Source organism: Hymenobacter sp. 5516J-16, from assembly GCF_022919335.1.
In the GTDB taxonomy this organism is placed as follows: Bacteria; Bacteroidota; Bacteroidia; order Cytophagales; family Hymenobacteraceae; genus Hymenobacter; species Hymenobacter sublimis.
This window is the reverse complement of sequence record NZ_CP095058.1, coordinates 3,431,303-3,544,880: the sequence shown is the minus strand read 5'-3', so window position 1 is coordinate 3,544,880 and position 113,578 is coordinate 3,431,303. Positions and strand designations below refer to the sequence as shown.

Sequence of the window (113,578 nt, the reverse complement as noted above, 5' to 3'; positions counted from 1 at the left end):
ATGCTCCTGATGAGGTAGTACGCCGCAAATGCCACGATTCCCAATGCCACATATCCCCAGTTCTGCAGACCTCTACTTTTTGCTTGCATAGTGTTTGATAGTGTTTGTTTATGCGTTAGAAATGGCCGGGCTGAAGACAGGGAAGCTCAGCATGATGGGGCAGTGACATTTTCGGCCAGCTTACTTCGCAGCTTTGTGCTCGGCTACGGCCTTCAGGAAGTCATCGAACAGATATTCCGTATCCTCGGGCCGCCGGCAGCTTCGGGGTGGAACTGCGTGGAGAAGAAGGGTTTGGTTTTGTGCTTGATGCCTTCGCAGGTGCCGTCGTTGAGGTTCTCGAACAGCATGGTCCATTCGGCGGGTAGCGTGTCGGTATCTACCGCGAAGCCGTGGTTCTGGCTGGTGATGTAGCTGCGCTGGGTGCCCGTAAGCTTTACCGGTTGGTTATGGCTGCGGTGGCCGTACTTCAGCTTGAAGGTGTCGCCGCCCGCGGCCAGGCCCATAAGCTGGGAGCCTAGGCAGATACCGAAAATGGGCTTGTCCTGGCCCAGCGCGGTTTGCAGGTGCTGGATGGTGGGCGTGCACATCTTCGGGTCGCCGGGGCCATTGCTCAGGAACAGGCCGTCGTAGTCAATTTTAGTGAAGTCGTAGTCCCAGGGCACCCGGATCAGCTCCACGTCGCGCTGGAGGAAGCAGCGGATGATATTGGTCTTGGTGCCGCAGTCGACGAGCACGATTTTATGCTGGCCGTTACCGTAGTGCTTCACCTCGGTGGGGCTCACCTGGGCCACCAGGTTGTCCTGGTTGGGGTCGTGCAGCTCCACGTCTTCCTCGGCCACAATCTTGCCCAGCATGGCGCCCTTTTCGCGCAGGATTTTGGTGAGCATGCGCGTATCTACCCCGAAGATGCCGGGGATGTTGTACTCTTTGAGCCAGTCGCCGAGGCTTTTGGCGGCGTTCCAGTGGCTGTGCTCCTCGGAGTAGTAGTTCACCACCAGCCCGGCAATGTGAATCTTGTCCGACTCGAAAATCTTGGAAATCGACTCATATAATTCCTCGCCGGGTACGCCGTAGTTGCCTACCATTGGGTAGGTTAAAACTAGAATCTGGCCGGCGAAGGAGGGGTCAGTGAGGTTTTCGGGGTAGCCGGTCATGGCCGTGCTGAACACTACCTCGCCCGCGGCGGAGGTGAAGGCGCCGAAAGACTGGCCCTGAATTTCAGTGCCGTCCTCGAGAATGAGTTTTACCGATTTAGCGTTTTCCACTCTGTTATGCGAAAAAAGGTTTACTCTGTTGTTGATAGGTTGCAGTAGTCAGACAGGCAGCTCCCTGGCTCGTTGCGAGGGCGGCGTTTGGTGCCCTCCTCGATCCGCTCAACGCGGATTGGCGCTTTGCTAGCGAAGGAAAAGGCAACGGCCTGGCGTTTCCTATCCCGGGCGTTTTGCGCGTGTGCGGCGTGGCTTCGGCCAGCTTTTCGAACCACCCGGATACAATTTCGGCTGGAACAGAACCAAAAATTAGAGGTCTATTCCAGCCGAACGGTGACTTAAGCCAAACGGGAGCGAAAGAGGATACATCTATCGGCCCCGCGCACTGCCGCTTCCAAATGTCAGGCATCGGGAAATCGGGCGGGCACAACTGCTGGAAGGAAAAGTGGGAGGCCGTTCTTTCAGGGAAAGAACCGGCCGGCTGCTGGGCAATAGTCACCAATGGCAGCGGGCAGCTAATCAGAAGGGGAGCCGGGCTCGGGAACTTCATCGTGCTACTCATTGGGGCTGCAAGTTAGGTTACAGGTTGCTTACTTTTTTACCCCAGCCGGAATAAGTGTGTATAGCGCCTGCAAGAACCGGTCAACTTCGGCCTTGGTGATGTTCAGCGGGGTAGCAGGCGCAGCACGGTGGGGTCGGAGGCATTGCCCACAAAGATGTGGAAGTTCGAGAGCAGCTGGTCGCGCATATCCTTGATGGGGAAGTCGTACTTGATACCCATCATCAGGCCCCGGCCCCGGATTTCCTCGGCCCCGGCATTGGCTTTCAGCTCCGAGCGGAGGTAGTGGCCCAGCTCGGCGGCGTGGTCCAGCAGGTCTTCTCGCTCAATAACCTCCAGCACGGCCAAAGCAGCGGCGCAGGCTAGGTGGTTGCCCCCGAACGTAGTGCCCAGCAACCCATAGGACGCCTTCAGCTCCGGCGCAATCAGGATGCCGCCGATGGGAAAACCGTTGCCCATGCCCTTGGCCACCGAAATAACATCGGGGCGGATGCCAGCGTGCTGGTGGGCAAAAAACTTGCCGCTGCGGCCGTAGCCACTCTGTACCTCGTCGGCAATCAGCAGAGCCCCGTACTGCTGGCATAGCGCGGCTAGGCCTTGCAGAAACTCGTCGGAAGGCATGATGATGCCGCCTACCCCTTGAATGGGCTCGATGATGGCCGCGCACACGTCGCCGCCTTGCAGTACCTGCTCCACTGCCGCCAAGTCGTATTCCAGGAAGGAAATGGCGTGGTCGGCGTTGAAAGGCGCTACAATTTTGGGGTTGTCGGTAGCCGCTACCGCCCCAGACGTACGGCCGTGGAAAGCCCCTTTGAAGGCCACCACACGTTTTTTGCCGGTGTGAAACGACGCCAGCTTCAGGGCATTCTCGTTGGCCTCGGCGCCGGAGTTACACAGGAATAGCGAGTAGTCCTCATAGCCCGACACCTGCCCGAGCTTGCGGGCCAGCTCCTGCTGAATCGGAATCTGCACCGAGTTGGAGTAGAAGCCGATGTTCTGCAGTTGCTCGGTGAGGCGCTGCACGTAGTGCGGGTGGCTGTGGCCGATGGAAATAACGGCGTGGCCGCCGTAGAAATCCAGGTATTCCTGGCCCTTATCGTCCCAAAGTTTCGCTCCCAGCGCCTTTACCGGCGTGATGTTAACGAGCGGATATACGTTGAAAAGCTCCATGGTATGGAAATGAGAGCTGAGAGGTTAGAACTAAGAAGCAGGGTCAGAAATCAGAAAAAGAACGTCATTCCGAGCTTGCCAAGGAATCTCGCGTGCTGGTGTTGAGATGCTATTCAGAAGGCAGCACGCGAGATTCCTCGACTTCGCTACGCTACGCTCGAAATGACGTTTTGTGGGGTTAAAATAGCCCCGCTTTCAATCCTAGGCCAGTCGTTTCCGGCAAGCCAAATAGCAGGTTCATGTTCTGCACTGCTTGGCCCGAAGCGCCTTTCACTAGGTTATCGATGACCGAGGTAATGAGTAGCTGCTTGCCGAACTTCTGCACATGTAGCAGGCACTTGTTGGTATTTACTACCTGCTTCAAGTGAATTTCCTGGTCCGATACCGTGGTGAACGGCGCCTCGGCGTAGAACTTCTGGTACAGCTCCCGCGCTTCGTCCTGGGTTAAGTCCGAGGGCGTGTAGACGCTAGCGAAGATGCCCCGCGAGAAGTTGCCGCGGTACGGAATGAAGTGCATGGCGCTGTTCAGTTGCGGCTGTAGCTGCGCTAGACTCTCCCCGATTTCGCCGAGGTGCTGATGCGTGAAGGGCTTATAGATGGACACATTATTCGTGCGCCACGAGAAGTGCACCGTCTCCGACAAGCTCTGTCCCGCGCCCGTGCTGCCCGTAATGGCCGATACGTGCACATCTTCCGTGAGCTTGCCCACCTGCGCCAGGGGTAGTAAGGCCAGCTGAATAGCCGTGGCGAAGCAGCCGGGGTTGGCAATACTCTGGGCTTGCCGGATGCGGCTTCGGTTCAGCTCCGGCAGCCCGTACACAAACTCCCTACCCCAAAGTCCGCGTCGGCTTCCAGGCGAAAGTCGTTGCTCAAGTCGATTACGGCGGTAGTTTCCGGTAGCTCGTACTTCTCGAGCCACGCCTTGGAATTGCCGTGGCCCAGGCACAGAAATACCACGTCCTCATCACCGGCCAGCTCCGAGGCAAATACCAGGTCTGTTTCGCCAACTAGGTCATCATGAACTTGATACACCGGATTTCCGGCGTTAGAAGAACTGACCACGGCCACCAGTTCCGCATACTCGTGGTGCAGCAGAATGCGGAGTAGCTCCCCGGCCGTGTAGCCGGCGCCACCGACGATACCAACCTTAATTTTCATCGTTGAACGAGGAATGAATGCGCAACTGGTTGCTGAAGATTTTAATGAAGCCTTTCGCGTCGCGCGAGTCCCAGGCGTTGTTTTCCTCCCCATAGGTCGCCACTTTCGACTGCATCATGTCGAAGTCCGACTCAATACCCAGCAGTTCGAATTGGTACGGCTTCAGCGCCACGTACACCGTACCTGACACCCGCGCCTGCGACGACTCCAGGAACGCCTCCATGTCGCGCATCACCGGGTCGAGGTACTGGGCCTCGTGCAACAGCGTGCCGTACCAGTTGGCGATGTAGTCCTTGTGCAGCAACTGCCACCGCGACGACACATGTTTCTCCAGCAAATGGTGGCCCTTGATGAGAATCAGCGGCGCGGGAGCCTCAAAACCCACCCGGCCCTTAATACCCAGAATAGTGTCGCCCACGTGCACGTCGCGGCCGATGGCGTACTGCCCGGCCAACTCATTCAAGGCCACAATCAGGTCCACTGGGCTCATGGTTTCGCCGTTCAGGGCTACCGGTTCGCCTTCCTCAAAGGTGATGCTGATTTCCTGGGGCTCGGTTTTGCTCAACTGGGTAGGCCAAGCTGATTCCGGCAGACCCTGGCGAGAGGTTAGCGTTTCCACCCCGCCCACGCTGGTGCCCCAAATACCTTTATTAATAGAGTACTTAGCCTTTTCCCAGCTCATTTCTACCCCATTTGCTTGCAGGTACTCAATTTCCTGCTGGCGCGAAAGACCCAGGTCGCGGATGGGCGTGATGATTTCCGTGTCGGGCGAAATCACCGAAAAAGCCACGTCGAAGCGCACTTGGTCGTTGCCAGCCCCGGTGCTGCCGTGGGCAATGTAGTCGGCCTTATTTTCCCGGGCGTACTCAGCCAGCGCCAAGCTCTGAAACATACGCTCCGCACTCACGCTCAATGGGTACGTATCGTTTTTTAGGATATTTCCCGCCAGCAAGTAGCGCAGACAGTCCTGGTAAAACCGCTCGGTTACGTCGATGACCTCGTGGCGCTTGGAGCCCATTTCGTACGCGCGCTTTTCGATGCCGGCCAATTCCTCTTTCGAAAAACCGCCTGAATTAACGATGACCGTGTGGACTTCCAGGCCCAGTTCTTTCGTCAGATAGACGACGCAATACGATGTATCCAATCCGCCGCTGTAGGCGAGAACTACCTTTTTCATTCGTTGGTAAAGAGGTTTTAGAACGTCATGCATGCCTCCTGAAACAGTCATGCTGAGCGGAGCATCGTGCGTGCCAATGCTGCAGTGCTAGCTGGTGGCGCGAGAGAGCTACTTCGCTCCGCTCGGCATGACCTACTCTATTTCGAGCCGAAGGGGCTATTGCTGCTGGCTTAAAATTTCGATGGTTTGCTGGCTGAATTTGTCATTCAGGTTGTCGTATACCATACCAGTGCACAAGCACATCTTGCGCTGATTTTCCATCAGGATGCCGTAGTTCTTGCAGCTGGAGCAGCCTTTCCAGAAGTCGTCGGATTGGGTGAGTTCAGGAAAGGTTACTGGCCTGTAGCCCAACTCGTTGTTAATCTTCATCACGGCTGCGCTGGTTGTAATACCGAAGATTTTGGCCTCCGGATACTTCGTGCGCGACAGTTCAAACACGCGGTGCTTGATGGCGCGGCCTAGGCCCTCCTTACGGAGTTCGGTATTTACAATCAGGCCCGAATTGACCACGAACTTATTATCCTCGAAGGTTTCAATGTAGCAGAAGCCAGCCAACTGCTCATCAAGGAAGGCAATGATAGAATCGCCCCGTTCCATCTTCTTTTTCAGATAGTTAGGGTCGCGCTTGGCAATGCCAACGCCGCGCGATTTGGCAGATTCCTCATACCACTGACATAGGGTATCCACGTACTGCGCATCGGCAGCATGGGCGACTCGTAAAAGCATGGTCGAAGCTCGGTTGGTTGCCTTGATGTACGGCAACAGACTCGGGAAGACGATAAACGAAGGGCTGAAAATGCCGCTTTTAGGTGGGGCTAGGCCGGTACCAGCACAGAACTAGTCGCGGAAAAAGCAGCCCAGAAGCAGCCCAGAAAAAGCAAGAAAGCCGGTATAGCAAGCCGCCGGAGCGGAGCAGTTAGGCGAAATTCGGCTGGGGGAGGCGCACCAAGGCTTACACTCGTGTCAATTCGTTATTCGTAGAACCTTTCTTCAGTAGGGCGTCGCTTTCGGAGCCCTATCGTCGGTTTTTATCGTACTAAAAATGCCGACGAGATATTGCATGCCAGCGCTTAAGCTGGCATTGTTCGCACGACCAAGTTGGGTCGTCGCAGAAGCGCAATAGAAGAGAGACGAATCATGAAGACTGCCGTGAGGCGAGGGAATTGTTTCTGCGGTTTAAAATGAATAGGACCGCTAAATCGTTGCAAAACTAGATGTTTTTTTTTGGAAACTTTGCTGGCCCAGCCGCAAAAAAAGCCCTGTTCTGTACTGAGCCTACCCAGGCTGTGCACGGGCTTGGCGGTTTGTTTTGGCCACCGGTGGTCCCCTACGGCCTGTTTTTCTCCTCCTCTTTTCTATGCGCGAAGGCCTGAAAATTTTTAAGATTGGTGGCGGTATCATCGATGACACGGCTCAACTAGGCCAGTTCCTAACTCAGTTTGCCCAAGTGCCGAGCCGCAAGATGTTGGTGCACGGTGGTGGCAAAGGCGCCAGCCAAATGCTGGCCGATTTAGGCATTGAGCCGAACATGGTGCAGGGCCGCCGCATCACTGATGCCCCTACCCTTGACATTGTAACCATGTTTTACGCCGGCAAAACCAACAAGCAAGTGGTGGCTCTGCTGCAAGCCGCCGGCGTAAATGCCCTGGGCCTCTCCGGCGCCGATGGCAACGCAATTCGGGCCGTGAAGCGGCCGGTTCGGGATATTGATTACGGCTTTGTGGGAGACTTGCCCGAAGGCAGCATCAACACTGCGCTGCTGGATCAATTGCTCCAAGCCAGCATCACGCCCGTGTTCTGCGCCATCACCCACGATGGCCAGGGGCAGCTGCTCAACACCAACGCCGATACGATTGCCAGCACTCTGGGCCGGGCTTTGGCCGCTCGGTACGAGGTAGAGCTGCACTTCTGCTTCGAGAAAGACGGCGTGCTACGGGACCTTAATGATGAAGCCTCCGTGATTCCGCAGATCGTGCCGGCCCAGTACGAGCAGCTGAAGGCCGGGGGAATTATTGCCGCTGGCATGGTGCCAAAGCTGGACAATGCCTTTGCCGCTTTGGAAGCGGGCGTGGAGCGAGTAGTGATTGAAAACGCGCTTAAAATCAATGAACCCGTGAAAACTGTCCTATGCCGAAGCTAATTGAGCGGCTGACTGAGGATGCCATTACGCTGCTGCGGGAGCTAATTCGGACACCTTCGCTTTCACGGGAGGAAGACCAGACCGCAGAGCTGATTTTTCGGTTTCTGGCTTTCTACGGTGCTCGGCCCCACCGAGACAATAACAACGTCTGGGCCGTGTCGAAGCACCTGGATGCCACCAAACCGACCATCCTGCTCAACTCCCACCACGACACCGTTCGGGCCGGCAACACGTGGACTTACGACCCATTTGGGGCCACGGTGGAGGGCGACAAGCTGATTGGTTTGGGCAGTAATGATGCGGGCGCTTCGGCCGTAAGCTTGCTGGCTACGTTTCTATACTTTCATGAGCGCACTGATTTGGCTTATAACCTGATCTGCGCCATTACGGCCGAGGAAGAGGTATCGGGCGCCAACGGCATTCGGAGTGTGCTACCCCAGTTAGGCCATATTGACTTGGGCATTGTGGGCGAGCCTACTCAAATGGACCTAGCCATTGCCGAAAAAGGCTTGGTAGTGCTCGATTGCGTGGCCCACGGCCGCACCGGCCATGCCGCCCGTGAAGAAGGCGAAAATGCCCTTTACAAAGCCCTGACTGACATTCGTTGGTTTGAACAGTTCCGCTTTCCGCAGGTTTCGCCGCTGCTGGGCCCGGTCAAGATGACCGTCACACAGATTCAGGCGGGCTCCCAACACAACGTGGTGCCCGACCGGTGCACTTTTGTGGTGGATGTGCGCACGAACGAGTGCTACTCCAACCAGGAGGTAGTAGAGCTGGTGCGGCAGCACATTACCTCCGACGTAACGCCGCGCTCCACCCACCTGAACTCCTCTCGCATCGACTTGAGCCACCCGTTGGTGCAGCGCGGCCTAGCCCTAGGCCATCGCACGTTCGGCTCCGTGACCCTCTCCGACCAGTCGATGATGCCTTTTACCACGGTTAAGATCGGCCCCGGCGACTCAGCCCGCTCCCACACGCCCGATGAGTTTATTCTGCTGAGTGAAATCCGGATGGGTGTGCAGGGCTATGTAGCTTTGCTGGAGGGGCTGCAGTTGTAACATGCCAGCAGCGGTTTCTCTTGTCTAATTGGGGCAAAAACCGGGGGTTGGCCAAATATTCAAAACACATGAAAATCTGGGATAAGGGCATTGCCGTCGATAAAAAGATTGAACAGTTTACCGTGGGCCGCGACCGGGAACTGGATTTATACCTCGCGCAATTTGACGTGCAGGCCTCCAAGGCGCAGGCTAACATGCTGGCTACGGCTGGGCTACTTTCCGCTGAGGAAAATCAGCAGCTCCAGCAAGGCCTAACGGAATTGGCCGCGCACATAGAGGATGGCCGCTTCGCCATTGAGGAAGACTTTGAGGATGTGCACTCCAAAATTGAGTACTACCTGACGGAGAAATTCGGCGACGCAGGCAAGAAAATCCACACGGCTCGCTCCCGCAACGACCAGGTGCTTACGGCTATTCAGCTGTTTTTGAAGAACTACACGGAGCGCGCCACCACCAAAACGCTGGAGCTGGTGCAGGTGTTGCTACAGAAAGCAGAGGCCCACCAAACCGACCTGATGCCGGGGTACACCCACTTTCAGGCCGCCATGCCTAGTTCCTTTGGGCTGTGGTTTTCGGCGTATGCTGAGCATTTGTTGCTGGACCTGGCCCTGTTCGAGGCGGCCCACACCGTGGCCGATCAAAACCCACTGGGCTCGGGCGCGGGCTTCGGCAGCTCCTTCCCCATCGACCGGCTCCAGACTACGCGGGAAATGGGGTTTAGCAACTTGGCCGTGAGCAGCGTAGGCGCGCAGATGCTACGGGGCAAAACGGAAAAAACCGTGGCGTTTGCGTTGGCTGGCATGGCCGCTACCCTCGCCAAAATGGCCTACGACCTAGTGCTTTACAACGGGCAGGATATGGCATTTGTGGAACTACCGGCGGCCTTCACTACCGGTTCCAGCATTATGCCGCACAAGAAAAACCCCGATGTGTTTGAGCTAATTCGGGCGCGCTGCAATGCTTTGCAGGCTCTACCCAACACGCTGATTCTGGCCACCAGCAACCTACCCAGCGGCTACCATCGTGACTTCCAGATTCTGAAGGAGTTGCTTTTCGAGCCCATGACGCAGTTTCTAGACATTCTCGACATTGTGTTGTTTGCCCTGCCTCAGCTGAAAATCAAGCCCAACCTGCTACACCAAGAAAAGTACGACGCCGTATTTACGGTGGAAAATATCAACCAGCTTATCCAGGCCGGCACGCCGTTTCGCACCGCTTACAAGCAGGTAGGCGTGGCCGTAGAGGACGGCAGCTATGTACCTCACAAGGACTTTCACACCACCCATCTGGGTAGCGTACACAACCTTGGGCTGGCAGAAATTCAGGCAAAAGTCGAGCGGTTTAAGGAACGAACCCGCATGGGTTAACTAGTGGCAAAGAGTCCTTCGTTAGCCTTTGTACTACCTCAGACATTCCACTGAAATGAAGTGTACATAAGGCTAGACTTACTATGTGTTTGCGTTCTTCACTGATAGTGCCAGGCTAATAGCAAGTGCTGATGTTCTCATCATTCAGCTGAGTAATATGCATGACAAAATTTTGAACAACTAGCATATAAATCATAAATTCAATCACTTACGCTATATAATTAGCGCGGTGAGTGATTACTCACAATAAAAAAGTGAGCTACTACTTACTAGTTTCGAATTTCTTGCTTAATATTGCTCCCGCTATCAGATAACGATTCCCACTAGTTGTTCGATAGACAATTCCCACGCCCCGTTTACCCGGATGTACTCCCACCCTCATCCGGAATTTTCAAGAACCGCGCGGCCCTGCCCCCGGCCTCGCCGCCTGCAGGTTGTTGAATCCCACGTAGCCGGCCGATTTGGTGCTCCCAAATCGGCCGGCTTCTGTTTTTAGCCAATTTGGTCCTTCGAGTGAAGTCAACCTAGCAAGTGCACTTTCCAAAAAAAATAGCGCGTTTTAGCTCGCATAGACCGAACTTGCGGCGTTTCTTCTAGTAAGTGAGGGAAAGACTACGCGGCATAGTGCCATCAAATTGAACTCCTCTGTTTATGACTAACCGCAAACAGCACATTGCAGAAATAGCATTGCAGCTATTTGGGGAAAAAGGCTTTGAAAACACCTCCACGCAGCTGATTGCCAAAGCGGCTGGCGTGTCGGAGGCGCTTATTTTCAAGCACTTCGGCTCGAAAGACCAACTCCTGGAATTCGTTATCCGCAATGGCTACAAGCGCATTATTGAGGATAACCGCGGCGGTTTAGCTGAGCCTGATCCGCTGGCTTTTATTTACAGCGTAATTGAGTTGCCCTTTAAGTTGGTGCAGGCCGAGCCTCACTTCTGGAAGCTCCAGTACCGGCTAGCCGACTCAGAAATGGCGCGGCAGCAGCATGAGCGGTTCATGAAACCCGTACCCGCCTTGCTCCGGGAGGCCTTCAAGAAGCTAGGCTACGCTGACCCAGATAAAGAAACTGAACTGCTGCTGCTGCTGGTAGAGGCGTTGTGGAAGCAGGAAGCCACCAAAACCGAAGAGCACGGCCGCGGTATGCTAGATTTTATCAAAGGAAAATACCGGGCTCAATAGTAAACCTACTAGGGTTTAGCATAACCTGAAAACACGACTACCCCGGCCTGCAGGCCGGGGTAGTCGTGTTTTCAGGTTATGCTCCCAGTTACAAGTTATGGCTTCTGATCCAACCGGGAAAAGAATTTGAGCCCAATAAGAACAAAGGCGACAACCATCAGCAGCAGGCCCAAAAGCCGGAGGATATCATAGCTGCTGCTTCCTGACGGTCCCTGCATCATCCCAAATGTGCTGACTATCTGGAGGGCAAAGCCCAGAATAAAGAGCAAAAACAGTTTAACAAAAGAAGGTAGCCATTTCATGGTAGTAGAATAATTTAGGTAGGTGTAATCTACAACATCCAAGCAAAAGCCCTGTTCACGCGCGTGAACAGGGCTTTTGCTTGCGTTAAGGCCACCGCTGTTTATAGGTGGATTACCTCACCGTAGGCGGCCGCGGCAGCTTCCATCACGGCTTCCGACATGGTGGGGTGCGGGTGCACAGCCTTGATGATTTCGTGGCCAGTGGTTTCGAGCTTGCGGGCAACGACTACCTCGGCAATCATTTCCGTCACGTTGGAGCCAATCATGTGGGCGCCCAGCCACTCGCCGTACTTCTTGTCGAAGATTACCTTCACGAAGCCGTCCTTAACGCCGCCAGCGGAGGCTTTGCCGGAGGCCGAGAATGGGAATTTACCTACCAGAATGTCGTAGCCCTGCTTTTTGGCTTCTTCTTCAGTGAGGCCTACCGAGGCAATTTCCGGCGAGGCGTAGGTGCAGCCGGGAATGTTCTGGTAGTTGAGGGGCTCGGGGTGGTGACCGGCAATTTTCTCAACGCAGATGATGCCTTCCGCCGAAGCGACGTGCGCCAGGGCCGGGCCGGGCACAATGTCGCCGATGGCGAAAATGCCGGGCACGTTGGTCTGGTAGAAGTCATCTACTAGCACACGGCCTTTCTCCACCTTAATGCCCAGTTCTTCCAGGCCCAGGTTTTCGAGGTTGGTAACTACCCCAGCGGCGCTCAGCACTACGTCGCAGGCAATTTGCTGTTCGCCTTTAGCCGTTTTAATGGTTACGTTGCAGCCTTCGCCGGCGGTATCTACCTTGGTCACTTCGGCGCTGGTCAGCACGTTCACGCCAATTTTCTTGAAGGATTTCTCCATCTGGCGCGACACTTCCTCGTCTTCCACGGGCACGATGCGCGGCAGGTATTCCACTACCGTTACCTCGGAACCCATGGTGCGGTAGAAGTAAGCAAACTCGACGCCGATGGCGCCGGAACCTACTACCACGAGGCGCTTGGGCAGGGCCGGCAGCACCATGGCCTGGCGGTACCCAATGATCTTCTTGCCGTCGATGGGCAGGGCGGGCAGCTCGCGGGAGCGGGCACCGGTAGCCAGGATGATGGACTTAGCTTCCACGGTTTCTTTGCCGCCGTCAGCCTTGGTCACCTCCACTTTGCCGGGGGCCAGCAGCTTGCCAGTACCCGACACGACGTCGATTTTATTTTTTTTGAACAAGAAGTTGATGCCCTTGCTCATGCCGTCGGCCACGCCCCGGCTGCGCTGAATTACGGCGCCGAAATCGTAGCCCACGCCTTCCGCCTTCAGACCGTAGTCGCCGGCGTGGTTGAGGTACTCAAATACCTGGGCGCTCTTGAGCAGGGCTTTGGTAGGAATGCAGCCCCAGTTGAGGCAGATGCCGCCGAGCGACTCCCGCTCTACCACGCCTACTTTCAAGCCTAGCTGCGAAGCCCGGATAGCGGCTACGTAGCCGCCGGGCCGCTGCCGATAACGACCAGGTCGTATTGCAATGCCATGTTGTGTTCGGTTGAAGGTTAAGAAAGAAGGGCCACTGCCGCATCGGGCGGGCAGGTAGCCCGGCAAAGATAGGCAGGCCGCGCTACTCCGCCGCGTTGCCCGCCAACACAGGAGCTTGCCGGTACGCGGCAAAATTTTGGGGTTAGTCATGGCCATTGCTGAGGGCTGCGCGTACAAGGGCCCACACGCCGTTTAGTGGCACTTTTGCCGCCGGTTTTCCCTTAAAACTTCCCTCATGAAGGCACCCATACTTTCGCTGGCAACCTGTCTTACGTTGCTTTTTCTGACGGATTGCGCCCGCACTACTACGGAAGTAGAACGTCCTACTTCCGCCGCCCGCAACGCGGCCCGCGAGACCTCCGTGGCCCAAGCCGCCGATTCGGCCGCGCGGCCCGCTGCTGGAGTAAATGCTACGGTCTCAACGGCTCCTACCCCACCCTTGCCGGTAGAACCTGCCGCGCGTAAAAGCAACGCCGACTACCGAGCTGACATCCGGACGGCCGACCTGGCCCTCAAAGCCAAGCCCCGCGACTTTGACGCCCTACTAGCCCGCGCCAAGGCCAAAAGCCACCTCAAAGACTACCGCGAAGCCGTAATCGACTACAATGCGGCCCTGCGGCTGAAGCCTACCAATGCCGAAGCGTACTACAACCGGGGCCTCAACCGTCTCAAGCTCAAGGAGTACAGTGCGGCCATCGTAGACTTCGGCAAAGCCGTGAAGTACAACCCCAGGACAAGGAAGCTTATTTCGGCCGCGGAGCTGCTAAAATGCAGATGTTCAACTTCAAGAGCGCCATTCCGGATTTCGCCAAAGCCATCAGCATCGACCCCAATTACGCTGATGCCTACGAGTACCGGGGCATCAGTTACGCTTCCATCAACAAGCCCGCCGAAGCCAAAGCAGATTTGGAAAAAGCCACCCAACTCAACCCGGAAGCTGAAAAGAGCCTACGCCGCTACGCAGGGAAGTAGTGAGGTAGTGATTTAGCGACTGAGTAAATTAACCCGTCTGTCATCCTGAGCCCAGCGAAGGACCTTTTTACGCCAGCACGAGCCGTAATAACGACTTGTTCTAACGTGATAAGGTCCTTCGCTGGGCTCAGGATGACAGACGGGTTTGAGTGAATGCTCTGGCTTTGCTTTTACTTTACCCTTACCTCACACCATCCTACCCTTTTACCTCATACCCTAATTTTCTCTCATCGTCCCAACAGCAGCTTCGCGTAGAAACTAGGCTTGCGCAGCCGTTCGCGCAGGTCCAGGTCGAGGAACATGTTGCTGATGGTTTCAGCCAAAGTGGGGTTGTTGGCGGCGCGGTTGGCGACGAAGTTGAACAGCCAGGGATAATTAAGCAGGCGTTGCATGCCGCGGCTGAGGCGCAGTTCCTGCCACAAGCGGTTGTACACGGCCGCATCGTAGCCTTTCAGGAAATCGGCGGTGAAATTTTGTGCGGCTAGGGCCCGCCCGGCCCAGTCGGCGGCGTGGCGCCCCGATACCATGGCGTGGCTGATGCCTTCCCCGGAAAATGGGTCGATGAGGGAGCCAGCGTCGCCGAGCAGTAGGTAGGCGGCCCCGAGAGCGGGCGGCGGCGGGAGCCCAGGGGTAGCCCAAACCCGCGCACTGGCCCGAGCCGCTCAGCGTTGGCAAACCGGTCTTTCAGGGCGGGATGAGTGAGCAGCATTTCCTCCAGCCGCTCGCGCAGCTTCACCTTTTTCTTTGAAACGGCTTCGGTGAGCATGCCTACCCCCACGTTGGCCTCGCCATTGGGCAAGGGAAAAACCCAGAGGTAGCCCGGCAGAAAATCCTTGATGAAGTGAAGCTCAATGAAGTTATCGGGGTGCAGGCCCGTGACGCCCCGATAGTAGGCCCGCAGGCCGGCGCAGTGGTGGGCGGGCTCCAACTCGTGGCCCCCAATCTGGCGGGCAAAGCTGGATTGGGCCCCATTGGCGACCAGCAGCAGCCGAGCCACGACAATCTCCTGACCACCAGCATCCAGCAGGCGCCACCGGCCATCCGGCAGTTGCTCGTGGCGGGCTACGTCCACGTTCTCACGGAAGTCAATTTCCGGCCGCTGGCGTACTTCTTCAATCAAAAAGTTATCGAAGTGCAAGCGCTTGCTGATGTGGCCGGCGGCTTGGTCGGTGGCCGGATTGTATTTCGGTTTGAAGGGAACGGCCAGGCGGCGGCCGTTGGGGGCGTAGAAATCAATACCCCAGCTGGGCAGCTGAATTGGCTCGGCATTCAGACGGGCTGGCAACTCTTCTCCGATACGGCGCAACTCATTGATTACCTTGCCGCTCAGGGCGTCGCCGCACACTTTGTCGCGGGGAATGAGGCGCGGTCGAGGAGCAGGCAGCGGTAGCCGGCGTTAGCCAGGTGCAAGGCGGCCGTGGCCCCGCCCGGCCCAGCTCCTAGAATACAGATATCGGTTGTCATTGTGAGCTGTTAGCTGCTAGCTATTGGCTATAGCTTTTGGGCAAGGGTATTTCGCTGCAAGCTACGGCAAAAGCCAATGGCTCGTCCAACGAAACGCCAACAGCTACCAGCTAGCAGTTACCAGCTCAAAAAAGGCTCCTATCTTCGCCGGCATGACACAACTGCTTGACGGGAAAGTGGCCCTCATTACGGGTGCTTCCAAAGGAATTGGCCGCGCCATTGCGGTGTATTTTGCCCAGCAGGGCGCCCAGGTAGCCTTTACCTACCTTTCCAGCGTGGAAAAAGGCCAGCAGCTGGAGCAGGAGCTTTCCGCCCACGGCACCAAAGTAAAAGGCTTCCGCTCCGACGCTTCCATTTACGCCGAGGCTGAAAAGCTGGTGGATGAGGTAGTAGCTGAGTTTGGCAAGCTGGATATTCTGGTCAACAACGCCGGTATCACGCAGGATGGCCTGCTCATGCGCATGAGCGAGCAGCAGTGGGACCAAGTGCTGGCCGTGAACCTGAAGTCGGTGTTCAACCTGACTAAAGCCGCCACCAAGCCCATGATGCGCGCCAAAACGGGCAGCATCGTGAACATGACCTCGGTGGTGGGCATTAAAGGCAACGCCGGACAGGCCAACTACGCCGCGTCCAAGGCTGGTATTATTGGCTTCACTAAGTCAGTGGCCCTGGAGTTGGGCTCGCGCAACATCCGCTGCAACGCCATTGCGCCCGGCTTCATTGAAACCGAAATGACCGATGCCCTCGACCAAAAGCAAGTAGACGAGTGGCGCAAGGCCATTCCGCTCAAGCGTGGCGGCTCCCCGAGGACGTAGCCAAAGCCACCGCCTTCCTGGCCTCCGACAACTCCGCCTACATCACCGGCCAAGTATTGCAGGTTGATGGCGGCATGCTGACGTAGTAGCAACAGTAATAATCCGATTAGACCGTCATTCCGAGCGGAGTGAGGAATCTCGCATGCTGACCTTGTAGAGGCAACTCAACGTCAGCACGCGAGATTCCTCACTCCGCTCGGATTGACTTTTTTATCTAGCTTCATTTTCTACTTTACTTCTACCCTCATATGCCCCGGCGTAGTCTATTTCTGCTGCTACCACTCTTGCTGCTGACCGTGCTGGCCTACCCCCGCCTGCGCCACCGTTATGCCCGCTACCAACAGGCTCAAGCCGCTTCAAAAGCGGTGCAACAGATATCTTCCCGCCTCCGCAACGGCGACCTGATCTTTCAAACGTCCCGGTCGGCGCAAAGCCGCGCCATTCAGCTGGCTACTCATTCCGCGTACAGCCACTGCGGCATCTTGTTTAAGAAGGACGGCGAGTGGCGCGTATTCGAGGCCGTGCAACCCGTCGGCGAAACTTCCCTGGCGGCCTGGACTGCACGGGGCCAAAAGGGCACATTTATAGTAAAGCGCCTGCACGATGCCGAAACAGTACTTACCCCCGCGGTACTCCAGCGCCTACAAGCTGCCGGTGAGCGGTACCGCGGCAAAAATTACGACCTGTACTTCGGCTGGTCTGATGAGCGAATTTACTGCTCGGAACTGCTCTGGAAGATGTACCGCCAAGCCACTGGCCGCGAAATCGGGAAGCTTCAGACCCTGCGCGAATTCGACCTTAGCCACCCGGCCGTGCAAGCCAAGTTGCAGGAGCGCTACGGCAAGCGCATTCCACTGCATGAGCAGGTCATTTCACCGGTCAGGATGCTAGAAAGCAAGGAATTAGTGACAGTGCTGTGAGGTAGGAGACAATTCGTTGTTAGACCCGAATAATTGCTGCTTCAGTACACGGGATCCTTCCCACTAAAACCGAGTATTAGGTACTCTTATATTGGTCTCCGCAGTCTGCATAAAAAGCGAGTAGTTGGGTAGTATTACCATAAGTCAAATTTTTCATTGGCAACCTCGCCCTGAGTACTGGTTTTTCATATGTGCTAGGACTCCTTCTGGGGAAGAATACAAAACAGGCGCACCCAACTACGAACAGAAAAGGCGCTATTTTCTGCATACTGTATCTCCTATCATTTCCGTGCTTCAAGATAGACAACCTCTACCCTACGTACTTATCCGCAACTTCCTACCTTCACGCTGCCTCCTACCCCGCCCGGCGCAACCAAGCCACGCAAAACGGGGTTCTTTAGTGCGGTTGCTATATCGTTCTGCCTTTGCTACTATCTGCTTCTCCCTGGTTTATCCTGCTGTGCCTGCTGGTGGGAGCGGGCTACGCGGCCCTGCTGTACTCGGCCAAGGCGCCCTGGAGCCGGGCCGTTAACTACGCCCTAGCTTTTGTGCGCTTTGCCGTCGTGAGCTTTCTGTGCTTTCTGCTGCTTTCCCCCTTCCTTAAATCGACAACGACTACTACCGAGGCCCCTACCCTTGTGCTGGCCCTGGATAATTCTCAATCGGTGGGGCTGTTCACGCCGCCCGCAGTGCTGAGCCAGGCTACTCAGGGGTTAATCCAGCTGGCCGCCACTTTGCGCGGCCAGGGCTTTCGGGTGGAAACCCAAACGCTTATGAGCTCTGGCCGGCCTACCCGCCCCGATTCGGTGCGCTTCCGGGCCCCAGCCACGGATTTAGATGGGCTGCTCACCCGCATTGGCGAAGGCTACCAAAACCGAAACTTGGCGGGCGTGGTGCTGGTCTCCGATGGACTGGTAAACCAGGGCCGGGCGCCCCAATACACCGACTACCGATTTCCAATTTATGCCGTAGGGGTGGGTGATACGCTGCCAAAAAAGGACGTGAGCATACCGGCCCTTACGTATAACCGTGTGGCGTTCAGCGGCAACCAGTTTCCCATTGAGGCTGAAATTGCCTACGATGGATATGCGGCCGGCACTTCAGCAACGGTGTTGCTGCGCGAAAATGGCCGCGTGTTGCAAACCAGGCGCGTGCCCTTGCTGGCCGGACGACGGCGCACTAAAACAACGTTTCTTGTGACGGCCCCGGCGCCCGGCAAGCGCCGCTACGAGGTGGTGGTAGAAAAACTACCTGGCGAGTTCACTCTGCTCAACAACCAGAAGTTTGCCTACCTCGACATTGTGAAGGGTAAGCTGCGGGTGCTGCTGGCCGGTGCCGCCCCCCACCCCGACCTGAAGGCCCTGCGCGCGGCCATCTTGCAAAACGATAACTTCGACCTGACTACCTATCTGCCCGGTATCAGCCCCTTGCGGCGCCAGGACTTTGACGTGGCCATTCTGCATCAGTTGCCCGCCCAGAATGGGGTAGGCGCTGAGGTGCTGGCCCAAGTGAAAGCCCGCCGGGTACCTGCCTTGTATGTGCTGGGGGCCCAGTCGGATTACAGTGCCTACAACGCCCTGGGCGCCGGCCTGACGGTGACCCCACGCGGTGGCCAAACCGATGCCGTGACCCCCTTGCCTAACGCCACTTTCACCCGCTTTGCCTTCGAGGAAGATGCGCTGCGTCGTTTTGCCGCTTACCCGCCCGCGCCGGTACCCTTCGGGGATATTCGGCTGGGCGCCGGGGCCGAGGCCGCGCTGTGGCAGCAAGTAGGCCGGGTGAAAACTCAGAAGCCCTTGCTGGTTTTTGGGGGCACGCCAGCCCAGCGCCAAGCCACCCTGCTCACCGATGGTAGCTGGCAGTGGCGCCTGCAGGAAGCCGTAGAGCACGATGACCGACCCGAGGCCTACGACCGGCTGGTGCTCCGGACCTTGCAGTTGCTTACTCAGAACGCCAATAAAAAGCGCCTCGACGTGTACCCCACTCAAGATGCTTTCAACTCCCAGGACGACGTAACCTTCGGGGCCGAGACTTACAACGCCATTTTTGAGCGCATTTACGGCCAGCAAATCACGCTTAGCCTCACTAACGAGCAGCAGCAAACCCGCACCTTCACGTACACCACCACCGAAGACGGTGCCCCGCTCCACTTGGGGTCCTTGCCGGCCGGCCTATACCGCTACACGGCCCGCGCTACCCTCGGAGGCCAGCCCCAGCAAGACCGGGGCGAGGTGCTGGTGCAGGAGCAGCAGCTGGAGGCCCTGCAGTCGCGGGCCGACCACAACCTGCTCTACCAAGTGGCCCGGCGCAGCGGCCAGCGCCTGTACTTCCCCACCCAGTTTGCCCAACTTGCCCAGGACATCCAGAAAGCTAACTACAAGCCCGTCATTTATGAGCAGGAAGAGCTCAAGGACCTGATCAACCTAAAATGGCTATTTTTTGTGTTGCTAGCCCTGCTGACCGTGGAGTGGGCTACCCGCAAATATTCTGGTGGCCTGTAAATTTGCTGCTTATCTGGCCGGGAACTGGAGCCGCCGGGGCCGTGTCATGCAGTGCTCCTCTCCCGCCGACCAATCGAATTTTCTCATGAAACCTTTATCCCTTGCTCTGCTCTGCGCGGGCTTACTGCTCACGGGCTGTACCAAAACCACCGAACAGCAAACAGAGCTGGCTGTGCAGGACTTCGTGCGCAACCGCGTTTCTGATCCTAAAAACTACTTTCCCGGCAAGTTCAAATTCAGCCCTTACACCAAGCGCGACTCTTTGCTGTACCTGGCGCAAATGGCCCAAATTAATGGCCAGCCGGCCCCGCCCGCCCCTACCCCCGCCGACTCCGTTAGAATCGGCACCCTGGTTTACCACGACTACCGCGACGAAATGCGCAACGGCGTATCGGTGCGCGACAGTGGCGAATATGTGGTGCGTCCTAACGGCGACGTGCGTATTCTCATGGCTGAAAGCATCCGGCGCCGACGCCTGCAGAAGTAAGGCGTACCTTTGTTGCCACGAGGGGCCGGGCACTGGCCGAGGTACGTAGGTGTACTTCCGCTTCCTGCCCCGGCGGAATCATCTTATTTTGTTGCTTTTACGTGGGCTGGAAGGCTCATGATCTTCCATGCGTTACATTCTGCTCAACAAGCCCTACGAAGTCCTCACCCAATTTACGGACGAAACCGGCCGCAAAACCCTCAAGGATTTTGTTTCAATTCCCAACATTTACCCGGTTGGGCGACTGGATTATGACTCCGAGGGCCTAGTACTGCTCACCGACGATAAACAGCTTCAACACCGCCTTTCCGAACCGCGCTTCAAGGTTCCAAAAACGTACTGGGTGCAGGTAGAAGGCATTCCGACCCCGGAAGCCCTGGAAAACCTGCGCCGCGGCGTAGACCTGAAAACGGGTTTCACTACCCCCGCCGAGGTAGCCCTGCTACCCGAAGCCCCCGAGCTGTGGGAGCGTAGCAAGCCGGTTCGCTTCCGGGCCAACATTCCAACCAGTTGGGTCCAGATTCGCATTTCGCAGGGCATGAACCGGCAGGTGCGCAAAATGACGGCCGCCGTGGGTTACCCTACCCTACGCCTCGTGCGCGCCAGCATTGCCGATTTACAGGTTGACCAGCTTCAGCCCGGCGAGTGGCGTGAGCTGACCAAGATTGAAGTGCAGGCGCTGACCGAGGATATGGCGGCCCAAACTGCGGCGGCCGGCACCTTTAAAACGCCAAGCAAAGGCTCCGAGTACTGGCCCGGCGGGGTGCGCCCCGCCGATGCTAAACCGGCCCAGAATAGCGCTGGTGGCTACAAATGGGGCGGTTTTGGTGCGCAGAACGAGGCGAAGACGCCCGGGGCCAACGCCCGCTCCACCGGCTCCCGAGGCGGTGCCCGGTCGGGTGGCAATGGCACGTTTAGTCCAAAACCTACGGGTAGCAAAACCGGAAGTAACCGGGCAACTCCCGGCAAAACCGGTAGCAAGCCCGGCCCGAAATCAGCAGGCCGTGGCACTACCAGCCGGAAGCCGGGCCCGGCTGGTGGGCGTTCGGGCCGCAGCTAATGGCCCAGCGAAACAAACTGAAGCGCGGGCGTCAGCTAGCGTGGGCGCTCGTGGTAGCGTTAGTGGCTATGAACATCGTAGCCGCTTTTCATGCTTGGCGCTTCACGCATTTTACTACCCCGGTTGGCACCCACACGGATAATCCGGAGCAGCTCTCAGCCCCTCAGAAACTGTGGGTGCTGCTTACGGGCATCCGAAACCCTAAGCCGACAAATCGGATTCAGCCAGATTTTCCCTTCGAAACCGTTCATCTTACTAGCGCCAACGGCCGGTTGGAAGCGTGGCAAGGCCAAGTAGCCAACCCGCGCGGTACGGTAGCCCTGTTTCACGGCTACACCAGTTCCAAAAGCAAGCTCCTAACTGAGGCGAGCTTTTTCAGAAACTTGGGCTACAACGTGCTGCTCACCGATTTTGCCGGCAACGGCGGCTCCGAGGGCAACGTCTGCACGGTAGGTCACCATGAGGCGGCTGACGTAGCAGCGGTAGTTCAGTGGCTGCAACGGCGGCCCGGGCCAGTATACATTTATGCCAATTCCATGGGCGCGGTGGCTACGTTGCGGGCCGAGGCCGAACTAGGCGTACGGCCTACGGCCAACCTGCTCGAATGCCCCTACGGCTCCATGCTCGAAACCGCCCAAAGCCGCTTCCGCTCCATGCATGTTCCGCCCTTCCCCATGGCCAACCTGCTGGTATTCTGGGGCGGAGTTGAAAACAACTTCTGGGCCTTCGACCTGGATGCCACCGACTACGCCACGCACGTCACGACTCCTACCCTGCTCATGTGGGGCGAAGCCGACCCACGCGTAACCCGCCAGGAAACCGACGGTATTTATGCCGCCCTCCGCGGCCCCAAGCAGCGCCAGAATTTTCCCGGCTCCGGCCACGAGCCCTACTGGTGGAAGCACCAGCAACTATGGGAGCAAACCATTCAGGGGTTCCTGGCTAATTAACCCATTCTTCTGAGCTGAGTAGAGGACCATTCCACGATAAAACGAATCGTCATCCCGATTATCGGTCAGGCGTGATAAAGCCCTTTGCAAGCGCAGAATGATGAGGAATCCATGGCTAGCACGTTACCTCCTGCCCGGCTGTCAGCATATCCTACCCTTGGTTTTCCCGTAGAAGTCAGACCGTCGCGAAACCGTGCCGCGAGCTGCCCTAAAATGACAATCTGTCACGAGTAAAGGGCATTTCTGCGGCTGGTACGCGTCTTGTAACTCCCCCGGTGCGAGTGATTCGCACCTGATATCTGACACCTCAACTCCTACATAACAACCATTCACATGGGCAAAATAATCGGTATTGACCTCGGCACCACCAACTCGTGCGTGGCCGTAATGGAAGGCAACGAGCCGGTAGTGATTCCGAATAGCGAAGGTCGCCGCACGACTCCCTCCATTGTGGCGTTCCTCGATAACGGTAAAGGCGAACGGAAAGTCGGTGACCCCGCCAAACGTCAGGCCATTACCAACCCTAAGAACACGCTCCAGTCAATTAAGCGCTTCATGGGTCGCAGCTTCGGCGAAGTGACTGAAGAAGCCAAGCACGTTTCTTACGAGCTGGTGCGCGGTTCTAATAACACGGTAGCCGTACAAATCGGCGACCGGCAGTACACGCCCCAGGAAATTTCGGCCATGGTGCTGCAGAAGATGAAGCAGACCGCTGAGGACTACCTCGGTACGTCGGTAACGGAAGCTGTAATTACGGTACCCGCCTACTTCAACGACGCCCAGCGCCAGGCTACCAAGGAAGCCGGTGCCATTGCCGGCCTCGACGTGAAGCGCATCATCAACGAGCCTACTGCTGCTGCCCTGGCCTACGGCCTCGACAAGAAGCACAAAGACCAGAAGATTGCCGTGTACGACCTCGGTGGTGGTACCTTCGACATCTCGATTCTGGAGCTGGGTGATGGCGTATTTGAAGTACTGAGCACCAACGGTGACACCCACCTCGGTGGCGACGACTTCGACCAAGTTATCATCAACTTCCTGGCTGAAACGTTCGCCAGCGAAAACGAAGGCCTCGACCTGCGCAAAGACGCTATGGCCCTGCAGCGCCTGAAAGAAGCCGCTGAGAAAGCCAAAGTAGAGCTGTCCAGCTCGACGGAAACGGAAATCAACCTGCCCTACGTAACGGCTACTGCTTCGGGCCCGAAGCACCTGGTAGTAAAGCTGAGCCGCGCAAAGTTCGAGCAGCTGGCCGACAACCTGGTGCGTCGCTCGATGGAGCCCTGCAAAAAGGCCCTGCAAGATGCTGGCCTGAGCACTTCTGACATCGACGAGGTAATCCTGGTAGGTGGCTCGACCCGCATTCCGCGCATTCAGGAAGAGGTAGAGAAGTTCTTCGGCAAGAAGCCTTCGAAAGGTGTGAACCCCGACGAAGTAGTAGCCGTGGGCGCTGCCATCCAGGGTGGCGTACTGACCGGTGAAGTGAAGGACGTACTCCTGCTCGACGTAACCCCGCTTTCGCTGGGCATCGAAACGATGGGCGGCGTGATGACTAAGCTCATCGAGTCGAACACTACGATTCCGACTAAGAAGTCCGAGACCTTCTCGACGGCTTCCGACAACCAGCCTTCGGTAGAGATTCACGTGTTGCAGGGCGAGCGTCCGTTGGCTTCGCAGAACCGTACCATCGGCCGCTTCCACCTCGACTCGATTCCGCCAGCACCTCGCGGTGTTCCGCAGATCGAAGTAACCTTCGACATTGACGCCAACGGTATCCTGCACGTTTCGGCTAAGGACAAAGGCACCGGCAAGGAGCAGAAGATTCGCATCGAAGCTTCTTCGGGCCTCACCGACGCCGACATTGAGCGCATGCGCAACGAAGCCGCCGCTAACGCCGAAGCCGATAAGGCGGAGACCGAGCGCATCGGCAAAATCAACGCCGCTGACTCGATGATTTTCCAGACGGAAAAGCAGCTGAAAGAGTACGGCGACAAGCTAAGCGCCGGCAACAAAACGGCCGTTGAGAATGCTCTGGCTGACCTGAAGAAGGCGCACGAGAGCAAAGACCTCGGTGCTATTGACACCTCTATGGAGGCCATCAATGCCGCTTGGCAGGCCGCTTCGCAGGAAATGTACGCCGCTACCCAGGGTGGTGCCGATGGCCAGCCCGGCGCTGACGGTGGCAACCCCTTCGGTGGTGGTGGTCAGCCCGGCGGCAACGGCCAGCAAGGCCAGCCCCACGACAACGTGACGGACGTAGACTACGAGGAAGTAGGCAAGTAATTGCCACTTAGAAAACAAAAAGGCCCGCTGCTGCTGCTGCGGGCCTTTTTGTTTTCCGGGTAATCTGCAACTGTAGGTTGTACGCTGCCTAATCTTGAAATTCAGCTACAGACCTAGTCGTGAGCAAATAGAAGTTGCTTTCTTACGGGACTTGCAGCAGCCACGCTACGGCCGCGTTTTCGTCCTCAAATAGCCGGTATACCAAACCAGATTCCCGGGCTTCGTTCATCACCAGGTTCATAGCCAATCGGGCGAAAACATCGTGCGCGAGCAGCACGGCTCCGTAGTAAGGATGGGCCGTGGTGGAGCGAGTTAGCCAGTTTTCGGTAATCCAGACGCGCTCCGCTTCCGTGAAGGCCGCCATTACCCGTTGGTCGCCGAGCAACTTGTGCCAGTTCCGCTGCTGGAGCAAGGTGCTAGCCTGGGTCAGAAAGGTTTTCAGTTCTTCCAGCTTGCGCTTGCCGGCATTGTACTGTACCACCAAGTAGCCATCGGGGTGTTCTAATAAGCGGCCAACCGGGTTTTCGAAGTACAGCCGCAACTGAGGATGCACGGGTGAGTGAGACATGGAAAAGGAGAGCAGAACAGGGCGGAGGGAGGATGCAGGCGCGGGCTTGCCATGCAAGGGACTAGTTAGTCAATAAAATGATATAAAATTTGCCTAGCAGAACCGTAGGGACGTTTTTTTTCAAGTAAATCCTACCTTGTCACATCGTTTTGAATAGCGCAAACCCACAGATAGCATGGCGGATTTTGCAATTATTGGGGCCGGGATTGGTGGGCTGAGCGCGGCACGTGCCCTTGTGCTGCAAGGCCATATGGTGCGGGTGTACGAAGCGGCCGCTGAGCTACGCGAGGTAGGCGCAGGCGTAGTGCTTGGAGCCAATGCCATGCGGGCGCTGCAGCAACTAGGCTTGCACGAGGCTGTGCAGGCTCACGGCTCCCCAGTTACTCATTTGAACCTGCTTGACCAGCATGGCCGCTTGCTCCAGGCCGCCGACACTACGGCTTTCACTGCTGCTTTAGGCTTTGACAACCTAGGTATTCACCGAGCTGCATTGCAGCGGACTTTGCTAGCGCAACTTCCCCCGGGCACCGTGCAGCTTGGGCGCCAGTTTGCGCGTTTCAATGCTACTGATACCGGAGTTTTGGTGCACTTTGCCGATGGGCATTCGGTGCAAGCGGATGCGCTTATTGGAGCCGACGGTATCCGCTCGAAAGTGCGCGGCCAGCTCCTGCCAGCCGTTGCGCCGCGCTACGCCGGCTATACCTGCTGGCGCGCTGTGGTAGATGCTCACCACTTAGAACTTTCAAGAAGTGAATCGGGCGAAACCTGGGGCGAGCGGGGCCGTCGGTTCGGGTACGTGCCCGTTGGCGGCGGCCAGGTGTACTGGTTTGCCTGCCTGAACAGTGCGCAGCCTCAGAATCTGCGGTTTCGGGCGTACCGGGTAGCGGACTTGCAAAGCGAGTTTGCCGATTTTCACGCCCCTGTGCCCGAGCTGCTGGCCTGCACGCGCGACGAACAGCTAATCTGGAACGATATCCTAGACCTTCGCCCCTCTCCCACTTTGCCTACGGCCGGGTGCTACTGCTCGGCGACGCAGCCCACGCCACTACCCCAACCTGGGCCAGGGTGCCGGCATGGCCGTGGAGGACGCGGCCGTACTAGCGCAATGCCTGCAGGCTAGCTCCAACCTAACTACCGCTTTTCAGAGCTTCGAACAACGCCGCCGGGCACGCACTACGCGCATCATCCAAACTTCCTGGCTGCTGGGGCGGGTAGGCCAGCTGCAAAGCCCCCTGCTAGGAAAGCTACGCAACACCCTGATGCGGCTGCTGCCCGCTGCCGTCAGCCGCCACCAAATGGCTTGGCTGTACGACGAGCTGTAGCAGAATTGAACGGGGTGACTATGTAGCCAGAACTTGGTGTGGAACCCGTCAGGCTTCGTTCAAGTCCTGCAAGACGGTTCTAGATTTGTTCAGACGTGTTGGCTCCGGTAGGTAACCACCATACCGGCCGAAGCAGCACTGCTTCGGCCGGTATGGTGGCTTTTACGTGGTAAGTTCTTTTTTGCGGTTCGGGTCGGTGGCTTCTTCCTGCTCCTCCTCATCCTCTTCTTCAAACCCCTCTTGAATCTTCTCTACTGCTTCCTGATGGTCCTCCACATCGGCCTGCTCGCCGTTTTGCTCCTGCTTTTCTTTGTCGTGGGGTTCGTAGCTGAGCTTGATGTAAATAGGAAAGTGGTCAGAGCCTACGTAGGGTAGGCGCTCCATATCATCAACCTTAAAATGGGGCGAGACGAATACGTGGTCCAGGGGCCAGCGCATTAGCGAGTACTCGGCGTGGAAGGTGGGTAGCAGCCCGCGGCCCACCCGCGGATCAAGCAGACCGCTGATGCGGCGAAACAGTTCGGAAGTGTGCGACCACGCCACGTCGTTCATATCCCCAAACACAATGGTTGGCTCGTCTTTCTGGTCGATGGTTTTGCCTACGAGCAGCAATTCGGCGTCGCGCTTGGTGCTGGTTTTGGCTTCGGCTGGCGCGGGAGGCTTCGGATGAAGGCCGTAGATACGCACCTTCGTATGACCATCAGCCAAGCCAACCACGGCGTGTACCGAGGGCACGTCGTCATCCAGTAGATACTTGATTTCACACTCGTGCAAGGGTAAGCGCGAGAAGAACAGCAGCCCGTACGTATTATCGAGGGGTTCGTGGCAGGTGTAGGGGTGAGTCTCTTCTAGGGGCTTTAATTGCTCCAGCCACCACAGGTCCGTTTCCACGGCCATAATCAGGTCCGAGTCGGCTTCCTGTAGTACTTGCAGAGCCTTCTGACCCTGCTTGTTGTACTGCAGCACGTTCATCATGGTCAGGCTCAGGTGGCGCCGCCCGTCTTTCAGCGTACTATCCTCCACCTGCTTTTTTACCAATCGGGTGTAAGGCACAATTCGAAACGACTGGTATCCAATGGCCAGCAGCAGCACCAGCAGCGTAGCCGGGCCCCAGTACGTGCCATCGGTTGGGCGGTGCCACTCCAGCACCAGCCCTGCGGCCAGCACCAGTCCTAGCACGCCCACAATTTGTAAGCGGGGAAAGTCGAATATCCGGATCCACCACGCTGTTTGGCGCAAGAGCGGCAGCACAGTGGCAATGAGGGCAGCTACTACGAGAAAGAAGGTGAATCCGTGGGCTAGCTGGAGCCAAAAAGGTACGTCAAGATCAGGCACGGATGGGGAGAGGTAGGCGTGGAGGAATCAGGCGGGAGAGGGCAGATGAACGGAGCGGAAGTAATACTTAGTCATCGTTGAAGCCGCCTTTGCGCAGCTCTTCAATGGTGCGCATTACCTTATCTTTCAAGGAAGTACGGTATTTTTCTAATACATCAGCCAGCCGTGCGTTGCCCAGGGCCAAAATCTGGGTAGCCAGCACCGCGGCATTAGAGGCCCCGTCGAGCGCCACTGTAGCCACGGGTACGCCCGCCGGCATTTGCAGCATCGACAGAATAGAATCGAGGCCGTGGAAGGAGGTGGTGGAGTTGATGGGCACCCCAATGACGGGCAAGGTAGTAAAGGAAGCGACCATGCCAGGTAGGTGAGCCGCCCCGCCGCCGCCGGCAATAATTACGCGCAGGCCGCGCTTACGGGCCGTTTCGGCGTATTCTACCAGCCGGTGGGGCGTGCGGTGGGCCGAAACCAGAGTTATTTCATAGGTAATCCCAAACTGCTGAAGTAGCTCAGCGGCCACCGACATAATTTTCAGATCGGACTGAGAGCCCATGATAATTCCTACCAGAGGAGTATCATGAGGAGCGGGAACATCGGCCGCCGCAGCGGCGGGAAGCGTGGTAGGCATAGGAAAAAACAAAGAAACAGGATCAACCTAACTAGGATTGGCTTCTACGGCCCTCCGAAACGGTGGTTGAGTCTATAAACATAGCATTTTCCCTGTTTGCTGATTCTCAAAGGCTCGTACCTTTACCCGCTGTCCTTGTGTTTTTCTGCCTATGGAAATTCTGCTTGCCACGTTTACTACGCTGTTTTCCGTGGTGAACCCCTTCAGCGCCATGCCCGTCTTCCTGACTCTGACGGAAGAGGACACGCCCGCCCACCGGGCCAGCATTGGACTGCGGGCCTGCCTGTACATGATTGGGGTGCTCTCCGTTTCGTTTTTCGCGGGCCAGTACGTGCTGAATTTCTTTGGCATCAACATTCACCATTTGCGCATTGCCGGCGGCATTCTGCTCATGCGCTCGGCCTTCGATTTGCTCACGCCCGGCGGCAACCGCAGCAAAGTATCCGACGCTACCCTGGATGAAAGCCGCCACAAAGACGACATCAGCTTCACGCCCCTGGCCATGCCCATGCTCTCGGGCCCCGGCTCCATGGCCGTGTGCATCGGCCTGTTCACGGAAAAGCTGAGCTACCTAGATATGGCCCTAATTTTCCTGGGCTTCGTGCTGGTAGCCTTGGCCGCCTACATCATCCTCATGTCCTCGCTCCGGCTCACGCGCTTTCTGGGCCGCCCCGGCATGGCGGCGCTGGCTCGCATCATGGGCTTTATTACCCTGGCCATTGGCGTGAACTTCCTGGCTACGGCCATTGCGGCGCTGTTTCCGGGGTTGAGCAGGTAGCTAGACAGATGACTTGGGCACTTGTAATTATTGTACCTCTTCTGTTCATCATGGCGCTGCTCGGTATTTGCTGGGCGGTATATAGATGGCTTCGGAAGCGCACTGGTCAACGAGTGGGCTCGCTTTTCCTAGTTGGAATAGGTCTGTTGGTCATTTACACGTTCTATACAGCACTTTATCCTGACGATGAATTCTACCGGGAAAAATATGAGCAAATAACGCTGCTTCCTTTTCCGGCGTCAGGCCGCATTATTAAGAAAGCTGCTTCTTATCCCGATGTTCCTCAAGGCCACTACCGAGCCTGTGCTTTGGTGGAAGTGGCGCCGCATGATTATCAGCGACTGCAGCAGTATTTAACTAATAACCCGCGATTTTCGCCCCATTCGTGCATTTTGGGTGACGAGTACTACAATGATTTGCCGTTCGAAAGGGTAGCTGGCACTATTTCCTGTACCCGATACGCACACGGTTATGCCCAGAAGGGCCCATTTGAGTTGTTATATGTCGGTTTACTGAATGATGGGAAGTCACTTGTCATCTATAGATTTAGTATTTGAATTATTGAGCGACTGACAACACCTTAGGCTGCCCTATCTTTGCGGCAGTTATGCTGAAGAACGACCTCCTCCTCCGTGCCGCCCGTGGCGAAGAAACTGAGCGTACCCCCGTGTGGCTGATGCGCCAGGCCGGCCGCATCCTGCCTGAATACCGCGCCCTGCGCGCCCGCCTCAGCGGCTTCAAAGAACTGGTAGAAACCCCGAGCTGGCCGCTGAAGTCACCATTCAGCCCGTCGATGCCCTAGACGTGGACGCGGCCATTATCTTCTCCGATATTCTGGTAGTGCCCGAGGCCATGGGCCTGACCTACGAGATGGTAGAAGCCCGCGGCCCCCTATTCCCGAAACCATCAAAACGGCCCACGACGTAGCCCGTATGCGCGTGGCTGACCCCGAGGAGCACCTAGGCTACGTGCTGGAAGCCATCCGGGTGACCAAGCGCGCCCTCAACGGTCGGGTGCCACTCATTGGATTTGCCGGTGCGCCCTGGACTATCTTGGCCTACATGGTGGAAGGCCACGGCTCGAAAACCTTTAGCAAAGCCCGTCGCATGCTCTACGCCGAGCCGGAACTGGCTCACGAGCTGCTGCGCAAAATCACGGCGACTACCATTGCTTACCTCCGGGCGCAGGTGCAGGCTGGGGCCAACATTATTCAGGTGTTTGACTCCTGGGCCGGCATTCTGCCGCCCGCGCACTACCAAGAGTTCAGTACCCGCTACATTGCCGAAATCTGCCAGGCCATTCCGGAAGTGCCCGTGACGGTGTTTGCCAAGGGTGCCTTCTGGGCCGTGGAGGAATTTGCCCAGCTGCCCTGCCGCACCATTGGCCTCGACTGGAATCAGGACCCGCGCGCCGTGCGCCCGCTCGTCGGCGACAAAACCCTGCAGGGCAACCTCGACCCCTGCGCCCTCTACGGCACCCCGGAGCAGGTGCGCGCCGCTACCCTCCAGATGCTGGAACAGTTTGGCAAGCACCGCCACATCGCCAACCTCGGCCACGGCGTCTACCCCGACACCAACCCCGATAACGTGAAAGTCTTCATTGAAACGGTGAAGGAGCACAGCCGCCGGTAGGCAGAATATAGTCCAACAAAGCGTGTCATTCCGAGTGGAGCGAGGAATCTGGGTTAACCATCAGGACAACCCAGATTCCTCGCTCCACTCGGAATGACACGCTTTGTAGCAAACTGACTTCTATAGCCTTATAGCGCCAACCCTACCTCTTCGGCCTCGGCCAGAAGCTGCTGCTTTTCAATAGGCACTACCCCTACCTGCTCGCAGACCAAGCCACCGCCCAGGTTCGCCAGCGCGGCCGTAACGGGGCAGGCAGCCCCAGGGCCACGCACAGCGCAGCAATGCTAATAACCGTGTCGCCGGCGCCAGAAACGTCGGAAATGGTGCGCAAGTGGGCCGGAATGTAGGTACGGGTCAGGCTGCCGTTTTCCACGAACACGCCGCGCTCAGAGAGGGTTACCAGCACGATTTCGGGAGTGAGCAGTTCGCGCAGTCGGGCCACGGCGCTTTCAAAGGCAGGACGGTCGGCTTCGGCATCGCCGAACTCTAGCTTTAAGCCTTCGCGCAGCTCCTTGAGGTTAGGCTTGAACAGCGTGCAGTGGCGGTAGGCCAGGAAGTTTTTCTTCTTGGGGTCCACAACGGTCGGAATGTTGCGCTGCCGGGCCAGGCGGATGAAGTGCTCAATACTGGCCTCGTTGAGTACGCCCTTGTCGTAGTCCTCAAAGATGACCACATCAGCCTGCCCGAGTAGTTGCTCGTAGCGGGCGGTTAAGTCGGCGTTTTCGGAGGAGTTCAGGTCGGTTTCTACCTCCGAGTCGATGCGCAGGAGTTGCTGACCGTGGGCCAGGATGCGCTGCTTGACGGTGGTAGGGCGTTGCGAGGAACGCACGATGCCGGCAGCTGAAAGGCCAGTAGCGTGCAGTAAGTCCAGGAGTTGGTCGCCGCCCTGGTCCTTGCCAATTACGGCGCAGAGTAGCGGGGTAGCGCCCAGGGCCTGCACGTTCAGGGCCACGTTGGCGGCCCCACCCAAGCGCTGCTCGGTGCGGCTCACATTTACTACCGGTACCGGCGCCTCGGGCGAGAGACGGGCGGCTTTGCCCCACACGTAGGCGTCCATCATCACATCCCCCACGATGAGCACCGTGAGATTATTGAACGCGGCAAATAATTCAGGCAGGGAAGCGGGCAATACGGCAGCAGGCATTACGGCAGGTTCAGGAGATGAAGGCCGCAAAGGTAAGTTTTGGCTGTCATTCCGAGCGGGAGCAAGGAGCCGGAACTAGTCGATTTGCTGATACCCCCGATTCTTCATTCCTGCCCGGAATGACAGTTCAACAGCACTTTAGCCACGAAAAACGCCGTGCTCCTTGTCAGAGCACGGCGTCTTGTTTCTTATTGAAAGACCTTGGGTTCTGCTTACTTCAGCTTCGCCAGACTGTTTTTGAGGCGGACAAACGCCTCCCGCAGCTTTTCGTCGGCAGCGGCAGTGCTGAAGCGGATGCAGTTAGGGGCGCCGAATGCGGAACCATCCACGGCGGCTACGTGGGCATCATGGAGCATGAACAACGACAAATCCATGGCGGAATTAATGACCTCGCCGCTGGGGTAGTCTTGCCAAAGTAGCCCGTCACATCGGGGAAGATGTAGAAGGCGCCGCTGGGGGTAGGCGTGCGGAAACCAGGGATTTCCTTGACCAGTTCCAGCACCAAGTCGCGGCGGCGGCGGTAGGCTTCCACCATTTCATCGGCGGAGGAGCGGCCACCTTGCAGGGCCGCCAGGGCGGCGCGCTGGGTCATGGCGCAGGTGCCGGAAGTAATCTGGCTTTGCATTTTCTCACAGGCGCAGGCAATGTCCTTGCTGGCGGCCAGGTAGCCCACGCGCCAGCCCGTCATGGCGTAGCCCTTCGAGAAGCCATTCACCGTAATGACGCGGTCCTTGATATCGGCGAATTGGGCAATGCTCACATGCTCGCCCACAAAGTTGATGTACTCGTAAATTTCATCGGCCAGCACGTACACCTGGGGGTTACGCGCGACTACCTCGGCAATGGCGCTCAACTCCTGGCGGGAAAACACGGCTCCCGTGGGGTTACAGGGCGAGGAATACATGATGAGCTTGGTGCGGGGCGTAATGGCGGCTTCCAGCTCCGCCGCCGTCACTTTGTAGTCGTTTTCCAGGGAGCCCATCAGCTGCACCGTGGTGCCATCTGCCAGCCGTACCATTTCCTCGTAGCTGACCCAGTAGGGCGAAAACACGATAACCTCGTCGCCGGGATTCACCAGGCTCAGCACGGCGTTGGCCAGGGCCTGCTTGGCGCCGGTGCTCACCACAATGTTCTCAGGCTTGTAGTCGAGCTGGTTGTCGCGCTTGAACTTGTCGCAGATGGCCTGGCGCAAATCGGGGTAGCCGGGCACCGGGGTATAAAAGGTGAAGCCGTCATCCAGGGCCTTTTTGGCGGCGTCCTTGATGTACTGCGGGGTTTGAAAGTCCGGCTCGCCGAAGCTGAGGCTGATTACATCCACGCCCTGGGCGGCCAGCTCGCGGGCTTTTTTAGCCATGGCAATCGTCTGCGACTCTTGCATGGCGTTGATACGGTCGGAAAGTACGAGGGGGCGAGGGTGGTAGCTCCAGACATGGAAAACGGGTGGTTGGGGAAGGCCACAAAGGTACGGGGAATGTACGGAGTGTGGCGCGAAACTCCGGGCGCCCTCCCCTCCTACCGGGTGCCCATCCGCCAGACGGCGCTAGGCTTCGCGGCCCAGCCAACGGAAGCAGCGCAGCAGCAGCGTTACATCGGTGCTGGCCTCGTACTCCTTGGCGTAGAGCAGCTCCAGGCGGCGGCGGGTAGCATCCGTCAGGAGGGCGGCGGTGCCCGGGGCAGCATCGGCGGCGGAAAGCACGGCCCGAGCTAGGCGGCGCGGGGCCGTGGCGTAGCGCAGCCCTACCCAGGTGCGGGAGCCAGCCAGCACACGCAGGCAGTTGCGCAGAAAACCCAGTTTGTGCTGTTGCGCCCACACCACCACCGGAGAGACCAGCAGCAGCAGCAAGCTTACCAAGATATCGAGCAGGCGCTTGTTGCGGATTTGGGCCGGCCGGAACAGGTTCAGGGTAATATCCAGGGTGTAGTAGTCGCCCGAGGAGTCCTTGCCCGAGCTGCCAATGATGTACTCACTACCCTGGGGCAGAATTTTGTACTCCACCGGCGGCTGGCGGTGCAGCTCCACCATCAGCCCAATGATCTGACTGGCGGCCAAGTCGCGGCCGCAGAAAATCAGCTCGTTGAGGTTATAGATGCGAATAATATCGTCGAGCTGGCGCACTTCCCCGAGCAAGTCATCGGCCGGGGAGGCGGCTTTATTGGTGGTATTGCCCGGCTCAATGTAGCCGATAACCCGGGCCGGCACACCGGCGTGTTCCAGCAGCTGGCGCACCCGCTGAGCTTCCTCTAGGGAGCCGATAATAGCCACGTTTTTCTGGTGCTCGTCGGTGAGGCTGAAGCGGCGGTGCCGGATGAAGTTCGTAGCTACCCGGCGCAGAACCAGGGCGGCCACGGCCCACACGCCGCCTAGTACAATCAGAGCTTTGGAGAAGCGCCAAGCATCCAGAAAATTACTGAACGCCGAAATGAGCACGGTGCCCACAAAGATGCCCCGCACAATGCGGCTGGCGCGGGTAGGCTTATCGTAGGCCCCACTGAAAAAGGCCGACAGCAGCCACACGGCCACATACACCGGCACGGCTACTGCCATGTAGTTATCGGGGTAGGGCCCGCGCACGTAGCGGTGGTTTTGCTCCCAGTAGGTTTTCAGGAAGTACATGCCCCGTAGATCAGACCAGCATCCAGCAGCACGGGGGCAGCCTGCACTACCAGCCGCTGGGCCACCGCTGCCCCCGCCCGCAGCCAGATGGCCAGGTTTATCAGGAAGCTAAAAGTCCCTGCCCGATTCGGGGCGAAGTGCTTGCGGGCAAAAATCACCATGGCCCGGTAAAACACGAACACGTAGTTCACGCTCGTGCGCTTGGTGCTCTCGCCCTTGTAGTGAATGATGCGGGTACCGGCGAAGTAGTAATTTTTCCAGCCGCCTTGCGTGAGCCGGTACGACAGGTCAATGTCCTCGCCGTACATGAAGTAGTCCTCATCCAGCAGCCCCACCTGGTCCAGGGCGGCCTTGCGCATCAGCATAAAGGCGCCGCTGAGCACCTCAATTTCGTGGCTTTGCTCAGGGCTCAGAAACCCTAGGTGGTAGCGGCCAAACCGCCTTGACTTTGGAAACAGCTTGGCCAGCCCGAAAATCTTATAAAAAGCCACCCAAGGGGTAGGCAGCCCGCGCTTGCTTTCCGGCAGAAACATGCCCTGCCCATCGAGCATCTTTACGCCCAATCCGCCCGCCTTGGGGTGCTGGTCCATAAACTCGCAGCACAGCCGGAAGGTATCTTCCTCTACCACTGTGTCGGGGTTGAGCAGCAGCACGTACTGGCCCTGGACCCGGCGCAGGGCCTGATTGTTAGCCTTGGAAAAACCGGGGTTGTCGTGGTTTTCGATAAGGATTACCTCTGGAAACCGAGTTTTCACCATGGCCACCGAGCCGTCTACGGAGTTATTGTCCACCACGAAGACTTCCACCGGCCGGCCCAGCTTTTCCACGGCCCGCCGCACCGACAGCAGCGCTTGCTCCAGAAAGTAGCAGACGTTGTAGTTGACAATTACGACGGACAGGGCAACAGCAGACGGCACGGGCGCAGAGCAGGAAAGGCCGCGAAAGGTAAGCAGACTCTCCCTGTTCTAAGAACTCGGCAGCAAGTAGGTGTAGTTTTCAAACGCCCGGAGGTGCTACCTAATTGAGCTACCGGCCACTGTGTAAACGAAAAGCCCTACCTCTCCAGGCAGGGCTTTTTGTAGCCTATAACCTTCAAACCCATTACCGCGCCTGACGCTGACGCTCCACAATGCTGCGGCCCAGAGTAATTTCATCGGCGTACTCCAACTCGCCGCCCATGGGAATGCCGCGGGCAATGGTGCTCACGTTCAGCTCGGGCAGGTCGCGGAGCTTGCGTGAGAGGTAGAAAGCCGTGGTGTCGCCCTCCATGGTGGGGCTAATGGCCAGAATTACCTCCCGGATTTCAGAGCCCTCCTTGGTCACACGCTCCACCAGGGAATCAATGGTCAGGTCAGAAGGCCCAATGCCTTCAATGGGCGAAATGACGCCGCCCAGCACGTGGTACATGCCCTGGTACTGGGCCGTGTTTTCAATGGCAATAACGTCGCGGATGTCGGACACCACGCACACGGTGCTCTGGTCGCGCAGCTGGTTGGCGCAGATGCTGCACTCCGGCGTATCGGAAATGTTGTGGCAGGTATCGCAGTAGCGAATTTCGAAGCGCATTTTAGCCAGGGCCTCCGCCAGGGTAGCGGTGGTATCGGCTTCGGCCTTGAGCAAGTGCAAGGCCAGCCGCAGAGCGGTTTTCTTGCCTACTCCGGGCAGCTTCGATAATTCGCCAACGGCGCTTTCTATCAGTTTGGAAGGAAATTCCATTCAGGTCAGGAAGAGGGTAAAAGAACTGTCATCCGGGGCTCGCGCTACCTGAGCAGGCGGCCTGTTCTTAAACAACAATTGCCGCCCAATGGGTCCGTCGCAAGCGCAGGATGACAGATTTTTTCAGCCGATAAAACGGCTACACCACGTCAGCCGAGATGCCTCGGTCGTGGATGGCGGTGCACATGCCTGCCAGTTCATCGTAGGCCCCGTGCTTTACCGTGCACTGCCCTTTGTAGTGAATGAGCAAGGTACACTGCTCGGCCTGCTCTGGCTGGTGGCCGCACACGTCCATGAGCGTTTTGATGACGTGGTCGAAGGTGTTGATGTCGTCATTATACACGACTAAGTCGCGGACATCAATGGTTTCTTCCAGGAGCAGAACGTCCTCGTCGTACTCAATTTGCGGTTTGCTGTTCATGGCACAAAAATACGGAGAAGCAAGCAAAAAGCCGGATTCAATGGGCCCGGCTGGCCTGATATAACTTGTTGAGAAGCTGAATCGTTTCCGCTGCCCACAAAGTTTACCCGACGCAATAGTTAATCGCCTCGGCATAAACCAAGCTGGCCCGCCGGCTGGTGCGGCGGCAGTTGGGGGAGCTTCGCTAGTTATTGTTCGTGTTGCGTTTAGCAGGGTGGCAACTCACAGCCAGAAAAGCATTGCCCAAGGTTGAGCAAAGCAAAACAGTAAGCGGACTGCCAACGTCTACCGTACTGCGGCTATTTATCTGCGCCGTTTCCGGGCTACTTTTGACCTTTCTCTGCTGCCTACCCCTGCCTCATGCCCGTTCCGTCCGCCGAATTCAAGCGTGCCCTCAAGCGTTTATCCGACAAGGAAAAGGAAGCCCTGCTGCTGCGGGCGGCCCGCCGCGACGCCGAGCTTTACGATACGCTGTGCTTTGAGCTGCTGCCAGAAGTAACCAGCGAAACTGTGTTTGAGCAGGCCTCCGACCAAATTCACGAGCTGTTTGCCGTGGGCGCTACCGGCCGCCTGCTCAACCGCAGCCTCACAAAAGCCCTGCAAAAAGCTACCAAAGAAGTAGCCCGCGCCCGCCGCATTACTAAGGACAAGCGCCTGGAAGTTGACCTGAACCTGTTTACCCTGCGCCACATCTTCGAGAATTACACGGGGCAGTTTGAGAGCGTATACGCAGGCTTCTATACCAGCACGGCCCGGTTAGCGGCCCGCACCGCCCAGCTGATTCTGCAAAACCTGCACGAGGACTTGTGGCTGGAGTACAAGGCAGAAATGGATGATTTTCTGCAGCAACTGCATGCCCGCACCAAAAGCCGCAGCCTCAAATTTGAGCTGCCGCGCGAGCTAGAGTTGCCGGCGTAAACCTGTGTTACGCCAACAGATACGCAGGAAAAGAAGAGGTAATACAATCCCTACTTAACTGCCTTCTCCATCATACACTTTTTATAATACAATCTACGGCGCACATAACATCTTGTTAGCCAGCGGGTCCGGTAAAGTTCTGGATTTAGAGAAGATAATTCATAATTCTTTCATTTCCAGCATACAGCACGTGCCCGGGACGAATAGCTTTGTTGAGCAAGCCAAGAGTTGGCTTGGTGCGAAGTCGTTTCTGTTCATTTATTCTATGCAAAAACTCTTTACCCGATTTGCGGCCGTGGCCTCGGCTACGGTGCTGCTATCCAGCTGTGCTGGCAGTTACTCCGCTATCCGTCCCGAGCGTATCAGCTCCTACCAGGCCAGCAGCGTTACCGGGGCGCCCGTTGATTTTAGCTACCGCTACAGCGCCCTGCTCAACGGCGGCTCAAATAAGAAATACGTTAAGAAAGAGCGCAAGCAGGGCTACCAGGTAGTGGCCGTACAGATCAAGAATAATACCGGCGGCGACCTCAATTTCTCCCGCGACCTAGAGCTGACCTTCAGCGACCGGCCTGTTATGCCCGTGCCGTCGTTGCAGGCGGCCAATGACCTAAAGCAGGGCGTGGCTATTTACCTGCTCTATGTACTGGGTATTGGGCAAATTGGCGGCACCTATGATCCCAATACCGGCGCGACGACCGGCGGCACGTTGTTTCCCTGGGGCCCATTTGCGGCAGCGGGCAACATGATTGGGGCTAGCTCAGCCAACAAAAATATGCGTAACGAATTCACCAAATACGACCTCACCAACAAGGTGATTCATCCTGGTGAAACCGTGTACGGCATTGTGGCCCTGCGTGAAACCGGCGTGGCTCCTCTCAAGCTTACCCTGCGCAACAGCGCCGCCGTAGCGCCGGCGCCCGCCCAGGCTCCTACCCCGGCGCCGGCGGCCAGCCCGGCCCCCAGCACCACTAGCGGTGGCCGTTAGCCTACGGGCGCTGCTTATTCGTAGTATATAATACAAGAAAAACCCCTACCGGCACTGCCGGCAGGGGTTTTTCAGCTTTGTAGAAGCTTAAGAATTACTTCTTGGCAATGACGTTGAAGCTCATGGTGAATTCGTCCATGATGGCTTTGTCGCCGATGCTCTCGAAGAACGACTTCGAGCCGTACTTGATGTCGTACTTGGTGCGGTCAATGGTAGCGGTGCCGCTGGCCGAGGCCACGCCGTTTTTCACACCTACTTTGGCTGGGAAGGAAATCGGCTTGGTAATGCCTTTAATGGTCAGTTCACCGTTTACGGTGGCGTTGTTACCATTAGCGTCGCCTTTCAGCGGAGCCAGGCTGGTGATTTTGAAGGTAGAAGTGGGGTTTTTGTCGATGCTGAAGAAGTCCTCGGAACGCAGGTGGCCCACCAGCTTGCCGTTGTACTCCTGCTCCTTAATGTCCTCCACTTTCAGGGAGTTCATGTCCACCACGAAGGTACCGCCCACAATTTGGTTGCCGCGCACCAGCACGTTGCCATCCTTAAACTGGATGTTGCCGTTGTGCTGACCCGTTACTTTTTTGCCTACCCAGCCCAAAGTGCTCAACTGGGGCTGCACGGCATACGCTACACTGGCGGCTTTCTCAGTGCCGGCATTGGTTTTCTTCACGGCGGGCTGCTGAGCAAAAACCGGAGCAGCGAACAAGGAGGCAGCCAGCAGGGCCGGCAGAATCATTTTTTTCATGACGTAAAAACAAAAAGGGAATAGGGAAATCAGAAGAAACTGAAACCGTCAGTTGCGGACTTTATCGAGCAGGGCGCTGAGTTGAGCGGCCTCCTGAATTGTGAGGTTATGCAAGCCAATATTCTGGGACTCCAGCACGGCATCTAGGCGCTGCAGTAGCTCCAGCCCAGCTTCCGTAATGCGGATGTCAACGGCCCGCCGGTTGCTGGGGCAGACTTTGCGGGTTACCAGTTGCTTGGCTTCCAGCTTATCAACAATGCGGGAGGCATTGCTGGTTTTATCCAACATGCGCTCAATCAGCAGGTTGACCGTGGCCGGCTTGGGGTGCTGGCCGCGCAGAATGCGTAAAATGTTGAATTGGGGCAATGTCAGGCCATATTCCTTGAACGTGGCGCTCTGACGCTGCTGCAGCCACCCCGCCGTGAATATCAGGTTGATATAGGCTTTCTGGTAATCGTCTTTGAAAATTGGCTGCTTAATTTCGTCCTCTATCTTCATGAGTTGCAGGGCAAGGCTGAATGACGGTGCAAATATATGTACCTACATTTAATGTCACAACACCGTTCGTCTTATTTCTTCAAAAATAACTATTTTACTCTACCCTTGGTTCAGGCGGGCAAGGAAGCTGATCAGGTAAACGCCAGCGGGCAAACCGCGTACATAGCGCAAACCCCTCCTCTACCCTACGTCCCATGAAAAACCTCTTGTTGCTTCCCGCGTTGGCCATGAGCCTGCTAACTGCTTCTCTGGCCACTGCCCAAACTAGCTCCGGATCCACGGTGGCCGGCCCGGTCGCCACAGCCCCCTCCGACCGTTTTGTGATGCAGAACGGTGAAGTAGTGCTGGTGCAAGGCAAGCGCCCCAACCCGCTCAACAAAAACGTGCTACTCTCCAATGGCACCAAAATCAACTACAAAAGCGGCATTGTGGAGTTGCCAGGCGGCAAAAAGACCACGCTGAAAGAAGGCGACTACGTGCGCCCCAACGGCGACATTGTATTTGCTACCCCCGCCAGCGCGGCCCAAGCCCGCGGCGACAACTCTGTACCTGCCGGGGCACAATTCGAAACGTACCTAGACCCGCGCCCGGCTCCTTCGACACCCGCTGCCATGGAATCCCGCCTGTCGGAGATGAACACCAAAATCAGCCTGATGGCAGAGAAGATTCAGCTGCTCAATCAGAAAATCAGTCTCCTAACGAACAGCAGCCAGCGCCCAGCTGATACAGCCGCCCTGGACAAGCAAATTCAGGCCATTGATGCCAAGCTGAAATAAGCGGGGGTATGTGGTGGCTAGGAATTATACCGGTTAGCTCACCCAAGGCAATTACTGTTCACATAGCTCACGCTAACAACTAAAAAAGCCTGCTGAACAGTGTTCAGCAGGCTTTTTTAGTTGTTAGCCTTGGTGGCCTTGCCTAGCAACCAAATGGCCTTGCGTTTCCTGCACTAGCCCAAACGGCTCGTCCCGCACAACCAAGAAGCCATCCAAGTCGCAGACGTCGGCTAGGGAGCTTACCTGCAGGGCCGACCAGATGCCCAAGGAGGTTTCCACCATGCAGCCGAGCATGGTTTGCAGCCCGTGACGACGTGTTTCGCGCAGAATTCGCAGGCCGTTGAGGTAGCCACCGGCTTTCATCAGCTTCATGTTTACCCCATCAAACTGGCGGGCAATGTCGGCGAAGTCGGCCTCATCCGTTACCGATTCGTCGGCGAATACGGGCGTGCCCAGGCGGCCTTTTAGGTGGCGGTAATCATCGGCGCGGGCGGCGGGCAGGGGCTGTTCGAGCAGGCGCACCTGCAGTCCCGGCAGGGCCCGAATGGTTCCCCAGCTCTGGAGCAAGCTGTCGGCATCGGGCCAAGCCTCGTTGCCATCAATAAGCAGGCTGCGGCCGGGCAACAGGCGGGTTACTTCCCGCAGCAGGTCTGCGGCTCCTTCGCGGTTTACCTTAATCTTGAGCAGAGGAAAGCGGTCTAGATGCTGTTCCCTCACAAAATCAGCCACCTCGCCCGGCTCCATAATGGGTAGGGTCATGGCCGTGGGTACCGGCCGGGCTGGGGCTCCAGCCCAAGCCACTGCGCCACCGACTGCTGCTGCCGGCTCGCCTCCCAGTGCACCCACGCCGATTCCAGGGCAAAGCGCAGGGCGTGGGCCGGCGGGTGAGTTGCCAGAAAGTCGGTGAGTTCAGGCAAGGTAGCGCACTGGCTTAGCCCAGCTGCCTGTAACTGCTCAAACTCGGCCTGCAAGCTCTCTGGGGTTTCGCCGTACCGGATATTAGGCGCGGCCTCACCCGTTCCGCTGCCCTGAGCATCCGCTACGCGCACAATTAGGTTGGTTTTGGCGTCAGAGGCATTGCGGGAGATTTTCCAGGTGTAGCGCAGGGGCAGCAGCAGGGAGGTTAGCGTCCAGGTAGGCATAAGCAGCGAAAAGGCAAATTTTGGCGGAAGATAACGCGCAAACCGAGTTGGGCACGCCGTGGGCGCCTAGACAGCTGCTCTGTACGTTGCCCCCGTTCCAGGCAGCTGAAAAGGCGCTAATTCTTGTGGCAGCGCCTTTTTTCCGCTACCAGCCGGAAGCTCCGGGGTGGGCCGCACTACTCCGCCTGCAGAAACCTATCTTTGTGGCATTCCCGCTATTTCCTTTTCCCTGAACTGCCGCGCATGAAGTTTTCGCGACTCGCCCCCCTTGTTCTGATTCTGTTTCTGGTGGCTGCCTTCTTGACGGTGGCCGCCGCTCAGGGCTGGCTGGCCCTCGACCCCGTTATTCCCATGACTGCCCGCTGGCTGGCCATCCTGGCCACGGTGGCCCTGGCCGTGCAGCGCCGCTCCATCACCTTCTGGATTGTGGTCAGCATGTTGGTCGGCGCCGAAATTGGCCACGACTTCCCTACCCAGGCCGTGCAGCTTAAAGTGCTCAGCGACGTGTTCTTGCGGCTGGTGAAAACCATCATTGCGCCCCTAGTATTCGCTACCCTGGTGGTAGGTATTGCCGGCCACGCCGACCTGAAGCAGGTGGGTAAAATGGGCCTAAAAGCACTGATTTACTTCGAAGTTGTTACCACTTTCGCCCTGTTTATTGGGTTGGGCGCCATTAACCTGACCCGCGCCGGCGAAGGCGTGGACCGTAGCGGCATTGCCGCCGACACGGAGCAACTGCAAACCGTGAAGCAAAGCACTTCGGATATAATCCTGCACATCTTCCCCGAAAACATTGCTAAATCGGTGGCTGAAGGGCAAGTGCTTCAGGTGGTAGTCTTTGCCATCATCTTCGCCATTGGCCTAGCCATGGTGCACCAAAAGCACCGCCAGCCCCTGCTGCAAGTAACGGAAAGCCTGTCGGAGGTGATGTTCAAGTTCACCAACGTGGTCATGTTCTTTGCCCCGCTGGGGTAGGCGGCGCGCTGGCGTACACGGTAGGTAAAATGGGCTTTGCGCCCCTGCTCAACGCCTTTAAGCTGCTGCTGACTTTGTACGGTGCGCTGGCCGCTTTTGTGCTGGTGGTGTTGGTGCCCATTGCCCTGATTGCCCGCATTCCACTCAAGCGCTTCGTGCAGGCCATTGCCGAGCCGGTGAGCATAGCATTTGCTACTACCTCCTCGGAGGCGGCCCTGCCCCGGGCCATGGAGGCCATGGAAAGCATTGGGGTACCGCGCCGCATTGTGGCCTTCGTAATGCCCACAGGCTACTCTTTTAACCTCGATGGCACCACGCTTTACCTTTCCCTGGCCGCAGTATTTGTAGCTCAGGCCGCGGGGGTAGAGTTGTCGTTCGGTCAGCAATTAGTAATGGTATTTACCCTGATGCTGACCTCGAAGGGCGTGGCGGGCGTGCCGCGCGCTTCCTTGGTAATTCTGTTGGCTACGGTGGCTTCGTTTAACCTGCCAGCCTGGCCCGTATTCATCATTCTGGGTATTGATGCGCTGATGGATATGGCCCGCACCGCCGTAAACGTAATGGGTAACTGCCTGGCCACGGCCGTGGTAGCCCGTTGGGAAGGCGAATTCGTGGACAACTACGTGGCCCCCGACCCAGTGCTGGACCTGGCCGAAGCTGATAGCGCCCTGGCGCATCAGCCTCACTAATACATAAGCGTTGAGCCCAAGCACGTTTACTTACCCCTGCAGTGGGTAAACACCAAAGCGAAGGGAGGATAACATTCTACTCTTTGGGCCGATTTTCCTCACCTGATCAGTTTCCATATTCTTTGCTAGCAAAACGCCTTGTAGCTATCCACGCCACGAGGCGTTTTGCATTTAGCCATCATTGGTTTACATTCCTGCAATAACTCCACTTTCAATACAGGAAAATTTATATATTTTAGTTTTATATCATAAATCAAATCCTATTCTTCTGGCGTTCTTCTGCTGTAATTTTGTATTCCGCTGGAGCGGTAGGAATTTGATAATGATACACATGACTCGTTTTTACCCCCATGCTGTTGTACTGATGCTAGGCTTAGGGCTCGGCAGCTGCAAATCCGCCGAAAAGGCGGTGTTTCACACGGTACGCTCCAACAACTCTGTAGCCCTGGGCCGCCTACCCCAATTAGATGCGGTAGTGGAGCCCGGCCCGCTCAACACCACGGAAGGCGCCCTCCCCGACGACGCCAGCAAGGTATTTCGACAGGAGCTGTCCTTCCATTTCGCTGAGCCGCAACCCGACACGGTTAAGTTTGGCTTTGCCAAGCTGGTTGTCACCCAGGCGGAGGTGCAGCGCACCGGCCGGGTCCTGCAGGCTTTCCAGATGCTTACTCTCATGACTCCCAGCTTGCTGGGCATGCCCCTGGAGTGGTACCGCACGAATGTGAAAGCGGAAGTACAGATCATCAACTCCAAGGGGGAAGTAATCGGCACGTATGCCGGCACCGGCCGCAGTAAAGTGCGGGTGGCCATGTACCACGGCTACAGCCAGACCAAAGCGGCCCGCCTCTCCGACGTGCAGGCCCTGCGCCTAGCCCTCGACCAGATTCGGCCCCAACTGGATGCCGACGCCGATACTTTACGTAAGCAACTGGTAAGCTCCGGGCCCCTGGAAGAAATTATCGGTCAGTCAGCGCAATCAACTGACACAACCGGAGTAAACTAACCCAGCGGCTTTCTTCTTGGCATTAGTTGCCTTCCCCGCGCACCCGGCCTACCTATCCGAGTGCGCGGGGAATTTTTATGTGCACCTGACCCCACGCACTAAAAAAGACACATCCGAAAGCTTCCGCTTCCGGCTGTTATTCTGAGCAGAAACGAAGAACTTGGGTTATTCTCCAGAAGGTAAACTCGGATTCTTCGTTTCTGCTTGAGGCGCAGAATGCTCGGAATGACAGGTGCGAAATATAGGGAAACCGCTTTGGAGCAATCTGAAGCGGTTTTTTCTTGCCCTGATTAAACCCTGCCGCAGTGGAGGCATCTATGCTAGTGAATCCGGATACTACCTCATTTTCCCACACTAGCATTTCACTATGTATGAAAGCCATTACGCTCGCCTTGGCCTTGTTCCTGCTCCTAGGAAACTCGGTCGTGCAAGCCCAGAACACGCAGGCCCACCAGGGCGCTCCTGCCCGCAAGGAACTCCGCGAGTACTACCAGCAGAATGTGCTGCCTACGGTGCGCCAGCAGCGGCAGAAGCTGGAGGCTCAGCTGACCACCTCCGACAAAGCTCAACTCACGCTTTACCGGGCCCAGCTCAAGGAAACTCGTCAGAAAGGCAAAGCGCTTCGCCAGAGCCTCCGCCCCGCTGGCACGCCCGCCGGCACCCGCCCCGAGCTTACCGAAACGCAGAAGCAACAGCTCCAGCAGCTGCGCGCCGAAACCAAGGCCATACTGCAGAATGTAAGCCAGCTGGCTCAGAAGTACGAAGGCGACATTGCCAAGCTGGCGCAGGAAGTACAGCCCCAGCGCGAAAAATGGGCGGCCGACACCAAGGCTATTCTGGCCCGCACTGCTACGCCTGAGCAGCAACAAAAACGCGCCGCCTGGTTGGGCAAGCGCCAGCGCCACGCGGGTACCCGCCGGTATTTCCAGCCCGTTACCTTTCTGCTGCTCAACCCTAATGCTTCCGCGAAAGCCGCCGCTGGAGTTGAGCGTACCAACAATTTAGGCGTGTATCCAAACCCGGCCGTGAGCACCAGCCAACTGGAATACGGTGTAAAAAAAGCGGGCCCGGTAACCGTAGAGCTGCTTGATGGCCGCGGTAACACCCTGCGTACGGTGGCCCAGGAAACGAAAGTGGAAAAAGGCGAGCATACCTTGGCAGTGAATGTAGCAGACCTGCCAGCGGGCACGTACTACTTTAAAATTACTACTTCTACCGGCTCAGAAACTCGCCGCTTTGTCAAGCAGTAATCGGGTGCACAAGCAGCCAATATCTGGGCTGCGAATCCGTTAGATAAGCCGGTTGGCCTGCGCCAGCCGGCTTATGCTGCTTTTAAAGGCTGGCCTCGGGGCCACCTTTCCACTTGCTGCCGTGGGTGGCCAAGGGCAGCCCATTATCTTTGCGCCCTATGCTGCGTTCCGTTTTTACCTGGTTATTGGTTTTGGCTACTACCGTGCTAATGGCGGCCTGCTGTGGCTCCGTATCCTGTGAGTGCGAAGATGCCTACGCGGATGCCATTGGGTTAACTTTCAGCCCCACCGATTCTGCCTCAACTAATCTAGCCCAAGGTTTCCGCTCAGCCCAGCTCACTACCGTGTTTTTGGTACGGGTACCCCGCGATACGGCCCAACGCCCCAGCGCCGATACGATAGCCATTACTCGGCCCCGCGCTACGGTGTACACTCAGCCTATCGTTATCAACAACGCCGCTCCTTTCACCCAGACTGGTAACCGTCGGCTTGATCAGTACACTTACAAACTTTACCTGGCGCCCAGCCGACGGGCAGCAGCCACCTACACCTACCTCATTACCGACATCAGCCTTACTACCGACTACCAGGCCGATGGCTGCTGCACCTGCTACCAGAACACCCGCAAGCAGGTAGTGACAACGAATAACAAAGGGGTTAGGCAGCAGTTTGATTTAACTGATCCGGCTGCCAGCAACCAACTCGTCCCGATTGTTCTAACCCGCCAATAGTAGCTCCCAAGCGCCACAGTAACTACGGCTAGCCGCCAAGCCGGTTCCCGGATGACTTATGTATCGTTCCCCTTACCGGGGTACGACCGCCAAGCAGGAACAACCGTATAGAGGGTAGCGCTATTTCTCTGCCGTACCTGTTCAGTAGCCTGGGGTAGTGTCGCTGTTTATTATGCTGAAAGAACCTACCGCGGCCGTTACGCCTACTTTTCCGTTTAAAACCACGCTCAGCCTGGAGCCGCTGATTGACTACTGGCGCGCCGGCGAAGAATCCCAGAACGTAGGGGTAGCCATGCTGGCCCGGGCCGTGAGCGAGCAGGTAGCCAACGCCGATTGGTCGCGCGGGACCATCACGGACCTGAAGCTGCTGGAATGTAACTGCGACTTAGTAGAGGCGCTGATGCTGGCCGTGTTTCCGCCGGCTTCCTTCGATACAGACATTGCCGGGGCCATTGCACCGTTTCAGCGCCACAGCTTTTACCATACCCCGCGCTTTGCGGAGGTGCTGCTGAACCCGTCTAAATCCATCAAGCAGCCTTTAAATATTGATATGCGCACGCTCGAGGTGTACACCACCCGCATGGCGTATCAGTTAATTCTAGAGAAGATTTACGGGGTGCACCTACCCCTGCAGGGCACCATCATCTTTACCGTGCCCGATTATAGCATTGGTCTTTACCGCCACTATGGGGTAGAGTTCAATTCTACCTTCGTGCAGATTCGGGTGCACGGCGACAAGCCGGAGCTGACTCCGCAGCAGCTCGACCAACTGGCCCGCAACCCCCACCGCGCCGATTTGTGGCAGCAGATGCTACCCCCGAGCACTTTGAGCTGGTGGGTTTTAACATTCTGCACCTAGTAGATGTAACGGAGCAGGAAATATTATCGGAGCTGAAATACGACCTGCTGGAGCGGGACGTGCTGCAGGCCTCCGACCGGTTGGAGCAGATTCAGGAAAAGCTACGGGTGCTGTTTGGACGGCCGTTTCTGCAGCTGGGCATTGCGGCCTACGATGAAAAGAAGCGAGCTTTCGTGGATTTCGGGCGCAAAATCAACCACAGCTTCCTAACCAAGCAGCTCCACAGCCCCGACGCCGGCTCCGGCTTCCGGCAGATTTACAGCCGCCTCTGGGCCGACCGTCAGCCCCTGGTACTGGAAGATGTGGAGCAAGCCGACATCCCGGAGGACCTGCGCCAGCAGATTCTAAGCCTGGGCATCCGCTCCGCCATTCTGGCACTGCTACCCTACGGCGACGATATTGTGGGGCTGCTGGAGCTGGGCTCGCCCAACGTGAGCGACCTGAACGAGTTCAGCCTCGAAAACGTGAACCAGTTTGTACCCTTGTTTGCGGTGGCGGTAAAGCGTAACGCCGAGGATATTCAGACGCGGGTACAGGCCATTATCAAGGAGAAGTTCACGGCCATTCACCCCACCATGGAATGGCGCTTCACCGACGCGGCCCAAAACCTGCTCCAGAAGCTGGAAGACGGCAACAAAGGTGCAGAAATGGAGGACATCGTGTTTCATGATGTGTACCCCTTGCATGGCTCCAGTGACATCCGCGGCAGCAGCACGGCCCGCAACGAAGCCATTCAAGGCGACCTGATTGAGCACCTCACTCTGGCGGGAAAGGTGCTGAAGAAAGCCTCCGAGTTTCAGCAGCTACCTATTTTGGATGAGCTGAAGTTCTACGTTAATAAAAACCTGCGTCGCCTGCGCCAGGGCATTCTGACCGGAGATGAGGTAAGCATTTTCGAGTCGCTGAGGACGGAAGTAGAGCCCTTGTTTGAATACCTGGGTCAAAACAACGCGGAACTGCGGCCCATTATCAGCCAGTACTGGTCCAACATCGACCCTGAGTTGGGCATCCTCTACAAGCGGCGCAAAGCCTTTGAGGAAACCACTACCCTGCTCAACGACGCCGTCAGTAGCTACCTAGATGAGGAGGATGCCAAGGCTCAGGCCATGTTCCCGCACTACTTCCAGCGGTTTAAAACCGATGGCGTGGAGCATAACATTTACGTGGGCGCTTCCTTGGTAGAGAACAAGCCGTTTGACTTGGTTTTCTTGAAAAACCTGCGTTTGTGGCAGCTTCTAGTGATGGTAGAAATCACCCGCCGCACCGCCGCGCTCAAGCCTACCCTACCCGTGCCGCTGGAAACCACTCAGCTCATTCTTATCCATAGCCAGCCCCTGAGCATTCGCTTCCGTCAGGATGAGCGCCAGTTTGATGTGGACGGGGCCTACAACATCCGCTACGAAATCATCAAGAAGCGCATCGACAAAGCAACCGTGCAGGGCACCGGCGAACGGCTTACCCAACCCGGCAAAATTGCCCTGGTGTACTCTCAGCAGCGCGAAGCCGACGAGTACATTGAGTACATCGACTACCTCCAAGACCGGGGCCTGCTGGAACCCGAAGTAGAACACCTGGAGCTAGAGGAACTGCAAGGCGTTAAAGGCCTACTGTCCTTACGGGTACAGGTGAAACTGTAATTTGTATTGGCCGAGATACCGACGTCATCCTTCTTGGCCACCGTGCTACCCTTCTAGCGTGACCAGCCCTTACCTCCAACACGGACGTAAGGACTGGTCACTTTATCAAGCTAGTCACAACTGAGAAGAAGGCTTGCTTCGTCACTGGCTTGATGTGCCACCTGCTCGCCAGGACGCTTCGCTTACCATCTTACAATTTCACTTCTTCCCGCCACCAAAGCCGCAGGGCGCTGCGCAACAGAATCAGCCAGAACAAACCCGCCGCAAAGCCTGCAGCCACGTCGGTAGCGTAGTGAACGTGCAAGTACACTCGGGTTAAGCCGATGAGCACGGCAAACAGTAGCAGCAGAATAGCCCAGGCCGGGTGGCGGCGGTGACGCCACAGCAGCCAGGCCAGGCAGCCGTACAGAGCCAGACCAATCATAGCGTGGCCGCTGGGAAAGCTTAACCCCTGCTGAAACACCAGGGCCGAGCTAGGCCTAGCACGCTGGAAGTGGGTTTTCAGAAGTTGATTTAGCAGTGCCGCGCCGGCCACAGCCAAAAATACCTCCAGCCCTTCCCGGCGGTGCCCCCGCAGGCGCAGCGTAATCGGAATGCCGGCGCCGGCCACCACCAGAAACGGCAGGGAGGCAAAAAAGGTAAGGCCTGCTACCAGCGGGGTGAGATTGGGACTAGCAGCACGCAGGGCATCCATCTGCTGAAAAGCCCACTCATCAAACTGGACCGAGTGCGCAATGAACACCACTCGGGTTAGGTAGAAAAACAAAAGCGCCGCCCCAGAAATACGCCACCAACTACCGCTACTTCAACGGTCAGGAAGCTAAAAAGCGCAACAAACCGAGCAGGGAGAAACTTCATATAGCGCAGGGGTAGCAAGCTGCCCGAAAGTACGCCAACCACGCTCAGACTGGCTAACCACCAAGCCAAGAAAAGGCCCAAACAAAAAAGCCGACCCATTTCTGGATCGGCTTTCGTGCGCTCGGAGAGACTCGAACTCTCACACCTTTCGGAACTGCCGCCTGAAGACAGCGCGTCTACCAATTTCGCCACAAGCGCAGCAATTTTATCATCCGACTACCACAGTGGGGGTCATTTGATGCTGCAAAGATAGGTGGCTTTTTTGACGTGTGTCAAGCTTTGCTGCAAAAAAACCCGAAAAATATCTGCCCAAATATTTCGATTCTGCTCTATGTAGGCTGTTTTTCAGCTGATTGCAGCTGGTTTTTGAATTGTTTTTTTACTAGCATCTCCACCTTTTTCAGTAGCGGAATAGCTACTATCAACCAAGCAGCTCCGGCCGTAAAGCCCGCCAGTACATCCGTGGCGTAATGCACCCGCAGGTACACGCGCGTTAAGCCAATGAGTAAGATAAGAACCAGCAGTGCGGCTACCAGGGCATAGCGTGGCCCGGGCCGGCGCACGTGCGTCCACACCAAATAGATGAGCAGGCCATAGAATGAGGCCGATATCATGGCATGCCCGCTGGGAAAGCTCAGGCCCGAAGCCGACGTAAGGGGCAGCAGTGGGCGGGGCCGCTGGTAGAGCTGTTTCAGCACCAAGTTCAGCGTGATGCTACCCAAGGCAACGACCGGGATGAGCAGGGAATACCAGCGGTGGCGCCGCACCAGCAGAAACCAATTGATGAGTAAGCCAGCCGCCCCAGAAATGAAGTTGCGGGAGGCCAGAAACGTTACTCCTTCCACCCACTGCTGCCGCTCGGCCCCCAGCATTTGCCTTGACCAGCGGAAAGCCTGCGCATCAAACGTGGCGGCGTCCTGGTCGAACACCTCCCGGCCCAAAGCCAGAAAGATGACGACGCCCAGCGTACCCAAGGCCAGCGTGATGGCAAACTCCGTCAGAAACAAGGTGATGCCGGCCAGCAACCGGCGCAGATGACTAGTCATAGCCTCTGCATACGAAACCAGCGCCGGTTTGGCGGCCAGCGCGGCTTTACTACCCCGAATATGCGGTTAGCTTTGTGCATGCCTCGCCCTACTGATTCGGGTTTTGATGTTGTGGCTTCCTTCTATGACCCGCTGGCCCGGCTGGTGTACGGACGCGCCTTGCAACGGGCCCAGGAGGCTGCCCTGGATGCAGGTTTGACCAGCGGTAGGCCCCGTGTCCTCATCATCGGCGGAGGTACAGGCTGGGTGCTGGGCCAGGTGTTGAAGCGCCAGCCGAAGGCGCGGGTGGTGTACGTGGAAGCATCGGGGCGTATGCTGGCCCGCAGTGAAGCTTGGGCCCGACGGCACCTACCCCAGCACCTCGGCCAGATTGAGTTCCGGTTAGGCACCGAGGCCTGTCTGCCGCCGACGGCCTGCTTTGAGGCCGTCGTTACGTTCTTTTTTCTGGACTTGTTTACGCCCGTCCGCCTTCGGAGCATCACAGCGCGGGTAGGCGCCGTGCTCGTTCCCGGCGGCCGGTGGCTGCTGGCTGACTTTGCCCGGCCCCGCAGCTGGTGGCAGCACACGTTGCTTAAGCTGATGTACTGGTTTTTCGGGTTCACGACGGGTATCAGCGCCCGGCACCGGCCCCCAATTGAAGACGAGCTAGCCCAGTTGGGACTGTCACCCCAGCTCGCGGGTCAGTTCTTCGGCGGTATGGTAGAAGCCAGTGTGTGGCAGTAATAACTAGTTGGAAAAGCGACGAGAAATGCGCCTACAGCTTATTTCGAGGCTGAGCTTGGGCAATTCTGACAAATAACTGCTTTAGCTCTGGTCAAGACCTGTTAGGTTAGCGTTTCCTTTCTTCTTCTCTATTTCTTTGCGTATGATCATGCGGAAATTCGCCGCGCTGTGGCTGCTGGCCCTGCCCCTGGCGTTCAGCCAACCAGTTCAGGCCCAGGCTCCGGTTCAATACAAACTTGCCTTCCCAAATGCGGTGCACCACGAAGCCCGCATTATAGCCACGTTTCAGGAGCTGCCCGCCGGGCCTCTGCAAGTGCGCATGGCCCGCTCCTCCCCTGGCCGCTACGCCCTCCACGAATTCGCCAAGAACGTGTACGACGTGCAAGCTACTGACGCTAAAGGCAAGACTTTGACTGTGAGCCGCCCCGACCCCTACGGCTGGACTGTGGCCGGGCACGACGGCACGGTGATTTTCACTTATACCTTGTTTGGTGACCGAACCGACGGTACCTACGCCGGTATTGATGCCCGCCACGCCCACCTGAACATACCGGCTACCCTGGCCTACGCCCAGGGCCTAGAGCAGCGCCCGGCCCAGGTTACGTTTGTCCTTCCCAGGGCTGGGCGGTGGCCTCCCAGCTACGGCCCGACGCAACCAATGAGGTCTGGATGGCTCCCAACCTGCAGTACCTCATGGACTCGCCTACCTCCCTAGGCCCCAGCAGGTGCGCTCTTGGCAGGAGCAAGGCAAAACCATTGAAATGCACGTGCTACACGAGGGCACGCCGGCCGAGCTCGACGCTTACGTGGCGCAAACCAGGAAGGTAGTCAAAGAAGCCGCCGCCATTTTCGGGGGCTTGCCCGACTACGACTTTGGACGTTACACCTTCGTAGCCAACTATCTGCCCCAAACCAGCTCCGACGGCATGGAGCACCGCAACTCCACCAGCCTCACCAGCAACCGCCCCCTGCGCGGCTCCGGTGCCCTGGACAACCTCGGTACCGTGTCGCACGAATTTTTTCATAGCTGGAACGTGGAGCGCCTTCGTCCTCAAGATTTGGAACCCTTTGACTTTCAGCGGGCCAACATGAGCAGCAACCTGTGGTTTGCTGAAGGCTTTACGCAGTACTACGGGGAGCTGCTATTGCGCCGAGCCGGCGTGTATACCGACGAGCAGTACTGCCAGGAAGCTCTCAGTGGCATTGTGGACGCCATGCTGACCATGCCGGGCCCCAAGCGCTATTCGCCGGTGCAGATGAGCCAGCAGGCGCCTTTCGTGGATGCCGCCGCCGCCATTGACCCCAACAACCGCTCGAACACTTACCTGAGCTACTACTACATTGGGGCAGGCAATGCACTGGCCTTGGACCTAGAGCTGCGCCAGCGTTTCAAAACCGACCTGGACACCTACATGCGCACGTTGTGGCAGCAGCACGGTGCCCAGCAGAACTACGCCCCGGCCAAGCCCTACACCCTGCGCGACCTGCAGCGGGTGCTGGGCGAAGTAACCAAGGACACAACCTTCGCCGGCCAGTTTTTCCGCCAGCACATTACCGGGCATGAGTTGCCCAACTACGAGGCCTTGTTGGCTCCGGCCGGCCTGCTGGTGCGCCGGGCCCAAGCCGGTCAGGCTAGCTTGGAGGCCCGCTTGCAGTTCAACCCTGACAGCAGCGCCACCTTGGGTAGCACGCTGCTAGGCAGCCCGTTCTACCTCGCGGGCCTCGACCGAGAGGACGTGGTACTGAAGCTGGACGGCCAGAAGCCCACCAATGCCAAGACCGTGCAAACCTTTCTCTCTACCCATAAGCCCGGCGACGTGATACAGGTGCAGGTGCGGGCCCGGGACGGAGTGCGGACCGTGCCCATCACCCTCCAGGAAAACTCCGACCTGGCGGTAGTACCTTATGAGCAGGCTGGCCGGCCACTGTCCAAAACCCAAAAGAAGTTCCGGGCGGCTTGGCTTAGCGGTAAAGCCAAATAGAACGAGCACCATTTAGTCGGTCCCCGAAAACGGCTATTCGTCGCCTGACTTTTCCCGCTATATCCGGTACAGATAAGCCCCTACCCTCGCGCAGAGAGTAGGGCTTGTTCTGTATTTATGCTAGAAAGATAAAAGGTGAGCGGATAGCTAGTGTCAACTCACCTTCCATCACCTCACAGCTACCGCCGCCGACCGAAGATGCGGAGCAGCAGCAGGAACAGGTTGATGAAATCGAGGTAGAGGATGAGGGCACCTAGTACGGCCGCTTTACGGTCGGTGGCTTCATCTTCGAGGCCCATGAAAGCCAGCATTTTCAGCTTCTGAGTGTCGTAAGCAATAAGGGCCACAAAGACGATGACGCCAACGAAGGTAGCAACCCAGTACAGCACCTCACTGTGCAGAAACAGGTTCACTACGGACGCCAGAATCAGCCCAATTAGCCCCATCATCAAGATGTTACCCCAGCGGGAAAGGTCCGTGCGCGTGAAGTAGCCGTAGAGGCTCATGACGCCAAACGTACCAGCCGTGATAAAGAACGTGGAGGCAATGGAGCCCATAGTGTAGGCCAGGAAAATAACGCTCAGCGTTACCCCACTCACTACCGCGTAGGCCATGAACACGCCCGAGGTAACGCCCACTGACCATTCCAGGGCCTTGCGTGAGAGGAAGCTTACCAGCAGCACTTCCACCAGGAACAAGCCCAGAAACACGCCGATATGGTTAAAAATAAATTCCAGGGCCACCTCAGAAGATGCCACCAACATGGCTACACCGCCAGTTAAGGCCAGGGCTCCGGCCATCCAGCCGTACACTTGCTGCATAAAGGCGCCCTGAATCCGGGCCGCGTCTTCGGCGCTGATGCGGAGGGTAGGCTGCGTGTTTTGTTGCTCGTCGGGTACAAATTCTTCCATGGAAGCGGTTAAAAGAAGGGTTAGAATAATGCTGTTGTTCGGGCCAAAATACAAGTTTATGCTGTCATTTGACCAGGGCGCTGAGCTTTTGCCTCCGTTAATCGTCTAACAGGAACCGAGACGCCAAAGCCAGGAGGAAACATACGCTGCCCAGCACCAGAATACGGAAGCCGTGGGCCCGGTCGCGGGGCTGGAAGGCCAGCACCTGCTGGCCATTGGGCAGTTGCTTTTTGTGCGAATACAGGTGCCAGCCAATAAATACGGCCACAATGCCGCCGAGCAAGGCCATGGCGTAGCCAAACAGAATCCAGGCCTTTTGTGACGGTTCGGGCCGGGCCAGATCCTGGAGGCGCTGCTGGCGCAGGCGCTCCATTAGGGCCGGACTCACGTCGTGGCCGCGCTGGCGCAAGATGCGGCGGGCCAGGGCCACATCGAAGCTGTTCCACTCATCGGGCTTGAGCAGCACATCGAGGAGTTCCTCGTCGGAGAAGTTAAACAGGTAGTGGTCGGGAGCAGCGCTGGCCGTTAGCGCATCGTTGGCGTCCAGTTCTAGGGTTTGCGCAACCTCAAAATCCTCGGGCCGCAGCTGCACCACGAAGTAGGAGCTGGTAGGGTTGAAGGCAAACGACGGATCGATGCGAGGCTGGTCGAGCTTGGTTTCGTAGGGAATGTTGTGCTGATGCAGCAGTTGGAGCAAGGGCTGCGCTACTTCCACGTTCGCAAAGCGCTGGTAAGATTGAAATTCCGCCATAAACTTGACTATAACTTTAAAGCGAAGTTGGCTGTTTTTTCGGACCCGGGCACGCTGACGGGCCGCCCGGCGTTTCGTACCTTAGTTGCCGGTTCACCCAACGGCTCCGGCCGCCTCGCTATGCTTCGTTTTCTTTTCCTTCTGCCTTTTGGTGTGCTCCTAATGGGAGCCGCGCAGGCCCAGGTGCAGCCCGAGGTGCCCGCACCGCGCCTGGGGCTCCGGCCTTCGTATAGTCTGAACGCCGGCGCCATGTTTGCGGGCCGCTACGGCTCGGCTACCTACCTCAGTCCCACCGTATCGGTGCCGGTTACGCCGCGCTTGTCCGTGTTCGGGGCGTTACTTACCTGCGCACGGTGCCGGGCAGGGCCTATGCTCCTTTCGGAGAAGGTAACCGCCTGGCCACTACGACCCAGAACCGCTACCTGCTGCAGGGCGGCGGTCAGTATGCACTGTCGCCGCGGCTGCTGCTCACAGGCTCCGCCTGGAAAGACCTTACCCCTACCGCTGGCGCACCAGTAAACCCCTACGCGGGCTTTGGCGGCAACCTGGGCTCTGGCGTGAACCTGCGCGCCGACTACCATATCACGGAGAATTTCTCTGTCTCGGGCGGGGTGCGTGTCAGCAACGGAGCCAGCACCTACCCTGGAGCTTACTCGCCGCTGTACAATTCGGGTGCCCCTTTTGGGTTTTAATATTCCGACCGAGAAGCATTTGTCATCCTGAGCGCAGCGAAGGACCTGCTTACGCCAGCCCGAGCCGTTCGTACGATTACCGGGCTGGCGTAAGCAGGTCCTTCGCTGGGCTCAGGATGACGGCTTTTTAGCGTTTCTTTGACCGATTTCTACCGCTTCTTTTCTGCCGCGCTTCATGGCCTCCACTCCCCGCTTTGTCAGTAATCCTCAACTGCCCATTATCAAAAAAGGCTACCTCGGTAATAAGATGATAGGGGCTGAGTACTGCAACGGAGAGGAGCTGTACGAGCCCAGCTTCGGCACAGTCATTAAGTGGCAGCTAAGTGAGAATCCGCAGAAGGAGGAAAAGAAGACCGATACCTGGGTGCCTGAGGTAGTAGACTGCACAGCTTTTCTGCAAAGCCAAGATGAGGGCTTAGTATGGCTAGGACACGCCTCGTTTCTGCTGCGGGTAGCGGGCAAAACCCTGCTCTTCGACCCGGTGCTGTATTCGTCCCTGGGGCTGCGCCACCGCCACCCCCTACCCTGCCGACCCGAAGACCTCACCGGCCTCGACTACCTGCTGCTCAGCCACGGCCACCGCGACCATCTGGATGAGAAGTCGGTGAAGCTGCTGGCCCGCCAGAATCCGCAATTGCGGGCGTTTGGGCCCCTGGGTATGGCGCGGCTGGTGCGAGGCATGGCCCGTAACCTGCCCGTGCAGGAGGCTGGCTGGTGGCAGCAGTTCGATTTGGGCCCCGAGGCGCCGTTTGAACTGTTTTACCTGCCTGCTTCGCATTGGCACCGCCGCGGCTTGTTCGATATGAACCGGGTGCTCTGGGGCTCCTTTCTGCTGCGCCTACCCGATGGCCGCACCATTTACTTCATGGGCGACACGGCCATGGGCGGCCACTTCGAGGAAATAGAAAAGCAGTTTGGGCCCTTAGATATTGTACTGCTGCCCATTGGGGCCTACAAGCCACCCTACATGATGCAGCTCAGCCATGTAAACCCCCATGAGGCAGCCAAAGCGGCCAACTTGCTGCGCGCCGGCCACCTCGTGCCCATGCACTACGGCACCTTCGACCTCTCCGATGAGCCCGCCTCCGAGCCCATCCGGGAGCTGCAGTTAGTGGCTAATGGCCAGATGCTGCGCGGCGAGTTGCACGTGCCGGCCGTGGGCCAGGTGCTCCGCTGGGCGGAGTGGGAGTAGGAAGCGGACTATTAGCTTTTGGCTATTAGCTGTTAGCTTTGATGTCTGTTTGCTGACGTTGCTACGCGTACTGGTGTTTGCATCCTTACCCGAAAAAGCCAACAGCTAACAGCCATCAGCTAATAGCTAACAAATGTCCCCTACCCTTGTGCTGAGCCTGATTGCGGGCTACTTCGTGGTCCTCATCATTATTGCCTACCTCACTTCCCGGAAGGCTACCAGCGAATCGTTCTTTATTGCCAACCGCAACGCGCCCTGGTACATGGTGGCCTTTGCCATGATTGGCACCTCGCTGTCGGGGGTTACGTTTATTTCGATTCCGGGCATGGTGGCCTCCCAGAGCTGGAGCTACATGGCGGTGGTGTTGGGCTACACGGTGGGCTACGTGGTAATTGGCACGGTGCTCATGCCGCTCTACTACCGCATGCGGCTGGTGAGTATTTACACCTACCTGGAGCAACGGTTTGGCTTCTGGAGCTACAAAACCGGGGCTTTGTTTTTTTTGATTTCGCGGGCGGTGGGGGCAGCGTTTCGGCTGTTCCTGGTGGCGGGCGTGCTGCAGTTTGCCGTATTCGACCAGCTGGGGGTGCCGTTTGCCGTTACCGTGTCGGTCAGCATCTTTCTGATTTACCTGTATACCTTCCGCGGGGGCCTCAAAACCATCCTCTGGACCGATACTTTCCAGACCATGGCCATGCTTGTGTGCGTGGCCGTGAGCATTTACCTGATGGCCGATGAGCTAAACCTGGGCTTTGCCGGATTGGTGAAAACGGTGAAGGAAAGCGCCATGTCGCAGGTGTATTTCTCTGACCCCAAGGACGATAAGTTCTTCTGGAAGCAGTTTGCCTCCGGGGCCTTCATTACCATTGTGATGACTGGCCTCGACCAGGACCTGATGCAGAAAAACCTGAGCTGCCGCAACCTCCAAGACGCCCAGAAAAACATGTTCTGGTTTACCATTGCCATTGTGCTGGTAAACGTGTTTTTCCTTTCCCTGGGCGTGTTGCTGTATCAGTTTGCGGCCGCCAAAGGCATTGCCCTACCTACCAACCCCACTACCGGCAAAGTCATTGGCGACAATGTATTTCCGCTGCTGGCTACCAACCACTTCTCGCTGTTTGCGGGCATCGTGTTTATCCTGGGCATTATTGCCGTTACCTATGCCTCCGCCGATTCGGCCCTGACGGCGCTTACTACCTCCTTCTGCGTGGACATGCTCGTTATCAGCAAGTACCCGGAGGATCAGCAGAAGCGCATTCGGCAGTATACCCACTTCGGCTTCTCGCTGGTGCTCATCGTCATCATCCTGATTTTCCGGGCCATCAACGACCAGAGCGTAATTACCTCCGTGTTTAAAGCCGCCGGCTACACCTACGGGCCGTTGCTGGGGCTGTATTCCTTCGGCATTTTCACTAGCCGCGGCCTGCACGACAAGCTGGTGTTACCCGTGTGCATTGTGGCACCCCTGCTGACGTGGTTTATTAACGCCAACTCAAAAACCTGGTGGGGCTACGAATTCGGGTTTGAGATTCTGATTCTGAACGGATTGCTTACCTTCCTGGGCCTGCTGGCAATTTCGCGCGCCCGCAATCTGGAATTGAACCCTGTTGCATAGGGGTTGTTTAGAGAGCGTACCTTTGCCTTGTGTAAGAGTCCGTTGAGCGTCATGCAAAGGCGCAGCCGCCGCAATTCGCCCGGCTGACGTTGGCAAGCACGATGTTTCGGCTGCACTGCTGCACAATGCGCCGGGGTTCGACTTTTCTACCACGCCACGACCTACCTCACCAACCCTATGAAACATCTGTTCTTCCTCTTTCTGCTCGTAGCTTCGGCCGCCGGTGCAACGCAGGCCCAGCAAACCACGTCTGGCTCAACCATTACCAAGCAGCCCATTGAGCTGAAAGCCAACCGGATGCAGCCCCAGGCCAAGCCAGCCCCCAACCGCCCCGACGCGCCCCCGCAGTTTCCGGGCGGGGCCCAGGGGCTGAACACGTTTTTTCAGCAGAACTTAAAGTATCCGGAAGCGGCCAGCGTCAAGCAAATCAGCGGCAACGTGGTCATGACCTTTACCGTGGAAGCCGATGGGCACCTGACCAACCCTTCCGTGGTGCAGCCCCTCTCCCCGGAGTGCGACACGGAGGCCCTGCGGGTGCTGGGTCAGATGCCCTCCTGGAAGCCCGCTACCCGCAAGGGCCAGGCCGTTCCTACCCAGGTGCGCCTGCCCATCCCGTTCGGTAACTCCGAGGGACTGAAGGTAGAACAGGGCAAACCGAAATTTGAATAACTAGGAAGCGAGAAAGCAAGAGCTTAACTATTCTATCGTCTACCGCTTAGCTCTCAACTTCTCGCTTTCACCTTTTACTACACAATGGCCCGAAGTGGACTCAACAGTAGTGGTACCGATGTGAATTCGGAACTGCCCAAAAAGAAACTAACCAAGCAAAGCTTTCAGCAGGGGCTGCGAATTTTTCGCTTCACCCTACCCTACCGCGCTAAGTTCAGCATCGGCACGGTACTCCTGACGCTGTCCAGCGCCACCACCATGGCCTTCCCCTGGATTATTGGCAAACTTGCCGATACGGCCAGCGGCAAGCCCTTGATACTGCCTAACGGCTCGGCCGTGACCATCAACCAGATTGCCCTCGGCTTTGCGGTTCTTATTCTGTTGCAGGGCCTGTTCTCCTTTGGGCGCATCTGGTTTTTTACCCAGGTAAGCGAGTTCACGGTGCGCGACATTCGGCAGGCGCTGTACCAGAAGTTCGTTTCCCTACCTATTCCTTACTTCGAGAAGAACCGGGTAGGCGCCATTACCTCGCGCATTACCTCCGACGTGGGCATCATTCAGGACTCATTTTCCCTGACTCTGGCCGAGCTGTTTCGGCAGGTAATGACGCTGATTGCGGGCATCGTGTTTATCATGGTTGTGTCGGTGAAGCTGTCCATGTTCATGCTCCTGACGTTTCCGCCTATTGTGGTGCTGGCCATGGTGTTCGGCAAGAAAATCAGGGTGCTGGCCAAGACTACCCAGGACGAGCTAGCCAAAACCAACGTCATCGTGGAGGAAACCCTGCAGGGCATTAACACCGTGAAGGCATTTACCAACGAGCAGTTCGAAACTGGCCGCTACACCGCTTCGCTTACCAATACGGTGCGGGCCGCCCTGAAAAGCAACCTCTACCGCGGCGGGTTCGTGTCCTTCGTGATTATTGGCTTGTTTGGCGGCATCGTGCTAGTGCTGTGGCGAGCCGCTACCCTGGTGCAAGCCGGCCAAATGACCATCGGCGACCTAACCCAGTTTGCCTTGTACACCATGTTTATCGGGGCTTCAGTGGCGGGCCTGGGCGAGCTGTACGGCAAAGTGCAAAGCACCCTGGGTGCCTCGGAGCGCATCCTGGAAATTCTGGATGAGCCTACCGAGCTTACCCACCAGCCCGGCGCTCTACCCCTGCAGGTGCGCGGCGACATTGCCTACCGGCACGTGGCGTTCAGCTACCCCACCCGCCCCGATTTGCCCGTACTCCAGGATATTAGCTTTGACATTCAGGCCGGGGAGAAGATTGCGCTAGTGGGCCCGTCGGGAGCCGGCAAATCCACGATTGTGCAGCTGCTAATGCAATTCTACGAGTTAAGCGGGGGTAGCATAGTGGTGGATGGGCGCGACATCGGGCAGTACGACCTCACGGAGCTGCGCCGCCACATTGGCATTGTACCCCAGGAAACCATGCTGTTTGGCGGCTCCATCCGGGAGAACATTGCCTACGGCAAGATTACCGCTACCGACGAAGAAATTGTGCTGGCGGCCCGCAAAGCCAACGCCTGGCAGTTCATCAGCTCCTTCCCCGAAGGCCTGGATACGCTAGTGGGCGAACGGGGCATTAAACTGTCCGGGGGCCAGCGCCAGCGCATTGCCATTGCCCGCGCCATCCTGAAAAACCCCGCCATCCTCATCCTCGACGAAGCCACGTCCTCCCTCGACAGCGAATCGGAAAAGTTGGTGCAGCAGGCTATGGATGAGCTCATGCAGGACCGCACCAGCATCATTATTGCCCACCGCCTCAGCACCATCCGCAAAGTTGACAAGATTCTCGTTATCGATGGCGGCCGCATCGTGGAGCAAGGCACTCACGATGAGCTGGCCCACAGCGAGAATGGCCTCTACGCCAACTTGCTGAAACTGCAATTTGAGCTGACGTAAACTGCGCTGAGTACAGTATTTCGAAAGGGCGAAGTCGCGGCTTCGCCCTTTTTCATGCCCTCCCGCGTCGGGAAGTTGCGGCGGGGTGCGCTACTTTCGCGGGCTATGCCAGCTTACGCCCCCAACATACCGCCTACCTTGCTCCTGCCCCACGTTCAGATGACGGCCGAGGACTACGTGGCCATAAACTTTCGATTGTGGAAGGCGCGTCCGGCGACACGGCGAGCCCAGTGGCTTTTGGGCGCGGCCATGGCGCTCCTGGCCTTAAGCGTGGGGCTGGAAGTGCGGGAACAGGGCAGTATTCAGAACTGGTCGACGGTGGTGTTGCTGGCGGTAGCGGTGCTGTACGCCGCGTTCCGGATGGCACTGGTGCGCTACCAATTGCGCCAGGGCTACGCCCGCAACCCGGCCGCCCCGGCGCCGATTGACTTCACGCTGAACGCCAAGGAAATTCGCGGTAGCAGCTCGCAAGGCTCTTTTTCTACTTCCTGGGCCCACGTAAAGCGGGCCGTATGGGTGCAGCCCCAGTGGCTGCTGCTCTACCCCAATGACGCAGCCTGCTACTACCTCAACCTGCACTGCTTGCAGGCCCCGGCTACCCCCGCCGACGTAGAACAACTCCTGCACCAACACCAGATTGTTCTTCACCGCCTATAAACCAACCCGATTGCAATTAGTAGTTGGCTAAATTTCTGAGCTATGTGCCGGTTTTAGCTATTTTTACTTCGCAATTCATTCTCTCTCACTTGCCGTTTTTGCCATGTCAACCTCGACTTCCCTGACGCTTACTTCCCGCTCCCTGGGTGCTACCCTGCTAGTAAGCGGCCTACTGCTGGCCAGCGCCGCCCAGGCCCAGATCAGCACGCCCGCCGCCAGCCCCAAAAGCACCATTCAGCAGCGCGTGGGCCTCACCGATATAACGCTGGTGTACTCCCGCCCCAACCTGCGCGGCCGCGCAGCCTTTGGTAATCTGGTGCCCTTCAGCAAGCGGTGGCGCACAGGTGCCAACGCCACCACTAGCATTAAGTTTTCGGACGACGTGACGGTAGAAGGCAAAAAGGTACCGGCCGGCGAATACGGCATCTATACCATCCCCGGCAAAACGGAGTGGATTGTGGTGCTGAACAAGAGCACCAAGATGGGCGCCAACGTGGATGGCTTCAAGGACGATGAGGACGTAGCCCGCTTCACCATCAAGCCCTACAAGCTGGCCTCCAAGGTGGAAACCTTCACCATGAACTTCACGGACCTTACTCCCGCTACCGCCAACCTGGACATGCAATGGGAGCTGACCGGCGCTAAGTTCAAAATTGCCACCGACGTAGAAACCAAGGTGATGGCGCAGATTGACGAGAAAGTCATCAAAAACGCCAGCCCGAGCACCGGCGACATGGCCGCGGCCGCCGTGTACTACCTCGACAACGACAAGGACCTGAAGCAGGCCCTGGCCTGGATGCAGAAGGCCAATGCCACCGATCCTAAATTCTGGAACGTCCTCACCGAAGCCAAAATCCGCATGAAGATGAAGGATTACAAAGGCACCGTAACGGCAGCCGAGCAGTCCAAGAAGCTGGCCCTCGAAGCCAAAAATGCTGATTACGTTAAGATGAACGAAGACCTGATTATGGAAGCTAAGAAGGCTGGTAAACTGTAGTCGTTTGTCGCTGACTACCCACAAAAAGGCCCTGGACTTCACGTGAAGTTCAGGGCCTTTTTGTGGGTAGTAAACGGTGTACTTGCGCTGTTATGCCAGCTGGGCACGGCAAGGAAGCAGAACCTATCCCGGATGCGAAATTTTTGCAATGGAGCCTGTTTGGCGCGGCCACAGCAGGCTGCCCAGCACCACTACCCCGCACCCGAGAATGTTGTACCAGAGGTAGCCGATTTCCGTGGTGAAAAACAGCACCAGCACCACCAACTGCGCTACTACCGCCGACCAAAACACGGCCTTGCTGCCCACCGATTTTAGGAAAAAGGCCACCATGAAAATGCCCAGGATGGTACCGTAAAACAGGGAGCCAAGGATGTTCACGGCCTGAATTAGGTTTTCGAGGCGGGCAGCGAAGGTAGCAAAGCCGATGCCCAGCACGCCCCAGGACACGGCCGCCAGCCGGGAAGCGCCCACGTAGTGCGTTTCAGACAGGTCGGGGCGGCGGGGCTTGTATAGGTCGACTACTGTAGTGGAAGCCAGAGCGTTGAGGCCAGCGGCGGCGGAGCCCAGGGCGGCACTCAGCACCACGGCAATCAACAAGCCCACCAAGCCCCGGGGCAGGTAGTTCAGCACGAAGGTTAGGAATACGTAGTCGGTGTCCTTGGCTTCGGTGGAGGGCACGGCCTTTTTCAGCAGGGCCTGGGCCTCTGTGCGCAAGCCCTGGGTGGCAGCCTGGGTAGCCTGCACGTGAGTTTGAGCGGCGGCCGCGGCTTCGGAGTTATCGGTTTGCAGGGCCGTTACCAGCGCGCTGGTTGCGTGGCGCCGGGCCTGAAACAGGGTAGCGTGCTGGCGCTCCAACTCCCGCAGAGCCGGGCCGTACTGCTCGGAGTGGGCCACCTGAATGTAGACGGGCCGGTTGAAGGTAAGCGGGGCCAGGTTGAACTGGTAGAACACGAACAGCAGCACGCCCAGCAACAGAATCCCGAACTGCATCGGAATTTTGAGCAGGCCATTCATGAGCAAGCCCAGGCGGCTCTCCGTGATGTCGCGGCCGGTCAGGTAGCGCTGCACCTGGCTTTGGTCGGTGCCGAAGTACGAGAGGGCCAGAAACAAGCCGCCCGTCATGCCCGACCAGAAATTGTAGCGGTCCTTGGGGTCGAAGTGAAAATCGACGAGGTTGAGTTTGCCCTGATGACCAGCCAGGCGTAACGCATCCGTAAAGCCCACTTCGGCCGGTAGGTAGTGCACTAGCAAGTAGCCAGCCACCAGCAGCCCCACGAAAATAACCAGCACCTGCCCTTGCTGCGTCACCATGACGGCCCGCGTGCCGCCCGACACGGTGTAGGCAATCATGATAATGCCCAGCAGCCAAACGGTAAGGTGAATATTCCAGCCCAGAATGGCCGAGAGCACCAGGGCCGGCGCGTACAGGGAAAGGCCGTTGCTGAGCCCGCGCTGCACCAGAAACAGCAGGGCCGTGAAGGTGCGCGTACGCCGGTCGAAGCGGCCTTCCAGGTATTCATAGGCCGTAAACACCCGCAGGCGGTGGTAAATAGGCACCGCGAAAATGGCAATCAGCACCATGGCCACGGGCAAGCCAAAGTAGAACTGAATAAAGCGCATGCCGTCGTCGTAGGCCTGCCCAGGTGTACTTAGAAAGGTAATGGCCGAGGCCTGGGTGGCCATGATGCTCAGCCCGATGCCCCACCACGAAGCCTGCCGCCCACCCAGCAGGTAACCATCCAGGGTGTCGCCGGCCCGGCGCGTGCGCCAGGTGCCGTAGCCCACAATGAATAATAGCGTGCCGCCCAGCACCAGCCAATCTAGCCCGCTCATGCAAACAGCCGCGTCAGGTAGGTGAAGAAGGCAACTTCCGCCACCAAGGCGGCCAGCACCAGCCAATACCAGGCGCGCCAGGAGGGTAGGCCGGGCGGCTTGGGATGCTGCGGTTCAGAAACGGAGGAAGGCAAGGACACGGGCGGTAAAAGCGGGAAAATGAAAAACGAAAGATACGTAGTCAACGGGCATTCGGCGCAGGAGCCCCGGCGGGTTTTGGCCGCAACCACCATGTCCCAATTTCGATGCTGCAGGCAAGCAGCAGCGCCAGATATCCGGCTCCTACCACGTCGCTGAGCCAATGAGCTTCCAGCGCCACCCGGCCCGCCGCTACCAGCCCCACCAGGCCCAACAAAGTCGGCCGCAGCTTCGGAAACCGTAGCGCCAGGGGTAGCAGCAAACCCGCCACCCACGCCGTGTGGCCCGAAGGAAACGCATCAAACCGACCAACTGGCTGCCAGAAACTGGCATTGGGCGCATGATGGGCGAATACATCCAGCGGGCGGGGGCGGTTGCTGAATAGTTTCAGGAGGTTGCCCAGGCCTTCGCTCCCTACCATCGTGAGCAGCACAACCAGCCAGATGGTAGCATGGGGCAGGCGCCGCACCCAACTCAGCAGAAAAAGCAGGAGCAGCAACAGCCACGCCCCAGGCACTCCTACTAGGCTAGGTACATGGAAAAGCCACGACAAGTAATCGGTTGCCAGCATTACACCGGCAAAAAACGGCCGGAGCGATTCGCCAGGCTGGTGTAGCCACACGGCCAGGGGCACGTCTACCCATTTCATCAGCAGGAGAATGATGGGGGAAGTACACAGCGCGATTAGCAATAGGCGCAGACAATAGCGGATAGTCATATCAAGAATAGGTGCAGAGGCGCGACACCTCGCGGCTTCTCGTTGAACGGTCTAGCCCAAACAACGTCAGCAACGAGGAAACGCAACGGGGCGCGCCTCTGCAAGCGAGCGGGCCAGCTATTTGCCCAATGACACCATGTTGGTGAGCAGGCGGTAGGCACCGGGCACCCCGGCGGGCAGTTCCCGGAACAACGAAAGACCGGTGTAGATGTAGTGCCCCTTGCCATAGTTGGCCACCAAAATGGCGCTTTCCTTGGCTTTCTCGCCGGGGTCGGCGGAGCTGATGACGGGTTGGTACTTGGGGTCCCAGGCACTGGGTAGTACAGGCCCTGCTCCTGCACCCAGCCCTCGAAGTCCTGGGCAGTGATTTTATTGGGCGAGTTCAGTAAGGGTTGCTGAGGATTCAGGAAGGTAACAGCCGCATTTTCTACCGTTACTCTATCGGAGGATAGGGTAAGGGGGTAGGGCCCGATTTGAGGAATGACGGTGCCGCGGTTGGTTACGTATTGCACCACCAGGTTGCCGCCGTTTTCTACGTAGCGGAGCAGCGTAGGCTGCAGGGTTTTGAGCCGGTCGACGGTATTGTAGGCCCGCACGCCCAGCACCACGGCATCGAAGCGGCGCAGGTTCTGGTCGGTGAGGTCCTCGGGCTTGAGCAGTGTGACGGTGTAGCCGATCTGGCGCAGGGCATCGGGCACCTCGTCGCCGGCCCCCATGAGGTAGCCGATTTCCTGGCCCTTGCGCTTAAGGTCCAGCTTCACCAGTGGGGCCACGGCCTCGGGGAAGAGCACCTGCGTCGGAATGTGGTTGTACTCGATGGCCTGGTAACCGCGCGAATAGGTTTGCCCATCCACGGTAGCTACGGCCCGTAGCTCGGTTTTACCCTCCTGTGCCCCTACCCCCGGCTGCACCCGAAACTGCACAGTTTGCTCGGCATCTTTACTGGCGAGGTCAAAGGTAAAGCTGGCTGGCTCCGACTTCCAGCCTTGCGGCAACGTCAAGGCCACCGAGCCTTTCACGCCCGCCTTGCCAGCGCGCAAGGTCACGGGAATGGTTTTGGGTTGGTTGTCGGCGAAGACGTAGGCGCGCCCGCCGATGTTCACGGCCACGGGCGGCACCACTACCAGCGGCCGGTACTTCTCCCCTTCTACCGGGTCAGTGCTTTTGTATTGGACTGGTACGGTGAGTTGTATTTTTTTCTTCTGGATTTCTACGGTAGCATCTACTGTTAAAGTAGGCGCATTTTCCGGTGTACCAATTAGCGACGGCTTATCAACTTGATACATGCCCACGCTAGATGGCCCCAACAACCAATAGGGTTGCGACACTGTAGCTTTCTGCTTGGTTAAGGGCAGGGTCAGGGGAGAGATAAAACTGCATTAGCAGCTATGCTCTTGTTCACCGTCGTATCTGCTTCACCAAGATTCAACGGTTCTTTTTGTTTCTCCGGCCAGCTCAGAAAAAGCAGCTTAACTTCTTGCCCCGAGCGGTTTACTACGTCAAGCTTAACAGGTACTGTATTACTCCCTGCGGCCACCGAGGGCGCTTGAGTTGTAGCTTCTATATAAATACCTGCACACGCTTGAATCAGCTTCTCAACCTGTTCTGTCTTTTCTATTGCCCAAAAATTCTTCTGGGAAAGATTGGGTAGATTCTCGTTTTTAGGTGCGTTTAGCAGAATCATAGGCTGTAGCAACTCCCGCACCTTCAGCAGCCCTGCTACGCTGGCGCTGGGGTTGTTGGGGTCGTACTTCCGAATTACCTCGTCTATCAGCTTTCCCACAGCCGCGCCGCCGGGCACCCGGTTCCAGCTCAGGTCAATGTCTTCGAAGGGGTCGGACTTGGGCTTGTCGCCCTTCACGTATTGCAGGTACTCCAGGGCCTCGCCGCGCTGAGCGGCCGAGCCGAAGCCCTGGCTTTTGTGCTGGGAGCGGCTGCGGGCAGCAATTTCACCGTAGCTCTGGCCTAGCAGGGGGTTGTAGGCACCGGCATCCACTTTCAGGTAGCCGCTCATGTCCTCACCCTGCTTCACGAAGAAGGAGCCGGTGTTCCAGAACAGGCGCTTGGGTTGCCAGGGCTGCACGTATTTTAGCTGCTCAGGGAAACGCTTGGGGTCCCCGGCGGCATCGAAGGCTTCGGCGGCCAGGATGGCGGAGGCGGTGTGATGACCGTGGCCGGCGCGGCTGTCGGGCGGGAAGCGGGTGATGAGCACATCGGGCCGGCGCTGCCGAATCACCCACACCATGTCGGACAGCACCTGCTCCTTGTCCCAGATGGTGAAGGTTTCAGCGGGGGTTTTGCTGAAGCCGAAGTCGTTGGCGCGGGTGAAGAACTGCCTACCCCCATCAATGCGCCGGGCAGCTAGCAATTCTTGGGTGCGTATCACGCCGAGCTGCTCGCGCAGTTCCGGACCGATGAGGTTCTGGCCCCGTCGCCGCGGGTGCAGCTGAGGTAGCCGGTTTCCAGTAGGCGGCCGTTGGCCATGTAAGCAATGAGGCGGGTATTTTCGTCGTCGGGGTGGGCGGCAATGTAGAGCACCGAGCCCAACACGTTCAGTTTCTTGAGGCCCAGCAGAATCTCGGAGGAAGAATACGTTTTGGGTGCCTGGGCCTGGGCGGTGAAGGAGTAAATGAGTGCATGAGTGAGCAAGGCCAGCAAAGCGGCACGGAGGGGGCGCAAGGAGCGAATACGCATACGGAGGGGCAACTTGAGAGCGTGAAGATAACCGCACGCCCGGCACACTGTTCGGATAAGCGGCAAGGAGGGTAGAAAAAGCCCCGATCAGAACCCTTTATTTCATCAACACCCAGCGAATCAAGACTGCTGACATCACAACCCTAGATCCTCTACCCGAAGATTATTTGCACAGACTAAGCAGCAGATGATGCACCACGAGTAAACGCTACCAAAACGTAAGGCCATTACGCAATAAGATCGTCCTGCAAAGGCAGCGCCGAAGCTTCCCACGTGCTGACATAGGGGAATAACTCAACGTGTTCGAGCGAGCTGCTTTCCTTCCCTCGGCATGACCCGTTTGTGCTTCCATCAATAGCCAGCCTGTTTACCTGGTCCAGGGCTTTAGCGCAATAACGAAGGCCAAATGCAGCTCTGCGCCTGAGGCCTAATAGCGGCCTAATGCAGCTGCTAGGCGCAATGCGGGTCTGTAAAGGGCTGACCGGAGCTAGCACGGATACCGGAATGAGAACGTTCGGGCTACCCTATAGCAGTGACGTTAGAATAAATTACCCCCGGCCCGATCCTTGCGTACACTCTGCTTTCCATTCTGCTTTTGAGCTTTCCTTACATGGCGTTTCCTTCTCCTTCCCGGCTGCGGTTGCTGGGCCTTTCGTTTTTGCTTCCCGCCCTAGTTTCGGCCCAGACTACTCCACCGGCCTCATCAGCGCCTGCTACCTCCCCGGCCGCGGTGGCCGCACCCCAGTGGCACTTACTCGACCCGGAGCAGGACGGGGGCGTGATGGGCATTAGTGCCCGCCGGGCCTACACGGAGCTGCTGCAAGGCAAGGCCTCTACCCCAGTGCTTGTGGCCGTTATTGATGCCGGCATTGATACAGCCCATGTGGACCTAAAGCGCGTGCTTTGGCACAACCGCAAGGAAATTGCCGGCAATGGCCAGGATGATGATAAGAACGGCTACGCGGACGACGTGCTGGGCTGGAGCTTCTTGGGTGGGCCCGACGGGCGCAACATTAACGTGGAAACCCTGGAGGAAACGCGCCTGATGGCCAAGCTTCAGCCTCTGTATGCGGGCAAGGTGCGTACGGCAGTGCCAGCGGCCAAACGGGCCGAGTTTGACCTTTACCAGAAGGTAAAGAAGAGCTACGACGCCAAGGTGAAGGAAAACGGCCAGCGCCTGAAGGAGTTCAGTCAGGCGTACACCGAAAATGCTCAGGGTGCCGAAGGCCTCAAGCAGGCCCTGGGCGTGTCGCGCCTCGATACGGCCACCCTGCGCAACCCGCCCACCCAGGATCCGCAGCTGCGTCAGATTACCCGGGGCCTCTACACCAGCCTGCAGCAAGCCGGCTTTGCTTCCCTAGATGATGTGCTGGAAGAAATGAAAAGGGGCCTGAAGGAAACCCAGGACCAGCTCGAGTACGGCCTCAACCTCAAGTACAACCCCCGCCCCATTGTGGGCGACCAGCCCGAGGATACCAAGCAACGCAACTACGGCAACCGCGACGTGCACGGTCCTGACCCCATGCACGGCACCCACGTGGCGGGCATCATTGGGGCCGACCGGGAAAATAGCCTCGGCGTGCTGGGGGTAGCCGCGAACGTGCAGATCATGGCCGTGCGCGCTGTACCCGACGGCGACGAGCGGGACAAGGACGTAGCTAACGCCATCCGTTACGCCGTGGACAATGGGGCCCAAATCATCAACATGAGCTTTGGTAAGTACTACTCGCCCCAGCGCCCAGCCGTGGAGGAAGCCATCAAATATGCTGCTATCAAGAACGTGCTGCTGGTGCACTCGGCTGGCAACGAAAACGCGGACCTCGACAAAACGCTTCAGTATCCGGCCCCAGTGTACCAGAACGGCCAGCGCATACCCAACATGATTACGGTGGGCGCTTCGGCCCGCACGAATGACGAAAATCTGGTGGCTGACTTCTCCAACTACGGCAAAACCCAGGTCGACGTGTTTGCCCCCGGCAACCAGATCTATGCTACCTTGCCTGGCAGCCGCTACGGCAACCTAAGTGGCACGAGCATGGCCGCACCCGTGGTAGCGGGCATGGCCGCCGTCCTGAAATCGTACTACCCGCAGCTCACGGCCGTGCAGCTCAAGCGCATCATCCTGGATTCAGCGGTGCCCTACCACACCAAGGTCCGCAAGCCAGGCTCCACTACCCTCGTCGACTTCGCGGAGCTTTCCCGCACGGGCGGGTTGGTGAACCTGTACCGCGCCCTCCAACTGGCCCAGCAGCCTACCCCCTAACCGCGCCTGAAATAGTTAAGCCTGTTGTTCAAAAGCCCGGGCCCCGCTGCAACGTCACTTGGCATAGTGACCGTTGTAGCGGGGCCCGGGCTTTTGGATGAACATGTAGCTTACACTCAGGCCACTGGCTGCCACCCAACCTTATGTCCGTGGCGGGTACAGCGGGGGTAGCTGGGTTGTAGCAGCAGCAGCAACAGCAGCACGCCGTTGAGGAAGGGCACGAGTAGTAACAGCGCGTACCAGCCACTATAGCCCACATCGTGCAGGCGGCGCACGGCCAGCACGGCCACCAGGGCTGTAGCAACCAGCCACAGCCCGAGGCCAGCCACACGGGCGGTAACTGCCCGGCCGGTGGTAGCCCGTAGGCCAGCACCAGCGGCAACAAAGCCGGTGCTATTTCAAATGCAAATTCCCTACGCCCCTGCCGTCCCCACAACACCGGATACTCCTGCAGCAATGCCATCGAATAAATCTGTTTCTGCGCCTAAAATGATTGGTATTGTCGCCGTTTCCAAATTCCGGGCCAGCCCAACGGTAGCAGATTAATTCACCCGAATTTTTAACATTCCCCTTCTACCCGGCGTACCCCTACTGTTCACTTTTGCAGTTTTGCCCATGCTACTTCCTCAACTCATGTTCCTGCGCAAGCTTCGCTCGGGCGCTACCGGCGAGCTACCCCGCCGACGGCGGCCGGCCCCAGGAGCCCGCCCCGCCAAGGACCGGCGTTGGTGGCGGCGACAGGTAGGCAATTCGCTGCTGATGGTAGTGGGGGTATTCTCGGCGGGCTTTGGTCTGGAAAGTTTTCTGCTACCGAGCGGCTTCCTGGATGGGGGCGTAACGGGCGTTTCCCTGCTAATCACGCGGGTTTTTGGCTTGCCCTTGCCCGTGCTTATTGTGCTGCTCAACCTGCCATTTGTGCTCATGGCCTGGCGGCAACTCGACCCCGGTGTGGCCATCCGTACCCTGCTCGGCATCCTGGGCCTGGCCTTGGTGCTGGCCGTGGTTCCCTTCCCCATCGTTACCAACGATAAGCTCCTGATTTCGGTGTTCGGCGGGTTCTTCCTGGGGGCGGGCATTGGCCTAGCCATGCGCGGCGGCGGCGTACTAGATGGCACCGAAATTATGGCCATCTACCTGAGCAAGCAGTCCAGCATGAGTGTCGGTGACATCATTTTGGTCTTTAACATTCTCATTTTTGGAGTGGCCGCTTGGGTGTTGTCCATGGAAACAGCGTTGTATTCCATCCTGGCTTACTTGTCAGCGGCCAAAACCATCGACTTCATTATTGACGGCTTGGAGGAATACACGGGCGTTACCATCGTATCGGGCCGCTCCGATGCTATCCGCCGCATGATTACCGAGAAGCTGGGCCGGGGCGCCACGGTCTACAATGGCAAGCGCGGCTTTGGCACCCACGGTCAGCAGCCCAACCCCGTCGATATTGTTTTCACGGTTATCACCCGCCTAGAAGTCTCGAAGCTCAAAGCCGAGGTAGAACAGATTGACCGGCAGGCTTTCATGGTCATGCACAGCGTCCGCGACACCAAAGGCGGCATGATCAAAAAACGCCCACTCCATTAGGTGAAATAGTGAGGTAGTGAAGTGTTGAAGGTGAGAATTGTCATGGCACGGCGACACAACGACGCCATCCTTCCTCTCCTTGTAACTAACCTAATAAACTGACGAGCCCTTACTTCCAACACGGACGTGAGGGCTTGTCACGTTTGGAAGGGTAGCACCGTGGTTAGGAAGGGTGGCGTCGTTGTGTCGCCGTGCTATGACCCGTACAGTGTGGGCGGAAGGCGCCATATGCTTGCCGGTATAGCACCTCACACAATCACGCATTCACCATTTCACTGTCCCACCACCTCACTATTTCCCATCTTTGCAGCATGGCTGCACCCCTTCTTCTCTCCGACCTGTATATCTATCCGGTTAAATCCCTGGGCGGGATTCGCGTTACGGAAGCCGCCGTAGAAGCCCGCGGCTTACGCCACGACCGGCGCTGGCTAATTATTAATGAGCGGAACCAGTTCATGACCCAGCGGCAAACCGCTGCTATGGCGCACCTGAAGGTAGCCCCCGCCTACAACGGCTTTTTGCTCAGCCACCAGGCCCGCCCCGATTTACTCCCCCTCTTCGTTCCCTTCGAAGCCACCCCGGAAAAAACGTTGTTTGCCACCATCTGGGACGATATGGTGTTTGCCTGGCGGGCCCGCCCGGAGTGCGACGAGTGGCTTTCTGAGGCCCTGGGTCAGCCCAGCAAGCTGGTGTATATGTCGGACATGGTGCGGCGCGATGTGGAACCCGAACATAATCCCGAAGGCCAGCTGGTTAGCTTCGCCGATGGCTACCCTTTCCTGCTTATCGGGCAGGAGTCGTTGGGAGAGTTAAACACACGCCTGGCCGAGCCCGTGGGCATGGATCGGTTCCGGCCCAACCTGGTTTTCAGCGGCGGACAGCCTTTCGACGAAGATGCCTGGCACGACTTCCGGGTAGGCGAGGTGCCTTTCCGGGCCGTACGGGGCTGCGGCCGGTGCATCCTAACAACCATTGACCAGCGAACAGCCCGTAAAAACCCGCACGGCGAGCCGCTCCGCACCCTGGCTTCTTACCGCTCGCAGGGTAGCAAAAACAAAGTTCTATTCGGGCAGAATGTTACCGGTCCCGGCCAAGGCACCCTGCGCGTAGGTGACATTATCAGCGTAGACAGCTTTAAAAGCTAAGTCATTTACATACAGACCGTTGCTAAACACATCTGGCAACAGCCGAGCACTGCCTTACTGTTGAGCCCCCGCAGAATGCAAAAAAATTTAAGAAAAGATATAGGTTATTGCCATAATGCTATATATTTGATAATTCAATTGCTTCTTGGTCAAACCATACTTCTTGGAAACAAAAGTGCTTCGCATAGAAGTAGGGTTGGCTAGTAGGCATGTTCCTTCGGCAGAATTTGCCTGCTGATGGCTTATGTTGTTTTTGCGCCCCTATTGCATGCATTGCCCGCTCTGCCCCTGCCCCACCGCTTCCTTCTTCTGTTTCTGTGCTTGCTGTCGCCTTTGTTGCTACGAGCCGAGGACAACAACACTCTGCAACTCCTGCACGAGCCCTGGAGCGAACTGCTGCAACGGCACGTAACCGCCGACGGCCGCCTGAACTACGAAGGACTGATTGAGGACGAGGGCCAGCTGCTGGGGTACCTGGAAAGCTTGCGCAAGGTGAAGCCTGACCCTATTTTCTGGAACTCGAACGACACGAAAGCCTTCTGGCTGAACGTGTACAACGCGGCGGCCACCTCCCTGATAGTGCAATACTACCCCGTAGCCAGCATCAACGACATTCGGGTGAAGATGGTCAGCGGCCTGAAGTCGCCGTGGGAAGTGCCGGTAGTAAACGTGGGTGGCCAGAGCTACTCGCTAAACCAAATTGAACGCCTCATGCTCCGCGACCAGTTTCACGACCCGCGCGTGCATTTTGCCCTGATGTACGGGGCTGCTTCCGGTGCTCCAGTGCAGGCGGAAGCATACGCTGGCTCGCGGCTGACCGCTCAGCTTGATGAGCAAACCCGCCGCTTCATCAATGACCCTACCTTCAACCAGCTGGCCCCCAGCACGCCCAGCTTTCTGGTCTGTTTGAGGCTTATTCCGCGGAGTTCGGGTCGGAAGCGCAGCTAATAGCGTTTGTTAACCGCTACGCCCGCACGCCCCTTTTGCCCACGGCGCAGGTGGAGTTTCAATCCTTTAGCTGGGCCCTGAACGACCGTACTGGCCTAAGCAACACGCAGGCCCTGAATAAGCGCTAGCGCAGCCTGCAGGCTAACCCCGGCAGTTATCGCCCCGTACCGCCTAGCGGTGCGGGGCGTTCTTGTATTTGCCTTACCCGTCTCCTTGGCTTACCTGCTATGAACCTTACCCTTGTTCTGGATTTCCTGCGCAACCTTGCTGCTAACAACAACAAAGCCTGGATGGACGCCCACCGCGCCGACTATCACCGGGCCCGCACCGAGTACAGCTCCTTTGTGGCCACGCTGCTGCGCGACGCGTCCGCCGAGCTGGAGCCCGGCCTCCGGGGCCTCACTCCCCGGACGTCATGTTCCGTATCAACAAAAACGACCGGTTTCAGCAGAGCGACGAGCCGTATAAACGCCACATGGGCGCTGGCTTCAAGCCCGGCGGCCGGCACAGCCCCTGGGCTGGGTATTTTGTGGCCGTGGAGCCCGGCGGCGAGACGTACGTAGGGGCCGGCCGCTGGATGCCGGAGCCCGCCCAGCTGGCCCGCATCCGCCAGGAAATTCACTATAACGCCCCCGCTTTTCATGCGCTACGCCAAGATGCTACGCTACTCAGCCAGTTTCCTGAGGGCTTGGACATGTCGCAGACCCTGAAAACCGCACCCAAGGGCTATGACCGCGCCGACCCGGACATAGAGTGGATACGTCTCAAAAGCTTTTTCGTGTGGCGCTCCTTCCCCGACGCCGAAGTGCGCCGATCCGACTTCCCAGCCCGGGTACTAGCCGCGTGGCAAGCCGCACGGCCTTTTGTCGCCTTTCTCAACGAAGCTATGCGGGAAGAATAAGCGGTGAATCAGTAACCGAATGGCTGAGTGATTGAGTGAGTTGGCCCGGCGAATAAAGCACGGCCATCCGTCCTGACCACCGTGCTACCCCTGAAATACGACAAGCCCTTACCTCCGTGCTGGAGGTAAGGGCTTGTCGTATCATCAGGCTTCGGGCATAAAGCAGGAAGGATGCCTTCGTGCCGCTCGCCTGGGCAGCAAGGGAGACTTCCTTGCTTATTCACTGCTTAAAACAGCCCAAACAGGGTGCTGTTGATTTTTTCGATGATGACGCTTAGGTCCTCGGGCTGGTTGACGTAATCGAGGTTGTTAACGTCCACAATCAGCAGCTTCCCGTGCTTGTACCCACTAATCCACTCCTCGTAGTGCTCGTTCAGGTGCTTGAGGTAGTCAATCTTGATGTTGTTTTCGTAGTCGCGGTTGCGCTTGTCAATCTGGGAAACCAGCTTGGGCAGGTCGGCGCGCAGGTAGAGCAGCAGGTCCGGTGGGTTCACCATGCTGATCATGGAATTGAACAAACTTAGGTAGTTCTGGTAGTCGCGCTCCGTCATCAGGCCCGACTGGTGCAGGTTGGCCGCGAAAATATGGGCGTCCTCGTAAATCGTGCGGTCCTGGATTACTCCTTTGCCGGCCAGCTGCAGTTCCTTGATGCGCTGGGTTTGGTGAAAGCGGCTGTTAAGGAAGTACACCTGCAGGTGAAACGCCCAGCGCGGCATATCATCGTAGAAATCCTTTAGGTAAGGATTGTGGTCCACATCTTCCAGAAATACTTCCCAGTTGAAGTGATGAGCCAATTTATTGGCCAGCGTGGTCTTGCCGGCGCCAATGTTGCCGACGATTGCAATGTGCATGAGCGAAGCGCAGAAAAAAACGGAGCGGTAAAAATAGCGGATGCCAGCCGAACCAAATAGCGAAACATGATCAGGTCGAGTTAATATACTTTTGGGTATACTGCATACTCTTCACCCTACGCTGTTTGTTGTGGCCACGCCTTCGCTACCCCTTGAATTCCTGGGCTCCTTGCCCGATGCCCATGGCCACCCATTGGTAGAGTTTCACCACTCCCCAGCCCACCAGTTGCTGTACGTGCAGTGGTTTGGCAACCTGACGGGCCGCGAGATAATTCGGGTAGCCCGGGACGGGCTGGGCCTGCACGCCCGCCTGCGCTACCCGCTGCTGCTCAATGATAAAAGCCAAGCCACCGGCGACTGGAGCGAGGCCATGGATTGGCTGGAGTACGAATGGCTACCCCAGGCCATGGACACGGGGCTACGGGCCATTGCCTACGTTTTCTCGCCCGAGGTGCACAACCAATTGGTCAGCGTTGACTTTTTTGAGCGGGTTCGCCAGCAGCTACCCATTCAACTTTTCCACAAGTTGCCGGCGGCTTGGGAGTGGCTGGCCCAGGAACACCACTCCCCGGATCCGGCGGTTCCGTCTCTGCCCTAACCGGAAGTCTGAAGCCATTCTTTCCACTGCTTGAAGAGCAGGTAACACCTTTTCTTGTAGTCTAACTACCAAGTTGTTAGGTGCTGGTGTTACCCATGTACACGCACAAGCGCCGCGCCACCCAACGGTAGCGCGGCGCTTGTGCGTGTAAGTAGGCCAACTACGTTACTCCCGGATTACGTCCTTCACGTCGCGGGCTTTTTCCAGCGTACGGAACTCGCCCTGCAAGCTGCGGATGCGCAGGCGCTCCTCCAGGGGCAGTTGCTCCCGGACCTGCTCGTAGCGGGCATTCAGGCGGCTTAGCACGGCGCTGGCGGCGCTCCAATCGGCCTGGGTCCAGTTTCTTTTATCGGAACGCATGTTTTCTACCAGGCGGAAGTACAGGTCAGGCAGCTCCGTAGGGCGGGCCCGGCTGATGTTCACTTCTTCGCCGAGCAAGCGGCGCTGGGCTTCCTGGGCCGTGGCCGGGCGACGGGCGGCGGCATCTAGGCTATCCTGGCGGGTTGCCCACTTCTTATAGCGCGTCTTCTGGATGGTGTACTCGCGCTTGCCCTCCACCGTGAGGCTGTCCACGGCCTTGTCGATGCGGGTGCTCTGGCGGTCAAACTCCTCCGTAATGCGGGGCAGCTCGCGGCGGGCCGTGGTAGCAGCCTGCTCCACCTTGTCGTTGACCCAGTCACTAAACACGCGCAAGTCCTGCTCTACTCCGGAGGTAGTGGAGCTGGCAGACGGTGTTTTTGTGGTTCTGGGGCAGGTTTGGGGGTTTGCTGGGCGAAGGCAGCCGAAGAGGCCAACAGGCCAGCCGCCGTCAGGAGCGCGAAGGAAAACAGGAAAGGCTTCATAGGGCAGGTAGGCGTCGGGGTGGGTGATGAAGTAAAGCGTAAAACGGCCGCGGGCCGGAGTCGTGTACGTGACACACGCAATTTCCGACCCAAAACGAGCGAAACGGGGGTGAGGTTCGGTTTTGCGCCGAATAATGCCGTTTTTTGCCCGCTATGTCCGTCCCCACTGCCGCTCCGCTTCGCATCCAGTCCGCTACGCTAGCTGATATTCCGACGATTATTGGGCTGGCCGAAGCCACCTGGGAGCCGACTTACCGCTTCATCATCTCGCGGGAGCAGATCGACTACATGTACCGCGTGATTTATACGCCCGCCTCCCTGGAGCGGCAAATGACGGAGCAGGGCCACACCTTTTTGCTCGTGTACGTAGACGGGGAAGCCAGTGGGTACGCCTCCTTTTCGGCCCAGCCGGGCGAGGGCTTGTACAAGCTCCATAAAATTTACGTGCTACCCTCGGCCCAAGGCCAGGGTTTGGGCCAGCAGTTGGTACAGGCCGTAGAACAGACCGTGCGCGAGGCCGGCGGGCAAACCCTGGAACTGAACGTCAACCGCCATAATCCCGCCTTGGCCTTCTACGAGCGCCTGGGTTTTCAGCTGCACCGCGAGGAGGACATTGCCATTGGGCCTTACTGGATGAACGACTACGTTATGCGCAAGGAGTTGCGCTAACGGTGCGGTAGACGAGACACCGAAAAGCAGCACATAAAGTATGTGCCATGCTTCGGCAACGCTTAGCACAAGCCCAACACGAGCTTTCCTTAGTGAAAGCAACCACTTCCTCCCACCTACTTGGCCTAGCTCCTCCCTTAATTAACTCACAAATTCACCACTTCACCTTTCCAGCATATGGCTACCAAACTAACCGTACTTAGCAACGGCTCTCTCCGGGTAGAGAGCACTGATTTTGAGCTGGTTGACGCCCAGGGCCAGCCCTACGGCCTCGGCGGCCGGGAACGAATCAGCATCTGCCGGTGCGGGCTCTCCAGCAACAAGCCTTTCTGCGACGGCTCGCACAAGGGTCACTTTGAGCACAACGCCGTAGCCTTTGATTTGCCCACGCCTGGCGGGGCACCGGCCGCACCCGCTCCGGCAGCTCCGGCCACTCCGGATGCTGGCAATCAGCCCCTAGCCTAGCTGCTACTGCCTTTTGGCTACTCCTGACATAAGCAAGGCCCGCTACCAGTGTTGGTAGCGGGCCTTGCTTGCTATAAGGAAACCAGAACGCCTAAAACAGGGAATTCACGAAATCTACGTACTCCTGGCGGGCCTCATCCTGGGATTTGCCGCGTAGGCCAGCCCAGGCGTCGTATTTGGCAATGGCTTTAAAGTCGAAGCCCCGGGCCGGTCGCCGGTTACGTCGCCCTCACTGGCTTGCTTGAAGAGGGCATATAGTTTCAGCAGCGTGGTGTTATCGGGTTTGCTGGGGAGCTGCTGAACGCGCTGCTGGGCAGCTTCGAAGTCGGCGGAGGTAGCCATGACGGAAGGGTAAGATGGTTAAGGAGAGAGGAATAGCTGCCGCCTAAGCCCTAGAGTGGGGCGGGCGGCGACAAAAGATACGGATTGGCCGGCAATTAGGCTGCATGCAGCGTTTTTCTGTATTGTATCTTCCCCTCCTACTTCTTACCTGTCTGCTGTTATGCTACAACGACTACTAGCTGGCCTGAGCCTGGGCGGCGCCTTACTGCTGGCGCCGGCGGCCCTAGCCCAAAAAACCTACCTGCACTGCGGCCGCCTCCTCGACATGCGCCAGGACCGGGCCCAAACCGAAATGACCGTGGTGGTTGAAAACGGCCGGGTACTGGCCGTGGAGCGCGGTTACACTACCCCCGCCACCAGCCGCGACAAAGTAGTGGACCTAAAAAACCGCACCGTGCTACCGGGCCTCATCGACTGCCACGTGCATTTGGAGGGCGAAACCAGCAAGGACAACTACCTCAAGGAATTCACTCAGAATCCTGCCGACGTGGCCTTTGGGGCCCTAGAGCACGCCCGCAAAACCCTGCTGGCGGGTTTCACTACCGTGCGCGACTTGGGCGGCTCGGGCGTCAATCTGGCGTTGCGTAATGCCATCAACCGGGGGCAGGTGGTGGGGCCGCGCATCTTCACGGCGGGCAAGGCCATATCGGGCACGGGCGGCCACATGGACCCAACCAACGGCTACCGCCTGGATTTGATGGGCATGCCTGGCCCCGCCGATGGGGTAGCCAACGGCCCCGACCAGGGCCGGCAGGCCGTGCGGGAACAGTACAAGCGCGGCGCCGACCTTATTAAGATTGCCAGCACCGGTGGCGTGCTCAGCGTAGCCAAAGACGGCTCGGCGCCCCAATTTACCGAGGAGGAAATCAGGGCGGTGGTGCAAACTGCGCGTGATTTGGGGCTGAACGTAGCCTGCCACGCCCACGGCGCGGAGGGCATGAAGCGGGCCATTCGGGCGGGCGTCACCAGCATTGAGCACGGCACCCTAATGGACGACGAAACCATCCAGCTCATGAAAAAGTACGGCACCTGGTACGTGCCCACTATCACGGCCGGCAAATCAGTTGCCGACTCGGCCGCTAAAAACCCGAACTACTACCCCCCACTGGTGACGCCCAAGGCGTTGGCCATCGGGCCCAAGCTCCAGGGCACATTCGGGCGGGCGTACAAAGCCGGGGTAAAAATTGCGTTTGGCACCGATGCCTCCGTGTTCCGGCACGGAGTAAATGCTTTTGAGTTTCGCTACATGGTAGAAGCGGGTATGCCTCCGCTGCAGGCCCTGCGGGCCGCCACCGTAAACGCCGCCGAGCTGCTGGGCCAAACCCCGGCCCTGGGCACCCTGGAGCCGGGCAAGCTGGCCGACGTAGTAGCCGTGGAAGGCGACCCGGTACAGGACATTAATGCCATGCAGCGTGTGCGGTTTGTAATGAAGCAAGGTGTAGTATACCGTCAGGAATAGGGTTATGGCGGCTGGCAAGCCCACTTTGCACGCACTTCGGCGCAAAGCCAGCTAGCTCGGCCATAACATTTAGGCGACTACCTGGCGTACAGAAGGCACTCCGTTCCTTAATCTCGCTATGAAGCCTTCCGACCTAAATTCCCTTGCGCAGAAATTTCTGCAGTATAAGCTCACCCTCGCTTTTGCGGAAAGCTGCACGGCGGGGCTGCTGGCTTCCGAGTTTGTTAAGGCCTTCGGGAGCAGCGAAGTGCTGCTGGGCTCGGTGGTTACCTACCACCCCATTGCCAAGCAGCGCCTGCTCGGGGTCAAGAAGGAAACGCTGGCCCTCTATACTGCCGAAAGCCAGCAGGTTACCAACGAAATGGTGATGGGCCTGCACAAGCACTTGCCTACGGCCGACGTTTGCGTGGCCGTAACGGGTCTGTGCGGCGGCGGCGCCTCCGAGTCGGAGGACAAGCCGGTGGGTACGATGTACTTCACGGTGCTGCACCAAAACCGCGCTTACGAGCTACGCCAGGAGTTCGAGGGCAACTGTGATAAGGTGCGCCAACTAGCCGCCGACTACATCTTCGACTACCTTAACACCTTACTTGATGAACACGCCCAGCAACATGCCGGCTCCGCCGTTGAAGAGAAAATGAAGTAAGTAAAAGCTGTATCCTCACCTGCACACGAGTCCTGGCGAGGGTGCCCTCACCAGGGCTCGTTTGCTCGAAGCCTGCTAACATGACAAGCCCTTACTTCTGTGCTGGAGGTAAGGGCTTGTCACATTGAGAGGGGTAGCACGTTGACCGAGACGAATGGCGGCGCCGTTCTTCCTCATCATGACACTTCACTCATTGTTTCACCGCTCGGTTGCGGCCTAGCATGAGCAGCAGGTTCAGGCGTACTAGGTCGCCCATGGTGCGGCAGGCGCTAAACTCCTCGGTGTGGTGGTGCTGGTTGAGCTGGGCTTTGAGCTGGTTGACTTTTTCCGGCGGCGACACCTCATCCCGGCGCAGGCAATCCATCAGATCTTTCAGGCGGTAGCGCTCGGAGCGGGCGCGCCGGGCCATGAGGGTGCGCTCCTCCGTTTGGTACTGCCGGATGGTTTCGGCAGTCAGCAGCTGGCTACACAGCAGCACCACGGCGCGGTTATCCTTGAAAAACTGCGGTAGGTACATGTTCTTCTTGCCCTCGTAGCACTGCTGGTCGAAGTCGATGGCCCGGACGCGGTACTGCTCATCCTCGAAGTCGGGCGTTACGTCGATGACGTAGTTGTAGGCGCGCATATCCCCGAGCAGGCGGGCAAAGCACCGCTCATTAAACTTGACGAACTCCTTAGCAATGCGCACCTGGTTGAGGTGAGGCCGCTGCAGATGGTCCCGGATAAAGTCGTCGCCGGGAATCCCGGCAATGTGCTCTTCAATCAGGGTAGCGCCGTGCACGAGGTAGTTCATGCTATTGGGCGAGAGTAGGTGTTCCAACTCCAGGCCGTACACGCGGGAAGCATCGGCCCGCTTCACGTAGAAATAGTCGTAGTTGTCGTTGAGCTGATTGACGATGCGCACCCGAAACGGATTGGAGTTACCGAAGCGGCAGTAATCAATCCGGTCAGCCAGCAGGTGGTCAGTGAAGGACAGGTCGCCGGCCGTTTTGAGCAGGGCGTATACCTGCGTAAGGCCTTCTCCCAACTCCCGCAGGGCCTGAGGCTCGTAGAACACAGTTTCCCAGAGCGTATCGCGGCCTTGCCGGTCCAGCAGCGGAAAGCTCCCGCTGATGCGCGTCAGGTCCAGGTACGTGACGGGCAGGTGGGTTTCCCGGTCGTACTGGTGGAGGTAGCGGCGCAGCGGCTCGGCAATGGCGTAGGTAATCTTCTTTTTGGAAATCAGAGTCACGCGGGCAAACGAACAAGTGAGAGTTGGCAGCACAAGCTACGCTTTAGCCAGCGTACGCGCGGGCCCTTGCCTTGGCTGTTCCTACCGCTTTTCCTACGGGTGCGCCGGGTTGCCAAGGGTTCCGCGGCCACCAGAAAAGGTTACCGCCAGCCGAGTTACTGCAGACGCCTGGCGCGCAGAACTTCCAGGCAAAAATCAGCACATCAAGTGCTTCCGTTGTAACTTTGCTGGTGGTTACCCTTGCCGCGCACTGCCGTTATGAAAAAACTTCTACTCACTCTTTTTGTCGTGCTGTTGTGCCCTATTCTGTCCCCGGGCTGGGGCTTTTTCGGTCACCGCACCATCACGCAGATTTCGGTGTACGCGCTGCCCTCGGCCATGCGCGGCTTCTACTACCGCAACCTGCCCCAGTTGATTCGGCTGAGCACAGCCGCCGACGAGCGGAGCAGCCAAGACCCACTGGAAGCTAGCAAGCACTTCATCCGCATGGACCACTACGGCGACGACCCGTTTGGGGTCATGCCCAAGGCTTGGGACAAGGCCGAGGCCAAGTACACGGCCGATACCCTGCGCAAATACGGCACCCTGCCCTGGGCCGTGCTGGAAACCAAAGCCAAGCTAACGGAAGCCTTCCGCCAGCGCGATACTACCGCCATCATCGCCCTTTCCGCCGACCTGGGCCACTACGTAGCCGATGCCTACGTGCCCCTGAATATGACGCTTAACTACAATGGGCAGCTCTCAAAGCAGGAGGGCATTCATGCCTTGTGGGACAGCAAGCTGCCCGAGCGCCACATTGCCAAGTACAAGCTCGACAGCGAATCAGGGCACTACTCCAAGGACGCGCTGAAGGAGGTGTGGCAAGCCGTACAGGATTCCTATGGCTTTCTGGGAGATACCTTCGATAAGGAGGAAGAAATTACCCGCAAGTACACGCCCGAAACCAAGTATATCTTCAGCCACAAGTACGGCAAAACCCGCCGCTCTTATTCCGATGCCTTTGCCGACTCTTACCACGAAAAAGTAGGCGGCCAGGTGGCTTACCGCCTCAAGTTGGCCCCTACCATGGTGGCATCTATGTGGATGACGGCCTGGAAAGATGCTGGCAGCCCCGATCTGAACGCCCTGCTGAAGAAAGCCCCAGCAAGGAGGAAAAGGAGAAGCTGGACGAGGAAATGAAGATCTGGAAGGATAACGGGCTGGTAGATCAGCAGATGCTGCTGGCGTTGCAGAAGTTCAAAGAAGCCGAGCGGCCCGATATGATTAACGCGGCCAAAGACATGCAGGCCCTCCCACCCGACGCGGAGGCCTCACCGGTAGTAAATCCGGCGCCGGTAGCGGGGGCCCCTGCCCTACCCGCCGGCACAACCAAAGTTAAAACCAAGAGCAAGCCGGTAGCCGCTCCCGCCCAAAAGGAGAAGGTGAAAGCCGAGAAGCCAGCCAAGCAAAAGAAAAAACCAGCCGACGACGGTTGGGGCTCCCCGGCGGGCTCAGGCTGGTAACCTCCTCAGCAGAAAGCGCAATTAGACAAGTGCGGCCAGCTCCTCAGCTGGCCGCACTTTTTTTGTAGGTCCGATAAGCCGAAGTTGACGTTACTTGTTTGACGGATAGCGCCTTACAATTTCCACGCCTGCACTAAGCGGCCTTGAGCAAGGGTAGTCGTGGCAGTCTATCTATCTGAATTTGGTGCTATAAATCATGCTACTGGCTTGACACAACTGTTTTATTATCAACTAGATATAAGCGAATAACTTTCGGGGATTGTGCTAACTCCAGCAGGAAAACATCGTTAGTAAAAGAGTCGGCGACAAACTGACGGATTAGTTGTCCTCCAACCAAACCACAACTTGCTATGATCTTGCGCTATGATCGGCTGGCCGTTGAGCTACCCAAACCGAAGAATCCCTCTCCCAACGATGCCGCCGCCATTCAGGAACTGCTGGGCGGTAAGTACGGGGAGATGTCGACCCTGATGAACTACACGTTTCAGTCGTTCAATTTCCGGGCCGAAACCGGTTGCGGCCGTTCTATGACCTGACGTGCAGCATTGCCGCCGAGGAATATAGCCACATCGAGGCCCTTTCCTACGCCATCAACCTGCTGCTAACCGGCCAAACAGTACGCGGTAAGGACCCAGTGCCGGCACCGCTAGCCGACGCCAAGGATGCGCGCAATAGCTACCATTTCCTGACCAGCGCCCAATCGGCCCTGCCCGTCGACTCCATGGGTAACCCCTGGACGGGTCAGAACGTGCACGCCAGCGGCAACTTGAAACTGGATTTGCTGCACAACTTTTTCCTGGAATGCGGGGCCCGCGCTAACAAAATGCGGGTGTACGAAATGGTGTTGGACCCTTGTGCCCGCGCCGTGGTAGGCTACCTGCTGGTGCGCGGTGGCGTACACGTAGTAGCCTATGCCAAAGCCCTGGAAAAGCTAACGGGTGTGGAAGTTAGCAAGCTGGTACCGGTACCGGAACTTAGCAACGATGCCTTCCCTGAAGCCAAGAAACTGCAGGATCAGCAGAAGCTTCACCTGAAGTTATACACCTTCAGCCCCGACGACTACAAGACAGCGGGCGTTATCTGGGACGGCAAGCACCCTGAGGATGGCCAGCCCCTGGAGCTGATCCAGGGCGGTTTTGAGGGAGTTCCCTACCCCGTGCTGGAGGAAGAGCCCCAACTCAACTCGCCCGGCGCCGACGATTACGACCCGCAAATGTTTGCTGATATTGCCAAGAAAATGGGCATCAAGCTGTAAAGCAGCTTCGGCCTTCATGACTTTATCCGGCTACTCCTGCTTTGCGGGGTAGCCGGATTTTTTGCGTACTACCCCGGATGTAAAAGTGTCCTATCTAACTACGGCGGGGTTCGTATCATTGCAATTCGCCATCTGTGCTGCTTTCCCATGCCCCAGTTCCTACCCTTGCGCCAGTTCCGATCTTGCACGCTGCTTGTCTCGGGCCTGTTGCTGGCTGCCTGTAACCGCACCCAACCCGAAACAGCGGCCGCCACGCCTACCCCGCCCCCACCCGTAGTACCCGGCCCCGACCTGATGAGCCTCACCGACTCCACGGCCGCGGAGCTGCTGCTTCCCTACGGCCGGCAGTACCCTGGTCGCGAAGTGGTGCTGCAAACGCGCCATGGCAACATGCGCATCCGGCTCTACGAAGATACCCCGCTGCACACGGCTAACTTTCTGCTGCTCAGCCGCAAGGGTTACTTTGATCAGACAGTATTCAACCGGGTAGTGAAGGACTTTGCCATTCAGGGTGGCACCTCCGACCACCTAACCATGCGCCTGAGCCGCTACCGCCTGCCGCCGGAAATTCGGGCGGGGCACTTCCACAAGCGCGGCGCCGTGGGCATGGCCCGCTACGATGACGAGCAAAACCCCGGCAAGCTGTCTTCCAGCCACGATTTTTACATTGTACAGGGTAAAAAGCTTACCCCCTACCAGGCCCAATCCAGCACCAACCGAGAGCTTACCCCCGCCCAACTGCGCACCTACGCTACCCAGGGCGGCGTGCCCAGCCTCGACGGCGAATACACGGTATTTGGGGAGGTAGTGGAAGGCTTCGACGTCATCGACAAAATTGCCAACGAGCCCGTTGGTACTGACCACTGGCCCCACAAGGACGTGGATATCAAGGTGAAAGTAGTACGGTAGCCCTTCCGTTTTACTTTCCGCGTCGCACCGCTATCAGGCGGCTGTGCAGCACGTCGCCGGGTTGCTCCCGCAGCAGTTCCAGCGCTTCAGCGCGGGTGTAAGTCAGGCTGTTGTCGGCGAAGAAGCCGGGGCGCTTACGTCGGCTTCCGGGTTGATAGCCTCCTGCCGGGCAGGGTGCAGATCCACGGCCTCGGGATGCACCGCGTATACCTGGTAGAAATAGTAGCGTTGCTGCTGCGTATCGCGGGGCTGAAACTGCACCACGTACACATCGCCGACCTGGGGAGTACGGAGCCGCATTTCCGGCGTTTCGGCCGTGGCTACGGCCGTAGCCGCATCGGTAGCCGCAGGCGTTTGGGTGGCCGGCTGCTCAGGGTGGCTGCGGTTGCAGGCAGTATTCCAGACCGTGACCAGCAGCAGGCTACGCAGCAAATAAGAGGGAACAGACATAGAGGGAAGGTAAACGGCAATGGAGTCGTTATTCTACGAGTAAAATAGAAAAGGCGGCCCGCTTAGCACGGGCCGCCTTTTTAGTTGGTATCAAACCATACTTACCCAACTTACCACACCTTGGCGCGGTCAGCCTGGGCGCGCACCATCTTGGCGTCGTCCTTGCACCCGAAAGCCTCGAAGAACTGGGGCATGTTCATCAGGGGGCCGCTGGTGCGGAATTGGGCCGGCGAGTGCGGGTCCGTCATGACTTGCTGGCGCAGGTACTCAGGCCGGGCATTGGTACGCCAGATCTGGGCCCAGGCCAGGAAGAAGCGCTGCTCCGGCGTGAAGCCGTCGTACTTGGGGGCGTTGCCGTTGGGATACTGCTTCTTGAGCTGCTTTTGCAGAGCCGTGTAGGCAATGTTCAGACCGCCGAGGTCAGCCAGGTTTTCGCCCATGGTTAGCTTGCCGTTCACAAATACCGAGTCCAGGGGCGAGAAGGCCGAGTACTGCTTGCCGACCATGTCGGCGCGCTGCTCAAACTTGGCGGCATCTTCCTTGGTCCACCAGTCGCGCAGGTTGCCTTCGGCATCGTACTGGCGGCCCTGGTCGTCGAAGCCGTGGGTGATTTCGTGGCCGATAACCGCGCCCATACCGCCGTAGTTTACCGCGTCATCGGCCTTGGGGTCGAAGAACGGGGGCTGCATGATGCCGGCCGGAAACACGATTTCGTTCATCGGCGGGTTATAGTAAGCATTCACCGTGGGCGGGGTCATGCCCCATTCCTTGCGGTCAATCGGCTTGCCGTAGTGCGACAGGTTGTCCATGGATGCCCACTGCCGAGCAGCCAGCACGTTTTTCAGGTACGACTCGCGCGAAATGGTCAGGGCTGAGTAGTCCTTCCACTGGTCGGGGTAGCCAATTTTCACCGTGAAGGCGTTCAGCTTTTTCAGGGCTTCTTGCTTGGTGGTTTCGCTCATCCAATCCGACTGACGGATATGCTCGCCCATGGCTTCGCGGATGTTCTGCACCATTTCCAGAGCCTTCTGCTTGGTTTCCGGCGTGAAGGCCTTATCGACGTAGAGCTGGCCAAAAGCTTCGCCCAGGGCGCGGTCGGTGGCGGCATTCATGCGCTTCCAGCGGGGCTGTTGGCGCTTGGCCCCGGTAAGCACCTGCGAGAAGCGGAATGCCTCGTCGCCAAACGCTTTCGGCAGCGCCGAGGTCAGGGAAGATGCCATGTGCCAGCGCAGGTAGGTTTTAAGGTCGGCAAGCGGCTCTTGCTTCAGCATGGCGCTTTCCTCCTTGAAGAACTCCGGCTGACCAACAATCACCGTTTTGGCGGCACCCAGCTTCATGGCCTGCAGGGCCTGGGGTAGGCCCAGGTTCGGGAACTGCTTGTTGGCCTCGGCCACCGTCATCTTGTTGTAGTTGGCTTGCGGGTCGCGCAGGGCCACGCGGCTACGGCTGGCTTTGGCCAGGCGCGTTTCGAGGCGCATAACGTCCGCGGCGTTTTTGGCGGCAGTTGCCTCCGAGTCGCCGAGCAGCTTAAAAGTATTGGTGAGGTAGGTTTGGTAGGCGGTACGGATGCCCTTGGAGCGGGCGTCGTCCTTGAGATAATAGTCCCGGTCGGGCAGGGACAAACCGCCTTGGTAGAGCTGGAAGGCGTACTCCGTGCTTTTCTTCTCGTCTTGCCCTACGCCCGCGCTAAAGAACGCGCCGGTGCTGTACAGCTGCTGCCGCACGATTTCGTTTTGCAACCCTTTCAGGTCTTTAATGGCATTGATGCGCGCCAACTCGGGCTGCAAATACTTCAGGCCGGCCTGCTCAATGGCCGCGGAATCCATGGCCGTAGCGTAGTAATCACCGACGCGCTGGGCGTTGGTGCCCTTGGCAGCTGAGGTGTTAGCCGCTGCTTGTTGCAGAATCTGACGCATGACGGCGTTGTTCTGGTCGGCTAGCAGGTTAAACGAGCCCCACCGTACTTCAGAAGCCGGAATGGGGTTGTTTTTGAGCCAGTTACCGCTGGCGTACTGGAAGAAATTGTCGCAGGCGCTAACGGTATTGTCGATGTTTGCCACATTCAGACCAACTCCTTGAGGGTCAGCTACCGGGGCGGGGGTAGTGGGAGCCGGCGTGGTAGCGGCCGCCGTGGGTGCGGCGGTTTTGCTAGAGGCGCAGCCCGCCAGCGAAAGGCCAGCCGCCGCTACTACCGCCAACGTCAGGCTATTGCGGTTTTTCATGGAAAAGAAAATGGTAAGGTGGAATTACGATTCGGTTAAGCAAGGTAAAATAAATTCCTGGCCGCGGCCACTCGCTGGGCGGAACGCAATGACCACACCCTACCGTTGCACATTGCCCGCAAGGCGGTGAAATGCTGAAATGGTGGTTCGGTAACTAAGTGATTGAGTTAGTTAAAAACGCTTGTCATTCTGCGCTTGCGAAGAACCTTACAACAGGAGCACGATATCGTAGCAATGACGTGCGTTAGGCGATGTGAACAGTTGTTTGAAAGGCCGTTATGCTTCGCCTCCGGCTCGGCATGACGGCCTTTTTTACCTCAAAAGTCCTTACTATCCACACAGCTTAGTGTAGTAAGGTGCTCCACACTTATCAGGATGACAAGTCAAGACGATAAGCGGTTTTAACCTACCTAATCACCGACTCACCATTTCACTAACTCACGATTTCACCACCTGCTTCTGCGTAACTTGCGCACCGGATGCCACTGTATAACCGCCGCCCCGAGCCGGGGCCTTCCTCGGCCAACTCTCCTGCCTTGCCACCCGCGGCCCTGCCCCTGAGCGAGCTGCTGGCCCGGGTGCGCCAAACCCTGAGCGAGCGGTTCGCGGATTCTTACTGGGTAGTGGCCGAAATTGCGGACCTCACGCTGCCACGTTTCGACGGGGCTCACTGCTACCTTACCCTTACCGATCAGCACACGACCGGCCGCGGGGCCCAGCTGAAAGCCCAGGCTCGGGCCACCATCTGGAGCCAGCGCTTCCAGCAGCTGAGCGCCGTATTTGAGGAGCAAACCGGCCTAACCCTGCGTACGGGCCTAAAGGTGATGCTGCGGGTGCAGGTGAAATTTCACGAGCAGTTCGGCCTCAGCCTCGATGTGTTGGCCCTCGACCCCACGTACACGGTCGGCGACCTGGCCCGGCTGCGCTTGGAAACCCTGCGCAAGCTGGAGGCTCAAGACCTATTAGAGCGCCAGAAGCGGCTAACCCTGCCCATTGGCGTGCAGCGGGTAGCCGTCATTTCGTCGCCTACTGCTGCCGGCTGGCAGGACTTTGTGCAGCAACTGCAGGAGGCTCCCTACGATTTCTCGCTCACTCTTTTCCCGGCCCTGATGCAGGGCGACGACGCTCCGGCTAGCATTAGGGCGGCGCTGGATGCCATTCGGGGGCGGCGGTTGGAATACGATGCCGTGGTTATCATCCGGGGCGGGGGCTCAAAAACCGACCTGCTGGCCTTTGATGATTACGGACTGGCCGCGGCCGTGGGAGCCTTCCCGCTCCCGGTGCTGACGGGCATTGGCCACGAGCGCGACGAAGCAGTAATCGACCTTACGGCCCACACGGCGCTGAAAACCCCCACGGCCGTAGCTGCCTTCCTAATTGAGCGCCTGGCCCGCCTGGAGGCGGCGCTGGAAGGCTACGGCATCCGCATTCGGGAGTTGGCCCAGGCCCGAGTGCAGGTAGAAAACGGCCGGCTTAGCCGCTTACTACGCCACGCTCACCTAGCGGCCCACGGCCAGTTGCAGGACCAGCGCGCGGCCCTGCACCAACGCATCCGGCAGGCGGCGGCTACCCCGCGCGCCCAGCTGCGGCAGCAGGAACACCAGCTGACCAAGCGCCGCCACCAGCTGCAGCGAGCCGCCCGCACCGCCGTGCGCCACCACGAGCAGGGGCTGCGCCGCCGCGGCCGCCTTCTGGCCCGCCACTTCCGTCGCTTGCACCGGCGGCGTTGCGAGCAGCTCCTGAGCCAGCGCCACGCCCTGGAGCTAGCCGCCACCCGTTTGCTGCACCGCGCCGAGTTGCGCCTAGCGCAGCTTAACATCCAGCCAGCCAGCGGAACCATTCGCCTGCTCACGCCCAAGGGCCAGCCCTTTACCGGTCCGTTGCGCGCGGGCCAGCAGGTGCTGCTGCGCCTCCCCGATGCGGTAGTACCGGCCCGCATCGGCGGGCAGCTACCCCTGTTACTTTCTTAGCTCTGCACTCCTTATGCCTTCTCAAAATCTTACGTATCGTCAAGCCATCGAGGAACTCGAAACCATTCTGCGCGCCCTGGAAACCGACGCCGTAGACGTGGACGACCTAACGGCCCGCGTGCAGCGCTCCGCCGAGCTGATTCGGCTCTGCAAACAGAAACTACGCTCCGCGGAGTCAGCCATTGATCAGGTGTTCGAGAACCTGGAGGAAGAAGACGAAGACGGGGAATAGAAAAGGGCCGCAGCTTGCGCTGCATACCTAATCTGGTATATTTGAAACCAGTAATTCTGCCCCTTCCTCCTATTGCCGTTATGTCCTCCTCACCTGAACCGCTACCCTCTTCTTTCACCCTGGATCAGGCCAGCGACTGGACCCGCCGTTACCGCAGCCAACATGCGGATGGCGTGAAAGGCCACTGCTTCTCTCGAGCCACGTTAGAAGCCATTCTGGCGCAGCCAGGCTGCACGGGGGTTCGGGCGTACTATGGACGCGACGCGGAGAATCAGCGGCGGCTAGTGCTGGTTGGAACCGATGAGCAGGAAAACGATATCCTACCGACCTCGTCTTTGCTGCCGGCCGACAGCCCAGTGGCCGAAAGCAACTCCTTTGCCACTACTACCAACGACGACGGCATTATTGGTCCGGGCAAAATATGCCCCCCAGTTGTAGTGTACAGAATACCCTAAATAGCTAGTACTAGCGCGTATGGAAGCATCGTCTTGGCTGCTGCGGCTCGCTGACCAATCAGAGCCAGTAGCGTATGCCGGCATGCTTGTTCCCTGTATGATTGGCCTCTGGCGGTGGTCCCAATTGCCGGCTTCCCTACGTGCCTTAACAGGGTTAGCAGGCTTCATGGCCCTGCATTTTGGCCTGCTCAAGCTGGCCGGATATTTATGGCGAGAGAATATAATAGTTGGCCATTTATCAGGGGTCGGCGAAACTATTTTTTATTTACTTGCTTTCCGACACGCGCTGCGACTATCTGCCCATTGGTTTTATTTCCTTCTGGTAGCATTTCTGCTATTTGCCGCGCTAGATTCTTTTGTTCTGGAAGGGTTTGGCCAGCTGAATTCCTACACGTTAGCGCTAGAAAGCTTTCTGGGTATCTCATTCGCTTTGCTTTATTTCGAGCAGGAACTTCATAAGCCTGCCGTACGCCCTATACTGGAAAGGCCATTTACGGTAGCGTGCATCGGCATTATTCTTTATTTGGCGGGCACTATTATGGTGTATAGCCTCAGCAACCATTTTGTTGCTACCAACGACAGTGTAGGAAACACCCTACTGTATTCCGTAAATAATATTATGCTGTTCGTGTTATCAGGTTTTTTAACCCAGTCATTTCTGTTGTCTAAATTACCTGCTGGGCAACCTACCAGGTGCTAATTGTTAGCCAGCCCCCTCCCGCACTTCCATTCGTCTTACTTTCCTTTTGCAATGAACCTCGACGACCCAATCCCTGGCTTTAATCCCAACGCGGGTGCGCCCATTCCGGCTGGCACGGCAGAGCAATGGACGAAGAACTACCGCCGCGAGCCTGGCAATGGCCTTGATGCCGCGGGGCGCCAAAAAATTAACGCTTACTACTTTAGCAATGCCCTGCTAGACCAGATTCAGGCCCAAGAAGGCTGCGTAGGCCTCCGGTTTTACATGGGCATAGAGGAAGATCTGTCGGGCGATAAAAGCAAGGACTCGTACCAGCTACTGGCAGTAGGCGTTGATGCTAACGGCTACGATATGGTACCTCGGCCCGCTGCAGGTGGGCAGCCAGCTACCGATGATGGAATTGTGGGAGATGGTTCGTCGAAATGCCCTACGGTGTGTGACCCAACCAGCCCTTTGCAGACGGGCGCGTGAGCTTTTGGCTTTCTTGCCTCTCTATTGTAATCAGGATATGCAGCATGCTATCCGTAGTACCGCTTGCAGTTTACATGGGCCGAAAAGAGTTTATCCCTAACTCTTTTCGGCCTCTTTTTTATTATTTTATTTTAGATGTGTTGTGCGTTATTATAGATGCTGCTTGCCGGAGAATATTACACAATAACAGTCCCGCTTTTCATATATCTACTGTTTTTGATGTCACTATGCTTTGCATAGTTTTTAATTCTATTTACACTAGAAGAAAATATATCATACAATTAGCGTGGCTACTATTTATAATTGTTGAAGTTGTTAGCGCCTGCACAGTCGACCCATTCCTGACTAGCATTAATATTATTGGGCGATTTACGGGCAATTCTCTGTTGGCACTATTGGCTTTAGTGTATGCCTGGCAGCTTAAACCAACCACGCATACCTACCCTGAAAAGAATCCTGAATTAGTTTTTTCTTCCTTTGTGTTACTGTATTACACAAGCACAGTTCTGCTTATTACTGCCCAAGAGTTGTACCAACGAGGCTGGTTCACGGGCTTTACTTCCCTCTCAGATGTTCAGTTTGAATTATTGAGCTTAACCCTGTATCCGCCCATCCGGATTATGCAGATTGCGCTGGTGTGTTATTTACTCTACCTGTTTCCCGGACGCCGTTCTGTTCGGCAGGGCTTGCCCCGTTGGTTACGCTTCCGGTTGGGTTGGCGCCCACCCACCGAGCCGCCGCAGTATCGGGTGCTTTCAGAGCATCTGATCAAGTAAAACCCTGTATCTTGGACAGGAAAATTTGGCTTTTGCTCCTTTCTATGCCCGACGCGCTTATCCCATTGGTCCTCGTGACACCCATTCTGCTGCTACTGGCGCTGGGTATCGTGGGCTTTGTGGTGCGCTACCAGCGGCGCCTGATTCAGCAGCAACTGGAACTGCAGCAGCTCCACGAGGCCGCCCAGCAGCAGGCCCTGGAAGCGGCCCTGCTGGCCCAGGAGGAGGAGCGCCGCCGCATTGCCGGCGACCTGCACGATGGCGTGGGCACCACCCTGGCCATTGTCAAGCTCCATCTCAACACCCTAGACCAGCCGGAGCTTACCCAGGAGGCATCCTCTTTGCTGGACCAGGCTATTAACGAGGTTCGACGAATTTCCCGAAACCTGCTGCCGGCGGCCCTCCAAAAATTCGGGCTGCCTTTCGCCCTGGAAGCCCTGGCCCGCACGGTGCCCGTCGATGGTCCTACCCAGGTAGAGGTAGAGCAACGAGGCCAGCCCCGCCGCCTCGACCCCAAGTATGAGCTGATTGTGTACCGGGTGGTGCAGGAGCTACTGGGCAACGGTTTGCGCCATGCCTACGCCGCCCATATTCATATTGTGGTAGAATTTGGGTTGGAGCAGCTGGCCCTACGCTACTCCGACGACGGGGTAGGCTTTGACCCTACCTTACCCGACCAGCCGCCCGCTCCTGGAACTCGTACTGGCCTGGGATTAACCAACTTACGCAGCCGAGTTGGCGTACTACGTGGAACCCTGCGCCACGAATCAGCGCCGGGGGAGGGAACCCGGGTTTGGATTTCCTTACCCATTCCGTACCTTTCTACAATTCAAACCGCTCCCTCCTCAGTCCTATGAGTGCCACCACCATTCGCTTAGCCGTAGTTGACGATCATATCCTATTTCGTAAGGGGTTGCGGGCCCTTATCAGCGGTTTCCCTGGGATGGAGGTTTTGTTTGAAGCCGGCGACGGGCAGGAACTCTTGGAGCGCCTCGACCAAGGCAACATGCCGGACGTGGTGCTGATGGACCTGCAAATGCCCGTGCTAGATGGACTGCAAACGGTGCGCCTGCTACGGGCGCAGTACCCGCAGGTGCGCGCCATCATTATTTCCATGCACGATGAGCCCGAGCTAATTGATTCTCTGCGGGCTGAGGGAGCCCACGGCTACTTGCTCAAAAATGCTAGCCCGGAAGAAGTGCGCGGAGCCATACAAAGCGTATTTGATAACCGCCCGAACCCCGGCAGCTCCCGCACCTTGCTAACGGCCTCGTTTTAACGAGATACTTGCCATCGGCCCCTCGCCGAACCTTATTCGAGTACTTACCTCTACCCCTGCAGTACGGAAGCAGCCGCTTTCCTGCTGCAGGGGTATTTTATTCTAGCTCTGCCAGCGGGTCCCAAAACAACCGTTTGAAGTCCACTACCTGATCTTCCTGCACCGCGGTGCCTTCGGCCTCTAGGGCTTCCTGCATGGCCGTGGGCGACGCGAAGTGCTGGCGCCCCGTGAGCAGGCCATTGCGGTTCACGACCCGGTGCGCCGGTACGTAGGCATGGGCCGTGTGCGCGGCCATCATGGCCCAGCCTACCATCCGAGCCCCGTGCCGGGCGCCCAAGTAGTGCGCAATGGCGCCATAGGTAGTAACCCGGCCCGCGGGCACTAGGCGCACTACCTCATGTACTTCCTGAAAGAAATTGCGCTGCTTTTCGGTGGGGTTACGCGGAATGGACATGCTGCTTGCCTTCTGTTTTGGACGCGAGTTTCTGGCTTTTTAACGGAAGAAGCTACCTCAGCCGCCGGCCTCCGTGCTTAGCCACGGATGGCCCGTTGCTGGCCTTGGGTACGGGTAGGGAGTACGTTGTGGTAAGCAACCCACTCAATTTTTCTGTGTCTTACCCCCATCATTCGCCTTCCCCTCCTCCTGCCCCAACTTAATGCCAATGGTTAGCGTTCTGACGGTTGCACCTTTCATTACGCATGGCACTGGGTCAGGCACCTCACTTGTAGTAGCTACATGCAAACGCAGCAACAAACCGAACAAGAAGTAACTGAAACCCGCTCCGGTGGCGCGGGCCGCCGCATCATCTGGCTGCTGGTAGCCCTAGCCGTTGTGGGCGCCCTGGCCTTCATCAAGATAAAATACTTTCCCTCCCAGAGTGCCGAAGGCAAAGGCGGCGGAAAAGGAGCCGGCGCGGGTGGTGGTAAAGGTGCCCCCGGCGGTGGGGGTGGCAAAGGCGGGGCCGGCAGCCAGAAGTTACCGGTGCAAGTGTACGTAGTACGGGCCACGAACCTAGCTGATGAGGTAGCCGCAACGGGCTCTATTCTGGCCGAAGAATCGGTAGTTATTAAAAGTGAAATTTCGGGCAAGATTACCAGCCTCAACATCCGGGAGGGCCAGCCAGTAAGCAAGGGGCAATTGCTGTTCAGCATCAACGCCGACGAAATTCAGTCGAACCTGCGCAAGCAGGAGTACAACATCAAGCTCTACCGCGACCAGGAGCGGCGCCAGCGCACCCTGCTCGACAAGGAATACATCAGCGCCCAGGAATACGAGCAGGCCAACAACCAACTGCTCACGGCCCAGGCCGACTTGCAAACCTTACGCGCCTCCCTGGCTAAAGCCTACGTGCGGGCTCCGTTTGCCGGGGTGCTGGGCCTAACTACGGCCACAGTGGGCACTTACGTTAGCCCCGGCGCCGAAATAACAACCCTTTCCAAGGTCAAGCCGGTGAAAATCAACTTCACGGTGCCCAGCCGCTTCTCCAACCTAGTGCGCACCGGCGACCCGATTATCATCACCGACGAGGCTTCCAACAAAAAGTACGAGGCCAAGGTCTATGCCCTCGACCCGCAGATTGACCCCGTGAGCCGCACCCAAACCGTGCGCGCCCGCTACGCCAACACCAACAATGAGCTGCGCCCCGGGGCTTTCGTGAAAGTAAACCTGCAGTTAGGTGAAACGTCGAGTGCCCTGCAGGTGCCCACCGAGGCCGTGATACCGGAAGCCAACGGCTACAGCGTGTACACGGTGCAAGGCGGCAAAATGGTCCCGAAGAAGGTGAAGATTGGCGTCCGCTCTTCCCGCCTGATTCAGATTACCGACGGCCTGGCCGTTGGGGACTCCGTGATTCGGACTGGTATTTTGCAGGTTAAACCTGGCGACGCCGTACGAGTCACTAAGTAAGATTTCACCCAGTGTCTCGCAGTGGAAAGCGTGATGGTTTCGTGCGAACCGTTGCCCCTTGCTGCGAGACACTGCGTTTCCCACTGCGAACTTCTGCGTGAAAACAACTCATGAGCTTATCATCAACTAGCATAAATCGGCCGGTGCTCGCCATTGTAATGAGCCTGGTCATTGTGATTTTCGGGGTGATTGGGTTTCGCTACCTCAGCGTCCGGGAATACCCCAGCGTCGACCCGCCCATCATCACTGTGTCGGCTTCCTACACTGGCGCCTCCGCCGACGTAATGCAGGGCCAGGTGACGGAGCCGCTGGAAGAAGCCTTGAACGGTATCCAGGGCATCAAAAACCTGACGTCCAACTCCCGCGACGGCCGCACCCAGATTACCGTGGAGTTTGACCTTGACGCCGACCTGGAAACCGCCGCTAACGACGTGCGCGACAAGGTTTCGGGCGCCCAGGGCCGCCTACCCCGCGACATCGACCCGCCCGTGGTGAGCAAGGCCAACGCCGACTCCCAGCCCATTGTCATGACCTATCTCAGTTCCAGCCGGCGCAACCTGCTGGAGCTAACTGACTACGCCAACAACACGCTCAAGGAGCGCCTCCAAACGATTCCGGGCGTGTCGGAGGTGCGGGTATACGGGGAGCGGAAATACTCCATGCGCCTGTGGCTGGACCCCGTGAAGCTCTCGGCCCTGGGCGTGAGCCCTGTGGATGTGCAAGCCGCCCTAACCCGCGAAAACGTGGAGCTGCCCAGCGGCTCGGTGCAGGGCGAGGCAACCCAACTGACCCTGCGGACCATGGGCCGCCTAAGCACAATAGAAGACTTCAACAACCTGATTATCCGCCAGGATGAATCGTCGTTGGTGCGGCTCTCCGACATTGGCTACGCCGAGCTCTACCCGAAAACGACCAGACTATTTTCAAGGTAAATGGCGTGCCCATGGTGGGTTTGGCGGTAATTCCGCAGCCGGGCTCCAACCAGATTGATATTGCCGACGAGTTCAACCAGCGCATAGCACTTTACGGCAAGGACCTACCCAAAGACCTCGTGCTCAAGCCGGGCTTCGACAACTCGGTATTCATTCGCAAGTCCATCAACGAGGTGGAGCATACCATCATTGAGGCCTTCGTGCTGGTAGTTATCATCATCTTCCTCTTCCTGCGCGACTGGCGCTCGACCATCATTCCGGTAGTAGCCATTCCGGTGTCGCTGGTGGGGATTTTCTTCGTGATGTACCTGATGGACTTCTCCATCAACGTACTCACGCTGCTGGCCGTGGTACTGGCCATTGGTCTGGTAGTCGACGACGCCATTGTGGTGTTGGAGAACATTTACTCCCGTATCGAGGAAGGCGAAGACCCCAAGACGGCCGCCATTAAAGGCTCCGAAGAAATTCTGATGGCCGTTATCAGTACGACCATTGTACTGGCGGCCGTGTTCCTGCCGGTAGTATTCCTGACCGGTATTACCGGGCGTTTGTTCCGGGAATTTGGCATTGTGGTAGCCGGCTCGGTGCTGATTTCGGCTTTCGTGTCTCTGACTCTGACGCCGATGATGTGCTCCGTGCTGCTCAAGCGCCAGGAAAAGCACAACTGGTTTTACCGCAAAACTGAGCCCTTCTTTGAGAAGATGATCGGGGGCTACCAAAGCAGTCTGGAAAGCTTCCTGCGCAACCGCTGGATGGCGTGGCTCATGGTAGTAGGTACGGGCGTGGGCATTTGGTTTTTCATGAAAACAATTCCGTCCGAATTGGCGCCAATCGAAGACCGTAGCCGCGTAAACATCAATGCTACTGGCCCCGAAGGCGCTTCTTTTGAGTTCATGGATGCCTACATGGCTCAGCTCACCAAACTGGCCATGGACACCACCGGGGAGCAAAACCTGAGCAGCGTATTTGCCGTGACCTCGCCGGGCTTTGGGGGCGGTTCCAACTCGGGTACGGCCCGGGTGCTCCTGCTGGATGCCGATGAGCGCAAGCAAACCCAGCAGCAGCTCTCCGACAAACTCAGCGCTGGGGTAAAGAAGCTGACTGCCGCCCGTACTTCCGTATCCCAGGACCAGAGCATAGGCGGGGGCGGAGGCGGCTTGCCGGTACAGTTTGTTATCCAAACCCAGGACTTTGATAAGCTACGCACCGCGGTGCCCAAGTTTCTGGATGCTGCCCGCCAAGACCCTACCTTCCAGTTCGTGGATGTAAACCTGAAGTTCAACAAGCCCGAGCTGCGCGTAAACATCGACCGGGAGAAAGCGCAAAGCTTGGGCGTATCAGTTCAAAGCATCAGCCAAACCCTGCAATCGGGCCTGAGCGGGCAGCGCTATGGCTACTTTATTCGAGAGGGCAAGCAGTACCAAATTATCGGGCAGGTGGCGCGCGAGGACCGCAGCCAGCCCTTGGATGTACGCCTGCTTTCGGTAAAGAATGCCGACGGGGAGCTGATCCAGCTCGACAACGTGATTCGCTTGCAGGAAAGCAGTACCCCGCCCCAGCTCTACCGTTTCAACCGCTACAACTCGGCTACCTTCTCAGCCTCCCTGGCGCCCGGCCGCACCCTCGGCGACGGTATTGCCGCCATGCAAGCCGTAGCCGACAAAACCCTGGACGACACCTTCTCCACCGAGCTGGCCGGCGCCTCTCGCGACTTCCAGGAAAGCTCTTCTTCCCTGGTCTTCGCCTTCGGCCTGGCCCTAGTGCTGATTTACCTGGTATTGGCTGCGCAGTTCGAGAGCTTCCGCGACCCGGTAATCATCATGGTGACGGTACCGCTGGCGTTATCCGGGGCGCTGCTGAGCCTGTGGTACTTCAACCAGACGCTCAACCTGTTTTCGCAAATCGGCATTATCATGCTGGTGGGGCTGGTGACAAAAAACGGTATTCTCATTGTGGAGTTTGCCAACCAGCAGGTTGAGAATGGCAAGGACTACATGACCGGCCTGATTGAAGGCGCTACCGCCCGTTTCCGCCCCATCCTGATGACTTCGCTTTGCGCCATTCTGGGTATTCTGCCGATTGCCGTGGCTACCGGGGCGGGGGCATTGAGTCGCCGGGCCATGGGAATTGGGGTAGTGGGCGGCTTGTTTTTTGCTACGGCTCTGACCCTGTACGTGGTGCCCGTTATGTATTCCTACTTCGCCACGGCCAAAAAGCACAAGCAACCGGCCGCCGAAGAAAAAGCAGTTGCGGCGTAATCGTGCCCTATTTCGTTCTATCCCAACCGCTCGGTTTTCAGCCGCTGATTTCCCCCATGCGTCGTTCCTTTCTTGTTGCTTTTTTGCTGGCCTCTCCCCTCCCCTTGCTGGCCCAGCAGCCGGTGCTACCCGCGCGCCAGCCCACCACCCAGCCCCAGAGCAAACCCCAGACGGAGAAGCCCGAAACCGTAGCCGCTGCGCCCTTTCTTACCCTAGCCGATGCCATTCGCATGGGGGTAGAAAACAACTACAACATTCGGCTTTCCCGCCAGGATGTGCGCCTGGCCGAGAACAACGTCACCCGCGGCAACGCCGGGCAGCTTCCTACCGTCAACGGCAACTTCACCCGCACATTTAACCGCAACAATGTGCGGCAAGAGTCCTCCAGCCGACCCGAGCCTAGCATTGCCAATGGGGCTCAATCCAACTTGCTGAACGCTAACGTAGCAGCTACCTGGACCATTTTCGACGGGTTTGGGATGTTCATTGCCTACGACCGGCTGCAGGCTCTGGAGCAGAGCCAGCGCCAGCTTACCCGCGCCACGGTGGAAGAAACCGTGGCCGATATAACGGATGCTTACTTTGTGGTTGTGCGCGAATCGGGGAAGATCAACTCCATCGAAGAAGCCCTGAAAATCGGGCAGGCTCGAATTGATTTAACCCAAGCTCGCGTGGACGTAGGCGTCAGCGCGAAAGTGGAAGTACTGACGGCCCGCGTAGATTATAACGCCGACCGTTCGGCCCTGATTCAGCAGCAGGAAGCCCTAAAAACTGCCAAAATCACCCTCAACAACCTGTTAGGCCGCAACCCCAACCTTAATTTTCAGCCCCAGGATTCCATTGTGGTAACCCAGGATCTGAACCGGGATGTAGTGCTTCAGGCCATACGGCAGAACAACCCCCGGCTACAGCAAGCCCGGACGAACACGGAAGTGGCTACCTACGACCGGCGGCTGGTGCGCGCCTCGCGCTTTCCGCAGATCGGGCTTACCTCAGGCTACGGCCTGAACCGCAACATCAACGGTGCCGCTTTCTTTGGCACCCAGCTAGTTACCAACACCAGCCGCACCTTCGGGCTTAACTACGGGTAGTGGCCTCGGTGCCCATCTTCGACGGCTTCAACCGCAACCGCCTCGAGCAAAATGCGCGCATTGCCGAGGAGAAAAGCAAGCTTCAACTCGACCAGACGCAGTTACAACTGGATGCCGAGGCGGAACAGGCCTGGGCCCAGTATCAAAACCGCCTGCAACTGCTGGAGCTGGAAGAAGCCAACATCCTATTAGCTCGCGAAAACGTGGCCATTGCCTTGGAGCGCTACCGCCTAGGCCTGCTAACGCCCTTGGCCCTGCGGGAAGCCCAGCGCACCCAACTCGACGCTGAAGTGCGCCTACTCGATATTCGCTACCAAGCCAAACAAGCCGAAATTGTGCTGCGCCGCTTGAGCAGCGGACTAGTGCAAGAAGGCACTACGCAGCCGTAGTGCGAGCTGGGCTTTTGGTGCTGGCTTATCATTCAGGTCTACGAATTAGGCGGTAGCGGCTACCGCAAGCCAGCGGTACACGGAATCCTTTTTTCAGCGCCCTGACCTTTAACGGTCGGGGCGTTGTTGCTTTTCGGCTCGTTTATTCTCGGATAGAGAATTTCTTCAGCCAAAAAAAACCTCCTTTCAGTGGGTAGTTAGCCTAGTCGAACGAAGAAAGTCCCTGGATGGGAAGCGGTACAGTAGTTTTGATTCATCATCAGCGCCACTACTCATCTACTGCACATGTTTGCTTCTGTACTTCGCCTCAGCCTTGTCCTTTTTGCCCTCTCGTTCTGCCTGCCTGCTGAATCGTCGGCGGAGGCGTTGGGTGGCCGCGGTTTGCTGCCCGCCGTGCGGGCCAAACTGAAAGGACAATACCACCTGCACCGCCCCAATTACCGCCCCTACCGAGTCAACCGGCGCTAATAAGCTGCGCGCTGTTGCGGCTATAATGGTGGGCCTAAAGTAAGCACACCTACGCCCCATATACGTCCGTCGCCCCGACTGCTGCATCCCTACCACCTGCTAAAGGTTAGAAGATGAGCGGCTGGGGCGGCAAGTTTTTAAAGCCAAAATCAAAGCCCAGACCTACGGTGCGGGTTGCACCTGAGCTGTCCGCAATTGCTCTAGGGCCGCCAGCGTTTCCTTGCGTTTCTCTTTCTCCTTTTCTTCCTGAGCTACTGGCTCTTGAACCGGCGTGCTGAAGAAGGCCAGCAAGTGTTGGCGCTGAATGGCCGTTAGGTGGTCAAACTTTTTATCAGCCAGCTTCCGGAGCCATTCGCCGTAGGTTTCATCGGTTAGGGCGTACTCCCCTAGCTTGGTGGGTTTACCTGTGTCGAAGTCGGCGTTGGGCAGTTGGGGCCCTACTGCCGCAGCCGTATCCTGAGGTTCCTGCTCCAGCAGGGTGCAGTAATTGCGCATCACGGTTCGGAAGCTGGCTTTAAATAACTCCTGGGCTTCGGGAGTCGGCAGCTTAAAAGCAAACGGCCGCAATGGCCCAATTTTTGGCAGCACCCGCACGAAGTACGACAGAATGCGGGCCCCAGTGCCGGGGTGCTCGTAGTCGGTGCCGTAGCGCTGACGGTACTCCCGCTCACTTTCCTTGTATACGTACTCGCGGCGGCGGGCCTGGGGGCTCAGCTTACGAATATCTTTTTTCTGGGACTGCCAGGCGGCCCGGCTAGCAATGGGAATCAGGCTGCGCACAGCAAACCGAAATGAGCTGATGGCCAGATCAACATTGAATACCACCTGGCCCAGTTCCAGCCCGTAAGTCTTCAGGAAAGCCCGTTCCAGCATTGGTTTACTCACCTGGAACCCGATGTAGCGCTGGTAGTCGGCGCTGCGGTAGCGGCCAGCCGCTACCTGCACCACATCGAAAGCAAATTCCAGCTGGGTATGCTGAATGGGCGCTTCCTCGTAGGTAATAACGTCACCAAACTTGGCCTTCAAATCGGGGTAGACGCTGGGCATGGCGCGGTTGGTGCCTTCCGGGTGGCCGTGAATATCGGCGGCGTAGTGCGCCAGGGCCCCGAGGGCGAAGGCGTACTCATTTCGGTCGTGGGCCTCGTCGAGCAGGTTGCGCACAAAGTCGCCGGAGCGCACGTAGTGGGTCAGGTTAGTAAATAGCTCGGAGCCAAAAGGGTAGTAACCCATGTCCTGCAGAATGGAGCCCCCGTAGGCATAGCTTTTGGCCTCGTTGAGCTGCTCCTCGGTGGCTCCGGGGTAGCGCTGTTGCAGCAGCGGCAGCAGGCACCGGGCCCAGCTGGAATCCACGTTGGCCTGGTGAGTAAGCACGGAATAGGCCGAGGCCGGCTGCGTAGCTAGCCCCAGCATTACAGCCAAGGCAAGTATCCATTTATACATACAGAGGAGCTCAAGCAGATACTAGGTGGCGGCAGGCTCCCTCAGTACGGTTGCGCTCACGAGGTGGTTGTTAGTACATGGATTCAGTGTGTAGGACTAACTATTTCTATCTACCTTCAACTGCATAATGCTACCATACGTCCAAAAATGCTACCCTTCATTCTAGCGGCTGCGGCGCTGGCAGTTATTGCCTTCTACTTCATTAGAGCTGGCATAGTCTCCGACTCCTACCGACAGAATTTTCTCCGTGACAATGGTGTTGCCACTCAGGCCCTCATAGTCAGCGCGGAGTCTTTCAAGATAAGCGCGAAAAACTCTGCAGATTATTTCTGCAATCTGCGCCTACAATATTATGACACCAAAAACACCCGGTATACCGTGCTTCTTCGGGTGCCTGACTCACCAGATGAGCTTTTATATATTGTGGGGGATAGAATACCTGTTTTGTACATATCCGCACCGGCCTCAAGAAGTAAGACTGTCTACTCCACCTCCTAAAAATCGGCGCCATACTTTCTGGTTTTAGCGTACCCTAAATCCAGAATATTTCCAAATTCCCTACCCCTCATCCTTTTTGCGAACAACTCCCTGCCGCAGGAGTTACCTTTGTCGTGATGAAACCAGTGGTAGCTTTCTTTCTGGGAATCTTGATGCTCGTGGGTAGCCTCGTGCCACAGGGCGACTTATCGGAGCTGGGGAAGCTGCCGGAGCTGGCCCGCCACTACCGCTACCACCGCGCCTTGTCCGGCGGCCGCCTCTCGCCCCTGGCGTTTCTGGTGCTGCATTACGGCCCCCACGGCGCCGACCACCGCCGTAACCCCTACTCCCAGCGCGACGCCCAGGACCACCACAAGCTCCCCCTGGAACAGCACCACGATTGCGTGATGGTCAGCTTCGTGCTACCCACGGGCCGCGTGCTGCTGCCGGCGCCACCCCGAAGCTGGCCGACGGCTGGCTACCACAGCACAGCCGGGCCGTTGTACACGTTCAGCGTCAGCGGCTCCTTGCTACAACCACCCCGAGCGTAAGCAGCTACGCCCTCGGACGGAGTGTGTCCGGCGACTACGTGCCTGTTTTCTCTTTCTGCTGATTTTGCCTTCGCCCCGACGGTGTAGAGACGCGACACTTCGCGTCTCGGCGCGTGCTGACGTTGTTGTAACCGCCTAGGCGTAGTCGCTCAGGCGCCTCGACGCCAATACGCGTCTTTACAACCCGCGGAGGCAGCACTCCTTTTCTACTATGCTTTCCCGCATTATCCGGGCTAGCATCCACAACAAGCTGTTTGTGGTGCTGATGCTCGTGGCGTTGGTGGGGTGGGGCGGCTACTCGGCCGTGCACCTACCCCTCGATGCCATTCCCGACGTTACCAATAACCAGGTTCAGGTTATTACCCAAAGTCCCGCGCTGGCGGCTCAGGAGGTGGAGCAACTGCTCACGATTCCACTAGAACTAAGCTTGCGCACCATTCCGGGGGTAACGGAAATCCGGTCTACCTCGCGCTTCGGGCTTTCGGTGATTACCGTGGTCTTCGAGGACGACATCAGCACCCTGCAAACCCGGCAGCTGGTGGCCGAGAAGCTGCGCACCGCCGAAGCCGAGCTGGGCGCGGGCCTCGGCCGGCCCGAAATGGCCCCCATCACCACCGGCCTCGGCGAAATCTACCAGTACAGCCTCGGCATCAAGCCCGGCTACGAAAGGCGCTTCTCCCTGTCCAAGCTGCGCGAGGTGCAGGACTGGATAGTGAAGCGGCAGTTGGCCGGCGTGCCGGGGGTAGTGGATGTCAGCAGCTTTGGGGGCTACGTGCGCCAGTACGAAGTCAGCGTGAACCCCGAGCGCCTCAACGCCAGCGGTGTGACCATGCGCGAACTGTTCGAGGCCCTAGAAGCGGGCAACGCCAACACTGGCGGCTCCTACCTGGAGCGGGGCCGCAATGCTTATTTTATTCGGGGTGAAGGCCGCGCGGCCTCATTGCAGGATGTGGGCAGCATGGTGATTAAGCAGGTGAACAACGTGCCCCTGCTGGTGCGCGACGTGGCCGAGGTGCGCTTCGGCCACTCCGTCCGCTACGGGGCCATGACCTTCAATGGCCAGGGCGAAACCGTGGGCGGCATTGTGCTCATGCTCAAAGGCGCTTCCTCGGAGCAAACTATTAAGGGTGTGAAAGCCCGGGTAGAGGAAATCAACCGGCTGCTGCCCCAAGGCCTCTACGTGCGCCCCTTCCTCGACCGAACCAAGCTGGTAGACACCGCTATTCACACCGTCGCCAAAAACTTGATTGAAGGCGGCGTGATTGTGATGGTGGTGCTGCTGGTGCTGCTGGGCAACTGGCGGGCCGGGCTGGTGGTAGCCTCCATGATTCCGCTGTGCATGCTGTTTGCGCTGGGGCTGATGCACACGTTTGGCGTATCGGCCAACCTCATGAGCCTAGGCGCTCTGGACTTCGGGCTGATTGTGGACGGGGCCGTGATTATCGTGGAAGCCATGATTTTCCACCTCGTGCACTTCCGCCAGAAAGCCGAGCACGAAACCATGGACCAGGTAGCCGAAACGGCTGCCACCCGCATGATGCGCTCGGCCTTGTTCGGGCAACTCATCATCCTCATCGTATACCTACCTATTCTAGCCCTCACCGGCATTGAGGGCAAGATGTTCCGGCCCATGGCCCTGACGGTGAGCTTCGCCATTGTGGGGGCCATGCTGCTGTGCCTGACCTACGTGCCGGCCGTGTCGGCCTGGGCCCTGCGCAAGGACATCCAGGAGGAAGGCACCGTGGCCGACCGCCTCATGAAGTTTCTCTACCGCGGCTACCAGCCCATTATCCTCGGGGCCCTGCGCCTGCGCGGCCTAGTAACGGGGGCCGCCGTGGGCTTGCTGGTGCTGGCGGGGGTAGTGTTTGCCGGCATGGGTGGCGAGTTTATCCCCCAGCTCGATGAAGGCGACTTTGCCGTGAACGTGGCCCTCACGCCCGGCTCCTCCCTCACCCAGAGCATTGCCACCACCACGCGGGTGCAGCAGATTCTGCTCCGTCAATTTCTTGAAGTAGAGCAGGTAGTGGGCAAAATTGGCACCTCCGAAATTCCTACCGACCCCATGAGCCTGGAAGATTCCGACCAGATTGTCGTGCTCAAGCCCCAGGCCCAGTGGACCTCGGCCGGCTCGCGGAGGAACTGGCGGGCAAGATGAGCGAGGCCCTGGCCGGCGTGCCCGGCGTGAGCCTGGAGTTTCAACAGCCCATTCAGATGCGCTTCAACGAGCTGATTTCCGGCGTCAAGTCCGACATCAGCATCAAGATTTATGGCGACGACCTGGGCTTGCTTTTCGACAAAGCCAACGAAGCCGCCACCCTTATCCGCCCCCTGGCCGGCGTCGGCGACCTGAAAGTGGAGCAGATTGCGGCCCTGCCCCAACTGCGCGTGACCTATAACCGCCAGAAGCTGGCCCAGTACGGCCTGCGCGTGTCGGACCTGAACACCCTGCTGCGCGCCTCCTTTGCCGGCGACGTGGCGGGCCAGGTGTACGAGGGCGAGCGGCGCTACGACCTGGTCGTGCGCCTCGACAGCACCAACCGCCGCAGCATCCAGGATTTGCGCGGCCTCTACGTGGATTTGCCTGGCGGCGAGAAAGTGCCCCTGGAAGAGGTAGCCACCGTGGACTTCCGCAACGCCCCCATCCAGGTGTCGCGCGATGATGCCCGCCGCCGCATCAACATCGGCGTGAACGTGCGCAACCGCGACGTGGAAAGCCTGGTGGCCGATATTCAGCAGCAGCTCACCGCCAAGCTGAAGCTACCGGAAGGCTACAGCCTCAAGTACGGCGGGCAGTTCGAGAACCTGCAGCAGGCCAAGTCGCGCCTAGCGGTGGCAGTGCCAGTGGCCCTTCTGCTGATTTTCGTGCTGCTCTACCTCTCCTTCCATTCCGTTAAACAAGCCCTGCTGATTTTCACCGGAATTCCGCTGGCGGCTATTGGCGGCATTCTGGCCCTGTGGCTGCGCGGCATGCCGTTCAGTATTTCGGCGGGCGTTGGGTTCATTGCCTTGTTTGGGGTAGCCGTGCTCAACGGCATCGTGCTGGTTGCCAGCATCAACGAGCTGGCCCTGGTTGGCATATCCTCGGTGCGGGAGCGGGTGCTGAAAGCCACCGCCGAACGATTTAGACCAGTGCTGCTCACGGCGGCGGTGGCTTCCCTAGGTTTTCTGCCCATGGCCCTGAGCAACTCCGGTGGCGCCGAAGTGCAGAAGCCCTTGGCCACGGTGGTCATCGGGGGGCTGATTTCGGCTACCCTGCTCACGCTCGTTCTGCTCCCGGTGCTCTACACATTTTTCACCCAAGATGGTGAGGCTAGCCCCGTAGAATCTACCCCGGAAGCTCTGGCCGATGCCCGCGAAAACCATGAGTTGTAGCTGGCTACCCTCAGCACCCGGCCGAGACGCATCCCTTAGCGTCTCAGCGGCAGCACAACTAGATACGGTACGGCCCTTACCTGTCATTCCGAGCCCAAGCGAGGAATCTGGGTTCAGCTAAGAATCTAACCCAGATTCCTCGCTTGGGCTCGGAATGACAAGGTAAACTACCCTCAGCAACGATAGAGACGCGAAGTGTCGCGTCTTTACAGCCATATGCTCCATGAGAATTTCACTCCTCATTTTCCTGTTTTTCTTACCTAGCCTGCTCCTTGGTCAGACGACCCCGCGCACCTTACCCCCGCCTACCCCAACTGGCCCCGTTGCACCTGATGGGCCGCTTACCCTGCAGCAGGCCCTGCAAACCGGCTTGCGTCAGAGTTTGCTGGTACAAACGGGCAGCCTGGAAATAGAGCGGCAGCGCGTGCTGGCCCGCACCGGCTACGACCTGCCGCGCACGGTAGTCGATTTTCAGGTGGGGCAGATTTCTGGGCCTTTGCGCGACCAGAGCCTGAACATCGTGCAGCAGTCGGCGCTGCCGGGCGTGTACGGCGCCCAGCGCCGCCTGCTGGAAGGCCAAATCCTGACGGCTGAGCAACGGGCCCGCGCCCAGCGCCGGGAGCTGACGTACACCATTCGCAGCACTTATTATGAGCTGCTGCTGAACTACCGGCGAGCGGCCCTGCTTCGGCGCCAGGACAGCCTGTACCGCCGCGCGGCCCGGGCGGCCCGCATCCGCTACCAAACCGGCGAAACCAACCGCCTGGAGCAGGTATCGGCCGAGGCTCGGATGCGGGAGGTGCAGAATCAGCTGGCCCTCATCCTTACGGATCAGGAGGTGCAACAGCAGCAGCTAGGCGTACTCCTGAACCTGGGTCGCCCCGCCACCATCGATACGACAGTGACGCCCGCGGTAGTACTTAGCCCCGCCGATACCGCCGGGCTCACGGCCGCCTCCAACCCTACCCTAGCGCTGCTGGAGCAGGAAATTGACGTGAGCAAGCGCCAGACGCGGGTAGAGCAGCTGCGCCGCCTACCCGACGTGCGCGTGGGCTACTTCAACCAGACCATCAATAAGGAACGAGGCTTTCACGTGGCTCAGGCGGGCATTGCGGTGCCGCTGCTGGGTGGCATTCAGAAGGCGCGCATCCAGGCTGCGCAGTTGGGGGAGCAAGCCGCCGAGGCTCAACTGCGCTATGCCACTACCCAGCTCAGCGGGCAGGTAGCGGGCCTGCGCCGCCAGCTTACGCGGGCGCAAGCTTCGCTCACCTATTACGAGCAAACGGCCTTGCCCCAGGCCCGCCTCATTCTGGAAACTGCCGAAAAGAGCTTCCGTGCCGGCGACATTGAGTACGTGGAGTACGTGGTGAACACCGAGCCCGCCAGGCAAATCCGCACGGCCTACCTCGAGCAAATCCGGCAGTACAATGAGCTGGCCCTGCGCCTGCAAAACCTGGCCGGCCCCGACGTTCCGTAAGCTCCTGCCACCCGTCTCGCGCCGTTCGTTGCATCGTAATAACTGTCCATAAAAAAGCGCGCTCTGGCTTTAGTAAGCATGCTATTTTCGCTTTCCTCCCATATGAAATATATTCCCTACGTGCTACTAAGCAGCCTGCTGGCGGCCTGCGGCCCGAATACTTCTGACCAACCGGCAGCCGCTACAGCTCCCGAAGCGGCGGCCCCGGCCACAGCCGTCAGTCCCGATGAGGTGCGCATAAGTCCGGCCCAAGTGCAAGCCGCGGGCGTGGAAACCGGTGCCTTCGAGTGGAAAAACATGACTACCGACGTGCAGGCCAACGGCAGCATTGATGTGCCGCCGCAGAACCGGGCGTCCGTGTCGGCGGTGATGGGCGGCTACGTGCAGTCGGTGGCGGTGCTGCCGGGGCAGCAGGTGGCGCGCGGCGGCGTGGTGGCCGTGCTGCGCCATCCCGACTACCTGAAGCTGCAGCAAGACTACCTGCAAAGCAAGGCCCGGGTTACCTTCCTGCAGAAAGAACTGCAGCGCCAGCAAATCCTGGATGCCGAGGATGTAGGAGCCAAGCGCAAGCTTCAGCAGGCCCAGAGCGAGTATGCATCGGAACAGGCCACCCTGCGTGCCACAGCCGCGCAGCTCCGAATGCTGGGCCTTTCCATGAGTCGCTTGGATAAGGGAGAAATTTCACCCACGGTGCCGCTGGTTTCGCCCATCAAAGGCTACGTCAAGACCGTGAACATCAATCCGGGGCAGTTCGTGAATCCGCAGGATGTACTGGTGGAAATTGTGGACCGTTCCGATTTGCATCTGGAGCTGAAGGTGTTTGAGCGGGATATTGCGCGGGTAAAGAATGGCCAACGCATCTTGTTCAAGATTCCCAGCCGGGGCTCCAACGAGGACATGGGAGCCCGGGTATTTCTGGTGGGCAAGGCCTTCAACGACGACGCTCGCACGGTAAGCGTGCACGCCCACCTGGAGCCGGAGCGCGACGATGTGCTGCCGGGTCAGTACGTGTCGGCCCACATCCAGACGGCCGGCGCCCGCCAGCGCACCCTCCCCGAAGATGCCGTAATTCAGGCCGGTGAGTTCAGCTACATCTTCGCCCAAACCGGCCCTGGTGCCTACCGCCGCTATAAGGTTCGGACTGGAACCACTGAAAACGGCGACGTCGCCATCATCCCTCTAGAACAGCTACCCGACACTACCCGCCTAGTCCGGCACGGCGCGTATTTCCTGGACGCCGAGCTGAAAAAAGGCCAAGATGCGGAGGAGTGAGGTGGTGAAATAGTGAGATAGTGAGTTTGCTGTTCTGACGGTAGCCCCAGCGGGACAACAGATTGGTAGGACACCCCAGTACAGAAATATTCAGCCCCAGCGGGGCGGCACCGCTCGTTGAACGATTGGGTGTCGCCCCGCTGGGGCTGCTATTGCCATTAGACTAGGCAATTATACAACTCACTATTTCACTATCTCACCATTTCACTCTCCTATGCGCTGGCGTAGCTCCTGCACTTCACGCTCCAGGTCCAGGGTGCGGAATATAACTTTGGCCTCGAGGTCGGAGTAGGCGCGTTCGAGCTGTTCCTGCAGCTGCTTTTGTTCGGTTACGTCGGTGTTGGTGCCGCACCAGCGCACGATGCGGCCTTCCTCGTCGCGCACGGGCAGGGCCCGGCTTAAAAACCAACGAAACTCTCCGTCGTGGCGCCGGAGCGGGAAGGTGTCTTCCCACTTTTCCCCGTCGAGGAGGGCTTGCTTCCAGCCGTTGGTTATTTCATCCACACGGTCAGGATGCATGACTTTCTGCCAGCCCCAGCCCATCATTTCCTCATGCGTTGTACCCGTGAAGCGAAACCATCGGTCGTTGTACCAAACAATAGCGCCGGTTTCGTCGGCCATCCAGGCCAGCTGGGGAATGGCATTGGCTAGGGTCATGAAGTCCTGTTCCCGCTTACGCAGGGCCAATTCCTGCATCTTCTGGTCGTGAATGTCAGTGCACGTCCCAAACCACTTGATGATTTCGCCCGCCTCATTACGCACCGGCACCGCTTGGCCCAGAAACCAGCGGTAATCGTTCTGCCGGGATTTAAAGCGGTATTCAATTTCGTAGAAGTCGCCAGTGGCCAGGGAGTGGCCCCACACCTGCCGCGCCCGCGCCCGGTCGTCGGGGTGGAGCAGGTTATTCCACATATCCGGGCCTACGCTGTCGGCCAGCGTGTACCCCGTAAAATCAGTCCAGCGCTGGTTGAAATAGGTGTGAAAGCCCGTAGCATCCGTCGTCCAGACTAGCTGCGGAATCAGTTCGGCCAGGGAGTTGAAGTCGGCCCAGGAGCCTATACTTTCCGAGTGGCTTTGCCGCAACTGCTCCACGTCCACCATGTTAATAACCCACTGCTGCACCTGGTTGTGCTCGTTGAGCTGGGGGTAGCCCATGCTGCGCACCCAGCGGTACTGGCCATCAAAGCGCCGAAACCGAAACTCTATCTGGTACGCCTGCCGAGCAGCCAGGGCCTGCTGCCACTGAGCGGCCGTGCGGGCCACATCGTCTGGGTGCACTTGCGCGGCCCACTCCGTGGCAATCTGCTGTAGAGTTAACCCCGTGAAAGCCAGCAGTTCCGAGCTGACGTACACCACGTTACCCGCAGCATCTGCGATACCAAGTAGCAAGGTCGAGGCCGGGGTAGCGACAGGCTGGTGGGCTTCTTCGGGGCGTGAAGGACTGTTCGGATTTTCAGAATTGGCAAAGGCCATACGAAAACATACAGTTAGCAGAGGTGATAAGGGAATTACGGGCGGGTTAGCTGCATTTCCATCCCCGACTGAAAGTACAGGGACAGTTGGCTGCTGGTGCCGTCGCGGGAGCGGCGCAAACGCGTAACTAGGGCGCGGGTTTGCTCCTGCTCCATGTTTAATTCCAGGTACGGACGGTTCAGCAGGGTATCTCGCTGCACCAGCCAGTTGCCCACATCCTGCTGCCCCGGGGCCTGAATAGCTACCCGTCCGGGCTCCAGGTGAAAACGCTCGGCGCGGGCCAGGGTAGTGGCCGGGTTAGTGCGGTTGAGCACCCGATCAGCTACGTGCCAGTCCCCCGTCAGATAATCGTCGGGCAGTTGCTGCAGGTTAACGTCGAAAAGCAGTTCAGACATAGACACCATAAAGGTACGGCAGGAAGCTCAACAAATACTACGCCACGGGTTTGTGTATAGCAACTAACCAAGAAAATATGTACTAAAGATGAAGATACTCTTACGGTTATGTGTGGGTAGTAACCATAGCAAAACAGCCTCCCAACCGTACGGCTGAGAGGCTGCTTATTTCTTGCTGGTTTCTGCACCGGTTGCAGAGGAGGAGGGATTCGAACCCCCGGAGGTTTAACCCTCAACGGTTTTCAAGACCGCCGCAATCGACCACTCTGCCACTCCTCTAGGGTTGGGCTGGATGCATCGTTGCAGAATACAGCAAGCAAAAAAGGCTTTTTCACGCTTTGAAAAAACCAGTGCAGAGAGGGGGGGATTCGAACCCCCGATACCCTTGCAGGTATAACGGATTTCGAATCCGTCGCATTCGACCACTCTGCCACCTCTCTAACAGGTCCCAACTGAGTGGTTTGGGATGGCAAAAGTATTCATCAACACCTAATGGACAATACGACGGCTGAAAAATTTCTTTGATAATTTTCTTATTCACTCAGTCCCAGCCAGTAAGGGTTTACTTAGAAGCAGGTACCGGTAGTTGGCGCTTCAGCCGACCCGTAACAGCGTCAATGCTCACGTTCACCTCAAAGCCCAGAATCAGGGTCATGCACACAAAATCTAGCCACACCATAAACCCTACCAGCGTGCCAATAGAGCCGTAGAAGTGGTTGTAGCTGTCGAATATCTTCACGTAGAGGATGAAGAGAAAGGACACCAGAAAGATGAGCAGGGTAGCTACCACAGACCCGGCCGATAGAAAAGGCCACTTATCGTGTACTGGCGGTACATAGTAGTATACTAGGCAGGTAGTAAGCAGGAAAAGCCCCACCACAGAACCGTAGCGCAGCAAAGCAATTAGTTGGTCGGTCAAGTGTTCGGGTACGATTTCGTGGTACACCAGCGCGTCAATAATGTAGGTTCCGAAGAAGATGCCCGCTACTGAGAACAGCAGCACCGACGACAACACTACCGTCAGCAGGGTGGCAATGACGCGCTTGCGCACGTAAGTGCGCTTCTTGAAGGAGGGGTACTTTTTCTCGAAAGCGTCGAGCAAGGCCATGATGCCGTTGGAACTGAGGACCAACGCGGTAGCAAAACCGAAGGACAAGAGTCCGCCGTGCGGAATGTTCACAATATCCTCAATGGTACCAGACACGGCCAGGTACATTTCCCGCGGAATTAAATCGGACAGGAACTGGAGAATATCCAGGTTCAGGTTCGGGACGGGAATGTAGGGAATGAGGGTAAAGAGGAAAATGATGGTGGGAAAGATGGCAATGGTGAAGTTGAAGGCCATGTAGCTGGCCCGTTTCGCAATGCCATCGAGCTTGATTTCCTGCAGTAGCCGGTCGACCACATCATACACCGAAGCCCGGCCGCCATGAAACCGGAGTTGCTTCAGGAACACGATAAACCGGCGGTAGCTTCTTCGCCGGCGCACATCGGGCATTCGGTATCGGCGAACGGGAAGGCGCATAGGTAGAAGGCGGAAAAAAGTATGGGTAGTTGGTTAACTACGCCGGCGTGGGGAGTGGTTCCGGGCGCACGTTTGGCGGGGCGGCTTCCCTCCTATGCTATTTCAGGAAAGCGGCTGGAGCAGGCGGGTTCACCGGGGCCTTGGGTGGGGTTAGGGGCCCGGCCGTTTCGTCGTCGGTGAAATACGGGGCCAGCTTGGTTTGAATGTGAGCCGGAATAGCCACCGGTCGCCCCGTAGCCATGCTCACGAATACCATCAGGGTGTGGCCTTCGGTGAGAAGCTCCTGGGCCTCATTGTAGATTTCGTACTCGAACAGAATGCGCGAGCCCTCGGCGGGCTGCTTGAGCAACAGGCGCACCGTTAGCAAGTCATCGTAGC

Annotated in this window: 104 protein-coding genes, 3 tRNA genes and 12 pseudogenes (2 of these 119 cut by a window edge); 69 read left to right on the top strand and 50 right to left on the bottom strand. The window is 57.9% G+C overall.

From position 1 onward, the window contains the following. From MUN84_RS17620 to MUN84_RS17595, 6 genes and pseudogenes are all read right to left on the bottom strand, one after another. On the bottom strand, positions 1–50 hold the start of the coding sequence (locus MUN84_RS17620; RefSeq protein ID WP_244695305.1) for a hypothetical protein. Its footprint begins 280 nt before the window's first position; only the first 50 of its 330 coding nucleotides appear in the window; the start codon lies at positions 48–50; the stop codon falls past the left edge of the window. 162 nt (positions 51–212) lie between these two features. Beyond that, positions 213–1,265, bottom strand: a complete 1,053-nt coding sequence (carA, locus tag MUN84_RS17615) for a glutamine-hydrolyzing carbamoyl-phosphate synthase small subunit (RefSeq protein ID WP_244695304.1) — start codon at positions 1,263–1,265, stop codon at positions 213–215. Positions 1,266–1,798: 533 nt separating this feature from the next. Beyond that, positions 1,799–2,937: pseudogene (locus MUN84_RS17610) on the bottom strand (aspartate aminotransferase family protein). A 178-nt stretch (positions 2,938–3,115) separates the two neighbouring features. Beyond that, positions 3,116–4,095, bottom strand: a pseudogene (gene argC / locus MUN84_RS17605) (N-acetyl-gamma-glutamyl-phosphate reductase). Beyond that, complete coding sequence (argG, locus tag MUN84_RS17600) at positions 4,085–5,272, bottom strand: argininosuccinate synthase (RefSeq protein WP_244695303.1); 1,188 nt, start codon at positions 5,270–5,272, stop codon at positions 4,085–4,087. Before argG ends, argC begins: the two are co-directional and overlap by 11 nt. 156 nt (positions 5,273–5,428) lie before the next feature. Further along, a complete protein-coding gene (locus MUN84_RS17595; protein WP_244695302.1) occupies positions 5,429–5,998 on the bottom strand; it encodes a GNAT family N-acetyltransferase in 570 nt (189 codons plus the stop codon). 631 nt (positions 5,999–6,629) lie between these two features. Between MUN84_RS17595 and argB the strand changes: the two genes are divergently transcribed. From argB to MUN84_RS17575, 4 genes are all read left to right on the top strand, one after another. Further along, positions 6,630–7,412: an acetylglutamate kinase gene (argB, locus tag MUN84_RS17590; RefSeq protein WP_244695301.1), complete on the top strand. Its 783-nt coding sequence runs from the start codon at positions 6,630–6,632 to the stop codon at positions 7,410–7,412. After that, positions 7,400–8,470: a M20 family metallo-hydrolase gene (locus tag MUN84_RS17585; protein WP_244695300.1), complete on the top strand. Its 1,071-nt coding sequence runs from the start codon at positions 7,400–7,402 to the stop codon at positions 8,468–8,470. Before argB ends, MUN84_RS17585 begins: the two co-directional genes overlap by 13 nt. A gap of 68 nt (positions 8,471–8,538) precedes the next feature. After that, positions 8,539–9,837, top strand: a complete 1,299-nt coding sequence (argH, locus tag MUN84_RS17580) for an argininosuccinate lyase (RefSeq protein WP_244695299.1) — start codon at positions 8,539–8,541, stop codon at positions 9,835–9,837. Positions 9,838–10,488: 651 nt separating this feature from the next. After that, on the top strand, positions 10,489–11,019 hold the full coding sequence (locus MUN84_RS17575) for a TetR/AcrR family transcriptional regulator (protein WP_244695298.1): 531 nt from the start codon (positions 10,489–10,491) through the stop codon (positions 11,017–11,019). 95 nt (positions 11,020–11,114) lie between these two features. On the opposite strand, the gene MUN84_RS17570 is transcribed toward MUN84_RS17575, so the two are convergent. Then, entirely contained in the window at positions 11,115–11,321 is a 207-nt protein-coding gene (locus MUN84_RS17570; protein WP_244695297.1) for a hypothetical protein, read from the bottom strand. Positions 11,322–11,422: 101 nt separating this feature from the next. Further along, positions 11,423–12,816: pseudogene (gene lpdA / locus MUN84_RS17565) on the bottom strand (dihydrolipoyl dehydrogenase). A 236-nt stretch (positions 12,817–13,052) separates the two neighbouring features. On the opposite strand from lpdA, the pseudogene MUN84_RS24700 reads away from it, so the two are divergent. Together MUN84_RS24700 and MUN84_RS24695 are read left to right on the top strand one after the other, a co-directional pair. After that, positions 13,053–13,538: pseudogene (locus MUN84_RS24700) on the top strand (tetratricopeptide repeat protein); the annotation flags it as partial. Positions 13,539–13,585: 47 nt separating this feature from the next. Then, on the top strand, positions 13,586–13,789 hold the full coding sequence (locus MUN84_RS24695) for a tetratricopeptide repeat protein (RefSeq protein ID WP_410780108.1): 204 nt from the start codon (positions 13,586–13,588) through the stop codon (positions 13,787–13,789). Positions 13,790–14,016: 227 nt separating this feature from the next. Here the strand turns inward: MUN84_RS24695 and MUN84_RS17555 are convergent, their stop codons facing one another. Genes MUN84_RS17555 through MUN84_RS17545 form a run of 3 tightly spaced genes read right to left on the bottom strand, consistent with a single transcriptional unit; the run spans position 14,017 to position 15,253 of the window. Further along, complete coding sequence (locus MUN84_RS17555; protein WP_244695295.1) at positions 14,017–14,316, bottom strand: hypothetical protein; 300 nt, start codon at positions 14,314–14,316, stop codon at positions 14,017–14,019. Beyond that, positions 14,271–15,134, bottom strand: a complete 864-nt coding sequence (locus tag MUN84_RS17550) for an NAD(P)/FAD-dependent oxidoreductase (RefSeq protein WP_244695294.1) — start codon at positions 15,132–15,134, stop codon at positions 14,271–14,273. Before MUN84_RS17550 ends, MUN84_RS17555 begins: the two co-directional genes overlap by 46 nt. Next, positions 15,116–15,253 carry an FAD-dependent oxidoreductase gene (locus tag MUN84_RS17545; RefSeq protein ID WP_244695293.1) on the bottom strand — a complete coding sequence of 46 codons (138 nt, stop codon included), beginning with the start codon at positions 15,251–15,253 and terminating at the stop codon, positions 15,116–15,118. The genes MUN84_RS17550 and MUN84_RS17545 overlap by 19 nt, the downstream gene beginning before the upstream one ends. Positions 15,254–15,405: 152 nt before the next feature. Here MUN84_RS17545 and fabG point away from each other — a divergent pair. The 7 genes and pseudogenes from fabG (at position 15,406) to dnaK (ending at position 24,266) form a co-directional block, all read left to right on the top strand. Continuing rightward, positions 15,406–16,154 (top strand): annotated as a pseudogene (gene fabG, locus MUN84_RS17540) (3-oxoacyl-[acyl-carrier-protein] reductase). 162 nt (positions 16,155–16,316) lie between these two features. Continuing rightward, entirely contained in the window at positions 16,317–16,988 is a 672-nt protein-coding gene (locus MUN84_RS17535; protein ID WP_244695292.1) for a YiiX family permuted papain-like enzyme, read from the top strand. A gap of 425 nt (positions 16,989–17,413) precedes the next feature. Next, positions 17,414–19,489, top strand: a complete 2,076-nt coding sequence (locus tag MUN84_RS17530; RefSeq protein WP_244695291.1) for a VWA domain-containing protein — start codon at positions 17,414–17,416, stop codon at positions 19,487–19,489. Between the two features lie 85 nt (positions 19,490–19,574). Continuing rightward, on the top strand, positions 19,575–19,976 hold the full coding sequence (locus tag MUN84_RS17525; protein WP_244695290.1) for a hypothetical protein: 402 nt from the start codon (positions 19,575–19,577) through the stop codon (positions 19,974–19,976). A gap of 127 nt (positions 19,977–20,103) precedes the next feature. Next, positions 20,104–21,036, top strand: coding sequence for a pseudouridine synthase (locus MUN84_RS17520; RefSeq protein WP_244695289.1), 933 nt, complete (start codon positions 20,104–20,106; stop codon positions 21,034–21,036). Between the two features lie 68 nt (positions 21,037–21,104). Further along, a complete protein-coding gene (locus tag MUN84_RS17515) occupies positions 21,105–21,986 on the top strand; it encodes an alpha/beta hydrolase (RefSeq protein ID WP_244695288.1) in 882 nt (293 codons plus the stop codon). A gap of 333 nt (positions 21,987–22,319) precedes the next feature. After that, positions 22,320–24,266, top strand: a complete 1,947-nt coding sequence (gene dnaK / locus MUN84_RS17510; protein WP_244695287.1) for a molecular chaperone DnaK — start codon at positions 22,320–22,322, stop codon at positions 24,264–24,266. A 142-nt stretch (positions 24,267–24,408) separates the two neighbouring features. On the opposite strand, the gene MUN84_RS17505 is transcribed toward dnaK, so the two are convergent. Then, positions 24,409–24,834 (bottom strand): hypothetical protein, encoded by a 426-nt coding sequence (locus MUN84_RS17505; protein ID WP_244695286.1) that lies wholly within the window; start codon positions 24,832–24,834, stop codon positions 24,409–24,411. A 175-nt stretch (positions 24,835–25,009) separates the two neighbouring features. Here MUN84_RS17505 and MUN84_RS17500 point away from each other — a divergent pair, with 175 nt between their 5' ends. Beyond that, on the top strand, positions 25,010–25,954 hold the full coding sequence (locus MUN84_RS17500) for an FAD-dependent monooxygenase (protein ID WP_244695285.1): 945 nt from the start codon (positions 25,010–25,012) through the stop codon (positions 25,952–25,954). Further along, positions 25,908–26,156: a hypothetical protein gene (locus MUN84_RS17495; protein WP_244695284.1), complete on the top strand. Its 249-nt coding sequence runs from the start codon at positions 25,908–25,910 to the stop codon at positions 26,154–26,156. The genes MUN84_RS17500 and MUN84_RS17495 overlap by 47 nt, the downstream gene beginning before the upstream one ends. A 162-nt stretch (positions 26,157–26,318) precedes the next feature. Here the strand turns inward: MUN84_RS17495 and MUN84_RS17490 are convergent, their stop codons facing one another. Both MUN84_RS17490 and purE read right to left on the bottom strand, forming a co-directional pair. Beyond that, positions 26,319–27,491, bottom strand: coding sequence for an endonuclease/exonuclease/phosphatase family protein (locus MUN84_RS17490; RefSeq protein WP_244695283.1), 1,173 nt, complete (start codon positions 27,489–27,491; stop codon positions 26,319–26,321). Between the two features lie 67 nt (positions 27,492–27,558). After that, positions 27,559–28,116, bottom strand: a complete 558-nt coding sequence (gene purE / locus MUN84_RS17485; RefSeq protein WP_188556801.1) for a 5-(carboxyamino)imidazole ribonucleotide mutase — start codon at positions 28,114–28,116, stop codon at positions 27,559–27,561. A gap of 151 nt (positions 28,117–28,267) precedes the next feature. On the opposite strand from purE, the gene MUN84_RS17480 reads away from it, so the two are divergent. The 3 genes and pseudogenes from MUN84_RS17480 to hemE all read left to right on the top strand — a co-directional run bounded on the left by MUN84_RS17480 (position 28,268) and on the right by hemE (position 30,525). Next, on the top strand, positions 28,268–28,894 hold the full coding sequence (locus MUN84_RS17480) for a MarC family protein (RefSeq protein ID WP_188556802.1): 627 nt from the start codon (positions 28,268–28,270) through the stop codon (positions 28,892–28,894). Between the two features lie 50 nt (positions 28,895–28,944). Further along, positions 28,945–29,451 (top strand): hypothetical protein, encoded by a 507-nt coding sequence (locus MUN84_RS17475; RefSeq protein WP_244695282.1) that lies wholly within the window; start codon positions 28,945–28,947, stop codon positions 29,449–29,451. 50 nt (positions 29,452–29,501) lie between these two features. After that, positions 29,502–30,525: pseudogene (gene hemE / locus MUN84_RS17470) on the top strand (uroporphyrinogen decarboxylase). A gap of 128 nt (positions 30,526–30,653) precedes the next feature. On the opposite strand, the pseudogene MUN84_RS17465 reads toward hemE, so the two are convergent. The 6 genes and pseudogenes from MUN84_RS17465 to MUN84_RS17440 form a co-directional block, all read right to left on the bottom strand. Then, positions 30,654–31,669 (bottom strand): annotated as a pseudogene (locus MUN84_RS17465) (bifunctional heptose 7-phosphate kinase/heptose 1-phosphate adenyltransferase). A 212-nt stretch (positions 31,670–31,881) separates the two neighbouring features. Beyond that, a pseudogene (locus MUN84_RS17460) lies at positions 31,882–33,047 on the bottom strand (pyridoxal phosphate-dependent aminotransferase). 162 nt (positions 33,048–33,209) lie between these two features. After that, a complete protein-coding gene (locus MUN84_RS17455; RefSeq protein ID WP_244695281.1) occupies positions 33,210–34,283 on the bottom strand; it encodes a nucleoside-diphosphate sugar epimerase/dehydratase in 1,074 nt (357 codons plus the stop codon). Next, positions 34,271–35,200: a glycosyltransferase family 2 protein gene (locus tag MUN84_RS17450; RefSeq protein ID WP_244695280.1), complete on the bottom strand. Its 930-nt coding sequence runs from the start codon at positions 35,198–35,200 to the stop codon at positions 34,271–34,273. Before MUN84_RS17450 ends, MUN84_RS17455 begins: the two co-directional genes overlap by 13 nt. 184 nt (positions 35,201–35,384) lie before the next feature. Further along, positions 35,385–35,999 (bottom strand): recombination mediator RecR, encoded by a 615-nt coding sequence (gene recR, locus MUN84_RS17445; protein WP_188556807.1) that lies wholly within the window; start codon positions 35,997–35,999, stop codon positions 35,385–35,387. Positions 36,000–36,138: 139 nt separating this feature from the next. Beyond that, on the bottom strand, positions 36,139–36,420 hold the full coding sequence (locus tag MUN84_RS17440; protein WP_244695279.1) for an ATP-dependent Clp protease adaptor ClpS: 282 nt from the start codon (positions 36,418–36,420) through the stop codon (positions 36,139–36,141). 360 nt (positions 36,421–36,780) lie between these two features. Here MUN84_RS17440 and MUN84_RS17435 point away from each other — a divergent pair, with 360 nt between their 5' ends. After that, positions 36,781–37,338, top strand: a complete 558-nt coding sequence (locus MUN84_RS17435; RefSeq protein ID WP_244695278.1) for a hypothetical protein — start codon at positions 36,781–36,783, stop codon at positions 37,336–37,338. Positions 37,339–37,603: 265 nt separating this feature from the next. Beyond that, positions 37,604–38,323, top strand: a complete 720-nt coding sequence (locus MUN84_RS17430) for a hypothetical protein (protein ID WP_244695277.1) — start codon at positions 37,604–37,606, stop codon at positions 38,321–38,323. A 94-nt stretch (positions 38,324–38,417) separates the two neighbouring features. Here the strand turns inward: MUN84_RS17430 and MUN84_RS17425 are convergent, their stop codons facing one another. Together MUN84_RS17425 and MUN84_RS17420 are read right to left on the bottom strand one after the other, a co-directional pair. After that, complete coding sequence (locus MUN84_RS17425) at positions 38,418–39,065, bottom strand: YceI family protein (protein ID WP_244695276.1); 648 nt, start codon at positions 39,063–39,065, stop codon at positions 38,418–38,420. A gap of 48 nt (positions 39,066–39,113) precedes the next feature. Continuing rightward, positions 39,114–39,563 carry a MarR family winged helix-turn-helix transcriptional regulator gene (locus MUN84_RS17420; RefSeq protein WP_244695275.1) on the bottom strand — a complete coding sequence of 150 codons (450 nt, stop codon included), beginning with the start codon at positions 39,561–39,563 and terminating at the stop codon, positions 39,114–39,116. A gap of 194 nt (positions 39,564–39,757) precedes the next feature. Here MUN84_RS17420 and MUN84_RS17415 point away from each other — a divergent pair, with 194 nt between their 5' ends. Beyond that, on the top strand, positions 39,758–40,339 hold the full coding sequence (locus MUN84_RS17415; RefSeq protein WP_244695274.1) for a DUF6799 domain-containing protein: 582 nt from the start codon (positions 39,758–39,760) through the stop codon (positions 40,337–40,339). A gap of 123 nt (positions 40,340–40,462) precedes the next feature. On the opposite strand, the gene MUN84_RS17410 is transcribed toward MUN84_RS17415, so the two are convergent. Next, a complete protein-coding gene (locus MUN84_RS17410) occupies positions 40,463–41,098 on the bottom strand; it encodes an enolase C-terminal domain-like protein (protein ID WP_244695273.1) in 636 nt (211 codons plus the stop codon). Next, positions 41,095–41,481 carry a hypothetical protein gene (locus tag MUN84_RS17405; RefSeq protein ID WP_244695272.1) on the bottom strand — a complete coding sequence of 129 codons (387 nt, stop codon included), beginning with the start codon at positions 41,479–41,481 and terminating at the stop codon, positions 41,095–41,097. The genes MUN84_RS17410 and MUN84_RS17405 overlap by 4 nt, the downstream gene beginning before the upstream one ends. 243 nt (positions 41,482–41,724) lie before the next feature. Between MUN84_RS17405 and MUN84_RS24690 the strand changes: the two are divergent. The 6 genes and pseudogenes from MUN84_RS24690 to MUN84_RS17370 all read left to right on the top strand — a co-directional run bounded on the left by MUN84_RS24690 (position 41,725) and on the right by MUN84_RS17370 (position 48,625). Then, a pseudogene (locus tag MUN84_RS24690) lies at positions 41,725–43,145 on the top strand (dicarboxylate/amino acid:cation symporter). Positions 43,146–43,509: 364 nt separating this feature from the next. Continuing rightward, positions 43,510–44,148: a hypothetical protein gene (locus MUN84_RS17390; protein ID WP_244695269.1), complete on the top strand. Its 639-nt coding sequence runs from the start codon at positions 43,510–43,512 to the stop codon at positions 44,146–44,148. 371 nt (positions 44,149–44,519) lie between these two features. Then, the gene (locus MUN84_RS17385) at positions 44,520–45,398 is read left to right on the top strand and encodes a T9SS type A sorting domain-containing protein (RefSeq protein ID WP_244695268.1); all 879 of its coding nucleotides are present in this window, start codon (positions 44,520–44,522) and stop codon (positions 45,396–45,398) included. 158 nt (positions 45,399–45,556) lie between these two features. Next, the gene (locus MUN84_RS17380) at positions 45,557–46,129 is read left to right on the top strand and encodes a hypothetical protein (RefSeq protein ID WP_244695267.1); all 573 of its coding nucleotides are present in this window, start codon (positions 45,557–45,559) and stop codon (positions 46,127–46,129) included. Positions 46,130–46,286: 157 nt separating this feature from the next. Continuing rightward, the gene (locus tag MUN84_RS17375; RefSeq protein WP_244695266.1) at positions 46,287–46,988 is read left to right on the top strand and encodes a hypothetical protein; all 702 of its coding nucleotides are present in this window, start codon (positions 46,287–46,289) and stop codon (positions 46,986–46,988) included. After that, the gene (locus MUN84_RS17370; RefSeq protein ID WP_244695265.1) at positions 46,928–48,625 is read left to right on the top strand and encodes a hypothetical protein; all 1,698 of its coding nucleotides are present in this window, start codon (positions 46,928–46,930) and stop codon (positions 48,623–48,625) included. Before MUN84_RS17375 ends, MUN84_RS17370 begins: the two co-directional genes overlap by 61 nt. A 190-nt stretch (positions 48,626–48,815) precedes the next feature. On the opposite strand, the gene MUN84_RS17365 is transcribed toward MUN84_RS17370, so the two are convergent. From MUN84_RS17365 to MUN84_RS17355, 3 genes are all read right to left on the bottom strand, one after another. Further along, on the bottom strand, positions 48,816–49,370 hold the full coding sequence (locus MUN84_RS17365) for a phosphatase PAP2 family protein (protein ID WP_244695264.1): 555 nt from the start codon (positions 49,368–49,370) through the stop codon (positions 48,816–48,818). 229 nt (positions 49,371–49,599) lie between these two features. Further along, positions 49,600–49,681 (bottom strand) — tRNA-Leu (locus tag MUN84_RS17360). A gap of 131 nt (positions 49,682–49,812) precedes the next feature. Then, entirely contained in the window at positions 49,813–50,529 is a 717-nt protein-coding gene (locus MUN84_RS17355) for a phosphatase PAP2 family protein (RefSeq protein WP_244695263.1), read from the bottom strand. A gap of 78 nt (positions 50,530–50,607) precedes the next feature. Between MUN84_RS17355 and MUN84_RS17350 the strand changes: the two genes are divergently transcribed. The 3 genes from MUN84_RS17350 (at position 50,608) to MUN84_RS17340 (ending at position 53,234) form a co-directional block, all read left to right on the top strand. Then, a complete protein-coding gene (locus MUN84_RS17350; RefSeq protein WP_244695262.1) occupies positions 50,608–51,252 on the top strand; it encodes a class I SAM-dependent methyltransferase in 645 nt (214 codons plus the stop codon). Positions 51,253–51,394: 142 nt separating this feature from the next. Then, on the top strand, positions 51,395–51,967 hold the full coding sequence (locus MUN84_RS17345; protein WP_244695261.1) for a hypothetical protein: 573 nt from the start codon (positions 51,395–51,397) through the stop codon (positions 51,965–51,967). 10 nt (positions 51,968–51,977) lie between these two features. Next, positions 51,978–53,234 (top strand): PDZ domain-containing protein, encoded by a 1,257-nt coding sequence (locus MUN84_RS17340; protein WP_244695260.1) that lies wholly within the window; start codon positions 51,978–51,980, stop codon positions 53,232–53,234. Positions 53,235–53,413: 179 nt separating this feature from the next. Here MUN84_RS17340 and MUN84_RS17335 read toward each other — a convergent pair whose 3' ends face one another. Both MUN84_RS17335 and MUN84_RS17330 read right to left on the bottom strand, forming a co-directional pair. Beyond that, the gene (locus MUN84_RS17335; RefSeq protein WP_244695259.1) at positions 53,414–54,145 is read right to left on the bottom strand and encodes a Bax inhibitor-1/YccA family protein; all 732 of its coding nucleotides are present in this window, start codon (positions 54,143–54,145) and stop codon (positions 53,414–53,416) included. Positions 54,146–54,242: 97 nt separating this feature from the next. Continuing rightward, the gene (locus MUN84_RS17330) at positions 54,243–54,896 is read right to left on the bottom strand and encodes a hypothetical protein (RefSeq protein ID WP_244695258.1); all 654 of its coding nucleotides are present in this window, start codon (positions 54,894–54,896) and stop codon (positions 54,243–54,245) included. A 353-nt stretch (positions 54,897–55,249) separates the two neighbouring features. On the opposite strand from MUN84_RS17330, the gene MUN84_RS17325 reads away from it, so the two are divergent. From MUN84_RS17325 to MUN84_RS17295, 7 genes are all read left to right on the top strand, one after another. After that, the gene (locus MUN84_RS17325; protein WP_244695257.1) at positions 55,250–55,588 is read left to right on the top strand and encodes a hypothetical protein; all 339 of its coding nucleotides are present in this window, start codon (positions 55,250–55,252) and stop codon (positions 55,586–55,588) included. A 175-nt stretch (positions 55,589–55,763) separates the two neighbouring features. Then, positions 55,764–56,780 carry an MBL fold metallo-hydrolase gene (locus MUN84_RS17320; RefSeq protein ID WP_244695256.1) on the top strand — a complete coding sequence of 339 codons (1,017 nt, stop codon included), beginning with the start codon at positions 55,764–55,766 and terminating at the stop codon, positions 56,778–56,780. Between the two features lie 133 nt (positions 56,781–56,913). Next, on the top strand, positions 56,914–58,395 hold the full coding sequence (locus tag MUN84_RS17315; RefSeq protein ID WP_244695255.1) for a sodium:solute symporter: 1,482 nt from the start codon (positions 56,914–56,916) through the stop codon (positions 58,393–58,395). Positions 58,396–58,572: 177 nt separating this feature from the next. Further along, positions 58,573–59,064, top strand: a complete 492-nt coding sequence (locus MUN84_RS17310; protein WP_244695254.1) for an energy transducer TonB — start codon at positions 58,573–58,575, stop codon at positions 59,062–59,064. Between the two features lie 84 nt (positions 59,065–59,148). Continuing rightward, entirely contained in the window at positions 59,149–60,975 is a 1,827-nt protein-coding gene (locus MUN84_RS17305; RefSeq protein WP_244695253.1) for an ABC transporter ATP-binding protein, read from the top strand. A gap of 105 nt (positions 60,976–61,080) precedes the next feature. Further along, positions 61,081–61,632 carry a hypothetical protein gene (locus MUN84_RS17300; RefSeq protein ID WP_244695252.1) on the top strand — a complete coding sequence of 184 codons (552 nt, stop codon included), beginning with the start codon at positions 61,081–61,083 and terminating at the stop codon, positions 61,630–61,632. A 103-nt stretch (positions 61,633–61,735) separates the two neighbouring features. Then, the gene (locus MUN84_RS17295; protein ID WP_244695251.1) at positions 61,736–62,629 is read left to right on the top strand and encodes a DUF2911 domain-containing protein; all 894 of its coding nucleotides are present in this window, start codon (positions 61,736–61,738) and stop codon (positions 62,627–62,629) included. Positions 62,630–62,752: 123 nt separating this feature from the next. On the opposite strand, the gene MUN84_RS17290 is transcribed toward MUN84_RS17295, so the two are convergent. The 6 genes from MUN84_RS17290 to MUN84_RS17265 all read right to left on the bottom strand — a co-directional run bounded on the left by MUN84_RS17290 (position 62,753) and on the right by MUN84_RS17265 (position 68,012). Further along, complete coding sequence (locus MUN84_RS17290; protein ID WP_244695250.1) at positions 62,753–64,462, bottom strand: sodium:solute symporter; 1,710 nt, start codon at positions 64,460–64,462, stop codon at positions 62,753–62,755. Then, positions 64,459–64,602, bottom strand: a complete 144-nt coding sequence (locus MUN84_RS17285; RefSeq protein WP_244695249.1) for a hypothetical protein — start codon at positions 64,600–64,602, stop codon at positions 64,459–64,461. Before MUN84_RS17285 ends, MUN84_RS17290 begins: the two co-directional genes overlap by 4 nt. A 41-nt stretch (positions 64,603–64,643) precedes the next feature. Further along, positions 64,644–65,249, bottom strand: a complete 606-nt coding sequence (locus tag MUN84_RS17280) for a phosphatase PAP2 family protein (RefSeq protein WP_244695248.1) — start codon at positions 65,247–65,249, stop codon at positions 64,644–64,646. A 65-nt stretch (positions 65,250–65,314) separates the two neighbouring features. Beyond that, a complete protein-coding gene (locus tag MUN84_RS17275; RefSeq protein WP_244695247.1) occupies positions 65,315–66,604 on the bottom strand; it encodes an NEW3 domain-containing protein in 1,290 nt (429 codons plus the stop codon). 71 nt (positions 66,605–66,675) lie between these two features. Beyond that, entirely contained in the window at positions 66,676–67,704 is a 1,029-nt protein-coding gene (locus MUN84_RS17270) for a PIG-L deacetylase family protein (protein ID WP_244695246.1), read from the bottom strand. Then, the gene (locus tag MUN84_RS17265) at positions 67,701–68,012 is read right to left on the bottom strand and encodes a PIG-L family deacetylase (protein WP_244695245.1); all 312 of its coding nucleotides are present in this window, start codon (positions 68,010–68,012) and stop codon (positions 67,701–67,703) included. Before MUN84_RS17265 ends, MUN84_RS17270 begins: the two co-directional genes overlap by 4 nt. Positions 68,013–68,607: 595 nt before the next feature. Here MUN84_RS17265 and MUN84_RS17260 point away from each other — a divergent pair. Beyond that, positions 68,608–70,275: a S8 family peptidase gene (locus MUN84_RS17260; protein ID WP_244695244.1), complete on the top strand. Its 1,668-nt coding sequence runs from the start codon at positions 68,608–68,610 to the stop codon at positions 70,273–70,275. Positions 70,276–70,391: 116 nt separating this feature from the next. Here MUN84_RS17260 and MUN84_RS17255 read toward each other — a convergent pair whose 3' ends face one another. Then, a complete protein-coding gene (locus tag MUN84_RS17255) occupies positions 70,392–70,604 on the bottom strand; it encodes a DUF805 domain-containing protein (RefSeq protein ID WP_244695243.1) in 213 nt (70 codons plus the stop codon). Between the two features lie 286 nt (positions 70,605–70,890). On the opposite strand from MUN84_RS17255, the gene MUN84_RS17250 reads away from it, so the two are divergent. From MUN84_RS17250 to MUN84_RS17235, 4 genes are all read left to right on the top strand, one after another. Beyond that, positions 70,891–71,856, top strand: coding sequence for a YitT family protein (locus MUN84_RS17250; protein WP_244695242.1), 966 nt, complete (start codon positions 70,891–70,893; stop codon positions 71,854–71,856). 311 nt (positions 71,857–72,167) lie between these two features. Then, a complete protein-coding gene (locus MUN84_RS17245) occupies positions 72,168–73,001 on the top strand; it encodes an MOSC domain-containing protein (RefSeq protein ID WP_244695241.1) in 834 nt (277 codons plus the stop codon). Between the two features lie 273 nt (positions 73,002–73,274). Further along, positions 73,275–73,949, top strand: a complete 675-nt coding sequence (locus MUN84_RS17240) for a DUF547 domain-containing protein (RefSeq protein WP_244695240.1) — start codon at positions 73,275–73,277, stop codon at positions 73,947–73,949. Between the two features lie 415 nt (positions 73,950–74,364). Further along, a complete protein-coding gene (locus MUN84_RS17235; RefSeq protein WP_244695239.1) occupies positions 74,365–74,850 on the top strand; it encodes a DUF2461 domain-containing protein in 486 nt (161 codons plus the stop codon). 227 nt (positions 74,851–75,077) lie between these two features. On the opposite strand, the gene MUN84_RS17230 is transcribed toward MUN84_RS17235, so the two are convergent. Then, positions 75,078–75,701: a deoxynucleoside kinase gene (locus MUN84_RS17230; protein ID WP_244695238.1), complete on the bottom strand. Its 624-nt coding sequence runs from the start codon at positions 75,699–75,701 to the stop codon at positions 75,078–75,080. 130 nt (positions 75,702–75,831) lie between these two features. Between MUN84_RS17230 and MUN84_RS17225 the strand changes: the two genes are divergently transcribed. Continuing rightward, entirely contained in the window at positions 75,832–76,299 is a 468-nt protein-coding gene (locus MUN84_RS17225; protein WP_244695237.1) for a hypothetical protein, read from the top strand. Between the two features lie 165 nt (positions 76,300–76,464). Here the strand turns inward: MUN84_RS17225 and MUN84_RS17220 are convergent, their stop codons facing one another. Continuing rightward, complete coding sequence (locus MUN84_RS17220; protein WP_244695236.1) at positions 76,465–76,992, bottom strand: DUF6565 domain-containing protein; 528 nt, start codon at positions 76,990–76,992, stop codon at positions 76,465–76,467. Between the two features lie 302 nt (positions 76,993–77,294). Here MUN84_RS17220 and MUN84_RS17215 point away from each other — a divergent pair, with 302 nt between their 5' ends. After that, entirely contained in the window at positions 77,295–77,810 is a 516-nt protein-coding gene (locus tag MUN84_RS17215) for a GNAT family N-acetyltransferase (RefSeq protein WP_244695235.1), read from the top strand. Positions 77,811–77,987: 177 nt separating this feature from the next. Then, entirely contained in the window at positions 77,988–78,275 is a 288-nt protein-coding gene (locus MUN84_RS17210; RefSeq protein WP_262920561.1) for a CDGSH iron-sulfur domain-containing protein, read from the top strand. A 91-nt stretch (positions 78,276–78,366) separates the two neighbouring features. On the opposite strand, the pseudogene MUN84_RS17205 reads toward MUN84_RS17210, so the two are convergent. Further along, positions 78,367–78,617: pseudogene (locus MUN84_RS17205) on the bottom strand (acyl-CoA-binding protein). A gap of 160 nt (positions 78,618–78,777) precedes the next feature. Here MUN84_RS17205 and MUN84_RS17200 point away from each other — a divergent pair. Both MUN84_RS17200 and MUN84_RS17195 read left to right on the top strand, forming a co-directional pair. After that, positions 78,778–80,076: a metal-dependent hydrolase family protein gene (locus MUN84_RS17200; RefSeq protein ID WP_244695234.1), complete on the top strand. Its 1,299-nt coding sequence runs from the start codon at positions 78,778–78,780 to the stop codon at positions 80,074–80,076. Positions 80,077–80,194: 118 nt separating this feature from the next. Then, positions 80,195–80,722, top strand: a complete 528-nt coding sequence (locus tag MUN84_RS17195; protein WP_244695233.1) for a CinA family protein — start codon at positions 80,195–80,197, stop codon at positions 80,720–80,722. 190 nt (positions 80,723–80,912) lie between these two features. Here MUN84_RS17195 and MUN84_RS17190 read toward each other — a convergent pair whose 3' ends face one another. Beyond that, positions 80,913–81,953, bottom strand: a complete 1,041-nt coding sequence (locus MUN84_RS17190) for a hypothetical protein (RefSeq protein ID WP_244695232.1) — start codon at positions 81,951–81,953, stop codon at positions 80,913–80,915. 258 nt (positions 81,954–82,211) lie between these two features. Here MUN84_RS17190 and MUN84_RS17185 point away from each other — a divergent pair, with 258 nt between their 5' ends. From MUN84_RS17185 to MUN84_RS17165, 4 genes and pseudogenes are all read left to right on the top strand, one after another. After that, positions 82,212–83,132: a zinc dependent phospholipase C family protein gene (locus MUN84_RS17185; protein ID WP_244695231.1), complete on the top strand. Its 921-nt coding sequence runs from the start codon at positions 82,212–82,214 to the stop codon at positions 83,130–83,132. Further along, positions 83,129–83,455 carry a hypothetical protein gene (locus tag MUN84_RS17180; protein WP_244695230.1) on the top strand — a complete coding sequence of 109 codons (327 nt, stop codon included), beginning with the start codon at positions 83,129–83,131 and terminating at the stop codon, positions 83,453–83,455. Before MUN84_RS17185 ends, MUN84_RS17180 begins: the two co-directional genes overlap by 4 nt. Before the next feature lie 350 nt (positions 83,456–83,805). Then, positions 83,806–84,710 (top strand): annotated as a pseudogene (locus MUN84_RS17170) (manganese catalase family protein). Between the two features lie 147 nt (positions 84,711–84,857). Further along, entirely contained in the window at positions 84,858–85,619 is a 762-nt protein-coding gene (locus MUN84_RS17165) for a peptidylprolyl isomerase (RefSeq protein WP_244695227.1), read from the top strand. Between the two features lie 102 nt (positions 85,620–85,721). Here MUN84_RS17165 and MUN84_RS17160 read toward each other — a convergent pair whose 3' ends face one another. Next, entirely contained in the window at positions 85,722–86,069 is a 348-nt protein-coding gene (locus MUN84_RS17160) for a hypothetical protein (RefSeq protein WP_244695226.1), read from the bottom strand. Between the two features lie 110 nt (positions 86,070–86,179). After that, positions 86,180–88,291 (bottom strand): M13 family metallopeptidase, encoded by a 2,112-nt coding sequence (locus tag MUN84_RS17155; protein WP_244695225.1) that lies wholly within the window; start codon positions 88,289–88,291, stop codon positions 86,180–86,182. Positions 88,292–88,770: 479 nt separating this feature from the next. Between MUN84_RS17155 and xseA the strand changes: the two genes are divergently transcribed. From xseA to MUN84_RS17115, 8 genes are all read left to right on the top strand, one after another. After that, positions 88,771–90,261, top strand: a complete 1,491-nt coding sequence (xseA, locus tag MUN84_RS17150) for an exodeoxyribonuclease VII large subunit (protein WP_244695224.1) — start codon at positions 88,771–88,773, stop codon at positions 90,259–90,261. 13 nt (positions 90,262–90,274) lie between these two features. Continuing rightward, complete coding sequence (gene xseB / locus MUN84_RS17145; RefSeq protein ID WP_244695223.1) at positions 90,275–90,493, top strand: exodeoxyribonuclease VII small subunit; 219 nt, start codon at positions 90,275–90,277, stop codon at positions 90,491–90,493. An 80-nt stretch (positions 90,494–90,573) separates the two neighbouring features. Next, positions 90,574–90,948 carry a hypothetical protein gene (locus MUN84_RS17140; RefSeq protein WP_244695222.1) on the top strand — a complete coding sequence of 125 codons (375 nt, stop codon included), beginning with the start codon at positions 90,574–90,576 and terminating at the stop codon, positions 90,946–90,948. 19 nt (positions 90,949–90,967) lie between these two features. Continuing rightward, positions 90,968–91,648 carry a hypothetical protein gene (locus MUN84_RS17135; RefSeq protein ID WP_244695221.1) on the top strand — a complete coding sequence of 227 codons (681 nt, stop codon included), beginning with the start codon at positions 90,968–90,970 and terminating at the stop codon, positions 91,646–91,648. 51 nt (positions 91,649–91,699) lie between these two features. After that, the gene (locus tag MUN84_RS17130; protein WP_244695220.1) at positions 91,700–92,119 is read left to right on the top strand and encodes a hypothetical protein; all 420 of its coding nucleotides are present in this window, start codon (positions 91,700–91,702) and stop codon (positions 92,117–92,119) included. A 74-nt stretch (positions 92,120–92,193) separates the two neighbouring features. Continuing rightward, on the top strand, positions 92,194–92,895 hold the full coding sequence (locus MUN84_RS17125; protein ID WP_244695219.1) for a hypothetical protein: 702 nt from the start codon (positions 92,194–92,196) through the stop codon (positions 92,893–92,895). A 44-nt stretch (positions 92,896–92,939) separates the two neighbouring features. Further along, positions 92,940–93,752, top strand: a complete 813-nt coding sequence (locus tag MUN84_RS17120) for a sensor histidine kinase (RefSeq protein ID WP_244695218.1) — start codon at positions 92,940–92,942, stop codon at positions 93,750–93,752. Further along, positions 93,749–94,174, top strand: a complete 426-nt coding sequence (locus MUN84_RS17115; protein ID WP_244695217.1) for a response regulator transcription factor — start codon at positions 93,749–93,751, stop codon at positions 94,172–94,174. The genes MUN84_RS17120 and MUN84_RS17115 overlap by 4 nt, the downstream gene beginning before the upstream one ends. Positions 94,175–94,271: 97 nt before the next feature. Here MUN84_RS17115 and MUN84_RS17110 read toward each other — a convergent pair whose 3' ends face one another. Next, on the bottom strand, positions 94,272–94,628 hold the full coding sequence (locus MUN84_RS17110; RefSeq protein WP_244695216.1) for an MGMT family protein: 357 nt from the start codon (positions 94,626–94,628) through the stop codon (positions 94,272–94,274). Between the two features lie 282 nt (positions 94,629–94,910). Between MUN84_RS17110 and MUN84_RS17105 the strand changes: the two genes are divergently transcribed. The 5 genes and pseudogenes from MUN84_RS17105 to MUN84_RS17090 all read left to right on the top strand — a co-directional run bounded on the left by MUN84_RS17105 (position 94,911) and on the right by MUN84_RS17090 (position 101,218). Continuing rightward, a complete protein-coding gene (locus MUN84_RS17105; protein ID WP_244695215.1) occupies positions 94,911–96,080 on the top strand; it encodes an efflux RND transporter periplasmic adaptor subunit in 1,170 nt (389 codons plus the stop codon). 158 nt (positions 96,081–96,238) lie between these two features. Beyond that, positions 96,239–99,270, top strand: a pseudogene (locus MUN84_RS17100) (efflux RND transporter permease subunit). A gap of 56 nt (positions 99,271–99,326) precedes the next feature. After that, positions 99,327–100,361 (top strand): TolC family protein, encoded by a 1,035-nt coding sequence (locus tag MUN84_RS23170; RefSeq protein WP_262920560.1) that lies wholly within the window; start codon positions 99,327–99,329, stop codon positions 100,359–100,361. Then, complete coding sequence (locus MUN84_RS23165; protein WP_262920559.1) at positions 100,361–100,750, top strand: TolC family protein; 390 nt, start codon at positions 100,361–100,363, stop codon at positions 100,748–100,750. Before MUN84_RS23170 ends, MUN84_RS23165 begins: the two co-directional genes overlap by 1 nt. A gap of 285 nt (positions 100,751–101,035) precedes the next feature. After that, on the top strand, positions 101,036–101,218 hold the full coding sequence (locus MUN84_RS17090) for a hypothetical protein (protein WP_244695214.1): 183 nt from the start codon (positions 101,036–101,038) through the stop codon (positions 101,216–101,218). A gap of 162 nt (positions 101,219–101,380) precedes the next feature. Here the strand turns inward: MUN84_RS17090 and MUN84_RS17085 are convergent, their stop codons facing one another. Continuing rightward, the gene (locus tag MUN84_RS17085) at positions 101,381–102,628 is read right to left on the bottom strand and encodes a zinc dependent phospholipase C family protein (RefSeq protein ID WP_244695213.1); all 1,248 of its coding nucleotides are present in this window, start codon (positions 102,626–102,628) and stop codon (positions 101,381–101,383) included. 641 nt (positions 102,629–103,269) lie between these two features. Between MUN84_RS17085 and MUN84_RS17080 the strand changes: the two genes are divergently transcribed. The 5 genes from MUN84_RS17080 (at position 103,270) to MUN84_RS17065 (ending at position 109,807) form a co-directional block, all read left to right on the top strand. Further along, positions 103,270–103,686 (top strand): hypothetical protein, encoded by a 417-nt coding sequence (locus MUN84_RS17080; protein ID WP_244695212.1) that lies wholly within the window; start codon positions 103,270–103,272, stop codon positions 103,684–103,686. Positions 103,687–103,897: 211 nt separating this feature from the next. Next, positions 103,898–105,841: an efflux RND transporter permease subunit gene (locus MUN84_RS23160; protein WP_262920558.1), complete on the top strand. Its 1,944-nt coding sequence runs from the start codon at positions 103,898–103,900 to the stop codon at positions 105,839–105,841. Then, on the top strand, positions 105,799–107,058 hold the full coding sequence (locus tag MUN84_RS23155; RefSeq protein WP_262920557.1) for an efflux RND transporter permease subunit: 1,260 nt from the start codon (positions 105,799–105,801) through the stop codon (positions 107,056–107,058). Before MUN84_RS23160 ends, MUN84_RS23155 begins: the two co-directional genes overlap by 43 nt. Before the next feature lie 223 nt (positions 107,059–107,281). Beyond that, positions 107,282–108,535: a TolC family protein gene (locus tag MUN84_RS17070; RefSeq protein WP_244695211.1), complete on the top strand. Its 1,254-nt coding sequence runs from the start codon at positions 107,282–107,284 to the stop codon at positions 108,533–108,535. 102 nt (positions 108,536–108,637) lie between these two features. Continuing rightward, the gene (locus MUN84_RS17065; protein ID WP_244695210.1) at positions 108,638–109,807 is read left to right on the top strand and encodes an efflux RND transporter periplasmic adaptor subunit; all 1,170 of its coding nucleotides are present in this window, start codon (positions 108,638–108,640) and stop codon (positions 109,805–109,807) included. A 204-nt stretch (positions 109,808–110,011) separates the two neighbouring features. Here the strand turns inward: MUN84_RS17065 and MUN84_RS17060 are convergent, their stop codons facing one another. The 6 genes from MUN84_RS17060 to MUN84_RS17035 form a co-directional block, all read right to left on the bottom strand. Continuing rightward, positions 110,012–111,280 carry a PAS domain-containing protein gene (locus MUN84_RS17060; RefSeq protein ID WP_244695209.1) on the bottom strand — a complete coding sequence of 423 codons (1,269 nt, stop codon included), beginning with the start codon at positions 111,278–111,280 and terminating at the stop codon, positions 110,012–110,014. A 35-nt stretch (positions 111,281–111,315) separates the two neighbouring features. After that, complete coding sequence (locus MUN84_RS17055) at positions 111,316–111,675, bottom strand: hypothetical protein (protein WP_244695208.1); 360 nt, start codon at positions 111,673–111,675, stop codon at positions 111,316–111,318. 194 nt (positions 111,676–111,869) lie between these two features. After that, positions 111,870–111,954, bottom strand: a tRNA-Ser gene (locus MUN84_RS17050). Between the two features lie 74 nt (positions 111,955–112,028). Further along, a tRNA-Ser gene (locus tag MUN84_RS17045) sits at positions 112,029–112,115 on the bottom strand. A gap of 122 nt (positions 112,116–112,237) precedes the next feature. Continuing rightward, complete coding sequence (locus tag MUN84_RS17040) at positions 112,238–113,200, bottom strand: YihY/virulence factor BrkB family protein (protein WP_244695207.1); 963 nt, start codon at positions 113,198–113,200, stop codon at positions 112,238–112,240. A gap of 97 nt (positions 113,201–113,297) precedes the next feature. Next, a protein-coding gene (locus MUN84_RS17035; RefSeq protein ID WP_244695206.1) for an acyl-CoA thioesterase crosses the window boundary here: on the bottom strand, positions 113,298–113,578 show its 3' portion. The gene runs 205 nt beyond the window's last position; the window shows 281 of its 486 coding nt (coding positions 206–486); its start codon lies off the right edge, out of view — the gene reads right to left on this strand; the stop codon is at positions 113,298–113,300.

Bases quoted from the DNA above. Each gene is read 5' to 3' on its own strand.
- argG (WP_244695303.1), bottom strand. From the start codon at position 5,272: ATGAAAAAGGTAGTTCTCGCCTACAGCGGCGGATTGGATACATCGTAT.
- MUN84_RS17595 (WP_244695302.1), bottom strand. From the start codon at position 5,998: ATGCTTTTACGAGTCGCCCATGCTGCCGATGCGCAGTACGTGGATACC.
- argB (WP_244695301.1), top strand. From the start codon at position 6,630: ATGCGCGAAGGCCTGAAAATTTTTAAGATTGGTGGCGGTATCATCGAT.
- MUN84_RS17585 (WP_244695300.1), top strand. From the start codon at position 7,400: ATGCCGAAGCTAATTGAGCGGCTGACTGAGGATGCCATTACGCTGCTG.
- argH (WP_244695299.1), top strand. From the start codon at position 8,539: ATGAAAATCTGGGATAAGGGCATTGCCGTCGATAAAAAGATTGAACAG.
- MUN84_RS17575 (WP_244695298.1), top strand. From the start codon at position 10,489: ATGACTAACCGCAAACAGCACATTGCAGAAATAGCATTGCAGCTATTT.
- MUN84_RS17570 (WP_244695297.1), bottom strand. From the start codon at position 11,321: ATGAAATGGCTACCTTCTTTTGTTAAACTGTTTTTGCTCTTTATTCTG.
- MUN84_RS24695 (WP_410780108.1), top strand. From the start codon at position 13,586: ATGCAGATGTTCAACTTCAAGAGCGCCATTCCGGATTTCGCCAAAGCC.
- MUN84_RS17555 (WP_244695295.1), bottom strand. From the start codon at position 14,316: ATGGTATCGGGGCGCCACGCCGCCGACTGGGCCGGGCGGGCCCTAGCC.
- MUN84_RS17545 (WP_244695293.1), bottom strand. From the start codon at position 15,253: ATGACAACCGATATCTGTATTCTAGGAGCTGGGCCGGGCGGGGCCACG.
- MUN84_RS17535 (WP_244695292.1), top strand. From the start codon at position 16,317: ATGCCCCGGCGTAGTCTATTTCTGCTGCTACCACTCTTGCTGCTGACC.
- MUN84_RS17525 (WP_244695290.1), top strand. From the start codon at position 19,575: ATGAAACCTTTATCCCTTGCTCTGCTCTGCGCGGGCTTACTGCTCACG.
- MUN84_RS17520 (WP_244695289.1), top strand. From the start codon at position 20,104: ATGCGTTACATTCTGCTCAACAAGCCCTACGAAGTCCTCACCCAATTT.
- MUN84_RS17515 (WP_244695288.1), top strand. From the start codon at position 21,105: ATGAACATCGTAGCCGCTTTTCATGCTTGGCGCTTCACGCATTTTACT.
- dnaK (WP_244695287.1), top strand. From the start codon at position 22,320: ATGGGCAAAATAATCGGTATTGACCTCGGCACCACCAACTCGTGCGTG.
- MUN84_RS17505 (WP_244695286.1), bottom strand. From the start codon at position 24,834: ATGTCTCACTCACCCGTGCATCCTCAGTTGCGGCTGTACTTCGAAAAC.
- MUN84_RS17500 (WP_244695285.1), top strand. From the start codon at position 25,010: ATGGCGGATTTTGCAATTATTGGGGCCGGGATTGGTGGGCTGAGCGCG.
- MUN84_RS17495 (WP_244695284.1), top strand. From the start codon at position 25,908: ATGGCCGTGGAGGACGCGGCCGTACTAGCGCAATGCCTGCAGGCTAGC.
- purE (WP_188556801.1), bottom strand. From the start codon at position 28,116: ATGCCTACCACGCTTCCCGCCGCTGCGGCGGCCGATGTTCCCGCTCCT.
- MUN84_RS17480 (WP_188556802.1), top strand. From the start codon at position 28,268: ATGGAAATTCTGCTTGCCACGTTTACTACGCTGTTTTCCGTGGTGAAC.
- MUN84_RS17475 (WP_244695282.1), top strand. From the start codon at position 28,945: ATGGCGCTGCTCGGTATTTGCTGGGCGGTATATAGATGGCTTCGGAAG.
- MUN84_RS17455 (WP_244695281.1), bottom strand. From the start codon at position 34,283: ATGTACTTCCTGAAAACCTACTGGGAGCAAAACCACCGCTACGTGCGC.
- recR (WP_188556807.1), bottom strand. From the start codon at position 35,999: ATGGAATTTCCTTCCAAACTGATAGAAAGCGCCGTTGGCGAATTATCG.
- MUN84_RS17440 (WP_244695279.1), bottom strand. From the start codon at position 36,420: ATGAACAGCAAACCGCAAATTGAGTACGACGAGGACGTTCTGCTCCTG.
- MUN84_RS17435 (WP_244695278.1), top strand. From the start codon at position 36,781: ATGCCCGTTCCGTCCGCCGAATTCAAGCGTGCCCTCAAGCGTTTATCC.
- MUN84_RS17430 (WP_244695277.1), top strand. From the start codon at position 37,604: ATGCAAAAACTCTTTACCCGATTTGCGGCCGTGGCCTCGGCTACGGTG.
- MUN84_RS17425 (WP_244695276.1), bottom strand. From the start codon at position 39,065: ATGAAAAAAATGATTCTGCCGGCCCTGCTGGCTGCCTCCTTGTTCGCT.
- MUN84_RS17420 (WP_244695275.1), bottom strand. From the start codon at position 39,563: ATGAAGATAGAGGACGAAATTAAGCAGCCAATTTTCAAAGACGATTAC.
- MUN84_RS17415 (WP_244695274.1), top strand. From the start codon at position 39,758: ATGAAAAACCTCTTGTTGCTTCCCGCGTTGGCCATGAGCCTGCTAACT.
- MUN84_RS17410 (WP_244695273.1), bottom strand. From the start codon at position 41,098: ATGACCCTACCCATTATGGAGCCGGGCGAGGTGGCTGATTTTGTGAGG.
- MUN84_RS17405 (WP_244695272.1), bottom strand. From the start codon at position 41,481: ATGCCTACCTGGACGCTAACCTCCCTGCTGCTGCCCCTGCGCTACACC.
- MUN84_RS17390 (WP_244695269.1), top strand. From the start codon at position 43,510: ATGCTAGGCTTAGGGCTCGGCAGCTGCAAATCCGCCGAAAAGGCGGTG.
- MUN84_RS17385 (WP_244695268.1), top strand. From the start codon at position 44,520: ATGAAAGCCATTACGCTCGCCTTGGCCTTGTTCCTGCTCCTAGGAAAC.
- MUN84_RS17380 (WP_244695267.1), top strand. From the start codon at position 45,557: ATGCTGCGTTCCGTTTTTACCTGGTTATTGGTTTTGGCTACTACCGTG.
- MUN84_RS17355 (WP_244695263.1), bottom strand. From the start codon at position 50,529: ATGACTAGTCATCTGCGCCGGTTGCTGGCCGGCATCACCTTGTTTCTG.
- MUN84_RS17350 (WP_244695262.1), top strand. From the start codon at position 50,608: ATGCCTCGCCCTACTGATTCGGGTTTTGATGTTGTGGCTTCCTTCTAT.
- MUN84_RS17345 (WP_244695261.1), top strand. From the start codon at position 51,395: ATGATCATGCGGAAATTCGCCGCGCTGTGGCTGCTGGCCCTGCCCCTG.
- MUN84_RS17335 (WP_244695259.1), bottom strand. From the start codon at position 54,145: ATGGAAGAATTTGTACCCGACGAGCAACAAAACACGCAGCCTACCCTC.
- MUN84_RS17330 (WP_244695258.1), bottom strand. From the start codon at position 54,896: ATGGCGGAATTTCAATCTTACCAGCGCTTTGCGAACGTGGAAGTAGCG.
- MUN84_RS17320 (WP_244695256.1), top strand. From the start codon at position 55,764: ATGGCCTCCACTCCCCGCTTTGTCAGTAATCCTCAACTGCCCATTATC.
- MUN84_RS17315 (WP_244695255.1), top strand. From the start codon at position 56,914: ATGTCCCCTACCCTTGTGCTGAGCCTGATTGCGGGCTACTTCGTGGTC.
- MUN84_RS17310 (WP_244695254.1), top strand. From the start codon at position 58,573: ATGAAACATCTGTTCTTCCTCTTTCTGCTCGTAGCTTCGGCCGCCGGT.
- MUN84_RS17305 (WP_244695253.1), top strand. From the start codon at position 59,149: ATGGCCCGAAGTGGACTCAACAGTAGTGGTACCGATGTGAATTCGGAA.
- MUN84_RS17300 (WP_244695252.1), top strand. From the start codon at position 61,081: ATGCCAGCTTACGCCCCCAACATACCGCCTACCTTGCTCCTGCCCCAC.
- MUN84_RS17295 (WP_244695251.1), top strand. From the start codon at position 61,736: ATGTCAACCTCGACTTCCCTGACGCTTACTTCCCGCTCCCTGGGTGCT.
- MUN84_RS17290 (WP_244695250.1), bottom strand. From the start codon at position 64,462: ATGAGCGGGCTAGATTGGCTGGTGCTGGGCGGCACGCTATTATTCATT.
- MUN84_RS17280 (WP_244695248.1), bottom strand. From the start codon at position 65,249: ATGAAATGGGTAGACGTGCCCCTGGCCGTGTGGCTACACCAGCCTGGC.
- MUN84_RS17275 (WP_244695247.1), bottom strand. From the start codon at position 66,604: ATGTATCAAGTTGATAAGCCGTCGCTAATTGGTACACCGGAAAATGCG.
- MUN84_RS17265 (WP_244695245.1), bottom strand. From the start codon at position 68,012: ATGCGTATTCGCTCCTTGCGCCCCCTCCGTGCCGCTTTGCTGGCCTTG.
- MUN84_RS17250 (WP_244695242.1), top strand. From the start codon at position 70,891: ATGCTACTTCCTCAACTCATGTTCCTGCGCAAGCTTCGCTCGGGCGCT.
- MUN84_RS17245 (WP_244695241.1), top strand. From the start codon at position 72,168: ATGGCTGCACCCCTTCTTCTCTCCGACCTGTATATCTATCCGGTTAAA.
- MUN84_RS17235 (WP_244695239.1), top strand. From the start codon at position 74,365: ATGTTCCGTATCAACAAAAACGACCGGTTTCAGCAGAGCGACGAGCCG.
- MUN84_RS17230 (WP_244695238.1), bottom strand. From the start codon at position 75,701: ATGCACATTGCAATCGTCGGCAACATTGGCGCCGGCAAGACCACGCTG.
- MUN84_RS17215 (WP_244695235.1), top strand. From the start codon at position 77,295: ATGTCCGTCCCCACTGCCGCTCCGCTTCGCATCCAGTCCGCTACGCTA.
- MUN84_RS17210 (WP_262920561.1), top strand. From the start codon at position 77,988: ATGGCTACCAAACTAACCGTACTTAGCAACGGCTCTCTCCGGGTAGAG.
- MUN84_RS17200 (WP_244695234.1), top strand. From the start codon at position 78,778: ATGCTACAACGACTACTAGCTGGCCTGAGCCTGGGCGGCGCCTTACTG.
- MUN84_RS17195 (WP_244695233.1), top strand. From the start codon at position 80,195: ATGAAGCCTTCCGACCTAAATTCCCTTGCGCAGAAATTTCTGCAGTAT.
- MUN84_RS17185 (WP_244695231.1), top strand. From the start codon at position 82,212: ATGAAAAAACTTCTACTCACTCTTTTTGTCGTGCTGTTGTGCCCTATT.
- MUN84_RS17180 (WP_244695230.1), top strand. From the start codon at position 83,129: ATGAAGATCTGGAAGGATAACGGGCTGGTAGATCAGCAGATGCTGCTG.
- MUN84_RS17165 (WP_244695227.1), top strand. From the start codon at position 84,858: ATGCCCCAGTTCCTACCCTTGCGCCAGTTCCGATCTTGCACGCTGCTT.
- MUN84_RS17160 (WP_244695226.1), bottom strand. From the start codon at position 86,069: ATGTCTGTTCCCTCTTATTTGCTGCGTAGCCTGCTGCTGGTCACGGTC.
- MUN84_RS17155 (WP_244695225.1), bottom strand. From the start codon at position 88,291: ATGAAAAACCGCAATAGCCTGACGTTGGCGGTAGTAGCGGCGGCTGGC.
- xseA (WP_244695224.1), top strand. From the start codon at position 88,771: ATGCCACTGTATAACCGCCGCCCCGAGCCGGGGCCTTCCTCGGCCAAC.
- xseB (WP_244695223.1), top strand. From the start codon at position 90,275: ATGCCTTCTCAAAATCTTACGTATCGTCAAGCCATCGAGGAACTCGAA.
- MUN84_RS17140 (WP_244695222.1), top strand. From the start codon at position 90,574: ATGTCCTCCTCACCTGAACCGCTACCCTCTTCTTTCACCCTGGATCAG.
- MUN84_RS17135 (WP_244695221.1), top strand. From the start codon at position 90,968: ATGGAAGCATCGTCTTGGCTGCTGCGGCTCGCTGACCAATCAGAGCCA.
- MUN84_RS17130 (WP_244695220.1), top strand. From the start codon at position 91,700: ATGAACCTCGACGACCCAATCCCTGGCTTTAATCCCAACGCGGGTGCG.
- MUN84_RS17125 (WP_244695219.1), top strand. From the start codon at position 92,194: ATGGGCCGAAAAGAGTTTATCCCTAACTCTTTTCGGCCTCTTTTTTAT.
- MUN84_RS17120 (WP_244695218.1), top strand. From the start codon at position 92,940: ATGCCCGACGCGCTTATCCCATTGGTCCTCGTGACACCCATTCTGCTG.
- MUN84_RS17115 (WP_244695217.1), top strand. From the start codon at position 93,749: ATGAGTGCCACCACCATTCGCTTAGCCGTAGTTGACGATCATATCCTA.
- MUN84_RS17110 (WP_244695216.1), bottom strand. From the start codon at position 94,628: ATGTCCATTCCGCGTAACCCCACCGAAAAGCAGCGCAATTTCTTTCAG.
- MUN84_RS17105 (WP_244695215.1), top strand. From the start codon at position 94,911: ATGCAAACGCAGCAACAAACCGAACAAGAAGTAACTGAAACCCGCTCC.
- MUN84_RS23170 (WP_262920560.1), top strand. From the start codon at position 99,327: ATGCGTCGTTCCTTTCTTGTTGCTTTTTTGCTGGCCTCTCCCCTCCCC.
- MUN84_RS17090 (WP_244695214.1), top strand. From the start codon at position 101,036: ATGTTTGCTTCTGTACTTCGCCTCAGCCTTGTCCTTTTTGCCCTCTCG.
- MUN84_RS17085 (WP_244695213.1), bottom strand. From the start codon at position 102,628: ATGCTGGGGCTAGCTACGCAGCCGGCCTCGGCCTATTCCGTGCTTACT.
- MUN84_RS23160 (WP_262920558.1), top strand. From the start codon at position 103,898: ATGCTTTCCCGCATTATCCGGGCTAGCATCCACAACAAGCTGTTTGTG.
- MUN84_RS17070 (WP_244695211.1), top strand. From the start codon at position 107,282: ATGAGAATTTCACTCCTCATTTTCCTGTTTTTCTTACCTAGCCTGCTC.
- MUN84_RS17065 (WP_244695210.1), top strand. From the start codon at position 108,638: ATGAAATATATTCCCTACGTGCTACTAAGCAGCCTGCTGGCGGCCTGC.
- MUN84_RS17060 (WP_244695209.1), bottom strand. From the start codon at position 111,280: ATGGCCTTTGCCAATTCTGAAAATCCGAACAGTCCTTCACGCCCCGAA.
- MUN84_RS17055 (WP_244695208.1), bottom strand. From the start codon at position 111,675: ATGTCTGAACTGCTTTTCGACGTTAACCTGCAGCAACTGCCCGACGAT.
- MUN84_RS17040 (WP_244695207.1), bottom strand. From the start codon at position 113,200: ATGCGCCTTCCCGTTCGCCGATACCGAATGCCCGATGTGCGCCGGCGA.